This window comes from Pseudomonas sp. 2, assembly GCF_056627435.1.
Genome location: NZ_JBWXNG010000014.1, coordinates 57,672 through 172,400, shown reverse-complemented (window position 1 = coordinate 172,400; position 114,729 = coordinate 57,672). Strand labels below are relative to the sequence as shown.

The 114,729-nt window shown below is 62.3% G+C and carries 98 protein-coding genes (1 of these 98 cut by a window edge); 56 read left to right on the top strand and 42 right to left on the bottom strand.

Going from position 1 to position 114,729, the window contains the following annotated elements; translation table 11 throughout:
- The first annotated feature begins 12 nt into the window (after window positions 1–12).
- From AC1MEK_RS22060 to AC1MEK_RS22045, 4 genes are all read left to right on the top strand, one after another.
- Window positions 13–552 (top strand): DUF2867 domain-containing protein, encoded by a 540-nt coding sequence (locus AC1MEK_RS22060; RefSeq protein WP_480398401.1) that lies wholly within the window; start codon window positions 13–15, stop codon window positions 550–552.
- 596 nt (window positions 553–1,148) lie between these two features.
- A complete protein-coding gene (locus tag AC1MEK_RS22055) occupies window positions 1,149–1,286 on the top strand; it encodes a hypothetical protein (RefSeq protein WP_480398400.1) in 138 nt (45 codons plus the stop codon).
- Window positions 1,287–1,366: 80 nt separating this feature from the next.
- Window positions 1,367–1,558, top strand: a complete 192-nt coding sequence (locus AC1MEK_RS22050; RefSeq protein WP_480398399.1) for a hypothetical protein — start codon at window positions 1,367–1,369, stop codon at window positions 1,556–1,558.
- A gap of 174 nt (window positions 1,559–1,732) precedes the next feature.
- On the top strand, window positions 1,733–2,947 hold the full coding sequence (locus AC1MEK_RS22045; RefSeq protein WP_480398398.1) for an MFS transporter: 1,215 nt from the start codon (window positions 1,733–1,735) through the stop codon (window positions 2,945–2,947).
- Window positions 2,948–3,025: 78 nt separating this feature from the next.
- Here AC1MEK_RS22045 and arfB read toward each other — a convergent pair whose 3' ends face one another.
- The 7 genes from arfB to AC1MEK_RS22010 form a co-directional block, all read right to left on the bottom strand.
- Window positions 3,026–3,439 (bottom strand): alternative ribosome rescue aminoacyl-tRNA hydrolase ArfB, encoded by a 414-nt coding sequence (arfB, locus tag AC1MEK_RS22040; RefSeq protein WP_480398397.1) that lies wholly within the window; start codon window positions 3,437–3,439, stop codon window positions 3,026–3,028.
- Window positions 3,440–3,448: 9 nt separating this feature from the next.
- A complete protein-coding gene (locus AC1MEK_RS22035) occupies window positions 3,449–4,873 on the bottom strand; it encodes an amino acid permease (RefSeq protein ID WP_480398396.1) in 1,425 nt (474 codons plus the stop codon).
- Window positions 4,874–5,071: 198 nt separating this feature from the next.
- Entirely contained in the window at window positions 5,072–6,250 is a 1,179-nt protein-coding gene (gene rluB / locus AC1MEK_RS22030) for a 23S rRNA pseudouridine(2605) synthase RluB (RefSeq protein WP_480398395.1), read from the bottom strand.
- Window positions 6,251–6,609: 359 nt separating this feature from the next.
- Complete coding sequence (scpB, locus tag AC1MEK_RS22025) at window positions 6,610–7,392, bottom strand: SMC-Scp complex subunit ScpB (RefSeq protein ID WP_480398394.1); 783 nt, start codon at window positions 7,390–7,392, stop codon at window positions 6,610–6,612.
- Window positions 7,393–7,410: 18 nt separating this feature from the next.
- Complete coding sequence (locus tag AC1MEK_RS22020) at window positions 7,411–8,109, bottom strand: segregation and condensation protein A (protein ID WP_480398417.1); 699 nt, start codon at window positions 8,107–8,109, stop codon at window positions 7,411–7,413.
- 128 nt (window positions 8,110–8,237) lie between these two features.
- Window positions 8,238–8,870 (bottom strand): L-threonylcarbamoyladenylate synthase, encoded by a 633-nt coding sequence (locus tag AC1MEK_RS22015; RefSeq protein WP_480398393.1) that lies wholly within the window; start codon window positions 8,868–8,870, stop codon window positions 8,238–8,240.
- 13 nt (window positions 8,871–8,883) lie between these two features.
- The gene (locus tag AC1MEK_RS22010; RefSeq protein ID WP_480398392.1) at window positions 8,884–9,744 is read right to left on the bottom strand and encodes a PHP domain-containing protein; all 861 of its coding nucleotides are present in this window, start codon (window positions 9,742–9,744) and stop codon (window positions 8,884–8,886) included.
- A gap of 74 nt (window positions 9,745–9,818) precedes the next feature.
- On the opposite strand from AC1MEK_RS22010, the gene AC1MEK_RS22005 reads away from it, so the two are divergent.
- The 6 genes from AC1MEK_RS22005 (at window position 9,819) to AC1MEK_RS21980 (ending at window position 14,242) form a co-directional block, all read left to right on the top strand.
- Window positions 9,819–10,427 (top strand): septation protein A, encoded by a 609-nt coding sequence (locus tag AC1MEK_RS22005; RefSeq protein ID WP_480398391.1) that lies wholly within the window; start codon window positions 9,819–9,821, stop codon window positions 10,425–10,427.
- Window position 10,428: 1 nt separating this feature from the next.
- Window positions 10,429–10,728 carry a YciI family protein gene (locus AC1MEK_RS22000; RefSeq protein WP_480398390.1) on the top strand — a complete coding sequence of 100 codons (300 nt, stop codon included), beginning with the start codon at window positions 10,429–10,431 and terminating at the stop codon, window positions 10,726–10,728.
- Window positions 10,729–10,998: 270 nt separating this feature from the next.
- Window positions 10,999–11,418 (top strand): SH3 domain-containing protein, encoded by a 420-nt coding sequence (locus AC1MEK_RS21995; protein WP_480398389.1) that lies wholly within the window; start codon window positions 10,999–11,001, stop codon window positions 11,416–11,418.
- A 7-nt stretch (window positions 11,419–11,425) separates the two neighbouring features.
- Entirely contained in the window at window positions 11,426–12,103 is a 678-nt protein-coding gene (locus tag AC1MEK_RS21990) for a response regulator transcription factor (RefSeq protein WP_480398388.1), read from the top strand.
- A 255-nt stretch (window positions 12,104–12,358) separates the two neighbouring features.
- Window positions 12,359–12,802, top strand: a complete 444-nt coding sequence (locus AC1MEK_RS21985) for an LTXXQ domain protein (protein ID WP_480398387.1) — start codon at window positions 12,359–12,361, stop codon at window positions 12,800–12,802.
- 102 nt (window positions 12,803–12,904) lie between these two features.
- A complete protein-coding gene (locus AC1MEK_RS21980) occupies window positions 12,905–14,242 on the top strand; it encodes a sensor histidine kinase (protein WP_480398386.1) in 1,338 nt (445 codons plus the stop codon).
- Between the two features lie 93 nt (window positions 14,243–14,335).
- On the opposite strand, the gene AC1MEK_RS21975 is transcribed toward AC1MEK_RS21980, so the two are convergent.
- Window positions 14,336–14,896, bottom strand: a complete 561-nt coding sequence (locus AC1MEK_RS21975; RefSeq protein ID WP_480398385.1) for a nitroreductase family protein — start codon at window positions 14,894–14,896, stop codon at window positions 14,336–14,338.
- Window positions 14,897–15,068: 172 nt separating this feature from the next.
- Between AC1MEK_RS21975 and AC1MEK_RS21970 the strand changes: the two genes are divergently transcribed.
- Window positions 15,069–16,523: a TrkH family potassium uptake protein gene (locus AC1MEK_RS21970; RefSeq protein ID WP_480398384.1), complete on the top strand. Its 1,455-nt coding sequence runs from the start codon at window positions 15,069–15,071 to the stop codon at window positions 16,521–16,523.
- A gap of 135 nt (window positions 16,524–16,658) precedes the next feature.
- On the opposite strand, the gene AC1MEK_RS21965 is transcribed toward AC1MEK_RS21970, so the two are convergent.
- Window positions 16,659–17,666, bottom strand: coding sequence for an AraC family transcriptional regulator (locus AC1MEK_RS21965; RefSeq protein WP_480398383.1), 1,008 nt, complete (start codon window positions 17,664–17,666; stop codon window positions 16,659–16,661).
- Window positions 17,667–17,799: 133 nt separating this feature from the next.
- On the opposite strand from AC1MEK_RS21965, the gene AC1MEK_RS21960 reads away from it, so the two are divergent.
- On the top strand, window positions 17,800–18,111 hold the full coding sequence (locus tag AC1MEK_RS21960; RefSeq protein WP_480398382.1) for an Mpo1-like protein: 312 nt from the start codon (window positions 17,800–17,802) through the stop codon (window positions 18,109–18,111).
- A gap of 163 nt (window positions 18,112–18,274) precedes the next feature.
- Here the strand turns inward: AC1MEK_RS21960 and AC1MEK_RS21955 are convergent, their stop codons facing one another.
- The 6 genes from AC1MEK_RS21955 to recQ form a co-directional block, all read right to left on the bottom strand.
- A complete protein-coding gene (locus tag AC1MEK_RS21955) occupies window positions 18,275–19,096 on the bottom strand; it encodes a UDP-2,3-diacylglucosamine diphosphatase (RefSeq protein WP_480398381.1) in 822 nt (273 codons plus the stop codon).
- A 209-nt stretch (window positions 19,097–19,305) separates the two neighbouring features.
- Window positions 19,306–20,205 (bottom strand): bestrophin family protein, encoded by a 900-nt coding sequence (locus tag AC1MEK_RS21950; protein ID WP_480398380.1) that lies wholly within the window; start codon window positions 20,203–20,205, stop codon window positions 19,306–19,308.
- Between the two features lie 137 nt (window positions 20,206–20,342).
- Window positions 20,343–20,639: an Rdx family protein gene (locus AC1MEK_RS21945; protein WP_480398379.1), complete on the bottom strand. Its 297-nt coding sequence runs from the start codon at window positions 20,637–20,639 to the stop codon at window positions 20,343–20,345.
- 3 nt (window positions 20,640–20,642) lie between these two features.
- Entirely contained in the window at window positions 20,643–22,922 is a 2,280-nt protein-coding gene (locus AC1MEK_RS21940) for a FimV/HubP family polar landmark protein (RefSeq protein WP_480398378.1), read from the bottom strand.
- 135 nt (window positions 22,923–23,057) lie between these two features.
- A complete protein-coding gene (locus AC1MEK_RS21935) occupies window positions 23,058–23,492 on the bottom strand; it encodes a MarR family transcriptional regulator (RefSeq protein WP_480398377.1) in 435 nt (144 codons plus the stop codon).
- 286 nt (window positions 23,493–23,778) lie between these two features.
- On the bottom strand, window positions 23,779–25,905 hold the full coding sequence (gene recQ / locus AC1MEK_RS21930) for a DNA helicase RecQ (protein ID WP_480398376.1): 2,127 nt from the start codon (window positions 25,903–25,905) through the stop codon (window positions 23,779–23,781).
- 211 nt (window positions 25,906–26,116) lie between these two features.
- On the opposite strand from recQ, the gene AC1MEK_RS21925 reads away from it, so the two are divergent.
- Window positions 26,117–26,704 (top strand): UPF0149 family protein, encoded by a 588-nt coding sequence (locus tag AC1MEK_RS21925; RefSeq protein WP_480398375.1) that lies wholly within the window; start codon window positions 26,117–26,119, stop codon window positions 26,702–26,704.
- An 11-nt stretch (window positions 26,705–26,715) separates the two neighbouring features.
- Window positions 26,716–27,129 carry a YbaN family protein gene (locus tag AC1MEK_RS21920; protein WP_480398374.1) on the top strand — a complete coding sequence of 138 codons (414 nt, stop codon included), beginning with the start codon at window positions 26,716–26,718 and terminating at the stop codon, window positions 27,127–27,129.
- Between the two features lie 1,017 nt (window positions 27,130–28,146).
- Here AC1MEK_RS21920 and AC1MEK_RS21915 read toward each other — a convergent pair.
- Entirely contained in the window at window positions 28,147–34,626 is a 6,480-nt protein-coding gene (locus AC1MEK_RS21915) for a retention module-containing protein (RefSeq protein ID WP_480398373.1), read from the bottom strand.
- 422 nt (window positions 34,627–35,048) lie between these two features.
- On the opposite strand from AC1MEK_RS21915, the gene AC1MEK_RS21910 reads away from it, so the two are divergent.
- The 3 genes from AC1MEK_RS21910 to AC1MEK_RS21900 are packed head-to-tail and all read left to right on the top strand — an operon-like array spanning window position 35,049 to window position 39,980.
- Window positions 35,049–36,404: a TolC family outer membrane protein gene (locus tag AC1MEK_RS21910; RefSeq protein WP_480398372.1), complete on the top strand. Its 1,356-nt coding sequence runs from the start codon at window positions 35,049–35,051 to the stop codon at window positions 36,402–36,404.
- Between the two features lie 57 nt (window positions 36,405–36,461).
- Window positions 36,462–38,624 (top strand): type I secretion system permease/ATPase, encoded by a 2,163-nt coding sequence (locus AC1MEK_RS21905; RefSeq protein WP_480398416.1) that lies wholly within the window; start codon window positions 36,462–36,464, stop codon window positions 38,622–38,624.
- A 12-nt stretch (window positions 38,625–38,636) separates the two neighbouring features.
- Window positions 38,637–39,980, top strand: coding sequence for an HlyD family type I secretion periplasmic adaptor subunit (locus AC1MEK_RS21900; protein ID WP_480398371.1), 1,344 nt, complete (start codon window positions 38,637–38,639; stop codon window positions 39,978–39,980).
- A 178-nt stretch (window positions 39,981–40,158) separates the two neighbouring features.
- On the opposite strand, the gene AC1MEK_RS21895 is transcribed toward AC1MEK_RS21900, so the two are convergent.
- From AC1MEK_RS21895 to pap, 3 genes are all read right to left on the bottom strand, one after another.
- Window positions 40,159–40,545, bottom strand: coding sequence for a type II toxin-antitoxin system VapC family toxin (locus AC1MEK_RS21895; protein WP_480398370.1), 387 nt, complete (start codon window positions 40,543–40,545; stop codon window positions 40,159–40,161).
- Entirely contained in the window at window positions 40,542–40,787 is a 246-nt protein-coding gene (locus AC1MEK_RS21890; protein WP_480398369.1) for a type II toxin-antitoxin system Phd/YefM family antitoxin, read from the bottom strand. Before AC1MEK_RS21890 ends, AC1MEK_RS21895 begins: the two co-directional genes overlap by 4 nt.
- Before the next feature lie 244 nt (window positions 40,788–41,031).
- A complete protein-coding gene (gene pap / locus AC1MEK_RS21885; RefSeq protein ID WP_480398368.1) occupies window positions 41,032–42,531 on the bottom strand; it encodes a polyphosphate:AMP phosphotransferase in 1,500 nt (499 codons plus the stop codon).
- Between the two features lie 127 nt (window positions 42,532–42,658).
- Here pap and mnmC point away from each other — a divergent pair, with 127 nt between their 5' ends.
- From mnmC to AC1MEK_RS21845, 8 genes are all read left to right on the top strand, one after another.
- Window positions 42,659–44,635 (top strand): bifunctional tRNA (5-methylaminomethyl-2-thiouridine)(34)-methyltransferase MnmC2/FAD-dependent 5-carboxymethylaminomethyl-2-thiouridine(34) oxidoreductase MnmC1, encoded by a 1,977-nt coding sequence (mnmC, locus tag AC1MEK_RS21880; RefSeq protein ID WP_480398367.1) that lies wholly within the window; start codon window positions 42,659–42,661, stop codon window positions 44,633–44,635.
- Window positions 44,636–44,823: 188 nt separating this feature from the next.
- Entirely contained in the window at window positions 44,824–45,492 is a 669-nt protein-coding gene (locus AC1MEK_RS21875; protein WP_480398366.1) for an ABC transporter ATP-binding protein, read from the top strand.
- Window positions 45,492–47,972, top strand: coding sequence for an ABC transporter permease (locus AC1MEK_RS21870; RefSeq protein ID WP_480398365.1), 2,481 nt, complete (start codon window positions 45,492–45,494; stop codon window positions 47,970–47,972). The genes AC1MEK_RS21875 and AC1MEK_RS21870 overlap by 1 nt, the downstream gene beginning before the upstream one ends.
- On the top strand, window positions 47,962–49,050 hold the full coding sequence (locus AC1MEK_RS21865) for a lipocalin-like domain-containing protein (RefSeq protein WP_480398364.1): 1,089 nt from the start codon (window positions 47,962–47,964) through the stop codon (window positions 49,048–49,050). Before AC1MEK_RS21870 ends, AC1MEK_RS21865 begins: the two co-directional genes overlap by 11 nt.
- 309 nt (window positions 49,051–49,359) lie before the next feature.
- Entirely contained in the window at window positions 49,360–51,132 is a 1,773-nt protein-coding gene (locus tag AC1MEK_RS21860) for an N-acetylglutaminylglutamine amidotransferase (RefSeq protein WP_480398363.1), read from the top strand.
- Window positions 51,133–51,135: 3 nt separating this feature from the next.
- Window positions 51,136–52,884 (top strand): N-acetylglutaminylglutamine synthetase, encoded by a 1,749-nt coding sequence (gene ngg, locus AC1MEK_RS21855; protein ID WP_480398362.1) that lies wholly within the window; start codon window positions 51,136–51,138, stop codon window positions 52,882–52,884.
- A gap of 145 nt (window positions 52,885–53,029) precedes the next feature.
- Window positions 53,030–54,214, top strand: a complete 1,185-nt coding sequence (locus AC1MEK_RS21850) for an osmoprotectant NAGGN system M42 family peptidase (RefSeq protein WP_480398361.1) — start codon at window positions 53,030–53,032, stop codon at window positions 54,212–54,214.
- 31 nt (window positions 54,215–54,245) lie between these two features.
- Complete coding sequence (locus tag AC1MEK_RS21845) at window positions 54,246–54,476, top strand: YheU family protein (protein WP_480398360.1); 231 nt, start codon at window positions 54,246–54,248, stop codon at window positions 54,474–54,476.
- 48 nt (window positions 54,477–54,524) lie between these two features.
- On the opposite strand, the gene csrA is transcribed toward AC1MEK_RS21845, so the two are convergent.
- From csrA to AC1MEK_RS21830, 3 genes are all read right to left on the bottom strand, one after another.
- On the bottom strand, window positions 54,525–54,722 hold the full coding sequence (csrA, locus tag AC1MEK_RS21840; RefSeq protein ID WP_480398359.1) for a carbon storage regulator CsrA: 198 nt from the start codon (window positions 54,720–54,722) through the stop codon (window positions 54,525–54,527).
- 194 nt (window positions 54,723–54,916) lie between these two features.
- Window positions 54,917–55,249, bottom strand: a complete 333-nt coding sequence (locus tag AC1MEK_RS21835; RefSeq protein ID WP_480398358.1) for a YnfA family protein — start codon at window positions 55,247–55,249, stop codon at window positions 54,917–54,919.
- A gap of 187 nt (window positions 55,250–55,436) precedes the next feature.
- Complete coding sequence (locus tag AC1MEK_RS21830) at window positions 55,437–56,246, bottom strand: SDR family oxidoreductase (RefSeq protein WP_480398357.1); 810 nt, start codon at window positions 56,244–56,246, stop codon at window positions 55,437–55,439.
- 225 nt (window positions 56,247–56,471) lie between these two features.
- Here AC1MEK_RS21830 and AC1MEK_RS21825 point away from each other — a divergent pair, with 225 nt between their 5' ends.
- Complete coding sequence (locus AC1MEK_RS21825; RefSeq protein WP_020290439.1) at window positions 56,472–56,630, top strand: DUF3309 family protein; 159 nt, start codon at window positions 56,472–56,474, stop codon at window positions 56,628–56,630.
- A 166-nt stretch (window positions 56,631–56,796) separates the two neighbouring features.
- On the opposite strand, the gene AC1MEK_RS21820 is transcribed toward AC1MEK_RS21825, so the two are convergent.
- The 3 genes from AC1MEK_RS21820 to AC1MEK_RS21810 all read right to left on the bottom strand — a co-directional run bounded on the left by AC1MEK_RS21820 (window position 56,797) and on the right by AC1MEK_RS21810 (window position 60,574).
- The gene (locus AC1MEK_RS21820; RefSeq protein ID WP_480398356.1) at window positions 56,797–58,452 is read right to left on the bottom strand and encodes a cation acetate symporter; all 1,656 of its coding nucleotides are present in this window, start codon (window positions 58,450–58,452) and stop codon (window positions 56,797–56,799) included.
- Window positions 58,449–58,760 carry a DUF485 domain-containing protein gene (locus AC1MEK_RS21815; protein WP_400597123.1) on the bottom strand — a complete coding sequence of 104 codons (312 nt, stop codon included), beginning with the start codon at window positions 58,758–58,760 and terminating at the stop codon, window positions 58,449–58,451. The genes AC1MEK_RS21820 and AC1MEK_RS21815 overlap by 4 nt, the downstream gene beginning before the upstream one ends.
- A 956-nt stretch (window positions 58,761–59,716) precedes the next feature.
- On the bottom strand, window positions 59,717–60,574 hold the full coding sequence (locus AC1MEK_RS21810) for a glycine betaine ABC transporter substrate-binding protein (protein ID WP_480398355.1): 858 nt from the start codon (window positions 60,572–60,574) through the stop codon (window positions 59,717–59,719).
- 280 nt (window positions 60,575–60,854) lie between these two features.
- On the opposite strand from AC1MEK_RS21810, the gene AC1MEK_RS21805 reads away from it, so the two are divergent.
- The 4 genes from AC1MEK_RS21805 to AC1MEK_RS21790 all read left to right on the top strand — a co-directional run bounded on the left by AC1MEK_RS21805 (window position 60,855) and on the right by AC1MEK_RS21790 (window position 64,985).
- Window positions 60,855–61,052, top strand: coding sequence for a hypothetical protein (locus AC1MEK_RS21805; protein WP_480398354.1), 198 nt, complete (start codon window positions 60,855–60,857; stop codon window positions 61,050–61,052).
- A gap of 760 nt (window positions 61,053–61,812) precedes the next feature.
- Window positions 61,813–63,111: a serine/threonine protein kinase gene (locus tag AC1MEK_RS21800; RefSeq protein WP_480398353.1), complete on the top strand. Its 1,299-nt coding sequence runs from the start codon at window positions 61,813–61,815 to the stop codon at window positions 63,109–63,111.
- A complete protein-coding gene (locus AC1MEK_RS21795; RefSeq protein WP_480398352.1) occupies window positions 63,104–63,919 on the top strand; it encodes an MlaA family lipoprotein in 816 nt (271 codons plus the stop codon). The genes AC1MEK_RS21800 and AC1MEK_RS21795 overlap by 8 nt, the downstream gene beginning before the upstream one ends.
- A gap of 211 nt (window positions 63,920–64,130) precedes the next feature.
- The gene (locus tag AC1MEK_RS21790; protein WP_480398351.1) at window positions 64,131–64,985 is read left to right on the top strand and encodes a pirin family protein; all 855 of its coding nucleotides are present in this window, start codon (window positions 64,131–64,133) and stop codon (window positions 64,983–64,985) included.
- Between the two features lie 141 nt (window positions 64,986–65,126).
- Here AC1MEK_RS21790 and AC1MEK_RS21785 read toward each other — a convergent pair whose 3' ends face one another.
- Together AC1MEK_RS21785 and AC1MEK_RS21780 are read right to left on the bottom strand one after the other, a co-directional pair.
- On the bottom strand, window positions 65,127–66,362 hold the full coding sequence (locus tag AC1MEK_RS21785; RefSeq protein ID WP_480398350.1) for a patatin-like phospholipase family protein: 1,236 nt from the start codon (window positions 66,360–66,362) through the stop codon (window positions 65,127–65,129).
- A 17-nt stretch (window positions 66,363–66,379) separates the two neighbouring features.
- Window positions 66,380–67,312, bottom strand: a complete 933-nt coding sequence (locus AC1MEK_RS21780) for a lipid A biosynthesis lauroyl acyltransferase (protein WP_480398349.1) — start codon at window positions 67,310–67,312, stop codon at window positions 66,380–66,382.
- Between the two features lie 155 nt (window positions 67,313–67,467).
- Here AC1MEK_RS21780 and minC point away from each other — a divergent pair, with 155 nt between their 5' ends.
- The 6 genes from minC (at window position 67,468) to AC1MEK_RS21750 (ending at window position 74,267) form a co-directional block, all read left to right on the top strand.
- Window positions 67,468–68,214 carry a septum site-determining protein MinC gene (minC, locus tag AC1MEK_RS21775; protein WP_480398348.1) on the top strand — a complete coding sequence of 249 codons (747 nt, stop codon included), beginning with the start codon at window positions 67,468–67,470 and terminating at the stop codon, window positions 68,212–68,214.
- Window positions 68,215–68,416: 202 nt separating this feature from the next.
- Window positions 68,417–69,229, top strand: a complete 813-nt coding sequence (gene minD / locus AC1MEK_RS21770; protein WP_480398347.1) for a septum site-determining protein MinD — start codon at window positions 68,417–68,419, stop codon at window positions 69,227–69,229.
- Complete coding sequence (minE, locus tag AC1MEK_RS21765; RefSeq protein WP_166593368.1) at window positions 69,229–69,483, top strand: cell division topological specificity factor MinE; 255 nt, start codon at window positions 69,229–69,231, stop codon at window positions 69,481–69,483. The genes minD and minE overlap by 1 nt, the downstream gene beginning before the upstream one ends.
- Window positions 69,484–69,577: 94 nt before the next feature.
- Window positions 69,578–70,213, top strand: a complete 636-nt coding sequence (locus tag AC1MEK_RS21760; RefSeq protein WP_480398346.1) for an RluA family pseudouridine synthase — start codon at window positions 69,578–69,580, stop codon at window positions 70,211–70,213.
- Window positions 70,214–70,562: 349 nt separating this feature from the next.
- A complete protein-coding gene (locus AC1MEK_RS21755; protein ID WP_480398345.1) occupies window positions 70,563–71,852 on the top strand; it encodes a M18 family aminopeptidase in 1,290 nt (429 codons plus the stop codon).
- 225 nt (window positions 71,853–72,077) lie between these two features.
- On the top strand, window positions 72,078–74,267 hold the full coding sequence (locus AC1MEK_RS21750; protein WP_480398344.1) for a mechanosensitive ion channel family protein: 2,190 nt from the start codon (window positions 72,078–72,080) through the stop codon (window positions 74,265–74,267).
- 9 nt (window positions 74,268–74,276) lie between these two features.
- Here the strand turns inward: AC1MEK_RS21750 and phnR are convergent, their stop codons facing one another.
- Window positions 74,277–74,996 carry a phosphonate utilization transcriptional regulator PhnR gene (phnR, locus tag AC1MEK_RS21745; protein ID WP_480398343.1) on the bottom strand — a complete coding sequence of 240 codons (720 nt, stop codon included), beginning with the start codon at window positions 74,994–74,996 and terminating at the stop codon, window positions 74,277–74,279.
- 376 nt (window positions 74,997–75,372) lie between these two features.
- On the opposite strand from phnR, the gene AC1MEK_RS21740 reads away from it, so the two are divergent.
- The 6 genes from AC1MEK_RS21740 to AC1MEK_RS21715 all read left to right on the top strand — a co-directional run bounded on the left by AC1MEK_RS21740 (window position 75,373) and on the right by AC1MEK_RS21715 (window position 80,881).
- A complete protein-coding gene (locus tag AC1MEK_RS21740) occupies window positions 75,373–76,449 on the top strand; it encodes an ABC transporter substrate-binding protein (protein WP_480398342.1) in 1,077 nt (358 codons plus the stop codon).
- 171 nt (window positions 76,450–76,620) lie between these two features.
- Window positions 76,621–77,427, top strand: a complete 807-nt coding sequence (locus tag AC1MEK_RS21735) for an alkaline phosphatase family protein (RefSeq protein ID WP_480398341.1) — start codon at window positions 76,621–76,623, stop codon at window positions 77,425–77,427.
- On the top strand, window positions 77,424–78,266 hold the full coding sequence (locus tag AC1MEK_RS21730) for an ABC transporter permease (protein ID WP_480398340.1): 843 nt from the start codon (window positions 77,424–77,426) through the stop codon (window positions 78,264–78,266). The genes AC1MEK_RS21735 and AC1MEK_RS21730 overlap by 4 nt, the downstream gene beginning before the upstream one ends.
- Window positions 78,253–79,050, top strand: coding sequence for an ABC transporter permease (locus AC1MEK_RS21725; RefSeq protein ID WP_480398339.1), 798 nt, complete (start codon window positions 78,253–78,255; stop codon window positions 79,048–79,050). Before AC1MEK_RS21730 ends, AC1MEK_RS21725 begins: the two co-directional genes overlap by 14 nt.
- 1 nt (window position 79,051) lies before the next feature.
- Window positions 79,052–80,041 carry an ABC transporter ATP-binding protein gene (locus tag AC1MEK_RS21720; RefSeq protein ID WP_480398338.1) on the top strand — a complete coding sequence of 330 codons (990 nt, stop codon included), beginning with the start codon at window positions 79,052–79,054 and terminating at the stop codon, window positions 80,039–80,041.
- A gap of 186 nt (window positions 80,042–80,227) precedes the next feature.
- A complete protein-coding gene (locus AC1MEK_RS21715) occupies window positions 80,228–80,881 on the top strand; it encodes an HAD family hydrolase (protein WP_480398337.1) in 654 nt (217 codons plus the stop codon).
- 109 nt (window positions 80,882–80,990) lie between these two features.
- Here AC1MEK_RS21715 and AC1MEK_RS21710 read toward each other — a convergent pair whose 3' ends face one another.
- Complete coding sequence (locus AC1MEK_RS21710; RefSeq protein WP_480398336.1) at window positions 80,991–81,953, bottom strand: NAD(P)H-quinone oxidoreductase; 963 nt, start codon at window positions 81,951–81,953, stop codon at window positions 80,991–80,993.
- 167 nt (window positions 81,954–82,120) lie between these two features.
- Between AC1MEK_RS21710 and AC1MEK_RS21705 the strand changes: the two genes are divergently transcribed.
- Together AC1MEK_RS21705 and AC1MEK_RS21700 are read left to right on the top strand one after the other, a co-directional pair.
- A complete protein-coding gene (locus AC1MEK_RS21705; RefSeq protein ID WP_480398335.1) occupies window positions 82,121–84,202 on the top strand; it encodes a carboxy terminal-processing peptidase in 2,082 nt (693 codons plus the stop codon).
- A gap of 147 nt (window positions 84,203–84,349) precedes the next feature.
- On the top strand, window positions 84,350–86,116 hold the full coding sequence (locus AC1MEK_RS21700; protein ID WP_480398334.1) for a bifunctional diguanylate cyclase/phosphodiesterase: 1,767 nt from the start codon (window positions 84,350–84,352) through the stop codon (window positions 86,114–86,116).
- Between the two features lie 139 nt (window positions 86,117–86,255).
- Here the strand turns inward: AC1MEK_RS21700 and AC1MEK_RS21695 are convergent, their stop codons facing one another.
- The 4 genes from AC1MEK_RS21695 to bamJ form a co-directional block, all read right to left on the bottom strand.
- Window positions 86,256–86,630 (bottom strand): hypothetical protein, encoded by a 375-nt coding sequence (locus tag AC1MEK_RS21695; protein ID WP_480398333.1) that lies wholly within the window; start codon window positions 86,628–86,630, stop codon window positions 86,256–86,258.
- Window positions 86,627–86,977 (bottom strand): helix-turn-helix domain-containing protein, encoded by a 351-nt coding sequence (locus AC1MEK_RS21690; protein WP_480398332.1) that lies wholly within the window; start codon window positions 86,975–86,977, stop codon window positions 86,627–86,629. Before AC1MEK_RS21690 ends, AC1MEK_RS21695 begins: the two co-directional genes overlap by 4 nt.
- Before the next feature lie 200 nt (window positions 86,978–87,177).
- Window positions 87,178–87,627: a YkvA family protein gene (locus AC1MEK_RS21685; protein WP_480398331.1), complete on the bottom strand. Its 450-nt coding sequence runs from the start codon at window positions 87,625–87,627 to the stop codon at window positions 87,178–87,180.
- 427 nt (window positions 87,628–88,054) lie between these two features.
- The gene (gene bamJ, locus AC1MEK_RS21680) at window positions 88,055–88,843 is read right to left on the bottom strand and encodes a BamJ family beta-barrel-assembly machinery protein (protein WP_480398330.1); all 789 of its coding nucleotides are present in this window, start codon (window positions 88,841–88,843) and stop codon (window positions 88,055–88,057) included.
- Window positions 88,844–89,237: 394 nt separating this feature from the next.
- Here bamJ and AC1MEK_RS21675 point away from each other — a divergent pair, with 394 nt between their 5' ends.
- The 8 genes from AC1MEK_RS21675 (at window position 89,238) to AC1MEK_RS21640 (ending at window position 98,103) form a co-directional block, all read left to right on the top strand.
- Window positions 89,238–90,287, top strand: coding sequence for an ABC transporter substrate-binding protein (locus AC1MEK_RS21675; protein ID WP_480398329.1), 1,050 nt, complete (start codon window positions 89,238–89,240; stop codon window positions 90,285–90,287).
- 11 nt (window positions 90,288–90,298) lie between these two features.
- Window positions 90,299–91,225, top strand: a complete 927-nt coding sequence (locus AC1MEK_RS21670) for an ABC transporter permease (protein WP_480398328.1) — start codon at window positions 90,299–90,301, stop codon at window positions 91,223–91,225.
- Window positions 91,226–92,023 (top strand): ABC transporter permease, encoded by a 798-nt coding sequence (locus AC1MEK_RS21665; protein ID WP_480398327.1) that lies wholly within the window; start codon window positions 91,226–91,228, stop codon window positions 92,021–92,023.
- Window positions 92,024–92,342: 319 nt separating this feature from the next.
- The gene (locus AC1MEK_RS21660; RefSeq protein WP_480398326.1) at window positions 92,343–93,803 is read left to right on the top strand and encodes an NAD-dependent succinate-semialdehyde dehydrogenase; all 1,461 of its coding nucleotides are present in this window, start codon (window positions 92,343–92,345) and stop codon (window positions 93,801–93,803) included.
- Window positions 93,804–93,959: 156 nt separating this feature from the next.
- The gene (locus AC1MEK_RS21655) at window positions 93,960–95,048 is read left to right on the top strand and encodes an ABC transporter ATP-binding protein (RefSeq protein ID WP_480398325.1); all 1,089 of its coding nucleotides are present in this window, start codon (window positions 93,960–93,962) and stop codon (window positions 95,046–95,048) included.
- A gap of 309 nt (window positions 95,049–95,357) precedes the next feature.
- On the top strand, window positions 95,358–96,647 hold the full coding sequence (gene gabT / locus AC1MEK_RS21650) for a 4-aminobutyrate--2-oxoglutarate transaminase (RefSeq protein ID WP_480398324.1): 1,290 nt from the start codon (window positions 95,358–95,360) through the stop codon (window positions 96,645–96,647).
- Window positions 96,648–96,889: 242 nt separating this feature from the next.
- Window positions 96,890–97,576 carry an HAD family hydrolase gene (locus tag AC1MEK_RS21645; RefSeq protein ID WP_480398323.1) on the top strand — a complete coding sequence of 229 codons (687 nt, stop codon included), beginning with the start codon at window positions 96,890–96,892 and terminating at the stop codon, window positions 97,574–97,576.
- Between the two features lie 35 nt (window positions 97,577–97,611).
- Window positions 97,612–98,103, top strand: a complete 492-nt coding sequence (locus AC1MEK_RS21640) for an Lrp/AsnC family transcriptional regulator (RefSeq protein WP_480398322.1) — start codon at window positions 97,612–97,614, stop codon at window positions 98,101–98,103.
- An 813-nt stretch (window positions 98,104–98,916) separates the two neighbouring features.
- Here the strand turns inward: AC1MEK_RS21640 and AC1MEK_RS21635 are convergent.
- From AC1MEK_RS21635 to AC1MEK_RS21620, 4 genes are all read right to left on the bottom strand, one after another.
- Window positions 98,917–99,627 (bottom strand): cupin domain-containing protein, encoded by a 711-nt coding sequence (locus AC1MEK_RS21635; protein WP_480398321.1) that lies wholly within the window; start codon window positions 99,625–99,627, stop codon window positions 98,917–98,919.
- Between the two features lie 14 nt (window positions 99,628–99,641).
- Window positions 99,642–100,925 carry an NAD(P)/FAD-dependent oxidoreductase gene (locus tag AC1MEK_RS21630; RefSeq protein ID WP_480398320.1) on the bottom strand — a complete coding sequence of 428 codons (1,284 nt, stop codon included), beginning with the start codon at window positions 100,923–100,925 and terminating at the stop codon, window positions 99,642–99,644.
- A gap of 246 nt (window positions 100,926–101,171) precedes the next feature.
- The gene (locus tag AC1MEK_RS21625; RefSeq protein ID WP_480398319.1) at window positions 101,172–101,879 is read right to left on the bottom strand and encodes an HAD-IA family hydrolase; all 708 of its coding nucleotides are present in this window, start codon (window positions 101,877–101,879) and stop codon (window positions 101,172–101,174) included.
- 142 nt (window positions 101,880–102,021) lie between these two features.
- Window positions 102,022–102,969 carry a LysR family transcriptional regulator gene (locus tag AC1MEK_RS21620; RefSeq protein WP_480398318.1) on the bottom strand — a complete coding sequence of 316 codons (948 nt, stop codon included), beginning with the start codon at window positions 102,967–102,969 and terminating at the stop codon, window positions 102,022–102,024.
- A gap of 162 nt (window positions 102,970–103,131) precedes the next feature.
- Between AC1MEK_RS21620 and AC1MEK_RS21615 the strand changes: the two genes are divergently transcribed.
- Window positions 103,132–104,559 (top strand): aldehyde dehydrogenase family protein, encoded by a 1,428-nt coding sequence (locus AC1MEK_RS21615; protein WP_480398317.1) that lies wholly within the window; start codon window positions 103,132–103,134, stop codon window positions 104,557–104,559.
- Between the two features lie 78 nt (window positions 104,560–104,637).
- Here the strand turns inward: AC1MEK_RS21615 and AC1MEK_RS21610 are convergent, their stop codons facing one another.
- The 3 genes from AC1MEK_RS21610 to AC1MEK_RS21600 all read right to left on the bottom strand — a co-directional run bounded on the left by AC1MEK_RS21610 (window position 104,638) and on the right by AC1MEK_RS21600 (window position 108,638).
- Window positions 104,638–106,377 (bottom strand): GMC family oxidoreductase, encoded by a 1,740-nt coding sequence (locus tag AC1MEK_RS21610; protein WP_480398316.1) that lies wholly within the window; start codon window positions 106,375–106,377, stop codon window positions 104,638–104,640.
- Window positions 106,378–106,389: 12 nt separating this feature from the next.
- Window positions 106,390–107,439, bottom strand: coding sequence for an ABC transporter substrate-binding protein (locus AC1MEK_RS21605; RefSeq protein ID WP_480398315.1), 1,050 nt, complete (start codon window positions 107,437–107,439; stop codon window positions 106,390–106,392).
- Window positions 107,440–107,708: 269 nt separating this feature from the next.
- A complete protein-coding gene (locus AC1MEK_RS21600) occupies window positions 107,709–108,638 on the bottom strand; it encodes a LysR substrate-binding domain-containing protein (RefSeq protein WP_480398314.1) in 930 nt (309 codons plus the stop codon).
- Window positions 108,639–108,743: 105 nt separating this feature from the next.
- Here AC1MEK_RS21600 and AC1MEK_RS21595 point away from each other — a divergent pair, with 105 nt between their 5' ends.
- Both AC1MEK_RS21595 and AC1MEK_RS21590 read left to right on the top strand, forming a co-directional pair.
- Entirely contained in the window at window positions 108,744–109,823 is a 1,080-nt protein-coding gene (locus tag AC1MEK_RS21595; RefSeq protein WP_480398313.1) for a tartrate dehydrogenase, read from the top strand.
- A gap of 107 nt (window positions 109,824–109,930) precedes the next feature.
- Window positions 109,931–110,857 (top strand): 2-hydroxyacid dehydrogenase, encoded by a 927-nt coding sequence (locus AC1MEK_RS21590; protein ID WP_480398312.1) that lies wholly within the window; start codon window positions 109,931–109,933, stop codon window positions 110,855–110,857.
- A 21-nt stretch (window positions 110,858–110,878) separates the two neighbouring features.
- Here the strand turns inward: AC1MEK_RS21590 and nirD are convergent, their stop codons facing one another.
- Window positions 110,879–111,256 (bottom strand): nitrite reductase small subunit NirD, encoded by a 378-nt coding sequence (gene nirD / locus AC1MEK_RS21585; protein ID WP_480398311.1) that lies wholly within the window; start codon window positions 111,254–111,256, stop codon window positions 110,879–110,881.
- Window positions 111,256–113,814, bottom strand: coding sequence for a nitrite reductase large subunit NirB (nirB, locus tag AC1MEK_RS21580; protein WP_480398310.1), 2,559 nt, complete (start codon window positions 113,812–113,814; stop codon window positions 111,256–111,258). Before nirB ends, nirD begins: the two co-directional genes overlap by 1 nt.
- Window positions 113,815–114,505: 691 nt before the next feature.
- Between nirB and AC1MEK_RS21575 the strand changes: the two genes are divergently transcribed.
- On the top strand, window positions 114,506–114,729 hold the 5' portion of the coding sequence (locus tag AC1MEK_RS21575) for a bifunctional nitrate reductase/sulfite reductase flavoprotein subunit alpha (protein ID WP_480398309.1). Its footprint extends 3,565 nt past the window's final position; 224 of the gene's 3,789 nt are visible here — the first part of the coding sequence; the start codon lies at window positions 114,506–114,508; its stop codon lies off the right edge, out of view.

The window sequence follows — 114,729 nt, the reverse complement described above, 5'->3', positions numbered from 1 at the left end:
GGGTTCAAAGCCATGGATGAGAGCTTCACACAAGCGGGTCTGCCTTCCCGAGCAACCCGCACTACCCCACCTGCCGGGAGCACCTTGGCGTACGTATTCGCCGACACTTACTACAGCGATTGTTTTGTCCGTGAAATCACGCCGGGACAATGCGAGAGCGCGTACGACGCCTACCTGCAAATGACCACCGCAGCGCCTGGGTGGATCAACCTTCTTTTGAATACGCGAGACAAATTGGTGGGTTGGCTGGGGATGACGCCGACCCTGGGCTTCAAACAAGAAGCAAATGAATCTCGTGCAATGCTGGAGCCGGGGGACAAACTGGACTTCTTCGAAGTCGTCACCCATGAACAGGGTGAACTGGTGTTGCAACTGCTGGACCGGCACTTCAAGGTGTCGATCTCGCTGTACCTGGATCAACGGAACGAGCACCCGAAACTCTTTGTGACATCAGTGGTGATACCACAGGGTCAAATCGGAAAGCTGTACCTAAAACTGATCGCACCGTTTCATCGCAAGATCGTCAAAACGATGCTGGGCAGTCTGACGTAACATCACGACCACGGACGCCATCTCTCCTGTAGCAGTCCGGCTTGCCGGCGGTCGCCCGGGGACGGCGTTAGCCGCCTGCTTTTGATCTTCATGCGCAAATATCACAGACGACGCCAAACGCGACCTGGGTGCAGGCTGAATGGAAGTCTCGTGGAGTGGGTCAAGCGGCAGGATGCCGCGCGAGGCGCGGGGCCATGGATGGCCCATTCGCGCCGGGCCCACGGAACGAGACTGGAATGAAGGAAGTCCGACGAAGGAGGACCCAAACCAGGAGCAGAACCCTTGGTTACTTGGGGTCATCAAGTAACCCGCCGAAGGCGGAACAGCTCTGCCGTTAGGCAGAACCAGCGATGCAAGCATCAACACAATGCCGGATCTGCAACCGAGCTCATGCCAAAATCCGGTTCAGGTTGTAGCCCTGAACAGCCACTACATGACCAACGGCCATCATTAAAAGTCAGATTGTCATTTCATCTGCTGTATCCTCCCTCTGCGTTTTATGGACGCGCTGCCTATCGGCAGCTCAGGGAAGCCCGCAACCGGCCCACAACGCCAACCGCGGACTGAACCAAGCAACTTGTGAGGAGCGACAGACGATGCACGAAATCCCAAACTTCCCCTTCCCAAGCCAAACCCAGCAAAGCGCAGCAGCCCGTCAGGAACTCGGTCAACCGATCGAGATGAAAGCCGGTGCCAAAGACGTTGACAGCAAAAAAGCCCAAGGCCAACGCTAACGGCTGATGTTTCAGCCCCTATGCAAGAGCGTCTGCAAGGCGTACTTCCATAAGGGCTGAATTACTCTACAATGCCCCGCATGAGCGAATTCACCGAAACCCAAGCCCAGACCCTGATCGGCACCGCCGAACAGATGATCGCCATCTGGGCGCGCCTGAGCCCGGAAAAACAACACGCCTTGCTGGCCCGCTTCGGCACCCAGGAAAACGCCCTCGCAGCCCTGGTCACCACGCAACTGCTGGCGCCCGCCACCGAAAAACCCGCTCAATAATCAGAAAATTCGCATTCTGAACAGGCCGATTCGTACAGGCCCGGTTCAACCTTCAACTGCCCACGAACGGGAAAGCCTCGTTATCATGTGGCATCGCTTGCCTTTCAAGCGTCTACGCTCCATCACGTTTCTGCCCCGCTGTTTTTCTTCTGTCGCCATCGTGGATTGATGCCCATGTCAGACGCTTCGAGCGCCGCTACACAACGCCCTATCACAGTCACCCTGCAGGTCGTTTCCATCGTCCTGTTCACCTTCATCGGCTACCTCAACATCGGCATTCCGCTGGCAGTGCTGCCCGGCTATGTGCACACGGACCTGGGCTTCGGTGCCGTCACGGCGGGCCTGGTGATCAGCGTGCAATACCTGGCCACCCTGCTCAGCCGCCCACACGCCGGAAAAATCATCGACAACAAGGGCCCGAAAAAAGCCGTGATCATCGGCCTGTTCGGCTGCGGCCTTTCTGGTGTGTTCATGCTGCTGGCCGGATGGCTCGATGCCTGGCCGATGGTCAGCCTGATCAGCCTGTTCATCGGCCGTCTGGTGCTGGGCAGCGCTGAAAGCCTGGTGGGTTCCGGTTCTATTGGCTGGGGCATCGGCCGCGTGGGGGCGGCGAACACCGCCAAGGTGATTTCCTGGAACGGCATCGCCAGCTACGGCGCACTGGCCATCGGCGCGCCGCTGGGCGTGTTACTGGTCAAGAGCCTGGGGCTGTGGGCGATGGGCGTGAGCATCATTCTGCTCGCCGCGCTGGGTATCGCACTGGCCTGGAAGAAAACCCCGGCCCCCATCGTGCACGGCGAGCGCATGCCGTTCCTGCATGTGCTGGGCCGCGTCATGCCCCACGGCACGGGCCTGGCACTGGGCTCGATCGGTTTCGGCACCATCGCTACCTTCATCACCCTGTATTACGCCAGCCACACCTGGCCCAATGCCGTGCTGTGCCTGAGCCTGTTCGGTGCCTGCTTCATCGGCGCGCGCCTGCTGTTCGGCAACATGATCAACCGCCTGGGCGGGTTTCGCGTGGCCATTGCCTGTCTGTCAGTCGAGGCCCTGGGCTTGCTGCTGCTGTGGCTGGCACCGAATCCCAACCTGGCGCTGGCGGGTGCTGCGCTGACCGGTTTCGGTTTCTCACTGGTCTTCCCGGCATTGGGGGTGGAGGCAGTGAATCTGGTGCCGGCGTCGAGCCGCGGTGCGGCGGTGGGCGCCTACTCGCTGTTCATCGACCTGTCCCTGGGGATTACCGGGCCCGTGGCCGGTGCGGTGGCGTCGGGCTTTGGCTTTGCCTCGATCTTCCTGTTCGCGGCGCTGGCGTCACTGGCTGGGCTGGGGTTGAGCGTGTATCTGTACAAGCAGGCGAAGGTGATGCGCGAGAGAACAGCGCAGACCTGACCGTAGCAGTCCGGCTTGCCGGCGACATGGCCCGCGAAATTGCCGTCGCCGGCAAGCCGGACTGCTACGGGTAACGCGCTAGAAATCCACCTTCCCCCTACCCGCCTTGATCGACCCGCGTTTGGATTTGGCATCCAGCCTGCGGGTCTTGGACCCCAGCGTCGGCTTGGTCGGGCGGCGTTTCTTCTCCACCTTCGCGGCACTGACGATCAACTCGCTCAAACGCAACAACGCATCGGCGCGGTTCTGCTCCTGGGTGCGGTATTGCTGCGCCTTGATGATGACCACGCCGTCACTGGTGATGCGGCTGTCACGCAAGGCCAGCAGCCGCTCCTTGTAGAACGGCGGCAGTGACGAGGCGTTGATGTCGAAGCGCAGGTGCACCGCGCTCGACACCTTGTTGACGTTCTGACCGCCCGCGCCCTGGGCACGTATGGCGGTCATTTCGATCTCGTCGTCCGGCAGATGCACGTTGTTGGAGATGATCAGCATGGGCCGGTGCTATTTGATGATCGAGGTACGCTGCGCCATCGACTCACCGTCGGCATGGCCCTTGTTCTTGATCAGGTAGAACACCCACATCACCACCAGCCACACCGGAATGGCGTACACCGACACCTGAATCCCCGGGATCATCAGCATGATGCCCAGGATCAGCAGTACGAAGGCCAGGCACAGGTAGTTGCCGAACGGGTACCAGAACGCCTTGAACAGCGGCTGCAGGCCCTTGCGCGCCATGTGCTGGCGGAACTTGAGGTGCGAGTAACTGATCATCGCCCAGTTGATCACCAGGGTCGCGACCACCAGTGACATCAACAGCTCCAGGGCATTCTGCGGGATCAGGTAGTTGAGCAGCACGGCGATCAGCGTCACCGCGGCCGACACCAGAATCGCCCGCACCGGAACACCACGGCCGTCGACCCGGGCCAGCGCCTTGGGTGCATCGCCCTGCTCTGCCATGCCGAACAGCATCCGCGCGTTGCAGTAGGTGCCGCTGTTGTACACCGACAATGCCGCCGTGAGCACCACGAAATTGAGGATGTGCGCGGCGGTGTTGCTGCCCAGCATCGAGAACACGTGGACGAACGGACTGCCGCTGTAGGCATCGCCCGAAGCGTTCAGGTCAGCCAGCAGCGCATCCCATGGCGTCAGCGACAGCAGCACCACCAGCGAGCCAATGTAGAAAATCAGGATGCGGTAGATCACCTGATTGATCGCCTTGGGGATCACGGTTTTCGGCTGGTCGGCTTCTGCGGCGGTGAAGCCGAGCATTTCCAGACCGCCGAACGAGAACATGATGAACGCCAGCGCCATTACCAGGCCACTGGTGCCGTTGGGGAAGAAGCCGCCGTGTTCCCACAGGTTGCTGACCGACGCCTGTGGCCCGCCGCTGCCGCTGACCAGCATGTAGCTGCCCAGAGCGATCATGCCCAGAATGGCCGCGACCTTGATGATCGCGAACCAGAACTCGGCCTCGCCAAAGACTTTCACGTTGGCCAGGTTGATCACGTTGATCATCACGAAGAAGACAGCTGCCGAAGCCCAGGTCGGGACTTCCGGCCACCAGTACTGCACATACTTGCCGACGGCGGTCAGTTCCGACATGCCGACCAGGATGTACAGCACCCAGCAGTTCCAGCCGGACAGAAAGCCGGCGAAACCGCCCCAGTATTTGTGCGCGAAATGGCTGAAGGATCCGGCCACCGGCTCTTCGACGATCATTTCGCCCAGCTGGCGCATGATCATGAAGGCGATGAAGCCACACAGCGCATAACCGAGAATCATCGACGGACCCGCCGATTTGAGCACGCCCGCCGATCCCAGGAACAAACCTGTGCCGATGGCGCCGCCCAGGGCGATCAGCTGGATATGACGGTTTTTAAGACCACGCTTCAAGTCACCTGAATGGGACATGTGTTCACTCATTGCAAAGTCACCTTATTGTTCTTGTCTGCGACGGAATCGAACCCGACACGCTCATGACGTGGCGGAATGAAACGGGATCGGTAAATCCCGAGTGGTTTGGCGTCCATACGCCATGGATCACAGAAAAAACGCGGCGCATTGTACACCGCAAAAAAAACGCCAGTCACAAGGACTGGCGTTTTTCATTGCAGCTGGCGGTCACTCAGGCTTGCGACGGCCTGTGCCTGCCGGGCGGCGCTTGGTAGCCTGGGCCTTATCGTCGTCGCTCAGCTTGATGCCGGGACGGGTGGCGCGCGGCTTGACCGGGCGCTTGTTCATTTCACTCGGACGCTCGGCCACTTCCGTGCCACGGCTGCTGTCAGCGCGACCTGCTGCCGGACGCGGTGTGCGTGCCGGGCGGGTGCTGTCGGCAGGCTTGCGCGCCGGGCGGTCGCCATCGGCCAGGCGCGGCTCGCGGGCCGGACGCTCGGTTGGCGCTGCATCCTTGGCCGGACGCAGCTGACGCACGCGCTCGTTCTTGCCCAGTGGACGGGACGACTGACGCTGCAGGCGGGCCATCTTGTCCTTGGTCTTGGCGTTCATCTGCGGCATCGCGACCGGCGTCAGACCCACCTCGGCGCTGAGGATGTCGACTTCCTGCTGGCTCATTTCGCGCCAGCGGCCCATCGGCAGGTCAGAGTTGAGGAACACCGGACCGAAACGCACGCGCTTCAGACGGCTGACCACCAGCCCCTGGGATTCCCACAGACGACGGACTTCGCGGTTGCGGCCTTCCATCACCACGCAGTGGTACCAGTGGTTGAAGCCTTCGCCGCCCGGTGCCTGCTGAATGTCGGTGAAACGCGCCGGACCGTCTTCCAGGATCACGCCGTTCTTCAGGCGCAGCAACATGTCGTCGTCGACTTCGCCACGCACGCGCACCGCGTATTCGCGATCCATCTCGAAGGACGGGTGCATCAGGCGATTGGCCAGCTCACCGTCGGTGGTGAACATCAGAAGACCGGTGGTATTGATGTCCAGGCGACCGATGTTGATCCAGCGGCCTTCTTTCGGGCGTGGCAGGCGGTCGAACACGGTCGGACGGCCTTCCGGGTCGTCACGGGTGCAGATTTCGCCATCGGGCTTGTTGTACATGATGACGCGACGGACCGTTTCGGCCGACTCTTCGCGCTTGATGACGCGGCCGTCGACGCTGATCGCATCGTGCAGGTCGACGCGCTGGCCCAGGCTTGCCTGAACCCCGTTGACCTTGATCCGGCCTTCGCCGATCCAGGCCTCGACGTCACGTCGCGAGCCGACGCCGATACGCGCCAGTACCTTCTGCAGCTTCTCGCCGGCTGGGGCGATCGCTTTTTCCTGCTTGTCTTGTTCACTCATCTGGGCACCTCCCGGTGTGTCGAATCAGGCCGTGCGCGAGTGGGCACGGGCTGTTGCCCTGTTCTCTGGGCGAGAACGTCGGGCGGAAAACTTGGGTTTCTGGCGAGCGGATCGCCAAAAGGCCGCAAATCATACGCTCATGGCGAGCGTTGCGCATCAGAGACTAGATGAAAATCGTCGGGTTGTTTAGTTTTGTTCCAAGGGCAGACACAGGAACTGCTTCTGGCCGAAGGCCGTGGGAGCCGGCTTGCTGGCGAATGGGGTATGTCATTCAACAGAGGGATTGACTGACCTGACGCATTCGCCAGCAAGCCGGCTCCCACATATGATCGCGGGGTGACGGAAAAAGGTATTGCACACTATCTTGGGTCTTCGTCGTCCGCCGGCTCGTCTTCTGGCTCCGGCTCGTCCACCAGCAAATCATCGAAATCGGTCTTGAGCCCCTGCTCCATGGTGTCGAGCTCGGCCAGCAGACTGCGGAAACTGGTTTCGTCACGCGGCGCTTCGGGTTCTGCAGATTCGCCGTCTTCGGCCAGCGCGGCGTCGGCCAAAGCCTGTAGGTGCGCAGGCACCGGTGCGTCATCGAAGTCCAGCACAGGCTCGGCTTCCATTTCCCGCAGGTCGGCCAAAGGTGGCAGTTCGTCCAGGCTTTTCAGGTTGAAGTGATCGAGAAACGCCTTGGTGGTGGCGAACATCGCAGGTTTGCCGGGCACGTCGCGATAACCGACGATCCTGATCCACTCGCGCTCCATCAAGGTCTTGACGATGTTGCTGTTGACCGCCACGCCCCGCACATCCTCGATCTCGCCCCGGGTGATCGGCTGGCGGTAGGCGATCAGCGCCATGGTTTCCAGCAAGGCGCGGGAGTAACGCTGCGGGCGCTCTTCCCACAGACGGCCAACCCACGGCGCGAACTTCTCGCGGATCTGCAAACGGTAACCCGTTGCGACTTCCTTCAATTCGAACGCGCGGTTGTCGCAGGATTTACCCAGCAGTGTCAGGGCCTTCTTGAAGACCGCAGGCGAAGGGCGCTCGGCTTCCTCGAACAGCTCGTAAAGGCGCTCCAGCGATTGCGGTTTGCCCGAGGCCAGCAGAAAGGCTTCCAGCAATGGCGCGAGGTCACGGGGTTCGTTGAGGTTCATTTGATCGGTTCTTGCTCTTTATTCGGCACGCGCACGCACATGAATGACAGCGAACGGCTCGTTCTGCACCAGTTCCACCAGTTGTTCCTTGACTAGCTCCAGCACCGCCATGAAGGTCACGACCACGCCAAGGCGCCCCTCCTCTGCCGTGAACAGTTCGGCGAACGGCACGAAGCCCGCGCCTTTCAAGCGTTCCAGCACATCGCTCATGCGCTCGCGGGTGGACAGGGTTTCGCGGCTGATCTGATGGCTCTCGAACATGTCGCCACGGCGCAGCACCTCAGCCATCGAAACCAGCAGCTCTTCAAGGGCCACGTCCGGCAGCAACTTGCGCGCCCGGGCTTCGGGGGCATCAAGTTTGGGCACCACCACATCACGCCCCACGCGGGGCAGCTCGTCGATGCCTTCGGCGGCAGCCTTGAAGCGCTCGTACTCCTGCAGGCGGCGGATCAGTTCGGCGCGCGGGTCATCCTCTTCTTCCTCGGTGGTTTCCGAGCGTGGCAAGAGCATGCGCGACTTGATCTCGGCCAGCATCGCGGCCATCACCAGATACTCGGCGGCCAGCTCCAGACGCACGGTTTTCATGAGCTCGACGTACCCCATGTACTGGCGAGTGATCTCCGCCACCGGGATATCGAGGATGTCGATGTTCTGCTTGCGGATCAGGTACAGCAGCAAGTCCAGCGGGCCTTCGAAGGCTTCGAGAAAGACTTCCAGCGCATCCGGGGGAATGTACAAATCCAGCGGCATCTGCGTGACCGCGTGGCCATAGACCAGGGCGAACGGCAGTTCCTGCTGGGCATCGGCCTGGGGATCAATAGCCGGTTCCTGCACCTGCGCTTCGGTCACTCGACTTCGACTCCGAACGGCGTCGGATCGCCACAGCCCACGCGCACCACCTGCGGCTCGCCTTCGGACAGATTGACCACCGTGGAGGCCGACACCCCGCCGTGGCCGGCGTCGATGATCAGGTCGACCTGATGCTCGAGCACATCGCGCATTTCATAAGGGTCGCTCATCGGCAATTCCTCGCCCGGCAGGATCAGGCTCACGCTCATCAGCGGCTCGCCCAGCTCCTGCAACAGCGCCTGGGCCACCGGATGGCGCGGCACGCGCAGGCCGATGGTGCGCCGCTTGGGGTGCAGCACCAGCCGCGGCACTTCCCGGGTGGCGTTGAGAATGAAGGTGTACGGCCCCGGCGTGTGCGCCTTGAGTTCGCGAAAGGCGGCGGTGTCGACCTTGGCGAACAGGCCCAGTTGCGACAGGTCGCAGCACATCAGGGTGAAATTGTGCTTGTCGTCGAGCTGACGCAAGCGGCGGATGCGCTCTACGGCGCCTTTGTCGCCCATCTGGCAACCCAGGGCGTAGGACGAATCGGTGGGATACACCACCAGACCACCGCCCTTGATGATCTCCACGGCCTGTTTGATCAGACGCGCCTGCGGGTTTTCCGGGTGGACCTGGAAAAATTGACTCACGGTATCTTCCTGTTCAGACGGCAGTAGGCTGGTCATGTTTGAACCGACGCCACAGGGGCGGCAGATCCTCCGGTAAGGGGCGGTAGACGCCGATCTCGCCCCAGGCGCCTGGGGCATGGAAATCGCTGCCGGCGGTGGCCAGCAGGCCGAACTCGCGGGCGAGAATGGCCAGGCTCCCCACCTGCTCGGCAGCTTGCAGGCCATTGACCACTTCTATGGCCTGGCCGCCAGCAGCGAGAAACTCAGCGACCAGCCTGCGGCGCTTGCTGCGCGTGAAATCGTAATGACAAGGGTGCGCCAGGCTGACCCAGGCACCCGAATTGCGCAAGGTGGCGACCGTGTCTTCCAGGGTCGGCCAGTGCTGCTTGACGTCGCCCAGCTTGCCCGCGCCCAGCCATTTGCGAAACGCTTCGGCACGATCTTTCACGAAACCTTCATTGACAAGAAAGTCGGCGAAATGCGGTCGCGCCGGTGCATTGCCGCTGTCGCCCAGCGCCTGCTGAACCGCGCGGGCACCTTCCAGCGCCCCAGGCATACCTTTCATCGCCAATTTGCGACTGATTTCTTCAGCGCGCAGCCAGCGTCCGGTGTGCAATTGCTCAATGGCGTCGCGCAGCGGGGTGGCATCCACATCAAAACCGTAGCCCAGAATATGAATGGTGGCACCGCCCCAAGTGCAGGACAACTCGATGCCGTTTATCAGCTGCATGTCCAGCGCAAGCGCCGCCGTGCGGGCTTCCTGCAGGCCTTCGATGGTGTCGTGGTCGGTCAGCGCCAGCACCCGGACGCCGTTTTCATGGGCACGCGCGACAAGTGCCGCAGGCGCAAGGGCGCCATCGGAGGCAGTACTGTGGCAATGCAGATCGACATTCATAGTAGGTTTAGCGGCGCTTTCGCAGTCATTGATGTTTGTTATTATGCCGACACATCCAGCTTCTGGCTCTTACTGTGAAACAATTCATCGACTTCATCCCGCTCATCCTGTTCTTCATCGTCTACAAAATCAGCCCGCAAGCCGTTGACATCCTGGGGCACAGCTTCATGGTAGGCGGAATTTTCAGCGCCACCGCGATGCTGATCGCAAGCTCCATCGTGGTCTATGGCATTCTTTACATGCGCCAGGGCAAGCTCGAAAAAAGCCAGTGGCTGACGCTGGTCGCCTGCCTGGTGTTCGGCAGCCTGACCCTGGCGTTCCACAGCGAAACCTTCCTCAAGTGGAAGGCACCAGTGGTCAACTGGCTGTTCGCCCTGATCTTCGCCGGTAGCCACTTCATCGGCGACCGCCTGCTGATCCAACGCATCATGGGCCACGCGCTGACGCTGCCACAGGCGATCTGGACCAAGCTGAACATCGCCTGGATCGTGTTCTTCCTGTTCTGCGGCGCCGCCAACCTGTACGTGGCTTTCACTTACCAGGACTTCTGGGTCGACTTCAAAGTCTTCGGCAGCCTGGGCATGACCCTGATTTTCCTGATCGGCCAGGGTATTTTCCTCGCCCGTCACATGCACGATGCCGACGCATCGGTGCCGCCTACCACCAAAAAGACCGAGGACTGAAATGCTCTACGCAATCGTGGCAACAGACGTCGCCAACTCGCTGGAAAAACGCCTGGCAGCGCGCCCTGCGCACCTTGAGCGCCTGACCGCGCTGAAAAACGAAGGCCGCATCGTGCTGGCCGGCCCCTTGCCTGCCATCGACAGCAATGACCCGGGCCCTGCCGGTTTCACGGGAAGCCTGATCGTCGCCGAGTTCGAATCCCTGACCGCCGCTCAGGCCTGGGCCGAGGCCGATCCGTACAAGGCCGCCGGTGTTTATGATCACGTCGTGGTCAAGCCGTTCAAGCAAGTGTTGCCGTAATACAGCCTCCATGGCTTGTCGGATGTGGCGTTCTTGAAATCGCCCCGCCGGCAAGCCGTGCTGCTACGGACTGAGGCTGGATACGCAAGAGATACATGCACCAACACCCCGTAGCAGCACGGCTTGCCGGCGGGACGATTCAAGCGACACCGCAATTTGAGAGCCTGGCGCCCCGGTACGCTGCCCTTTCTGCCTCCCCCTTCCCGACTGCTCATTATTCGCATCCCCTTGCCGATACCCTGCCAATGCCAAGAAAAGTCAGGAGTTCAGATGCGTCCACGTCCGTGGTGTCTGCTGGCGGCCGCACTGGTCGTCTCAGCGATGAGTTTCGATGTTCAAGCCGAAGAGTCCGGCGATACCGTCAGCCACGCGCTGCCGCTGCCCAGTACCGCCGCGCAACTGACCGAACTGCGTCAGCGCCTGGCCGAAAGCGAGAAGCAACGGGAAGAATTGACCCAGAAACTACAAAATGCCGACACTGAGCGTGAAAGTATTCAGGTGGGACGCCTGCGTCAGGAGAACCAAAGGCTTAAACTGCAGCTCAAAGAAGCGCAGTCGGCGATGCCTGCGCGCATTCTGACCGAGCAACAACAATGGTTCGTCACGGGGGGCGGCGTTGCAATGGTGGCCCTGCTGTGCGGTATCTTTGCCAGCGGCTGGCGTAGACAGCGTCGGCAATGGCTAAATTGAGTGAGTCATGAGCGAGCTGTTACTTATTGATGATGACCAGGAGCTGTGCGAGCTCCTCGGCAGTTGGTTGAGCCAGGAAGGCTTTGCGGTGCGGGCATGCCACGACGGCCAGAGTGCCCGCAAGGCGCTCGCCGAGTCCGCCCCCGCCGCGGTGGTGCTGGACGTGATGCTGCCCGACGGCAGCGGTCTGGAACTGCTCAAGCAATTACGCACCGATCACCCCGACCTGCCCGTGCTGATGCTTTCGGCGCGCGGCGAGCCGCTGGACCGCATTCTGGGTCTTGAACTTGGGGCCGACGATTACCTGGCCAAGCCTTGCGACCCGCGCGAGCTGACCGCGCGGTTGCGCGCCGTGTTGCGCCGCAGCCACCCGGCCGCCGTGTCCAGCCAGATCGAGCTGGGCGACCTGTGCTTCAGCCCGGCCCGGGGCGTGGTGACCATCGATGAGCAGGAATTCACCCTGACCGTCTCCGAAGCGCGCCTGCTCGAAGCGCTGCTGGGCCAGCCCGGCGAGCCGCTGGACAAGCAGGAACTGGCGCAACTGGCACTGGGCCGCAAACTGACCCTGTACGACCGCAGCCTGGACATGCACGTCAGCAACCTGCGCAAGAAGATTGGCCCCCACGCCGACGGCCGCCCACGGATCGTGGCGCTGCGCAGCCGCGGTTACTACTACGCCGTTTGATGCACGACACCATTCGCGGGCGTGACACCGACCCTGTAGGAGCGCGCTTGCCCGCGATTGCTGTCGGCCTGAAACGCATGTGTTAATTGACACAACGCATCGCGGGCAAGCGCGCTCCTACAGCGTTCATCTGTGTCAGTACTGTCGCAAACCCTCTTTACCCAAGCTTTACCCACGCCTGACCTCGCTTGACCTTGATCTCCCTAAACTGGCCACAACCGGCACAGAGCCGGATCCGAGACAAGGAGATTTACCATGCGCAAGACTCTGATGGCTTTGATGTTCGCTGCTGCTCTGCCGACCGTTGCAATGGCCCAGCCTGCCGATGGCGGCCACATGGGTGGCCCTGGCGGCCCAGGCTTCGACGGCCCGGGCATGCATCACCACCGCGGCCCGTTCGACAAGCTGAACCTGACCCCGGAACAGCACCAGAAGGTCGGCAAGCTGATGGGCGATGAGTGGCGCGGCCGCTCCGACATCACCCGCAAGTACCTGGCCAAGCTCTCGCCAGCCGACCAGAAAGCCATGAAGGATGAAATCGCCGCCAGCCGTGCGAAAACCCAGACTGACATTCGCGCCATGCTGACCCCGGATCAGCAGAAGACCTTCGACCAGATCCAGAAGGATCGCGAACAGCGTCGCGCCGACCGCGCCGAATTCGAGGCCTGGAAAGCACAAAAAGCGAGCAAGACCCAGTAACCCGCCACAGGCGCGTTACACTCCCCAACCCGACACGACCCCAAGCGTGTCGGGTTTTCCCATTCAAGGGCCTGATTGCAAAGGCTGAGCCGAGGGTTTCACGTGCGTTCATTGTTCTGGCGAATCCTGGCGAGCTTCTGGCTCGCGATCGCATTGGTGGCGGGGTTGTCGATCCTGCTGGGGCACATGCTCAATCAGGACGCCTGGATTCTCAGTCGCCACCCCGGCCTGCACAAGCTGCCGGAAAAGTGGACGCAGCTCTATGAACAGCAAGGCCCGGATGCCGCGCAGGATTACCTGCAGGATCTCAAACGTAAGTATCACTTCGACGTGCAGGTGCTCAACGACAGCGGTGAGGCCGTGGTGCCCGGCACCTTCCCGATGCGCGCGGCCGCCTACGAGGCGCGCCAGCAGAAGGACGATCAGCGGCCCCTGCCCTGGCGTCGCCTGACCGCCGAATACACCAGCCCCAAGAGCGGCGAGACGTACCTGCTGATCTACCGCATTCCGCACCCCGAACTGGATGCCTGGCACCGTCAGAGCCTGATGTGGCCGCTCAGTGCGCTGGGCATCGCGCTGGTGGTACTGACCCTGTTCAGCCTGCTCGTCACTTTGTCGATCACCCGCCCACTGAGCCGCCTGCGCGGCGCGGTGCATGATCTGGGGCAGACGACCTATCAACAGAACAGCCTGGCGCAACTGGCCAACCGGCGCGACGAATTCGGCGTGCTGGCCAATGACTTCAACCGCATGGGCGCGCGCCTGCAGAGCCTGATCGTCAGCCAGCGCCAGCTGTTGCGCGACGTCTCCCACGAACTGCGCTCGCCCTTGGCGCGGCTGCGCATCGCCCTGGCCCTGGCCGAGCGCGCAGAGACCGCCGAGCGGGAAAAACTCTGGCCGCGGCTGACCCGCGAGTGCGATCGCCTGGAAGAGTTGATCAGTGAGATTCTGGCCCTGGCGCGGCTGGATGCCGACATGGGCAGCGCCACACCGGTGGACCTGGCGGGCCTGTTGAACCACCTGAAAGCCGAAACCGAGCTGAGCGCCAGCGAGCAGACGGTCGAGGTGCAGGTGGAAAACGGCGTTCAGTTGCAAGGCTGGCCGAATGTGCTGGAGCGGGCGCTGGACAACCTGCTGCGCAACGCCTTGCGCTTCAACCCGGCCGGGCAACCGATCGAGCTGAGCGCGCGCAACGAGGATGACATGCTGTTCATCAGCGTGCGCGACCAGGGGCCTGGGGTGAGTGCCGAGCATCTGGCCAAACTGGGCGAACCCTTCTACCGCGCCCCCGACCAGACCGCCCCCGGTTACGGCCTGGGCCTGGCCATCGCCAAGCGTGCAGCGGAAAAACACGGCGGCAGCCTGGTGCTGGACAACCATCCCCAGGGTGGTTTCATCGCAAGCATCGTCGTGCCGCGCGATCACAACGCGCCATTATGACAATCACACCGTAGCAGCACGGCTTGCCGGCGGGAGCGATCTTGAGTACGCCCCGCCGGCAAGCCGTGCTGCTACGAACGCTTCACAGCGCGTTCAGCCCTGCCACTCACTGACAAATTCAGCCACATCCAGCTTCGGCGCCTCGCGCGGCGGGTTTAGCGGGGTGCCCAAGTACAGGAACGCCACAACCTCTTCATCCGCCGCCAGCCCCAGCCCCTTGGCCACCTGCGGCGCATACGCCAGCTCGCCAGTGCGCCAGACCGCACCCACCCCCATCGAATAGGCCGCCAGCAGCACGCCATGGGCCGCGCAGCCTGCGGTGATCACCTGCTCCGATTTCGGCACTTTGTAATGGTCCTGCAAGCGCGCGATGACCACCACCACCAGCGGCGCACGCAGCGGGCCGGAACGGGCTTTCTCCAGGGCCTTCTCATCCGACTCGCCGCCCTTTGCGATCAAGGCCTGGGCCAGCAGTTCGCCCATGCGGTTGCGCGCCTCGCCTTCCACGGTCAGGAAGCGGTAAGGGCGCAGCCCGCCGTGGTCCGGAGCACGCAGGGCGGCGCCGAAGAGTGCTTCGCGCTGGGCGGCGTCCGGGGCCGGTTCGATCAGCCGGGGCACCGATACGCGATTGAGCAAAAGGTCGAGCGCTTCCATAAATCGTCTCCTGAAAATGATGGGGCATTGTAGTGCCGCAAATGCTTTCTTGAACTTCAATAACGAATGACAGTGGCAATTACTTACAGGACACCCGGGAAAGCCCTCGGTTTACTTGGCATGCCCCGCAGGTAAAATGAGCGCCTTTCCACTACCAGATCAGAGCGACTGCATGGCGTTGCCGACCCTTCGCATCATCGGTTTCATTATCGGCATCTTCCTCATCACCCTGGCCATCGCCATGGTCATTCCGATGGCGACCCTGGTGATCTTCGACCGCACCGGCGACATGCCGTCATTCCTCTGGGCAAGCGCGGTCACCTTTATCGCCGGTCTGGCACTGGTGGCCCAGGGGCGTCCGGAACACGTTCATCTGCGGCCCCGGGACATGTACCTGCTGACCGTCAGCAGCTGGGTGATCGTGTGCATCTTCGCCGCCCTGCCGTTTCTGTTCACCCAGCACATCAGCTACACCGATTCGTTCTTCGAAAGCATGTCCGGCATCACCGCCACCGGCTCCACGGTGCTCAGCGGCCTGGACAGCATGTCACCGGGGATCCTGATCTGGCGCTCGCTGTTGCACTGGCTCGGCGGTATCGGCTTTATCGGGATGGCGGTGGCGATCCTGCCGCTGCTGCGCATCGGCGGCATGCGCCTGTTCCAGACCGAATCCTCCGACCGCTCCGAAAAAGTCATGCCGCGCTCGCACATGGTGGCCAAATACATCGTGCTGGTGTACGTCGGCATCACCATTCTCGGCAGCCTGGCGTTCTGGTGGGCGGGCATGAGCCTGTTCGATGCGATCAACCACGCGATGTCGGCGATTTCCACCGGCGGCTTTTCCACCTCCGACCAGTCGCTGGCCAAGTGGCCGCAACCTTCGGTGCACTGGGTGGCAGTGGTGGTGATGATCCTCGGTAGCCTGCCGTTCACCCTGTACGTCGCGACCTTGCGCGGCCATCGCAAGGCGCTGATCAAGGACGAACAGGTGCAGGGGTTCATCGGGCTGCTCCTGGTCACCTGGCTGGTGATGACGCTGTGGTACTGGGCCACCACCGATCTGCCGTGGTATGACGCCCTGCGCCATGTGGCGCTGAACGTCACGTCGGTGGTGACCACCACAGGCTTCGCTCTGGGCGACTACAGCCTGTGGGGCAACTTCGCGCTGATGTTCTTTTTCTACCTCGGCTTCATCGGCGGCTGCTCGGGCTCGACTGCAGGCGGGGTGAAGGTGTTTCGCTTTCAGGTCGCCTACATCCTGCTCAAGGCCAACCTGCATCAGTTGATTCACCCCCGCGCGGTGATCAAGCAGAAGTACAACGGCCACCGGCTGGACGACGAGATCGTGCGGTCGATTCTGACCTTTTCGTTCTTCTTCACCATCACCATCTGTGTGATCGCCCTGCTGCTGTCGCTGCTGGGGCTGGACTGGATGACCGCCCTGACCGGCGCGGCCAGTACCGTGTCGGGCGTGGGCCCGGGGCTTGGCGAAACCATTGGCCCGGCAGGCAACTTCTCGACCCTGCCGGATGCGGCGAAGTGGATTCTGTCAGTGGGGATGCTGCTGGGCAGGCTTGAGATCATCACCATTCTGGTGCTGTGCATCCCGGCGTTCTGGCGGCATTGATCGTTCAGACGATGTAAAACCTGTAGGAGCGACCGGGGTGGCGTCCCACTTCATTCGCGAAAATGGTTCAGGCGATATATTTCTACTGCCTGGGCCATTTTCGCGAATGAATTCGCTCCTACAGGATATCGATCGTTACTCCACGCCCTTGCGCTGCCGGTATTCGCCCGGGGTTTCATCGAACCAGCGTCTGAACGCGCGAAAGAAATTGCTCGGATCAGCAAACCCCAGCAAATAGGCAATCTCCAGCAAGGTCATCTGCGGCTGGGCCAGATACTGTTCGGCCAGTTCGCGGCGGGTGTCATCGAGCAACGTCTGGAAACTCGTGCCCTCCTCCTGCAGACGCCGCTGCAAGGTGCGCTGCGACAGATGCAGGCTCTGCGCAACCGCCTCGCGCTTGGGCTCGCCCTGGGGCAGCAATCGGGTCAGCACTTGCCGCGCCTGGTGAGTCACGCGATTGCTGGCAAAGCGCGCCAGGAAATCCCCGGCGAAACGATCATGCAGCTTGGCCATCGCCTCGTCGGCGGTAGGCAGCGGCGCTTCCATTTCTGCGCGTTCGAACACCAGCGCGTTGTAGGGCGCGCTGAAGGTCAGCGGCGCATGAAAGAACTTCTTGTAGGGTTCGATGTTTTTCGGCTGCTCGCCCTGGATCAGCACCTGGCGCGGGTGCAACGGCCGGCCGGTCAGCCAGCCGCAGAACGCCAGGGCGAATGCCAGCGACGCTTCGGCGCTTTGCCGGGTGGGCGGCAGCAGATCGCCATGCACGGTCAGGATCAGCGCATAGCCTTCGGGTAGCAGTTTGAAACTGAGGTCAGCGCTGTCGGCGATGATCCGCTGATAACGCACCAGACGCTCGAAACCCTCCTTGAGGGTGCGGCTGGACATCAATGCATACCCGGCCACGCTGAACGACGCCGGGCGCACCACCCGGGCCATGTTCAGGCCGATCGCCGGGTTGCCGGACAATTCCACCGCGCGTTGCCAGAGCCGGGTCATGGAATCCTGGGCGAAGCGTGCGTCCGGGTTTTCCAGGTCGGCGTAGACCAGCCCCAATTCCTTGAACAGTGCCCGGCAATCCAGGCCGTCCATTTCCAGGGACTTGACGATTCCCATGGCCCAACTTGAAGAAGTCGTCTTTTCCATGCTCAGGTCTTCTGACTGAGTCCGTCGCCCCCTGCGACTGATAGCCGAAGGATACTACGTTGGCACCCATTGTCACTGTCCGACGGGAGGGGATGGTTAAACTGATGACTGACTCACACAAGGGATTTGAGCTGTGGATAACGTCAAGACGTTCGAACGTTTCGCCGATTTCTATCCGTACTACCTGCACGAGCATTCAGACAGCACGTGCCGGCGCCTGCATTTCATCGGTACCACACTGGTGATTGCGATCCTGGCCAGCGCCTTGCTGAGCGGCAGCTGGCTGCTGCTGTGGGTGTTGCCCGTGGCGGGCTACAGCTTCGCCTGGGTGGGGCATTTCTTCTTCGAGAAAAACCGCCCGGCCACCTTCAAGCACCCCTTCTACAGCCTGCTCGGGGATTTCGTGATGTACCGCGACATGCTCAGGGGCAAGGTGCCGTTTTGATGAATGGCGTCGACGGCGCGCCCCATTCGCCAGCAAGCCGGCTCCCACGGCCTTCGGCCAGAAGCGGACATCACGTCGATTCCCCGTAGCAGCACGGCTTGCCGGCGGGGGCGATCTTGAGGACGACCGCGGGCAAGCCCGGCTGCTACGGGATCGTGTTGGATCAGGAAACGGTTTCCGGGACTGGCTGATTCGCTTCCACGGCCCTGGCCTTGACGTGGGCGTCGGCCAGGCGGAACAGCTCGATGGTGCCGTCCCAGTGCTCGATCAATGCGGTGCAGGATTCGACCCAGTCGCCGCAGTTGAGGTATTCCACCCCGCCCACCTGACGAATCTCGGCGTGGTGGATGTGCCCGCACACCACCCCGTCCAGCCCGCGCTTCACGCATTCGTGAGCGATGGCTTCTTCGAAGTCGCTGATGAAGTTCACCGCCGTCTTGACCTTGTGCTTCAGGTACGCCGACAGCGACCAGTAGCCCTTGCCGTACTTGGCACGCCAGTGGTTGAGCCAGCGGTTGAGGGTCAGGGTGAATTCGTAGGCCGAATCGCCGAGGAACGCCAGCCAGCGGTGATAACGGGTGATGACGTCGAACTGATCGCCATGGATCACCAGCAGGCGGCGACCATCGGCGGTGACGTGCTCGGCCTCGTCCACCAGCTGGATGTTGCCCAGGATCAGTTTGGAGTAGCGACGCAGGAATTCATCGTGGTTGCCGGTGACGTAGATCACCTCGGTGCCACGCTTGCTCATGGTCAGCAGACGACGAATGACGTTGGTGTGCGCCTGGGGCCAGTACATCCCGCCGCGCAGCTTCCAGCCATCGATGATATCGCCGACCAGATAGATCCTGTCGGCATGATACTGCTTGAGAAAACCGGACAGATGCTCGGCCTGGCAGTCCCGGGTTCCCAGATGCACATCGGAGATCCACAAGGTCCGGACACGTTGTTTACGGCTGGGTTTCACGTTCTCGGCAATGCTCATGGATGACCTCCACCTGGGTTTCCACAAGGGTGGACCGGGTCGGTGAAATGAACATGACGAGTAGATTGAAATTTAATGACATAGATATCGCCAGAGGTGCGCGGATCCCCTGTAGGAGCGAATTCATTCGCGAAAATCGCACGGTCGATGGGTGTGCATCGGATGTACCGGCCATTCGCGAATGAATTCGCTCCTACAGAGGATCGGCGTCAGGTCAACACGAACTCCACCGGCAACAACGGCGGCGGCAAGGGCTGCACGCCGAGGGCATCGAGCACGTCGCGCTCGATCACCCGCACCAGCGCGTCGGTGGGCAAATCGTTTTCGTCGTAGCCGAACGGGTCTTCCAGTTCGTTGCCGATGGCGTCCAGGCCGAAGAAGGTGTAGCTGACGATGGCCATGAACAGCGGGGTCATCCAGCCCAGCGGCTCGGCCATGGCGAACGGCAGCAGGATGCAGAACAGGTAGATCGTGCGGTGCAGCAGCAAGGTGTAGGGGAACGGCAGCGGCGTGTTCTTGATCCGGTCACACGTGGTCAGCGCGCGGCTCATGACGCTCAGGTGATTGGCCAGCAGGGTGTAGCGCCACTCGCTGATCTGCCCCGACTCACTGGCCTCGGAGCACTGGCGACCCACGTCGCGCAGGATCACATCGCAGAGGTTGGCCCGCGCAGCCGACAGCGGCCGGCTGACCCAGGGCGCGATGGCCGCGTGTACATCCTGGCTGCGCAATGCAGCGTTCAAACCATGGGCAAACCCGCACAGGTCGCACAGCAGCGTGCTGCGCGCTGCGTCGTCCTTGAGCACCTGCGCCTCGCGAATGATCGAGCGGGTCTCGGTGATGATGTCGCCCCAGGCCTTGCGCGCCTCGTACCAGCGGTCGTAGCAGGCGTTGTTGCGAAAGCTCATGAAGATCGACAGCGACAGGCCCAGCAAGGTGAACGGCGTGGCGCTGACCTTGGCGAAGTAGTCCGGATGCAGGCTTTCGATCAGCACGATGGCCGCTGCCAGCAAGGTCACCAACAGGCTGCGCCTGGCGATGCGGCGGGCGATCGAGCCCTTGAGGGCCGAGAGCACATTGAGCAGGTTCGGATGGGGGCGAACGATCATGGGGCGGTCTGTGCTCGGCGAGGCTGTCTGGAGGCCGCCAAAGCATAGTTGCGATGGCCGGACAGCGTCCAATCACTGTGGGTGACGACCCGATCGAGAGGCTCTATCGTGGGGCTTTGCGAGGATTCGGCGGGCGATCAGCTGTCCAGGCCGGTGACCCGATCGTTGTGGCCCAGATCACGCTCGGGGTCGATCTGGTCGCGCACCCGCTGCTTGAGCACCTTGGCCTCGGGAAAGCCGCCGTCGGCCTTGCGTTCCCAGATCTGCACCTCATCGCAGGTGATGCGGAACACGCCGCCCGTGCCTGGCACCAGCGAGACCTTGCCCAGGTCATCGCCAAAGGTGCTGAGCAGTTCTTGCGCCAGCCACGCCGCACGCAACAGCCACTGGCATTGCGTGCAGTAGGTGATGGTGATTTCAGCCTTGGTGCTCATCGGTCAGCCCAACCCTGCCAGCAAGTCGCGGGCGGTCTGTTGCGGGCCGTCCTCGGATTCATCGATGACTTCCTGCAACAGGCGGCGGGCTTCTTCGATCTGGCCGTCGTCGATCAGCACTTGGGCTTCGTTGATTTTGCTCAGCGGCTCTTCGTCCAGGTCCATCAGGTCGAATTCGCCGTCGTCGATCATGAAACTGTCGAGAAATGCATCGTCCAGCTGGTCGCTTTCGCTTTGCGCCACGGAGTCTGGCTGCAGGTCGATGTCTTCGTCGGGCAGATCGAAACTCAGCTCGATTTCTTCCGGCGCGCTGGCCGGTTCATCGCCTTCTTCGGCGAAATCACTGAGGAAGCCCTCCTCCGGCATCTCGAAGACTTCCGGCAATTCGGTCAGGTTGGTGGCAAACGAAGGGTCCACCGCAGGCTCGGCCTCAGGCGCAGGCTTGCGCGGCGCCGGAGTGCTTTCGAACGGGTCGACCAGATCCCAGTCGGCGTCCATCGACAGATCGTCCAGGTTGAGCTGGAAGTCGTCGGCTGGCGCCGGGTTGAGCGATGCCGCGGCGTTTTCGTCGAGTTCGCTGGCCGGGCTGCTGGTGGCTGCGGCAGCCGCTGCTGCGGTGGCGGCCACGGCGGCAGCCGCGATCACCGCAGGGGCGACAGGCGCAGGCGCTGCCGGAGCTGCTGGCGCCGGAGCTGGCACCGGCTCGACGTTCAGCTTCGGATAGCGGCTGCGAATCTCGTTGAGTTTTTCAGCCTCGATGCCGTGATCCAGCAGCACTTTCTCTTCGGCATTGAAGCCTTCAAGGTCGCCCTGCTCGCCCAGCAGTTCGAGAATGCGCATGCGCACGTCGGTGCGTTGCGGCTGTTTGTCCAAGGCATCGCGCAGAATCGCCAGCGCCTCGGCAAAGCGGCCATAGGCGATGTAGATGCTGGCGCCGTCCAGTGCGTCGGTCGCCGCCCCCGCCAGGCGCTGGCCGGATGCGGACGGCGCAGCTGCTGGGGTCGGGGTCACGGAAGGCACTTCGAACACCGGAGTGACGGTGGCCTGTGCCGGCTTGAGGATCGGCTCCAGCGGCTCGGGCTGAAGGGCCAACTGGTTCTTGATCCGGTTGCGGCGCACCGACCAGGCCAGCGCCAACAGCAGGGCCAGTACCAACAGCGCGGCGAGGAGGGTGGTCCATGGCAGGCCGTCATCCTCTACCGGCTGCACCGGCGCAGGTGCTGGTGCCGTCGTCACAGGTTCGGTCTTCTGCACCGGCGCTGCGGGGGCCGGCTTGGCCGCCGCCGCTTTCATTTCAGCCAGCTGGGTTTGCAGCTCGATGATCTGCTTGTCCTTGCCCGCCTCTTCTTCGGCGGTTTTCTGCGCCTGATCCTTGAGCTCATCCACCGTTTTGTTCAGCGCCTGGTTTTCCAGCGCCGTGGCGGTCAGTTGCTCGGCAGCGGTCGGCGTGCCCACCGGCGCGGCCGGAGCCGACGGCGCGGGGGCAGCAGGCGCCGTGGCCGCAGGCAGCGCCGCGGACTTCGGCTCCAGGGCGGTGTCAGGCAACAGCAAACTCTGGCCTACCTTCAACTGGCTGCGCTCACCATTGGGAAACGCCTGCGGGTTGAGGGCCTGAATGCCGCTGATCAGCTCGGACGAGCTGGTCTTGCTGCCCGGCGCCTGGATGTTGCGGGCGATCCCGGCCAAGGTATCGCCGGCGACCACCGTGTAATGCTTGCCCTGGACGGCCTTGGGCGGCGCCACGGGCAGGCGCGAGCCATCGTTTTTCGGCCCGGAAGCAAGCGATTGCGTGCGGCTGCGGGTGGCGGCCAGGCCGGCCGGGGAATTCGGCGGGTCGAGCAGGACGGTGTATTCGCGCAGCTGATCGCCGCTCGGGCGCACCAGCCGCACCACGAAGTCCATGTAAGGCTCGGTCACTGCCTTGTGCGACTCGACATGCACCACCGCACGGTTGCCACGGATGACCGGGGTGAAACGCAGGTCGTTTAGGAAGAACACCCGCTCCACACCGGCCTTGGCGAAGGCATCGGCGGGCGCAAGCGCTACCACGATCTCTTCGGGGGTCAGGCCACCGACTTCGATCAGTTCGATATCCGCGTTGAACGGCTGCCCCAGTGCCGAGTGCAAGGTGATCTCACCCAGCCCCAGCGCGGCGGCCATGGCGCTGTGCAGCAGGGACGCCGAGGCCACGGCCAATGTCAGCAATCCCGTGCGCAGACCCGACTGAACGCGAAGTGGTAGGTGACTTGCGCGCCGACTACCGGCCTGAAAACTCTTGAGCATGCGAACCCTTATGAGGCAGGCTTCCCTGCAAATGCGTTGTACGAACACCCTGTCCGGGCCAAACCAGTATGGCTGCAAATAGAACAGGATGTTTCCACAGGTTCAACGTTTTATTGCAGGCATTGAGCCACAACGTCAGGATTTTTCCAGATTGCTCAGGATAGTCGAGTGCACGCGCATGCAAACGCGCAGGTCTTCTTCATCGATCCCGACGAACAATTCATGGCGCAATGCCGTTGCGATGGTTTCGATTTTCTCGATCAGAGGACGCGCCGAGTCGCTCAACAGGATCTTTTTCGCACGACGGTCTTCGACCACCGCCTGACGCCGGACAAGACCCTGATTTTCAAGGCTGTCGAGCAAGCGAGCCAGCGTCGGGCCCTCTACGCCCACGCTCTGCGCCAGTTCACGCTGGGTGGGTGGCGTCTTGAAACGCGCCAGGTGCAAGAGGACCAGCCAACGGGCCTGGGACAACCCCAGATCGGCCAAGCGACGGTCCAGCTCGGCACGCCAGCCACGGGACATATGGGCCAGCTGCATGCCAAAGCGATGTTCTTCTGTTAACGGCATAGGTAACTCGATGGTTAAAGGCTAATCCTAATTAATAGGCAGCTAACCATGGAGACTGTGACGAGGCAAGTATCGGGGTGTGGTGTTTCGTCGCACAGCGCCAAGCCAGACCGGAATGCGGCGGGTTTGGCCTGAGCGGACATGGTCATCCCTGTAGGAGCGAATTCATTCGCGAATGGCCCGTGCAGGCAATGCATTGGCGTTGCCTGAAACATCTTTCGCGAATGAATTCGCTCCTACAGAGGGATTGGCGTATGCCTGAAGGTTCGCAGGAACGGTAACAACGTTAAATCTCGAACTCGGACTCCAGCGCCGCACGCACGCAATACAGCACCCCTTCCGGCACCCGGCCTGCGAACTGCGGGGCGACGGCGGCCACCGGCGGCAGCTCGCCTTCGCCGTCGAGGAAGGCGTCCTGAATGTCGCCCAGCAGATCCTCGGGCAGGTCCAGCGCCTGGGCCAGGGTCAACTGCTGCTTGCCGATGGCTTCGGCGAGCATCGAATAGACGTTCTTTTCCGAGCACTGCAGTTGCCCGGCGATCTGCACCGGCGTCATCCCGGCGCGGGCCAGACTGATCAGTTCGTGGCGCAGGTCGGTGACCACCCGTGGCGCCGGCGCCGCGCCGCCGAGCACTTCCAGGAAGGCCTCGCCGTAACGCTCCAGCTTGCGCGCACCGACGCCGCTAACCCGCGCCATCTCGGCCATGGTCCCCGGCTGGCTGCGCAGCATCTCCAACAGTGTCGAGTCGGGGAAGATGACGTACGGCGGCACCGCATGTTCCTCGGCCAGCTTGCGACGCAACGCGCGCAAGGCCTCCCACTGTTCGCGCTCTTCGCCGCGCACCAGTTGGCTGGCCGGGCTGCCTGCGGCCTTGGGTGTGGTCTGCGGCTTGAGGTCGCGGCGCAATTGCAGGGTGACCTCGCCGCGCAGCAACGGCCGGCAGGAATCGCTCAGGCGCAGACCGCCGTAGCCTTCAAGGTCGGTATCGACCAGCCCGCGCGCCACCAATTGACGGAACAGCGAACGCCATTCGCCTTCGCTGCGGCCCTTGCCAACCCCGAACACTGCCAGCTTCTGATGGCCGAAGCTCTGCACCTTGTCGTTTTCCTTGCCCAGCAGCACGTCCACCAGATGGCCGACGCCGTAACGCTGGCCCGTGCGGAAGATCGCCGACAGCGCCTGACGCGCAGGCTCGGTGGCGTCCCAGGTCTGCACGTTGTCGACACAGTTGTCGCAGTGGCCACAGGGGTTGGGCATGTCTTCGTCGAAATAGGCCAGCAGCGCCTGACGGCGGCAGCGGGTTTCTTCGCACAGCGACAGCATGGCATCGAGCTTGTGCTGCTCGACGCGCTTGTGACGCTCGTCGCCCTCGGAGTTCTGCAGCATCTGCTTGAGCATCACCACGTCCTGCAGACCGTAGGCCATCCAGGCATCGGCGGGCAGTCCGTCACGCCCTGCCCGACCGGTTTCCTGGTAATAGGCCTCCAGCGACTTGGGCAGGTCCATGTGCGCGACGAAACGCACGTTGGGCTTGTCGATGCCCATGCCGAAGGCGATGGTGGCGACCATCACCAGGCCTTCTTCATTGAGGAAGCGGCGCTGGTTTTCGGCGCGGGTCTCGATGGGCAGGCCGGCGTGGTACGGCAGGGCCGGATATCCGTTGTCGCTCAGGAAAGCGGCGGTTTCCTCGACCTTCTTGCGCGACAGGCAATAGACGATGCCGGCATCGCTGCGCCGCTCGGAGAGAAACGCCAGCAGCTGTTTGCGCGGCTGCTCCTTGGGCACGATGCGGTAGAAGATGTTGGGGCGGTCGAAACTCGACAGGAATCGCTCGGCGTTCTGCAGATGCAGGCGCGTGACGATTTCCTCGCGGGTGCGCTTGTCGGCCGTGGCGGTCAGGGCGATACGCGGCACATCGGGGAACAGCTCGGCCAGTTGGCCCAGTTGCAGGTATTCAGGACGGAAATCATGACCCCATTGCGACACGCAGTGGGCTTCGTCGATGGCGAACAGGGCGATTTTCAGGTTCTGCAGAAACGCCAGCATGCGCGGCTGCACCAGCCGCTCCGGCGCCAGGTAGAGCATCTTCACTTCGCCCAAGCGGATGCGGTTGGCCAGATCGCGCTGCTGCTCGGCGCTCAGGGTCGAGTTCAGCGCAGCGGCCGAGACGCCGAGTTCTTCGAGGGTTGCAACCTGATCGTCCATCAACGCGATCAGCGGCGACACCACCACCGCCAGGCCGTCGCGCAACAGGCTCGGCACCTGGAAACACAGGGACTTGCCGCCGCCGGTGGGCATCAGCACCAGAGCATCGCCGCCGCTGGCCACGCGCTCGATAATGGCACCCTGGCGACCACGAAAGCTGTCGTAGCCGAAGATGTCTTTAAGTACGCGTTGAGCCTGGTCGAGCATAGATACCCCGGATGGTGCCGCCACAGCGGGTCGATCATCGCTGTGAAAATCGCAAAGCGCGGGAGTATACCGGAGCGCTCGCGTCGATAGGGCAATGGTGACACGAGCGGTCGAAATTCAGCGCAATGCCGATTCTGTCGGCCCTGCCGCTGGCATCTGGGGCCCTCAGGGCCTAGAATTCAGCATCGTTTATTTCCAAGGTAGTCCTTCAATGTCCTTCGCTGAGCAATTACACCGCCTGCAAGCCTTCCTCGACGCCGACGAGCTGCATGACGAAGCATTGGACTACGTGGCCGCCCACGGCTACCTGACCGCGCTGTCGATCTGCTCCGACGTCGTGCCGGACCGCGAGTGGATCGACGCGCTGTTCGCCGAGCCGCCGCACTACACCGACAAGGTCCAGCACGAGGAGATCGAATCGACGCTGGTGCTGCTCAAGGCGCACATTTCCCGCCAGCTGGCCTCGGACGAAGAGTTCGAATTGCCGTGCGACCTGGACCTGGGCGACGACCCGGACGACTCCGAGCTGCGCGGCTGGTGCATCGGCTTCATGGAAGGCGTGTTCCTGCGTGAAGCGGTGTGGTTCGAGAACGACGAGGAAGAAGTCAGCGAGATGCTGCTGCCGATCATGGTCGGTTCGGGTCTGTTCGACGAGCAGCCGGAGTTCTCCGATATCGCCGCCGATGCCAATCTGATGGACGACATGATCGTGCAGATCCCCGAGGCGCTGTCGGCGCTGTTCCTGCTGCTGCACGCGCCGGACGAGAAACCGGCGATTCTCAAGCCGCGTCACCACTGAGTGGGCGCCTGATGGCGCGTGGTGGCTCAGAGGGTTCTGAACAACGCACCCGTCGTTCGCGGCTGGTGCGTTTTTTATTGCTGGGCGTTGGCTGGCTGAGTGTGGCGTTGGGGGTGGTCGGGATTTTCTTGCCGGTGTTGCCGACCACGCCCTTTCTGTTGCTGGCGGCGGCGTGTTTTGCGCGCAGCTCTCCCAGGTTTTATCAGTGGCTGGTGGGGCATCCCAGGCTCGGGCCGTGGATTCGTGGGTATCTGGATGGCAAGGGGATGCCCTTGAAGGCCAAGGCTTATGCGATCGGGTTGATGTGGGTGAGCATCGGGGTTTCTTGCTGGCTGGTGCCTTTGGTGTGGGTGCGGGGGGTTATGTTGGTATGTGCGGTATTGGTGACGGTTTATATCTTGAGGCAGCCGACGTTTCGGCGGTGATGCTTTCGTTTCGTGGCGTTGGTGCGATTTGCGTTTGTTAACGTGAAAAGCAGATTTTCTGGGCTTTCTGATTTGTGAGCATATCCATTTCTTCGGTAACGGCCGCCTATGGTTCCGCCCTTACGGCGGGTCACTTTTTTCAAGAGCCAAAAAAGTAACCAAAAAGGCCCTGCTCTTGGTTTGGCCCGACTTCGTCGGGTTCCCTCTCTCCGGCGATATTCCGTGGGCTGGGCGCGCTGGTCCATCCACGGCGCCGTCCATGGAGCAGGGCCTCGCGCGGCATCCTGCCGCTTGGCCCACTCCACATCGCCTGCGTTCGGCCTGCACCCAAGTCGCGATTTGCGGCGTCTGTGAGATTTGCGCATGAAGATCAAAAGCCAGATCAAGGGCGTCTTTTAGGGATGTTCACGATCTGCTTCTGGCCGCAGGCCGTAGGAGCTTGGCTTGCCAGCGATCTAGCGCGCAGCGGCAGCAAACCCTGTGCACGTGGTCTGCCTGACACGGCCAGTGTGAATGGTTTTACTGCCGCTTCGCGCCAGATCGCGAGCAAGCTACGCTCCTACGCCCTCCGGGCAGAATCAAAAGCAGATCGCACAACATCCGGCCGTTGCCGTTGCCGTTGCTTTTGATCTTCGTGCGCGATAGCCCAGACAACGCAAAACGCGACTTGGGTGCAGGCTGAATGGAAGTCTCGCGGAGTGGGTCGAGCGGCATGGATGCCGCGAGAGCCGCGTTGGGCCATGGATGGCCCTTCGCGGCGGGCCCACGGAGCGGGACTGGAGTGAAGGGACCCCGACGAAGGAGGGGCCAAACCAGGAGCAAGACCCCTTGGTTACTTGGGGGTCTTTTCCAAGTAACCCGCCGAAGGCGGAACAGGTCTGGCGTTAGCCAGAACATCGCAGCCCCACCACCGCGGCCGGCGATGTACTCGATGAAAGGCGTTCACCCCAACCCGAGATAGAAGAAATGGTGCGGTGTTCCAGGCACACCGCAAGCCTCTCGTTCATCCCGCAAATATCAAACCGTATCCACTTTCAACGAGTGATCCCCCAGCATCCCGTTGATGATCGACGCGGTATCGTGCCCGCTCGCCACCATCCCACCCGCTCCCGGAGAAACGCCGTATTGCTGGGCGACGTTGACCCCGGCCAGGTCAATGGTCTGCGTGGTCGGGCCGCCCGCGACGTTGCTCACGTCTATGGTCGAGACCAGCGACGCGCCACTGCCGCTGACGCTGAAGTGCAGGAAGTTCTCCAGCGAATTGGCGTCCCCGTGCTCGCCCTGCAGCAACTGCGACAGGTCCAGCTTGTCGATGCCGAAGTTGAAGTCGGTGATCGTGTCGTGGCCGGTATTGCCCGCCTGATACAGGAAGGTGTCGTGCCCCGGCCCGCCGGTGAGGGTGTTGTTGCCCGGGCCGCCGATCAGGATGTCGTCCCCTGCCCCGCCGTTGAGCACGTCATTGCCCAGCCCGCCATTGAGGATGTTGTTCTCGAAATCCCCGGTCAGGTGGTCGTTGTAGTTCGAGCCGATCAGGTTCTGGATGTTGACCAGCGTATCGATCCCCGCCCCGCCGGTATGCTGCGGGCCGAGTTCGGCGGTGCTCACCGTCACGCCCGCCGTGGCCAGCGAGTAGTTGGCGGTGTTGTTGCCGGCGCCGCCGTCGAGCAGGTCATTGCCCGGCCCGCTGAAGAGCATGTCGTTGCCGTTGTCGCCGAACAGCTCGTTGTTGCCGGGGCCGGCCACCAGCACATCGTTGCCGTCGCCACCATGCAGGTGGCTGTCCGCCGCGCCGACCAGCACGTCATCGCCCGTGGTGCCCAAAACGGTATGTCCGTCCTGATGGGCGATGTTCACCGCTGCGCTGCTGCTGCCACCGTGAGGGTCGGTCACGGTGTAGCTGCTGTGCACGTCCGGCGTGGTGTTGACCGCCGCGTAGTCGATCGACAGGCTCAGGTTGTAATGCTCTTTCACACCCGGGGCGGCTTCGTTGACCACGATCAGCCGGTAGACCCCGTCTTGCGCCGCGGTGAAGGTGCCGCCATCGGCGATGCCGTGGTAGGCGCCGTCTTCGAACTTCCAGGCCATGCCCAGCACATCGTTGGTCAGGTTGTGGTCGACGGTGACGGTTTCACCGGCCTTCAGGTGCACGCTGTACAGATCCTGCGCGTTGGACGGAGCACCGTTGACCACGCCCAGATAGCCGCTGATCACCAGCAGTGCCGTGGTCGCGCTGTTGTTGAAGAAGTCGCTGCGTTCCAGGTTCTTCAACTGGTTGCTGTCTTTGTTCTGCGTGCCGTTGAACTGGATGGTCTTCAGCGAGCCTGCGGTAAAGTCTGCGCCCTTGGCCGTCCAGCCGGTGTTGAAGGTGGTCGGCGAGGCAGTCAGCGCACCGCCATTGCTCGGTACATCGTTGGCCGTCAGCGCAACGCCCGGGATGACGATGCTCGACCCACCCAGGTTGGTGATGACGTTGTCGGCCACGGCCAGCGGCGCTTCGTAGACCGGTGGTGGCACCACGTGCACGCTCAGGTTGGCCGAGGCCAGGTCGCCATCGCCGTCGCTGAGTACATAGTGGATGTTCTCGGTGACCGGCTGCGTGACGCCGACCACTGGCGTGAAGCTGTAGTCGCCAGTGCTCATGTTGACCACCAGCGTGCCGTGCTCGCCGGTGACGGTCAGGGTGTGGCTCTGGGCATTGAAGACGCCGTGGTCCGCCCCGCCGCTGGCGGTGACCCCGCCTTGGTTGCCATGGGCCTTCGGATCGAAGGTGTAGGTGGTGCCGTCCAGGCTCACCGACTTGATAAAGCCCTGATCGGCGCCAAACGTCCCGCCTTCCAGCAGGCTGCCATGCACCCCGCCCTGCACCGTGCCGCTGAGCACCACGTTCAACTGGCCAAGGTCGGTGACGAGTACCGCATTGGTGTTGGTGCCGGTGGCGCCGTTCCAGGCGACCGGGTTCAGGTAGGTGCTGCTCACGTCGGTGCCGACGCCAATGGCATAGGCGTTGATGTGATGGCTGTCGAGGAAGGTGGTCCAGGCATGTTCCTCGGTGGCATCGATACCGTCGCCACGCGCAGGATTAGGCACGTGACTGGGGTCCGAATGCTGCGGCGAGGTGGTCGGGTTACCGTCAGAGAAGAAGTACACCAGATTCTGTGCACCGGCAATCGCGCCCTTCTCGGCGAACGCCTGCTGCGCGGCGGCCAGGGCCGCATCGTAGTTGGTGCCGTTGCCGGCGGTCAGGGCATTGACCATCGCCTTGGCGGTGGCCACATCCACCCACTGGTCGCTGCCGATGTGCGCCTGGCTGTTGAAGGTCACCAGTTGCACGCGCACGTCACCCAGGGCGTCGTACTTGCTCAGCAGTTCGATGATCGCCTGTTTTTCCAGGGCCAGGCGGCTCAGGCCGTTGACCCCGGACGGGTCGTTCATGCTGCCGGAGTTGTCAACGATCAGCATCAGGTTGGTGTTGACCCCTTCGCTGGTCACGGTCTTGTCGATGCAGGCAGCTTTTGGCTGGTCGTCGACAATGTTGACCACGATCTGCGCGCTGGAGCTGTGGCCCTCGGCATCGGTCACGGTGTAGGTGAAGGTGTCGTGGGTGATGTTCGGCCCGTCGTTGGCCGCAGGCAGGGTCTTCGGCGCCGAGGTCAGGGTGTAGGTGTAGCTGCCGTCGGCGTTCAGGTGCAGCACGCCGTATTGTCCCTGCGCGGTGCCGTTGCTGGCGCCGTTGAGGCTGAAGGTCAGCGCGCCGTTGCCACCGTGCACCGAGTCGGCCACGGTGCCGGTGCCGGTTTCGGCGGTCGAGCCCGGATGGCTGCCGGTGGTGTTGCCCGGCGCCAGGTCCTTGCCGTCCTTGTGGGTGTCCAGCGCGCTTTCCTTGACCGTGACGTCGTGATCGTCGTAGGCCACCGGCGGGCAAGGCGTGACGTTGTGGTAGACGTTGACCGTGACCGTGGTGGTGCTGGTGTCGCCGTCGGCATCGCGGATGGTGTAAGTGAACACGTCCTGATGATCGCCGGTGACGCTGCCGTTGTTGTCATTGGCCACATACGAGGCCTGACCGTTGGCATCGACGATCAATGCGCCGTAAGCCCCCTGAATGATCGTGCCCACGCCACCGCTGACAGGCGTCGAGGTGTCGCTGCCCGCACGCACACCGATGATCAGCCCGCCCGCGCCGGGACCATCCGCCCCGGCGGTGTCGTTGCCCAGAATGTTGCCGCTGGTCTCGCCGCCTTCCAGCACGTAGCCGATGTCCGGATTGGCATGGGGCACGTCGTCGGTGACATGCACGTTGATGTTGCCATCGGCCACATCGCCGTTGCTGTCCACCGCATGCACCGGGATCTGTTCGTTATTGACGGTGCCGTTGCCCTGATTGTGGGTTTCGGCGCCGTTGAGGGTATAGCTGTAAGTCACTTCACCGGTGGTCGGGTTGTAGCTGATCACGGTGAAGGTGCTGCCCGAGGGCAGCGTGGTCGATTGCGGCTGGGTGATCGGCACGCCGTTTTCCACCACGTTGACGCCACCGATGGTCAGGGTCTGCAAACCATCCGGCGCACCAATGTTAATGGTGCCGGTCTGGGTCAGCGCGTCGTGGTTCGGGTGCGAGCCGCCCGGCAGGTTGCCTTCGTCGACGTTGCAATCGCTGCCGCCGATGGTCACGCCGCTGTTGTGATAGACGTTGACCGTCACCGTGGTGGTGCTGGTGTCGCCATCGGCGTCGCGAATGGTGTAGGTGAACACATCCTGGTGATCGCCGGTCGCGCCATTGTTGGGGTTGGCGACATAGGACGCCTGGCCGTTGGCATCCACGATCAGATTGCCGTAGAGGCCGGCGATGACAGTGCCGACGCCCGTGGTCACAGGCGTTGAGGTATCGCCGCCCGCACGCACACCGATGATCAGCCCGCCTGCGCCGGGGCCGTCGGCACCGGCGGTGTCATTGGCGAGGATGTTGCCGCTGGTCTCACCGCCTTCCAGCACGTGGCCGATGTCGGGATTGGCGTGAGGCACGTCGTCGGTCACGTGCACGTTGATGTTGCCATCGGCCACGTCGCCGATTCGGTCCACGGCGTGCACAGGAATCTGTTCGCTATTGACCGTGCCGTCGCCCTGGTTGTGGTTTTCCGAGCCGTTGAGGGTGTAGCTGTACGTCACCTCACCGGTGGCCGGGTTGTAGCTGAGCACGGTGAAGGTACTGCCCGACGGCAAGGTGGTCGACTGCGGCGAGGTGATTGCCACGCCGTTTTCGATCACGTTGATGCCACCGATAGTCAGGGTCTGCAGGCTGTCGGTGGAGGTGATTTTCACCGTGCCGGTCTGGGTCAGGGCTGCCGCGTTCGGGTCGCTGCCGTCTGGCAGGTTGGCCTCATTCAGCGTGCAGTCACTGCCACCAATGATCACGCCATCGTTGTGGAACACGTTGACCGTGACAGTGGTGGTGCTGGTATCGCCGTCGGCATCGCGGATGGTGTAGGTGAACACATCCTGGTGATCGCCGGTCGCGCCATTGTTGGGATTGGCGACGTAGGACGCCTGGCCGTTGGCGTCCACGATCAGCGAGCCATACAGGCCTTGGATGACGGTGCCCACGCCCGTGGTCACAGGCGTTGAGGCATCGCTGCCCGCACGCACGCCGATGATCAACCCGCCCGCGCCGGGACCGTCGGCACCGGCACTGTCGTTGGCGAGAATGTTGCCGCTGGTCTCGCCGCCTTCCAGCACATAGCCGATGTCGGGGTTAGCGTGAGGCACGTCGTCGGTGACATGCACATTGATGTTGCCATCGGCCACATCGCCGTCGCTGTCCACGGCATGCACGGCAATCTGTTCGTTATTGGTCGTGCCGTTTCCCTGGTTGTGGGTCTCGGCGCCGTTGAGGGTGTAGGTGTAGGTGACTTCACCGGTGGCCGGGTTGTAGCTGAGCACGGTGAAGGTGCTGCCCGAAGGCAGTGTGGTCGACTGCGGCGAGGTGATCGCCACGCCGTTCTCGATCACGTTGATGCCGCCGATGGTCAGGGTCTGCAGGCCATCGGGCGCGGTGATTTTCACGGTGCCGGTCTGGGTCAGCGCTGCGGCGTTCGGGTCGCTGCCATCGGGCAGGTTGGCTTCGCTGACGGTGCAGTCGCTGCCGCCGATAGTCACGCCGTCGTTGTGGAACACGTTGACGGTGACCGTGGTGGTGCTGGTGTCGCCATCGGCATCGCGGATGGTGTAAGTGAACACGTCCTGATGATCGCCGGTCGCGCCGTTGTTAGGGTTGGCCACATAGGAGGCGTTGCCGCTGGCGTCGACGATCAGCGTGCCGTACAGGCCTTGAATGACCGTGCCCACGCCGCCGATCACCGGCGTCGAGGTATCACTGCCGGCGCGCACGCCGACGATCAGCCCGCCGGCCCCCGGGCCATCCGCGCCCGACGAGTCATTGGCCAGAATGTTGCCGCTGGTCTCGCCGCCTTCCCGGACAAAACCGATATCGGCATTGGCCTGGGGCACATCGTCGAGCACATGCACATTAATGCTGCCATCGGCCACATCGCCGTCGCTGTCGACCGCATGCACCGGTATCTGCTCGTTGTTGATGGTGCCATCGCCCTGATTGTGGGTTTCCGGGCCGTTCAAGGTGTAGCTGTAGGTGACTTCGCCGGTGGCCGGGTTGTAGCCGAGGATGGTCAGCGTGTTGCCCGATGGCAGGGTGATCGACTGCGGCTGGGTGATCGCCACGCCGTTGGTCACCACGTTGATGCCGCCGATGGTCAGGGTCTGCAGGCCGTCGGCTGCGGTGATCTTGATCGTGCCGGTCTGGGTCAGGGCGGCGCTATTCGGCGCGCTGCCGTTCTCGAAATTGGCTTCGTTGAGGGTGACGTCGCTGCTGCCCAGGGTCACGCCGTTATCGGTGACCGCCGGCGGGTTCACCGGTGGAGGTTCGACCGGTGGCGGGGTGATGACCGGTGGGAGATTGCCGTTATCGGAGCCGTCAACGAACAAGGCCACTTCCCGCTCGGGAATGATGAAAGTCGGCGCCAGACCGGCTGTCGGAAAGCCGATGACCGGGTCGACATGCCCGGCGGTCTCGGTCAGCAGAACGAAGGTATGGCCCCCGCCCAGCGCGGTCGGTGAACCGCCCGGGTTGGCATTACCGGCAGCCGGTGCGTCGGTGACCTTGCTCGGGTCGGCGCCCGCGGCGATGGCTTTCTGCACCTGTTGCACGTCAGCCAGTTGCTGCTGGCTGGGCGCCACGGCATCGGGGGTGACGATGGGCGAGGCGTGGTTGGCGAGGATCTGCGGGGTCAGCGCCATGCTGCTGTCCCGGCCCAAGGTCAACTCACCGCCTTGCGCGAGCCTGACATCGACCGCGCCCGTCTGTCCGGTTTCCAGCGTTTCGCCCGCGTAAACCTTACTGCCTTCGCTCAGCAGACGCTTGGTGCCGTTGGCCGACACTGCAAAAACGTCCCCGACCACCTGTTTCACCGTACCGATCAACCTGGCCATATCCACTCCCTTGCTGCGCATACCGGATCAGAAAATGTTAAGAATCCAACAAAAACTGTTCAAACGGCGTACAGAAATGGCTTGGAGCTAGCATCAAACGACAATTTTATGTCGCTGAATTTTTTCAAGTTTTTTGCTCGAAAAACCACTTGAACGAACGCCGTCAAATTTCCGCTGAAACTCCCATTGCAATCGTAAGACGCTTGTAAAACCTTGTTTACAGGCGATTCCCTGCAAGCAACCATCGCTTGAATCTGGCAAATGGCATAAGTTTTTTTTGGAATAAGGGTTATGAAAAAAACGTCTGAGGTTTTGCAAAACTTGTGTTTAGCTCTGATGTTACAAACCTGATACGGTTTTAACAGCAGTAATCGCCGGTTTTTTGGCGATCGCGACACGACAACAAAATCACGGAGAAGCTCATGCGCGACCTGACCCCGCTCTACAGTGCAGTTGTGTTGGCGGTCGCCTGCGCCCAGGCGCACGGCATGTCACTGAATCAGGCGATTCAGAACACCATCGACAATCACCCGGAAATTCACGCCAACGTGAACAACCGATTGTCCGCAGACGAGGATGTGAAGGTCGCCAAAGGCGGCTATCTGCCGACCGTGGACCTGGTCGCCGCCTACGGCCGCGAGCACACCGACAGTCCCACCACCCGGGCCTTCGGCAACCACAACGAAGAAACCCTGAACTACACCCAGTCCGAGCTGCGGCTGCGCCAGATGCTGTTCGACGGGTTCAACACCACCAACGAAGTCGGCCGCACCCAGGCGGTGGTCGATTCCCGCGCGTACTACCTGCGCGGCACCTCCGAAACTCTCGCCCTGCGGGCCATCGAGGTGTACCTGGAAGTGCTCAAGCGCCGCGAGCTGCTGGACCTCGCCAAGAACAACCTGCAGGCGCACCTGCGCATCAACGACCAGATCGGCCTGCGCACCAACCGCGGCATCGGCAGCAACGCCGACAGCGATCAGTCCAAGGCCCGTCGCGCACTGGCCGAGAACAATTTCTACACCGCCCAGGTCGATCTGGCCGACGCCGAAGCCAACTTCTTCAGCGCCGTGGGCAAGATGCCCGACCAACTGGAAGCCCCAGCCTCGATCAAGGGTGAAGTGCCGAAAAGCCTCGCCGACGCACGGCAGAGCATGCTGGCCAACAACCCCTATCTGAAATCGGCCCAGGCCGACGTCAACGCTGCCGAGAAGCAGTACGAAGTCGCCAAGTCGCCGTTCTACCCGCGTTTCGACGGCGAGCTGGCGGTGGGCGCGAACAACAACATCGCCGGCGAAGAAGGCCACGACAACGAATGGCGGGCCGCCGTGGTGATGAATTACAACCTGTTCAACGGCAACCGCGACAAGGCCCGGCTGAACTCGGATGCGTACAAGACCGGCCAGGCCATGGACATCCGCAACAACGCGTTGCGCATGCTCAACGAGAACCTGTCGCTGGCGTGGAACGCGATGAACAACGCCCGCACTCAGACGCCAATTGCGCGGGAATACGCCGAAACCACGACCAAGGTGCGCGCCGCGTATCAGGACCAGTTCGGCCTGGGCCAGCGCACCCTGCTGGACCTGCTGGACAGTGAAAACGAGCTGTACAACGCCGCCCGCCGCTACACCGAGCTGCGTTACACCGAAGAGTTCTCGATGTACCGGGTGCTCGCCACCGAAGGCGAGTTGTTGCGCAAGGAGCGCGTCGTACTGCCAGCTGCTGCCGTCGCCCTGACCGACGTCAAGAGCGAGGCCAGGTTGCCAGAGCTGAAATAACGGCCGGGCAAACAACAGCGAAGTAGCGCATCAGCGCGGGAGAAGTCTGTGACCAGCATGGAACTGCCCCAAGTACCGCCTCAACCGTTCGACCCACGTTCGAACTTCGACGACCCGCTGCTCGATGGCCTGCTGATCCTGTGCCGGCTCCACGACTGCAGCGCCAGCCGCACCAGCCTCAGCGCCGGCCTGCCGCTGGCGCAGCAGGCACTGAGCGTCGACCTGCTGCCCCGCGCCGCCGCACGTGCCGGCCTGCAAGCGCGGGTCCTGCGCCGCAAGCTGGAGGCCATCGACGGCCTGAACCTGCCCGTGCTGCTGCTGCTCAAGGGCAATCGCTGCGCGGTGCTGCTGCGCTGGGAACAGGACGGCCGCGCGCTGATCCTGCCCAGCGAAGCCGATGGCGGCGAGCAGCGCGTTACCCGCGAAGAGCTGGACGCGCTCTACAGCGGCCAGACGTTGTTCGCCCGCCCCCGCCACGAACTGGAAAACCTGCGCACGCCGCTGGTGCCCCGGGTCAACGCCTGGTTTCGCGACACCCTGAAACTGTCGCGCTGGCTGTACAGCGACGCGATCCTGGCCAGCCTTCTGATCAACCTGCTGGGCCTGATGGTGCCGCTGTTCGTGATGCAGACTTACGACCGAGTGGTGCCCAATCAGGCGACCTCGACCCTGTGGGTCCTGGCCATCGGTCTGTTGATCGGCACCGGTTTCGAGCTGACGTTGCGCCTGGTGCGCGCGCACCTGCTGGATCAGGCCGGCAAGAAGACCGACGTGATTCTCTCGGCGACCCTCTTCGAGCGCATCACCGGGATGTCGATGAAGGCCCGCCCGGCCACCGTCGGTGGCTTCGCCCAGAGCATTCATGACTTTCAGGGGCTGCGCGAATTCCTCACCGCCGTGACCCTGACCAGCATCATCGACCTGCCCTTCGCCGTGCTGATGCTGGCAGTGATCGGCCTGCTCGGCGGCTGGCTGGTGGTGATTCCGCTGGTGGCTTTCCCGGTGACCATCCTGTTCGCCTGGATCATCCAGATGCGCCTGCGCGACACCGTCGAGCGCAGCCTGGCTCTGGGTGCCGAACGCCAGGCGCTGCTGGTGGAAACCCTCGGCGGGCTGGAAACCCTCAAGGCCTGCGGCGCCGAAAGCGAACGCCAGCACAAGTGGGAATCGACCCACGGCGCCCTCACCCGCCTGGACAGCCACGCCCGCGACCTCTCGGCGCTGGCCAGCAACGGCACGCTGTTCATCCAGCAGTTCTCGGGCATGGCGACTATCGTTGCCGGGGTCTACATCATCATCGCCGGCAACCTCAGCGTCGGTGCGCTGGTCGCCAGCTACATGCTCGGCAGCCGCGTGCTCGCGCCTCTGGGCCAGATCGCCGGGTTGATCACGCGCTATCAGCAGGCGCAGGTCACCATGAAAAGCACCGACTCGCTGATGGCCCTGCCGCAGGAACGCGAGCCCGGCAAGCACCCGCTGCAACACACCCAGCTCAAGGGCGAGATCGAAGTGGTCAAGGCCAGCTTCGCCTACGGCGGCGTCGGCACGCCGGCAGCATTGAACGACGTCAGCATCAGCATCAAGCCGGGCGAGCGCATCGGCATCATTGGCCGCAGCGGCTCGGGCAAAAGCACCCTGGCGCGGCTAATGATGGGCTTCTATACGCCCGACGAAGGCCAGTTGCTGCTCGATGGCCTGGACCTGCGCCAGGTGGACGTGGCCGACCTGCGCCAGCAGACCGGCTACGTCGCCCATGACCTGCCGCTGCTGGCCGGCAGCCTGCGCGACAACCTGACCCTGGGTGCGCGCTACGTCACCGACGCGCGCATGCTGGAAGTCGCCGAACTCACCGGCGTCACCGAGCTTGCGCGCAACCATCCGCTGGGCTTCGACCGGCCGGTGGGCGAGCGCGGCCAACTGCTCTCCGGCGGCCAGCGCCAGGCCGTGCTGCTGGCTCGGGCGCTGCTGCTCGACCCGCCAATCATGCTGCTGGACGAACCCACCAGCCACATGGACAACGCTAGCGAAGACCTGCTGCGCCACAAACTCTCCACCCTGATGCAGGGCAAGACCCTGCTGCTGGTGACCCATCGCATGTCGATGCTCAGCCTGGTGGATCGCCTGGTGGTGCTGGACAACGGCCGTGTGGTTGCCGATGGCCCCAAAGAACTCGTCGTCGAAGCACTGCGCAAGGGCCGCGTCGGCCCGGCCACGGCTTGAGGAGCGCGCGTCATGACATCAGCTCAAAGCTATTTTCATCCGGGCCGCCAGGTCGACACCGAGTTCATGCCGGAAGTGGCAGGCGTGGCCGCGCAGGATTCTTCGCGCGGTTCGCGGATCACCGTGTGGATCGCTGCCGCACTGATCATCAGCGCGCTGGTCTGGGCCAAATTCGCCGTGCTGCAGGAAGTGACCATGGGTGAAGGCAAGGCGATTCCGTCGAGCAAGGTGCAGGTGATCCAGAACCTGGAAGGCGGCATCGTCACCGAGATCTTCGTGCGTGAAGGACAGATCGTGAACAAGGGCGACACCCTGCTGCGCCTGGACGACACGCGGTTTCTGTCGAACAAGGGCGAGAGCGAGGTCGACCGCTACACCCTGATGGCCCAGGTCGACAGGCTGTCGGCCGAGTCCGAAGGCCGGCCGTTCAAACCCTCCGCCGAGGTGCTGGACAAGGCGCCGCAGGTGGCGGCCGCCGAACAGTCGCTGTATGAATCGCGCCAGCGCCGCCTGGCCAGCGAACAGCGCACCCTGCAGGAACAACTGCGGCAGAAGACCCAGGAAGTGGCCGAGTTTCGTTCCAAGCAGGATCAGTACCGCAACCAGTTGGGCTACATCCAGCAGGAACTGAGCATGTCGGCGCCATTGGTGGCCAGCGGCGCGGTGTCGCCGGTGGAAATCATCCGCCTCAAGGGCAAGGCGTCAGAAGCGCGCGGGCAGATGGACGCGACCTCGCTCGCGATTCCTCGCGCGGAAGCGGCCATCGCCGAGATCAAGAGCAAGATCCAGGAATCGCTGGACAGCTTCCGCTCCGACGCCGCCAAGGATCTGAACGACAAGCGCGCGGACTTGGCCAAGGCCAGCGCCACCAGCATCGCCATCGACGACCGCGTGACCCGCACCACCGTCACCTCGCCGGTCAAGGGCATCGTCAAAACACTCAAGGTCAACACCATCGGCGGCGTGGTCCAGCCGGGCAGCGACATGGTGGAAATCGTGCCACTGGAAGACAACCTGCTGATCGAAGCCAAGGTCCGGCCGCAGGACGTCGCCTTCCTGCATCCCGGCCAGAAAGCCATGGTCAAGTTCAGCGCCTACGACTACACCATCTACGGCGGCCTGCCGGCCAAACTGGAACTGATCGGCGCCGACACCACCACCGACGACAAGGGCAACACCTTCTACCTGATCCAGGTGCGCACCGACAAAAACCACCTGGGCAGCGATGAAAAACCCCTGCTGATCATCCCCGGCATGGTCGCTACCGTGGACATCATCACCGGCGAGAAAAGCGTGATGGATTACCTGTTGAAACCGGTATTGAAAGCCCGGACCGAGGCGCTGCGCGAACGGTGATTGCGCGGCTGACGCCGCCCCCTGTAGGAGCGAATTCATTCGCGAAAATCGATCAGGCAACACAGATGCATCGCCTGTACCACCGCATCGCGAATGAATTCGCTCCTACAGGATTCGTGTGGTCAGTTCCGCACATACTGGTGATAAATCACCCGTACTCATCAAGATCGACGTCCCGTCAAACCATCCGCACCGGCCCACCATACTGCCCGACCAGCGTATCCGCAGTGAGTAGGGTAAATCCTTCGACGGTCGCCTGTGACACCAGGATCCGGTCGAACGGGTCCTTGTGAATCGACGGCAAGCTCTCAACGGCAACAGCGTGCTCGCTGCCTATCGGCAATTCGCTATAACCATTGTCAAGCAGGGCTCTGCGCAGGACGCGCACATTGACCTTGAAATCATCTCGATCAAGGGCTTTCTTGATTGCGATTTCCCACAAGCTGGCTGCGCTGAAGAAGAGTTCGTTGGAAGGTTCGCTGATGAGCTTGCGAGCAGTGTTGGAAAGCCTTTCGGAGTCGGCGGCGACCCATAAAAGCAGGTGCGTATCCAGAAGCAGCTTCATTCGTGCCCACCGAACAGCTGCTCTATCTCCTCACCGCCCATCTGGTCGAAATCATCCGGGGTTTCAATCTCACCCGCCAGAAATCCGATGCGCTTGACCTGGCTTTGATCCGGAGCCGTGAGCGCAACCACCTTGACCATGGGCTTGCCGGCCTTGGCGATGATAAAGGACTCACCATGAGCGGCCTGCTCCACCAGTTTCGACAGATGGGTTTTTGCTTCATGAATGTTGATTGTTTGCATGGGCTGCTCCAGTAAACCAAGTCCGGTTAGTCTGGTTTAGTCAGCCTGGTTTTACAATCAGCTGAATCCGACAATGTTGTGGGATCCGACTGCTGGTTCCGAGAGATGCGTGATAAGGGAATCAACCATCACCTGCAGGAGCAATCGGACGTTAGGACGGTCGCGATGCGGTGTGTCAGGCATAACGCATTCGCGACTCTCGTTACCTCGGATTGCTCCTACAGGATTTGCGTCATGCCCGAAATCACTTTTTCTTGTCACTGCGCTTGAACGCCGCCTCCAGCGCATCGTTGAGAGTGCGCAACACCTTCACCCGCGCCCAGCGCTTGTCGTTGGCTTCCACCAGGGTCCACGGCGCGATCTCGGTGCTGGTGCGGTCGACCATGTCGCCGACGGCCTCGCGGTATTGCGGCCATTTGCTGCGGTTGCGCCAGTCGTCGTCGGTGATCTTGTAGCGTTTGAAGGGGATCTTTTCCCGGGCCTTGAAGCGCTCCAGCTGGGTCTGGTCGTCGATGGCCAGCCAGAACTTGACCACGACGATGCCTGCGTCAGTGAGCTGCTCTTCGAATTCATTGATCTCGCTGTAGGCCCGCAGCCAGTCCGCTTCAGAGCAAAAGCCCTCGACCCGCTCCACCAGCACCCGGCCGTACCAAGAGCGGTCGAACACCGTGAATTTGCCCCGCGCCGGAATCTGCCGCCAGAAACGCCACAAATACGGCTGGGCGCGTTCGTCCTCGCTGGGCGCGGCGATCGGCACGATGTGGTACTGGCGCGGGTCCAATGCGCCGGCCACGCGCTTGATCGCCCCGCCCTTGCCCGCCGCGTCGTTGCCCTCGAACACCGCGACCAGCGCATGGCGGCGCATGCGTTTGTCGCGCATCAGGCCCGCCAGCCGGGCTTGTTCGGCGATCAACTGCTCTTCGTAGTCGTCCTTGTCCAGCGCCAGGGTCATGTCCAGATTGTCGAGCAGGCTCAGCTCATCGGTGTTGCTGGCCACAGGCCCGAGATTGACCAGATTGGCGTTGCCTTCAGGCGTCTTGATTGCGCTCTGCAAGCCTTCGAGCAGCAGGCGGCCAACGGTGAGGCTGCGGTAGTTGGGGTCCACGCCTTCGATCACATGCCAAGGCGCGTAGTCGCGGCTGGTGCGGCGCAGCACGCGCTCGCCGAAGCGCACGAACTTGTCGTAGGTCCGTGATTGCTGCCAGTCCAGCGGGCTGATGCGCCAGCTGTGCAGCGGGTCGTCCTTGAGGCTTTTCAGGCGTTTGCGCATCTGCCGTTTGGATAGGTGGAACCAGAACTTGAAGATCACCGCGCCTTCGTCGACCAGCATTTTCTCCAGGCGCTCGGCGCCGTTGATGGCCTGGTCCAGCACCGGATCCTTGAAGCGCTTGTGCACCCGCCCCTGAATCATCTGGCTGTACCAGTTGCCGAAGAAAATCCCGATGCGGCCCTTGGGCGGCAACTGGCGCCAGTAACGCCAGGCGGGCGGATGGGCGAGTTCTTCGTCGGTCTGTTGATCGAAAGTGCGCACTTCGATGAAGCGCGGGTCCATCCACTCGTTGAGCAGCTTGACGGTCTCACCCTTGCCCGCGCCCTCGATGCCGTTGATCAGCACGATGATCTGGCGCTTGCCCTGCTGGTGCAGCTCGAACTGTGCGTCGAGCAAGGCCTCGCGCAGGGCCGGGACTTGGGCCTCGAAGGTGTCGTCGTCGATGGTGTGGCCGATTTCAGCGGATTCGAACATGTACAACTCCCTGATGCGGATCGCCCAAGATTAGCGGATCAATGCGAGCGATGTGGGTTGTGACAACGAATGTCAGCGATGGGTCAATCCGCTAAAATGCCGGCCTTGCACCTGCCAAACACTGACCATGACCACTATTGAACACGCCCAGCTCGATTGGGATGAAAACGGCAACCCGATTTCCCGGGTGTTCGCCGACGTCTACTTTTCCAACGAGTCCGGCCTTGCCGAAACCCGCCACGTCTTCCTGACCCAGAACGAACTGCAAGAGCGCTTCGCAGCGTTGCCGGCAGACGGGCGACTGGTGATCGGCGAAACCGGCTTTGGCACTGGCCTGAATTTTCTCTGCGCCTGGCAGTTGTTCGAAGCCTGCGCGGCGCCCGGTGCGCGGCTGCAGTTCGTCAGCGTCGAGAAATTCCCGCTGAGCTTCGAGGATCTGCGGCGCGCCCTGGCGCTGTGGCCGGAGCTCAAGTCCTTCGCCGATCAACTGCTGGCGCAATACGTGGCGGTTCACGAAGGCTTCCAGCGCTTTGTGTTCGACGGCGGCCGCGTGGTGCTGACCCTGCTGATTGGCGACGCGCTGGAGATGCTGCCGCAACTGGACGGACAGATCGACGCCTGGTTTCTCGACGGTTTCGCCCCGTCGAAAAACCCGGAAATGTGGACCCCCGAGCTGTTCGCCGAACTGGCCCGCCTGGCCGCGCCGGGCTCGACCATCGGCACCTTCACCAGCACCGGCTGGGTAAGGCGCGCGCTGAATGCCGCCGGTTTCAAGATGAAGCGGGTGCCGGGCATCGGCCACAAGTGGGAAGTGCTCAAGGGCCGTTTTATAGGTTGGCCGGAAGATATCCCGGCGCCAACGCTTGTGAAGCCTTGGTTCGCACGCCCCGGCACAACGCACAGCGAGCGCAAGGCACTGGTGATTGGCGCCGGGCTGGCCGGCTGCGCAACGGCGTCGAGCCTGGCGGCGCGGGGCTGGCAAGTCAGCCTGCTGGAGCGGCATGCCGAGGTGGCGCAGGAGGCGTCGGGCAATCCGCAGGGCGTGCTTTATCTGAAGCTCTCGGCCCACGGCACAGCCCTTTCGCGGCTGATCCTCAGTGGCTTCGGCCACACCCGGCGCTTGCTCGAACGGCTCGAACGAGGCGCGGACTGGGATGGCTGCGGCGTGCTGCAACTGGCGTTCGACGAGAAAGAAGGCGAGCGTCAGGCGCAGCTGGCGGCGGCGTTTTCCCGTGAGTTGCTGCAGGTGCTGGACAAGGATGCGGCTCAGGAAAAAGCCGGCATTGCGCTGAACAGCGGCGGCCTGTTTTACCCCGAGGGCGGCTGGGTGCATCCGCCAGCGCTGTGTGGTTATCAGGCCCGCCACCCGAATATTCAGCTGCTGAACCACAGCGATGTGGTCGAACTGCGCCGCGAGGGCGATCAGTGGCAGGCGTTCGACGGCGAGCGGCTGCTCGACAGCGCGCCGGTGGTGGTGCTCGCCGGGGCCGCGGAAATCAAGCGTTTCCCCGCCAGCGAGGACTTGCCGCTCAAGCGCATTCGCGGGCAAATCACTCGTCTGACACAGACCCCGGCCAGCGAATCGCTGAGCACAGTGGTGTGCGCCGAGGGTTACGTGGCGCCAGCCCGTTTGGGCGAGCACACGTTGGGCGCCAGTTTCGACTTCAAGAGCGAAGACCTGACACCGACCACCGCCGAGCACCTGGGCAACCTCGAACTGCTGCAAGAGATTTCGCCTGACCTGAGCCAGCGCCTGCAGGCCGACACCCTGCCCGCCGACCAGCTTCAAGGCCGCGCGGCGTTTCGCTGCACCAGCCCGGATTACCTGCCCATTGTCGGGCCGTTGGCAGACAAAGCCGCCTTCCTCGACACCTACGCCGTGCTGCGAAAGGATGCGCGGCAGGTCCCGGAGGCTGAATGCCCTTGGCTGGACGGGCTGTACGTCAACAGCGGCCACGGCTCGCGAGGATTGATCACCGCACCGCTGTCGGGCGAGCTGATCGCCGCCTGGCTCGACAACGAACCCCTGCCCCTGCCCCGCGACGTGGCCGAAGCGTGCCACCCGAACCGGTTTGTATTGCGTGGGTTGATCAGGGGCAAGTGATCAAAAGCGCCACACATCCCCTGTGGGAGCCGGCTTGCTGGCGAATGCGGTATGTCATTCAATACATTTGTGCCTGACACCCTGCATTCGCCAGCAAGCCGGCTCCCACGGACTACGGCCAGAAGCAGATCGCGGTCAGCATGCGATTCCCGGTATGCTCCGCAAACCCTTCTGTCAGGTGCATGTCGATGCTGCAAGTCCAAGGCGTGTTCAAGAGCTATGCCACGGCCCAGGGCCCGTTGGCGGTGTTGCGCGGGGTGGATTTGCAATTGGGCCAGGGCGAGAGTCTGGCATTGATGGGAGAGTCCGGCAGCGGCAAGAGCACGCTGCTGCACCTTGTGGCAGGCCTGGATCAAGTCGATCAGGGCCGCATCGAGATCGCTGGCCAGCGCCTGGACCGGATGAGCGAGCCGCAACTGGCCAACTGGCGCCGCACGGAAATCGGCCTGGTGTTCCAGCAGTTCAATCTGATCGGCAGCCTCAAGGTCGAAGACAACCTGGCGTTTCAAGCCAGGCTCGCCGGGCGCTTCGACGCGGCCTGGCAAAAAGAACTGGTCGAACGCCTGGGCCTGTCCGACCTGCTCAAGCGTTACCCCGAACAACTCTCCGGCGGCCAGCAACAGCGGGTGGCTATCGGTCGTGCGCTGGCGTCGCGCCCCGGCCTGCTGCTGGCGGACGAACCCACCGGCAACCTCGACGAAAACACCAGCGATGAAGTGCTGCAATTGCTCCTCGACCTGCTGGCCGACACCCCCACCAGCCTGTTGATGGTGACCCACAGCCCGCGCATTGCCGCGCGCCTGCATCGCCAGACGGTCCTGCATCTGGGGCGTCTGGCGGCCGAAGGCGAAGCCTGATGCCGGTCTTCTTCTGGACGCTCAAGGCGCTGCTCAGCCACTGGCGGCGCCATCCGGTGCAATTCTTCAGCGTGCTCACCGGCCTGTGGCTGGCGACCAGCCTTTTGACCGGCGTACAGGCGCTCAACAGCCAGGCACAGGAAAGCTATTCCCGCGCCGCGCAGCTGATCGGCGGCGAGCCGCAGAAAATCCTGGTCTCGTCCAATGGCGCGAACTTCTCCCAGGAGCTGTTCGTGACCCTGCGCCGCGAAGGCTGGCCAGTATCTCCGGCACTGCGCGGGCGAATCACCCTCAAGGATCTGCCAGATCAACGCCTGACCGTGCTCGGTATCGAGCCAGTGTCGCTGCCGGTCAACACGGCGCTGGCCGGGCAAACCCTGGACACCGCGCAGATCGTCGATTTCTTCACGCCGCCGGGCAACACCTGGATTTCCCCGCAGACCATGCAGGCGCTGGGGTTGCACGAAGGCGAGCGCCCACAAAGCGAGTCCGGGCAAACGCTGCCACCCCTACGTGCCCAGGCCGACATGGCGCCCGGCCTGTTGATGATGGACATCGGCTTTGCCCAACAACTGCTCAATCAGCCGGGGCAGATTTCCCGCCTGATCCTGCCCATGGCGTTCGCTGAGGCCGCGCCCGCCTTGCCTGATGGCATCAAAGGCGAGCTGGTGATGCGCAAGAGCGGCGAAGACAACGACCTGGGCAGGCTCACCGAAAGCTTTCATCTGAACCTGGACGCGCTGGGTTTCCTGTCGTTTGTGGTCGGGCTGTTTATCGTCCACGCGGCGATCGGCCTGGCCCTGGAACAGCGCCGCGGCCTGCTGCGCAATCTGCGGGCGTGTGGGGTCAGCGCCCGCGGCCTGATCACCAGCCTGATCATCGAGCTGGGCGTGCTGGCGTTGCTTGGCGGCATCGCCGGGGTCGTCAGCGGCTACTGGCTGGCCAGTGTGCTGCTGCCGGATGTCGCCGCCAGCTTGCGCGGGCTGTATGGCGCCGAAGTGGCCGGGCATCTGAACCTGAGCATCTGGTGGTGGCTGAGCGGGCTGGGGGTGAGCCTGCTGGGGGCGTTTCTGGCCGGGGCCAACAGCCTGTTGCGCGCGGCGCGTCTGCCTCTGCTGGCGCTGGCCAACGCCCAGGCCTGGCAGGACACCCACGCCCGCTGGCTGAAACGCCAGGGCTGGATTGCCGGGATTTCGCTGCTGATCGCCGCGCTCGCCGCTCTGCTGGGCAACAGCCTGGCCGTGGGTTTCGTGCTGATGGGCAGCCTGTTGCTCGGCGCCGCGCTGGGCCTGCCGGTGTTGCTCAACGGGCTGCTCAATGCGTTGCTGGGCAAAAGCCGCTCGGTGCTGGGCCAGTGGTTTCTCGCCGATTGCCGCCAGCAATTGCCCGCCTTGAGCCTGGCGCTGATGGCGCTGCTGCTGGCGATGGCGGCAAACATCGGCGCAGGCAGCATGACTTCGGGTTTTCGCCAGACCTTCAACCACTGGCTGGAACAGCGCCTTAGCGCCGAGCTGTACATCAACCCGCAAAACGCCGCCCAGGCCGCGCCCCTGCAAAAGTGGCTGGGCGAGCAGCCGCTGACCTCCGCCGTGCTGCCCAACTGGCAGGTGTCGCTGCAACTGCACGGCTGGCCCGCCGAGCTGTACGGCATCATCGACAACGCGCACTACCGCCAGCACTGGCCGCTGCTGGAATCGGCGGGCAACGACCCTTGGGGCCAACTGGCCAAGGACGACACCCTGATGCTCAGCGAACAGCTGGCCAGGCGGCTGAAAGTGGGCGTCGGCGATGAAGTGAAACTGCCCGCGCCCGATGGCGAGTGGCAGTTGCGCGTGGTCGGCATCTACGCCGACTACGGCAATCCCAAGGGCCACATTCTGGTCAATTCGGACCACCTGCTCGAACACTGGCCGCAACTGGCGCCCAACCGCTTCAACCTGCGGATCGACCCGCGGGCCATCCCGCAGTTGCTGCGGGTGCTGCACAACAAATTCACCATCGACGACAACCGCATCGTCGACCAGATCCAGCTCAAGGCCTGGTCGCGGCAGGTATTCGAACGCACCTTCGCCGCCACCGCCGCGCTCAACAGCCTGACCCTGATGGTCGCTGGCGTGGCGCTGTTCATCAGCCTGCTGACCCAGAGCCAGAGCCGTCTGGGGCAACTGGCGCCGCTGTGGGCGCTGGGCGTGACGCGGCGCCAGTTGATGCTGCTCAATCTGGCGCAGACCTGGCTGCTGGCGGTGCTCACATTGGTGCTGGCGATTCCCCTGGGCCTGCTCCTGGCCTGGTGCCTGGATGCAGTGATCAACGTGCAGGCTTTCGGCTGGCGCCTGCCGTGGCAGATCTTCCCGATGCAGCTGCTGCGCCTGATGCTGCTGGCCATGCTCGCCACCCTGCTGGCCTCGGCCTGGCCGCTGTATCGGCTGTATCGCACCCGCCCTGCGGATCTCTTGAGGACCTTCGCCAATGAAACCTAAGGCGATAGCCCTGTTCCTGATCGCAGTGTTGCTCAGCGCCTGCGACGACAAACCCGACGAAGAAAAAGGCTTTGCGGGGCTTGCCGACGATGCGTCCAGCTACGCGCAAGTCACGCCCGACAAACAATGGTCGTTCCCGGACGATCACGGCCCGCACAACGATTTCCGTATCGAGTGGTGGTACATCACCGCCAACCTCAAGGACGCCGACGGCCAGCGTTTCGGCGTGCAATGGACGCTGTTTCGCAACGCCCTGCCCCGCGCCAAGGGCGTTGAAAGCAGCGATCAGGGCTGGAGCAACCGCAACCTGTGGATGGGCCATGCGGCGGTGACTTCTGCCGACGAACACTACGCTGCCGAGCGCTACGCCCGAGGCGGCGTCGGCCAGGCCGGCGTGACCTCGGTGCCGTTCTCGGCGTGGATCGACAACTGGGCCTTGAGCAGCCGCTCTGCCACTGACAATCCGCTGGCCGAGATGCAGCTGCAGGCCCGCGACGGCAAATTCGCCTACGACTTGCACCTCACCGCGAGCAAGCCGCTGGTGCTGCAGGGCAAGCAGGGTTTCAGTCAGAAGTCCGAGCAAGGCCAGGCGTCGTATTACTACAGCCAGCCGTTCTTCGAGGCCAATGGCAGTATCGAGATCGACGGCAAGCGCTACGAGGTGTCCGGGCCAGCCTGGCTGGACCGGGAATGGAGCAGCCAGCCGCTGACGGAAAACCAGACCGGCTGGGACTGGTTCTCCCTGCACCTCAAAGACGGCAGCGAGCTGATGCTCTATCGCATGCGCCAGAAGGAAGGCGCGCCGTACCTGACCGGTACCTGGATCAATGCCGATGGCAGCACGCAGTTGCTCAACCCCGGCGACATCCAGCTCGAACCGCAGGACACCACCGACGTCGACGGCCGCGACATGCCGACGCAATGGTCGGTGAAAATTCCGGGCAAGGGCCTGGACATCACGGTCGATGCGCTCAACAGCCAGGCGTGGATGGATCTGCAGATTCCCTATTGGGAAGGGCCGGTGACGGTGAGCGGCAGCCAGACAGGCGTCGGGTATCTGGAGATGACGGGGTATTGAACGGTATGCGATCGCGTTTCTGCCCGGAGGGCGTGGGAGCTTAGCTTGCTAGCGATCTGGCGCGCAGCGGCAGTAAACCCTGTGCACGCGGTGTACCTGACACGGCCAAGGTGCATGGATTTACTGCCGCTTCGCGCCAGATCGCGGGCAAGCCTCGCTCCCACGCCTTCGGCAGAATCAAAAGCCAGATCGCAGGAGCAACATCTCTTATAACCGATCGTTCTAAAACTCTCACAAACCCCACAGGTCAGTCTTTGGGTAGCCGGACTTCCCCGGCCACGTTCCCCAACGGAAAACCGGTAAGGACTTATGTGCGGATTAGCTGGAGAGTTACGTTTCGACCACCAACCTGCGGACCTCGCTGCAGTAGAACGCATCACCCATCATCTGGCCCCTCGCGGCCCGGATGCCTGGGGTTTTCATAGCCAGGGGCCGATTGCCCTGGGCCATCGTCGCCTGAAAATCATGGACCTGTCCGACGGTTCGGCGCAGCCGATGATTGACAGCCATCTGGGCCTGTCGCTGGCCTTCAACGGCGCGATCTACAACTTCCCCGAACTGCGCGCCGAGCTTGAAAACCTGGGCTATCAGTTCCATTCTGGTGGCGACACCGAAGTGCTGCTCAAGGGTTATCACGCCTGGGGCGCCGACCTGCTGCCCAAGCTCAACGGCATGTTCGCCTTCGCCATCTGGGAGCGCGACAACAACAGCCTGTTCATCGCCCGCGACCGTCTGGGCGTCAAACCGCTGTACCTGTCGCGCACCGACAAGCGCCTGCGTTTCGCCTCGGCCCTGCCCGCCCTGCTCAAGGGCGGCGACATCAGCCCGATGCTCGATCCGGTGGCGCTGAACCATTACCTGAACTTCCACGCCGTGGTCCCTGCGCCGCGCACCCTGCTGGCCGGTGTCGAGAAGATTCCGCCGGCCACCTGGATGCGTGTGGATGCGAACGGCAAGACCGAGCAGAAAACCTGGTGGACCCTGCCCTACGGCCCTCGCGCCGATGAAGCCAACCTGACCCTGGAAGACTGGCGTGACCGCGTACTCGACAGCACCCGCGAAGCAGTGGCGATTCGTCAGCGTGCGGCAGTGGATGTCGGCGTGCTGCTGTCCGGCGGCGTCGACTCCAGCATGCTGGTCGGCCTGTTGCGCGAAGTAGGCGTGAAGGATCTTTCCACCTTCTCCATCGGCTTTCAGGATGCCGGCGGCGAGCGCGGCGACGAGTTCCAGTATTCGGACCTGATCGCCCGGCATTACGGCACCCGCCACCATCAGCTGCGCATCAAGGAAAGCGAGATCATCGAGCAACTGCCAGCGGCGTTCCGCGCCATGAGCGAGCCAATGGTCAGCCACGACTGCATCGCCTTCTACTTGCTGTCCCGCGAAGTCGCCAAGCACTGCAAGGTGGTGCAGAGCGGCCAGGGCGCGGACGAGCTGTTTGCCGGTTATCACTGGTACCCGCAGGTCGATGGCGCCAGCGACCCGTACGCGGCCTATCGCGATGCTTTCTTCGACCGCAGCTACAAGGAATACGCGCAGACCGTCATGCCCAAGTGGATGACCGCCGTTGATGCCGCTGGCGATTTCGTCCGCGAACATTTCGCCATGCCCGGCGCCGACGCGGCGGTGGACAAAGCGCTGCGCCTGGACAGCACGGTGATGCTGGTGGACGACCCGGTCAAACGCGTCGACAACATGACCATGGCCTGGGGCCTGGAGGCACGCACACCTTTCCTGGATTACCGCCTGGTCGAGCTCTCGGCCCGCGTGCCGGCCCGTTTCAAGCTGCCCGATGGCGGCAAGCAGGTGCTCAAGGAAGCTGCGCGCCTGGTGATTCCTTCCGAGGTCATCGACCGCAAGAAGGGTTACTTCCCGGTGCCGGGCCTCAAGCATCTTGAGGGTGAAACGCTGAACTGGGTGCGCGACCTGCTGCTGGACCCCAGCCAGGATCGCGGCCTGTTCAACCCGACCATGCTCGACACCCTACTGACCAACCCTGACGGGCAACTCACCCCGCTGCGCGGCTCCAAGCTCTGGCAACTCGCGGCCCTGAACCTGTGGCTCAGTGAACAAGGACTGTGACCGATGAAAGCCAATGCTTCGATCCACAACCAGCGCCTGCTGCGCGGGCAAGCGCCGTCGTATGAGCGCTTGCAGGCGCGCTTCGCCGAAGACGGCAGCACCCCTGACGCCGAACCGCTGGCCCTGCATTGCGGCTGGGGTCGGCTGCTGATCGGCCACACCTATCCTGAGCCGTCGGCGCTGGCCAACGAATTGCTCAATGAGAAAGCCGGCGAGCGGGACATCGCGCTGTATGTGGCGATGCCGCAACAGGTGCTGGCCCAGGCGCCGCAGCAGTTGTTTCTCGACCCGTCCGATACGCTGCGCCTGTGGTTCAGCGACTATCGTCCGTCGCAGCGGGTGTTTCGCGGCTTTCGCATCCGCCGCGCCCAGAGCCCGGAAGACTGGACCGCCATCAACCACCTGTACATCGCCCGCGGCATGCTGCCCATCGACCCGGCCCTGCTGACGCCGCGTCATCTGGGCGGGCCGGTGTACTGGATCGCCGAGGACGAGGCCACTGACGCGGTGATCGGCAGCGTCATGGGCCTCAATCACCAGAAGGCCTTCAACGATCCGGAAAACGGCAGCAGCCTGTGGTGCCTGGCGGTCGATCCGCAATGCACCCGCCCCGGTGTCGGTGAGGTGCTGGTGCGGCACCTGATCGAGCATTTCCAGAGCCGCGGCCTGGCTTATCTCGACCTCTCGGTGCTGCACGACAATCAGCAGGCGAAGAACCTCTACAGCAAGCTGGGCTTTCGTCACTTGCCGACTTTCGCCATCAAGCGCAAGAACGGCATCAATGAGCGGCTGTTTCTGGGGCCGGGTCCCGAGGCGGACTTCAACCCCTACGCGCGAATCATCGTCGAAGAGGCCCATCGCCGTGGCATCGATGTGCAAGTGGACGATGCAGAAGCGGGCCTGTTCACCCTGATTCATGGCGGCCGACGCATTCGCTGCCGCGAGTCATTGAGCGACCTGACCACCGCCGTGAGCATGACCCTGTGCCAGGACAAGCGCCTGACCCACAAGGCGCTGAAGGCCGCAGGATTGCAACTGCCGGTGCAGCAACTGGCGGGCAACGCCGACGACAATCTGGGCTTTCTCGACGAGTATGAACGCATCGTGGTCAAACCCGTGGATGGCGAACAGGGCCAGGGCGTGGCCGTGGATCTGCGCACCATCGAAGACGTGCAGGCCGCCGTCGAGCGCGCCCGTCAGTTCGATTCCCGGGTGCTGCTGGAAAGCTTTCACGAAGGGCTGGACCTGCGCATCGTGGTCATCGGTTTCGACGTGGTGGCCGCCGCGATCCGCCGCCCTGCGCAGATCGTCGGCGATGGCCGGCACACCGTTGGCCAGTTGATCGAGGCGCAGAGCCGGCGTCGTGCTGCGGCCACCGGTGGCGAGAGCAGGATCCCGCTGGATGAAGAAACCCGACGCACTGTCGAGGACGCCGGGTTCACCTTCGACAGCGTCCTGCCCCGCGACCGGCAACTGGCCGTGCGCCGCACCGCCAACCTGCACACTGGCGGTTGCCTGGAGGACGTCACGGCGATACTCCACCCGGTGCTCAAGGACGCCGCCATCCGCGCCGCCCGCGCCCTGGACATTCCGGTGGTGGGCCTGGACTTGATGGTGCCCGCCGCCGACCAGCCCGAGTACGTGTTCATCGAAGCCAACGAACGCTGCGGCCTGGCCAATCATGAGCCGCAGCCGACGGCGGAGCGCTTCGTTGATCTGTTGTTTCCCCATAGCTTGCCTGTGCATGGCTGATAGCACGCACACCACCCCGTAGCAGCACGGCTTGCCGGCGGGAGCGGCGTGTCAGGCGATACATCAGTGACTGATCTACCGCCCCGCCGGCAAGCCGTGCTGCTACGGGGAAGATGTGTTGTTGCACAAAACAGAGGAGCCTTACATGACTGCAAAAAAAATCCTCGAACCGGATCTGAATTACCTGCAGAAAGTCCTGCTGGAAATGCTCGCCATTCCCAGCCCCACCGGCTTCACTGACACCATCGTGCGCTACGTCGCCGAGCGGCTGGAGGAGCTGGGCATTCCTTTTGAGCTGACCCGTCGCGGCACCATTCGCGCCACCTTGAAGGGCAAGCAGAGCAGCCCCGACCGCGCCGTGTCCGCGCACCTGGACACCATTGGCGCCATCGTGCGCGAGGTCAAAGACAACGGCCGCCTGGGCCTGGCGGCGGTGGGCTGCTGGTCCAGCCGCTTCGCCGAGGGCAGCCGCGTCAGCGTGTTCACCGACAACGGCATCATCCGTGGCAGCGTGCTGCCGCTGATGGCCTCGGGGCACGCGTTCAACACCGAGGTGGACTCGATGCCGATCAGCTGGGATCACGTCGAGCTGCGCCTGGACGCCTACAGCGCCACCCGCGCCGACTGCGAATCGCTGGGGGTCAATATCGGCGATTTCGTCGCCTTCGATCCGCTGCCCGAGTTCACCGAAAGCGGCCACATCAGCGCCCGTCATCTGGACGACAAGGCCGGCGTCGCCGCCCTGCTCGCCGCACTCAAGGCCGTAGTGGACAGTGGCGCCGAGCCGCTGATCGATTGCCACCCGCTGTTCACCATCACCGAAGAAACCGGCAGCGGCGCAGCGGGCAGCCTGCCGTGGGACGTCAGCGAATTCGTCGGCATCGACATCGCCCCGGTCGCACCGGGCCAGCATTCCAGCGAGCACGCGGTGAGCGTGGCGATGCAGGATTCCGGCGGGCCCTATGACTATCACCTGTCCCGCCATTTGCTGCGCCTGGGCCAGGAGAAGGAGCTGTCGGTGCGACGCGACCTGTTTCGCTATTACTACAGCGACGCCCACTCGGCGATCACCGCAGGCTACGACACCCGCACCGCGCTGCTGGCGTTCGGCTGCGACGCGACCCACGGTTACGAGCGCACCCACATCGACAGCCTCAATACGCTGAGCCGCCTGCTGGCCGCCTACATCTTGAGCCCGCCGGTGTTCGCCAGCGACGCCAAACCGGCCAATGCGTCGCTCGAAAGCTTCAGCCACCAGCTGGAGCATGACGCGCAGATGGAGTCCGACACCCGCGTGCCGGCGGTGGATACGCTGGTAGGCTCTCGGTAGAATCAGCGCTTTGCCATCACCGAGACCCGCCATGCTGATCCCCCACGACCAACTCGAAGCCGACACCCTGACGCGTCTGATCGAGGATTTCGTGACCCGCGACGGCACCGACAATGGTGATGACACGCCCCTGGAGACCCGCGTGCTGCGGGTCCGGCATGCGTTGAACAAAGGTCAGGCGGTGATTTTTTTCGATCTGGACAGCCAGCAGTGCCAGCTGATGCTCAAGCACGAGGTGCCGAAGGAATATTTCGAAGACTGAAAGAGTGCCGCAAGGCATGGGCGCTCCGTTGCAGAGCGGTTTTCGGGTCTAGGCGCCCGTCGATTGCGCTTCCATTTGCGCGAGTTTCGCGGCGATGCGCTTGTACACCTCGGCGCGGTGGATCTTCACGTGTTGCGGCGCATCGATCCCCAGGCGAACCTGATTGCCGGTGATGCCCAGGATCTGCACCGTGATGTCATTGCCGATGGAGAACGTCTCTCCTATTTCCCGCGTCAGTACCAGCATTTTTCCTACTCCCTTGGATGGAACCGAGGGAGCAGGTTGACCTGCCAGCAGTGGCGCTTCAATGCACCGTGATCAAATCAGTCATGCCCTTCAACGACCAAGGGCGGTGGCTGACAGACACGTCCTACAAAGCGGGCATAAGCGTCACACCGGCGCTGAAAAATCCGCATCGAGGATCGATGTTTTACCGGCAATCAGGACACCGACCAGCGCGGCCCCAGCAGAATGATCGTCGCGCCGATCACACAGAACGCCACGCCGATCCAGTCCGAAGTCAAAGGCCGCACGCGCTCGATCACGCCCAGCCAGGCAATCGAGGCGATGATGTAGATACCGCCGTAGGCGGCGTAGGCGCGCCCTGCGTAGGCGGCTTCGATGCGCGTCAGCAACAGCGCGAACAGCATCAGGCTGATCAGCGCCGGAATCACCCACAACACACTCTTGCCCTGGCGCAGCCACATCCAGAAACCATAGCAACCGGCGATTTCGAACAGGGCGGCGAGGAAGAACCAGAGGTAGTTGAGCACGGGAAACTCTCTTCAGGGTTGCGCGAAATGTGCGCGCAACCCTATCAGAATTTGCTCAACATTATGTGGGAGTGAGCTTACTCACGAAGCGGCCCGTGCTGGCATTGAATGCGAGGTGACTGTACTGAAGCCTTCGTGAGCAAGCTCACTCCCACACCCCACTCAATCTCAGGCTGAAGGCCCCAGCTCACGCCGATTTGGCCTTGGCCCGCATCCGGTCGGCCATGTGCGTCATCTCGTCGTAGATCGCCTGCGGGTTCTGCTGCTTGACCTGCCAGGCCATGCGCCCCTGCTCGTGGGGCAGGATCATGAACTCGCCCTGCTGCACCTGTGCGTGAATGTATTCGGCGATGTCGGCGGCGCTGATCGGCGAGCTTTCCAGCAGCTTGCCGACCTGGGCCTTCATCGCTGGCGTCGGGCCGCGGAAGGAGTCCAGCAGGTTGGTCTGGAAGAACGACGGACACACCACGTGCACGCCGATCTCCTGCTGGCGCAGTTCGACCAGCAGACTCTCGGACAGCGCCACCACTCCGGCCTTGGCCACGTTGTAGTTGCTCATCGCCGGGCCCTGCATCAGCGCGGCCATGGAGGCAATATTGATAATGGTGCCCTTGCTCTTTTCCAGCAACGGCAGGAACGCCTTGCAGCCCTTGACCACGCCCATGAGGTTGATCGCGATCTGCCAGTCCCAGTCCTCCAGCGACAGCTCGTCGAAGAAGCCGCCGGACGCCACACCGGCGTTGTTGACGATCACGTCGATGCCACCCAGCTTTTGCTCGCAGGCTTGTGCGAAAGCGGTCAGCTGGCTGTAGTCGCGCACATCGCAACGCTGGCTGAAACCGTCACCACCGGCCTCGCGTGCCAGTTTCAGGGTTTCTGCAAGGCCAACATCGTTGACGTCCGACAGCGCCAGCTGCCAACCGTCGCGCGCCCAGCGCAGGGCGATTTCGCGGCCCAGGCCCGATCCTGCGCCCGTGATCATGATGCGATTCTGCATAGCCAATGCCTTGTCGTTTCCGAGGAAGTGACCTCAGTGTAAACAGGCGCATTGTCGGACAATGCCTTCATTAGCTCGCTGAATATGCCGGGCAAACCGCTGCGTCAGATCGGTCGAACCTTTTGCTCGTGCCACAGGTCGGAATTTGCAAGCGGTTCGCCTTTTTGCCCGCCGGGCAACGACCCGAATGAAACACCCCTTCACAAGAACGAAAAGGAACTCATCATGGGTATAGGCACGATCCTGATCATCATTCTGATCCTCCTGCTGGTCGGGGGGCTTCCCGTGTTTCCACACTCCAGAAGCTGGGGGTACGGACCTTCCGGCATCATCGGTACGATTCTGGTGATCCTGTTGATATTGGTGTTGCTGGGCAGGATATGAACCATTGAACGGATGACCACCCCGTAGCAGCACGGCTTGCCGGCGGGAGCGATCTCAAGGCCGTCCCCGCCGGCAAGCCGTGCTGCTACGGATGCTGTGGCGCAGCCAGAATGCAAAACGCCCCGAACTGGTCGGGGCGTTTTGTTTTACGGGTGAAGTTCAGGAATCAGTGCGACACCGCACCGCTTGCACCCAGGCCGGTTTGGGAACGGACGAACTGTGGATAGAACAGTTCACGCTCGCCTTCGGCCGCTTTCGATTTGTCGGTCACCGAGAAGAACCAGATGCCGATGAACGCGATGATGATCGAGAAGAACGCCGGGTACTCGTACGGGAAGATCGCCTTCTCGTGATGCAGGATCTGCACCCAGATGGTCGGGCCGAGGATCATCAGGATCACCGCGCTGAGCAGGCCCATCCAGCCGCCGATCATGGCGCCACGGGTGGTCAGGTTCTTCCAGTACATCGAGAGCAGCAGCACCGGGAAGTTGCAGCTGGCCGCGATGGAGAACGCCAGGCCCACCATGAACGCGATGTTCTGGCTTTCGAAGGCAATGCCCAGCACGATGGCGACGATGGCCAGCGCGATGGTGGTGATCTTCGAAACGCGGATCTCGTCCTTCTCGTTGGCCTTGCCGGCCTTGATCACGCTGGCATACAGGTCATGAGACACCGCCGAGGCACCGGCCAGAGTCAGGCCTGCCACCACCGCCAGGATGGTTGCGAACGCCACCGCCGAGATGAAGCCCAGGAACAGCGAACCGCCCACGGCATCGGCCAGGTGCACCGCCGCCATGTTGTTGCCGCCGATCAGCGCGCCTGCTGCATCCTTGAACGCCGGGTTGGTGCTGACCAGCAGGATCGCGCCGAAACCGATGATGAAGGTCAGGATGTAGAAGTAGCCGATGAAACCGGTGGCGTAGAGCACCGACTTGCGGGCTTCCTTGGCGTCGCTCACGGTGAAGAAGCGCATCAGGATATGTGGCAGGCCAGCGGTACCGAACATCAGCGCCAGGCCCAGCGAGAACGCGGAGATCGGGTCTTTCACCAGGCCGCCCGGGCTCATGATCGCTTCACCTTTGGGGTGAACCTTGGTGGCTTCGGAGAACAGCACGTTGAAGTCGAAGTTGACGTGCTTCATCACCATCAGCGCCATGAACGACGCACCGGACAGCAGCAGCACCGCCTTGATGATCTGCACCCAGGTGGTCGCCAGCATGCCGCCGAACAGCACGTACAGGCACATCAGGATGCCTACCAGCACCACCGCCACGCTGTAGTCCAGGCCGAACAGCAGCTGGATCAACTTGCCCGCGCCGACCATCTGCGCGATCAGGTAGAAGGCCACCACCACCAGCGAACCGCAGGCGGACAGGGTACGGATTTCCTTCTGCTTGAGGCGATAGGACGCCACGTCAGCGAAGGTGTATTTACCCAGGTTGCGCAGGCGTTCGGCGATCAGGAACAGAATGATCGGCCAGCCGACGAGGAAGCCGATCGAGTAGATCAGGCCGTCGTAGCCAGAGGCGTATACCAGCGCGGAAATCCCCAGGAAGGACGCCGCCGACATGTAGTCACCGGCAATTGCCAGACCGTTCTGGAAACCGGTGATCTTGCCACCCGCCGAGTAGTAGTCGGCCGCGGTCTTGTTCTTTTTCGCTGCCCAGTAGGTGATGCACAGGGTGAACGCCACAAAGGCCACGAACATGACGATCGCGGCGATGTTCAGGGGTTGCTTCTGCACTGCACCGGTCAGGGCATCCGCCGCCATGAGTGTCGGTGCAAAGGCAGCCAGGCCCAGGATTGCGAACAGGCGGCTCATTGTTGTGCCTCCTTCAGGATCGCGTTGTTCAGCTCATCGAATTCGCCGTTGGCGCGGCGCACATAGATGGCGGTCAACACGAACGCGGAAAGAATCAGCCCGACGCCGATCGGCATTCCCCAGGTGATGGATGATGTGGCGCTGAGTTTGGCGCCCAGAATCTGAGGCCCGTACGCAATCAAAAGGATGAATGCGGCATAGAGCCCAAGCATGATCGCCGAGAGAATCCAGGCGAATCGTTCCCTTTTCGAGACCAGCTCCTTGAAGCGGGGGCTGTTCTGAATCGAGAGGTAAATGCTGTCGTTCATTGTTTTTGTCCTCGCAGCACAGATGGATGTCACGTCATCAACTTTAGCCCGCTCTGGGGGGGACTCCAGACGACCTTAGTATTAGAACGACATTAGTTGTTACAGGTAGGGGGGCGGGATTGTTGGGGGGCGTGGAGGTGGTGGTAAAAGTGGAGGCATGTTTGGCGGGAGTGGCGTCACGATCAAGAGCGCTCTTCCTAACGTCAGATCTGTTTCGACTTCGTCGAGTTACTTGGAAAAGACCCCCAAGTAACCAAGGGGTCTTGCTCCTGGTTGGGGTCTGACTTCGTCAGACTTCCTTCATTCCGGTCCCGCTCCGTGGGCCGCGCGGCATCCTGCCGCTTGGCCCACTGCGCGAGACCTCCATTCAGCCTGCACCCAAGTCGCGTTTTGTGGCGTCTGGGCTATCGCGCTAGAAGATCAAGATCAAGATCAAGATCAAAAGCACAAAACCAATCTCGTAGCAGCCGGGCTTGCCCGCGGGTCGCCCTCGAGATCGCCCCGCCGGCAAGCCGTGCTGCTACGGTCGGGGTTTAACCCGTGATTTTGCTTTTGGCTTTTGATCTTCGTGCGCAAATTTCCCAGACGACGCAAAACGCGACTTGGGTGCAGGCTGAACGCAGGTCTCGCGCAGTGGGTCGAGCGGCATGGATGCCGCGAGAGGCGCGTGGGCCATGGATGGCCCTTTCGCGCCGGGCCCACGGAGCGGGACCGGAGTGAAGGAACCTCGACGAAGTCGAGGCCAAACCAGGAGCAGGACCCCTTGGTTACTTGGGGGTCTTTTCCAAGTAACTCGGCGAAGCCGAAACAGGTCTGGCGTTAGCCAGAACGCCTTTGATCTTGATCTTGATCTTGATCTTGATCTTGATCTTGAAGATTTACAGGACCAAAACCAAAAAACCGCCCAACGATCTCTCGCAAGGCGGCTCTTAAAAAAACGAACAGGTCAGCGCAGCTTATTTACCCGTCCACTCCTTCACACGCTCAGGATGCTTGGCCACCCAATCCTTGGCCGCCTGCTCAGGCTTGGCGCCGTCCTGGATCGCCAGCATCACCTCACCGATCTCATCCTTGCTCGACCACTGGAACTTCTTCAGGAAATCCGCAACATCCGGCGCCTTCTTGGCCAGGTCCAGGCTGCCGATGTTATCCACCGTCTCAGCCGCACCATAAACACCCTTCGGATCTTCCAGGAACTTCAGCTTCCACTTGGCGAACATCCAGTGCGGCACCCAGCCGGTCACCGCGATGGACTCCTTCTTGTTCTCCGCGCGGGTCAGCTCCGCGATCATGCCCGCACCGGAACTGGCCTGCAGCTTGTAACCGGTCAGGTCGTAATCCTTGATCGCCTGGTCGGTCTTGATCATCACACCGGAACCGGCATCGATCCCGACGATCTTCTTCTTGAACGACTCATCGGTCTTCAGATCCGCCACCGAGTTGGCCTTCACATACTCAGGCACGATCAGACCGATCTTCGCGTCCTTGAAGTTCGGACCGTAGTCGGTGACCTTGTCCTTGTTCTTGGCCCAGTACTCGCCATGGGTCACCGGCAGCCAGGCCGAGAGCATCATGTCGAGTTTGCCGGTGGCCACGCCCTGCCACATGATCCCGGCAGCCACGGCCTGCAGCTTCACCGGGTAACCGAGTTTCTGTTGAATCACTTCGGCGGCCACGTTGGTGGTCGCCACGCTGTCGGACCAGCCATCCACATAGCCGATGCTCAGCTCGGGCTTGTCGGCGGCGAATGCCAGCGTAGAGCTGATAGCGAGGGCCAGAGCGGCACTTGCACCCAGGATATTTCGAATCTTCATCGTTACTTCCCCGGTAGTCTGAACCCGACAGTGGTCAGGTCACGTTAACGTTGTTTTTAAGCCCGCGACGCCTGCCCGAATTCGGCGCATCGCCCGGCTTTCACGCTTCAACCACTTGCCTGCGCAGTCGCACTCGCTGCGTTGACGCACCGATCATCAACCCCCACCCGCCTTGTGCCTTTCCTCTTAGCGACACTCAGGCAACGGGAAACGACATCACTGGGCCATCAGCGACAGACAGGTCGTAAAAGCGGGTGCAGTCCGTCCGAAAATTGCATGCATGAACGTCAGCACCAAGCTGCAAGCTTCAAGTGGCAAGAAAAAGCGGGCCAGGAAACGCTGCCTTGCGCGACGTATCCGAGAAACGAGAGATGAAACACATTGTGTTACCGATGCGGGGATTGCCCATCAGAATCCGGGTAACACGGAAACAGAATCGCTGAAGAAACCCCTTCCCGAAAAGAGCAAAAAATTTTAAGCCATTGATTTTAAAGGGTTTTAAAAAGTTGGCACGCCACCTGCTATATCTCTGGCATAACAAAAACAAAAAATTGTGAAAACCCAATAAAAACAAGATGAATCGGCTCTGACATAACAAGAACAACGGTACAGAGACGCAGCCAACTGATTTTTTTGGAGTAGATGTGCTTTACAGAGGCCTTGGCCTCACAGCCCTACAGAGAACAATAAAACTGCTTCAAGGCAGCGTCCGAACGGGTTGGGTCCATCGCGATAGCGAAGCGGACCAAAGCAGATAAGCGCTCAAAAAAATACGTTTGCTCTTGTGTCCCGGATGGGGACCGCCAAAACGCTGTGAAGGGACCGGTTGCCAAAAACAACAACAGACCGCCCTAGAACAATAAAAAAGAGCACGTGCAACGATTTAAAGGGGAGCCTCGGCTCCCCTTTATGCTGTCTGGCGTTTGAACAGCCCGTTCTGCTCCCACCTTCCCCGTAGCAGAACGGCTTGCCGGCGAGGCGGTGTACCTGAGACGAAGATGTCGACTGACACACCGCCCCGCCGGCAAGCCGTGCTGCTACGGACCGAGCCAAAACCCAATCTGTCGCACATAAAAAGCACAAGCTGACACGCCAGCAGAGCCAGAACGTGTATTGTCGCCTAGGGTTTACAGGGGTGAACAACGACTCATGCACAAATGCCACTACGGCACTTTTCGCACATCCCCTGTGTCATAGCCTGCGTATCTCAACAGCACTTCTTCCCAAGGGATTCAGTCATGCTTCGTTTTTTACGCCTCGCCGCCCTGTCTGGCGGCCTGTTCTTGAGTGCGTCCGTGATGGCGGTCGACGTCGATCCGTCCAGCTATGGCTACCCTCTGACCAACCCGTTTGAAGCGACCATCGCCACGACCCCACCCGATCTGCGCGCCAAGGTGCCTGAAGACGCCGACATCAATCAGGACGACTACAGCCTGACCCTGCGCCCGGACCGTGAATTCACCCTGCCGGACAATTTCTGGGCGGTGAAGAAGCTGCGCTATCGCCTGGCCAAACAGGACAAGCCCGCGCCGCTGATCTTTCTGATCGCCGGCACCGGCGCGCCCTACAACAGCACCCTCAACGAATACCTCAAGCGCCTGTACTACGGAGCCGGGTATAACGTCGTACAGCTCTCTTCGCCCACCAGCTACGACTTCATGAGCGCCGCCTCACGCTTCGCCACGCCGGGCGTGACCAGCGAAGACGCCGAAGATCTTTACCGGGTGATGCAGGCCATTCGTGCCCAGCAGAGCAAGCTGCAGGTCACCGAGTATTACCTCAGCGGCTACAGCCTCGGCGCGCTGGACGCGGCCTTCGTCAGCAAGCTGGACGAGACCCGCCGCAGTTTCAACTTCAAGAAAGTGCTGCTGATCAACCCGCCGGTGAACCTCTACACCTCGATCACCAACCTGGACAAAATGGTCCAGACCGAGGTGAAGGGCATCACCAACAGCACCACCTTTTATGAACTGGTCTTGCAGAAGCTGACCCGCTACTTCCGCGAAAAAGGCTACATCGACCTCAACGACGCGCTGCTCTATGACTTCCAGCAGTCCAAGCAGCACCTGTCCAACGAGCAGATGGCGATGCTGATCGGCACCTCGTTCCGCTTCTCGGCGGCCGACATCGCCTTCACCTCCGACCTGATCAACCGCCGCGGCCTGATCACGCCACCCAAGACGCCGATCAGCGAGGGCACCAGCCTCACGCCGTTCCTCAAGCGCGCCTTGCAATGCGACTTCGACTGCTACGTGACCGAACAGGTGATCCCGATGTGGCGTGCCCGCACCGACGGTGGCAGCCTGCTGCAACTGGTCGACCAGGTCAGCCTGTACGCGCTCAAGGATTACCTGACCAACAGCAAGAAGATCGCCGTCATGCACAACGCCGACGACGTGATCCTGGGCCCGGGCGACCTGGGTTTCCTGCGCAAGACCTTTGGCGATCGCCTGACCGTTTATCCGTATGGCGGTCATTGCGGCAACATGAACTATCGCGTCAACAGCGACGCCATGCTGGAGTTCTTCCGTGGCTAAACATCTTTTGCTGACCGGCGCGCTGCTGTGCGCCGGTGCCGTTGCCGGCATCGCCCAGGCCGCCGATGCGCCTATCGTTTCCCAGGCAGCTCCCGTCAAGCGCGTCGACAACCCGGACGGCTTCACCGAGCCGTTGAAGTCGCTGAAATTCAACCCGGGGCTGGACCAGCAGGAGTTCGAGCGCTCGACGCTCAACGCGCTGAACGTCTATGACCCGCTGGAATCCTGGAACCGCCGCGTCTACCACTTCAACTACCGCTTCGACGAGTGGGTGTTCCTGCCGGTGGTCGACGGTTACAAATACATCACACCGAGCTTCCTGCGCACCGGCGTGAGCAACTTCTTCAGCAACCTGGGCGATGTGCCGAACCTGCTCAACAGCCTGTTGCAGTTCAAGGGCAAGCGCTCGATGGAAGTCACCGGGCGCCTGCTGATCAACACCACGCTGGGCATCGCCGGGCTGTGGGACCCGGCAACCAAGATGGGCCTGCCCAAGCAGACCGAAGACTTTGGCCAGACCCTGGGCTTCTACGGCGTACCTGCCGGGCCGTATTTCGTCCTGCCGATCCTGGGCCCGTCGAACTTCCGCGACACCGGTGGCCTGGCGTTCGACTTCGCGGCCGAATCGCAGATCAACTTCCTGAACGTCTCGCAGGTCAGCGAGGACCACCCTGAGCTGTACCTGCTGCGCGCCATCGACAAGCGCTACACCACCAGCTTCCGCTACGGGCAGATGGATTCGCCGTTCGAGTATGAGAAGGTGCGGTACGTGTACACCGAAGCGCGCAAGTTGCAGATTGCCGAATGATGCAAAACCTGTAGGAGCGAATTTATTCGCGAACAATGGATCAGGCGACGAGGATGCATCGCCTGGTCGATTTTCGCGAATAAATTCGCTCCTACAGCAAATCGTATAAACATCGAAACTCTTGATGGATACCCCGCAAAAATCCCACCCATCTATCGCATAAACACGCATACCATAGGCGCCATTCCACCTGTTCTGCCGTGAGGCCCCTATGACTCAGTTACGCAAAGTCCTGTCGATCCAAGCCGGTCAACCCACTTCCGATGGCGCGGGCGTCAAGCTGACCCGGGTGTTCGGCGGCCCCGGCGTCGAGGCGTTCGATCCGTTCCTGATGCTCGATGAATTCGGCTCCGACAAGCCCGACGACTACATCGCCGGTTTCCCGCCCCACCCTCATCGCGGTTTCGAAACCGTGACCTACATGCTCGAAGGCCGCATGCGCCACGAAGACCACATGGGCAACGTCGGCCTGTTGCAAGGCGGCGGCGTGCAGTGGATGACCGCCGCGCGCGGGGTGATCCACAGCGAAATGCCCGAGCAGGAAGAAGGCGTGATGCGCGGCTTCCAACTGTGGCTGAACCTGCCGGGCAAATCGAAGATGGGTCCGGCCGGCTACGACGACATCCAGCCTGAGCGCATTCCGCGCATCACCACGAAAGACGGCATCGATGTGGTGGTGATCGCCGGCCAGTTCGACGACGGCCAGACGCAACAGGCCGGCGCGGTGCAGCGTCCCGACACCGAGCCGCAGTACTTCGACCTGCACCTGCCTGCAGGCAAGAGCATCAGCCCGAAAGTGCCGGACGGCCATCGCGTGCTGCTGTACGTGTACGAAGGCGAGATCGAAGTGGCGGGCCAGCCGCAGAAGGTTGCGGCGAGCCGCCTGGTGCGGTTGTCCGAGCACGGCGAGATCAGTATCAGCACCCGCAATGGCTCCCGGGTGCTGTTGATTGCCGGCAAGCCGCTGGGCGAGCCGATCGTGCAATACGGCCCGTTCGTGATGAACAGCCGCGAAGAGATCGAACAGGCGCTGCGCGATTTTCGGGATGACAAGCTGACTGACTGAAAAGCGCGACCCCGCGAGCTTCAAACCTGTGGGAGCCGGCTTGCTGGCGAATGCAGTGTGTCATTCAACTTCGTTGTGTCTGACCTGACGCATTCGCCAGCAAGCCGGCTCCCACAATGATTTGCGGTGCACGCACAAACGTTATTGCACCCGCAAAAACCCCATCAACTGCTCCCGCTGGGCCAGCGCATCGCGGCGGCCCAGTTCGATCAGCTCGCTGCAATACCCCGATTCGAACAACAGATAGCTCAGCACCCCTGCCCCGCTGGTCTTGGTCGCGCCCGGGCCGCGCAGGAAAGTGCGCAGCGCCGGCGGCAGTTCGCGGCGGTGGCGGGCGGCGATTTCGTCGAGGGGCTGGCTGGGGGAAATCACCAGCACTTCCACCGGCGCCAGTGATTGCGCAGGCGTCGGTTGCTCCGACACCTGCGGCGACGGCTCGGGCGGCACCGGCAACATGCGGCTGAGCAGGTTCAGGCGCTCCAGCAGCTCGATGTCGCTTTCCAGGCTGTCGATGAAGGTGCTGTTGAGCATGTGCCCGCCGATCTGCGCCAGGCTCGGCTGTGCGCCGCTCACCGCGCGCTGTACCGGCACATTGGCGCCCGGCCCGCGCGGGTTGCCGCTGACGCCCACCACCAGCACCCGATTGGCGCCCAGATGCAGCGCCGGGCTGATCGGCGCGGACTGACGCACCGCGCCATCACCGAAATATTCGTGCTCCAGTTTCACCGGCGCGAACAGCAGCGGAATCGCCGAACTGGCGAGCAGATGATCGACGGTCAGACGGGTCGGCAGGCCGATCCGCCGATGCCGCAACCAGGAATCGATGGTGCCCTTTCCCTGATAGAAGGTCACGGCCTGCCCCGACTCATAGCCGAAGGCCGTGACCGCCACCGCGCGCAGATGGCGGCTCTCGATGGCCTCCTCGATGCCATCCAGGTTCAGCCGTTCGGTGAGCAAATCCTTCAACGGCGAGCTGTTGAGCAGCGCCACCGGCACCTGTTTGCGACCGATGCCCAACAGGCTGCGCCCGAAGAATCGCGAGGCCTGGCGAATCACCCCGGCCCAGTCGCTGCGCAATACCTGATGGCTGCGAAAGCTCTGCCAGAAGTCGGTCAGTTCGTGAATGGCGGTACGAAACTGCGCGGCGCCACTGGCCAGTTTCACTGCATTGATGGCGCCAGCGGAGGTGCCGACGATCACCGGGAACGGGTTTTTCGCGCCGATCGGCAAGAGGTCGGCGATGCCCGCCAGCACCCCGACCTGATAGGCGGCCCGGGCGCCGCCGCCCGAAAGGATCAACCCGGTGACCGGCTCGGTGCCGACCGGAACCTGTGAAGCGCTGTTGACTGTTTGTTGTTCGATGGCGCTTGTGGTCATGGGCTCAGCTCATTAATTCAGCCACGCTTCTTATACAGCTTCGGCTCCCCCGGCGGGCGACTCTTGAAACGCCGGTGGGCCCACAGGTACTGCTCGGGGCATTCGGTGACCGCGCGCTCGACCCACTGGTTGATGCGGATGCAGTCGGCCTCGTCGCTCTCGCCGGGGAAGTCGGTCAGCGGCGGATGCAAAATCAGCTGATAACCTCTGCCGTCGTCCAGGCGCCGCTGGGTGAACGGCACCACGATGGCGCGGCCCAGGCTGGCGAACTTGCTGGTGGCCGGCACGGTGGCCGCCTGAATGCCGAACAGTGGCACGAAAATGCTCTGCTTGGCGCCGTAGTCCTGATCCGGCGCGTACCAGATGGCGCGCCCCTTGCGCAGTTGCTTGATCATGCCGCGCACGTCTTCGCGCTCAACGGCGATCGAGTCCAGATTGTGGCGCTCGCGGCCCCGGCGCTGGACGAAGTCGAACAGCGCGTTCTTGTGCTCGCGGTACATGCCGTCGATGGTGTGCTTTTGCCCGAGCAGGGCGGCGCCGATTTCGAGGGTGGTGAAGTGTAGCGCCATCAGGATCACGCCCTGCCCTTCGCCTTGAGCTTTCTGCAGATGTTCCAGGCCCTGAATATGCGCCAGCCTGGCCAGACGCGCCGGGCTCCACCACCAGCTCATGGCCATCTCGAAAAAAGCCACGCCTGTGGAGGCGAAGTTTTCCTTGAGCAGGCGCTTGCGCTCGGCCTTGGAGTACTGCGGGAAACACAGCTCCAGGTTGCGCTTGGCGATGATCCGGCGGTCCGTGGCGAAGTAATACATGATCGCGCCCAGGGTGCGGCCGATCGCGACCAGCGCGCGAAACGGCAACTGCACCACCAGCCACAGCAGCGCCAGGCCCAGCCACAGCGGCCAGTAGCGGGGGTGAAGAAATCGGGCTTGAAAACGCGGGCGATCCATTACAGCTTCCATCGGGACAAAGGCGGGCATTCTACATCGGAAAGCCGGCCTCGGTGACCTCGCATCCGCACTTGGGCATTGCGCCTCCCTTGCGGCTGGCGGGCGTTCTCGTTATAAGTCTCGGCACTTTTAGCGACAAGCCGCTGTATGCCGACATGAGCCAAATCGAATTGCAAGACACCGATCCCGTGTTCCAGCTGAAGGGCAGCATGCTGGCCATCACCGTGCTGGAACTGGGCCGCAACAACCTCGAAGCCCTGGATCGTCAACTGGCGGCCAAAGTCGCCCAGGCGCCGAACTTCTTCAGCAACACCCCGCTGGTGCTGGCGCTGGACAAACTGCCACCCAACGAGGGCGCAGTCGATCTGCCGGGCATGATGCGCGTCTGCCGTCAGCACGGCCTGCGCACCCTGGCCATTCGCGCCAACCGTATCGAAGACATCGCCGCCGCCATCGCCATCGACCTGCCCGTTTTGCCACCATCGGGTGCGCGGGAACGGCCGCTCGATCCGACGGAAGGCGAGGTGAAGAAAAAGCCCGAAGTGATCGAAAAACCGCCTGAGCCGTTGATCAAGCCGACCAAGATAATCACGGCTCCGGTGCGTGGCGGCCAGCAGATTTACGCGCAGGGTTCTGACCTGGTGGTGATTTCCTCGGTCAGCCCCGGTGCGGAACTTCTCGCCGATGGCAACATCCATGTTTACGGCCCCATGCGGGGTCGGGCCCTGGCGGGGATCAAAGGCGACACCAAAGCGCGGATTTTCTGCCAGCAGATGGTCGCCGAACTGATCTCCATCGCAGGCCAGTACAAGGTTTCCGAAGACCTGCGCAGGGATCCACTGTGGGGGGCCGGGGTACAGGTCAGTCTGTCCGGCGACGTGTTGAACATCACCCGTCTTTAACGGATACTGCGCCATTTTCCAAGCAACGCAGATTCGTGGCGAATTCGAGGCAAAGGACGTAGGAAATTCGGGGAAACAGCGGTTTTCTCGGTCAGGGACGCTTTAACCGGCTCCACGTTTCCATCTTTGCTCATTCGCGGCGACTCGGGCGGGGCTATTCAGGGACTTCATGAGTCCTGTTTTCCTCTAGGGGTGATACACCTTGGCCAAGATTCTCGTGGTTACATCCGGCAAGGGTGGTGTGGGCAAGACCACCACCAGCGCCGCTATCGGTACCGGCCTCGCACTGCGCGGCCACAAGACAGTCATCGTCGACTTCGACGTCGGTCTGCGTAACCTGGACCTGATCATGGGTTGCGAGCGTCGCGTGGTGTACGACTTCGTCAACGTGGTCAACGGCGAAGCCAACCTCAAGCAGGCCCTGATCAAAGACAAGAAGATCGAGAACCTGTACGTGCTGGCCGCCAGCCAGACCCGTGACAAGGATGCGCTGACCCAGGAAGGCGTGGAAAAGGTCCTGACCGAGCTCAAGGCAGAATTCGAATACGTGGTCTGCGACTCGCCGGCCGGTATCGAGAAAGGCGCTCACCTGGCGATGTATTTCGCCGACGAGGCCATCGTCGTGACCAACCCTGAAGTCTCTTCCGTGCGTGACTCGGACCGCATGCTGGGCCTGCTGGCCAGCAAATCGCGCCGCGCCGAAAACGGCGAAGACCCGATCAAGGAACACCTGCTGATCACCCGCTACCACCCGGAGCGCGTGAGCAAGGGCGAAATGCTGGGCGTTGAAGACGTCAAGGAAATCCTGGCTGTGACGCTGCTCGGCGTCATCCCGGAATCCCAGGCCGTTCTCAAGGCTTCCAACCAGGGCGTGCCGGTCATCCTCGATGACCAGAGCGATGCCGGCCAGGCCTACAGCGACACCGTAGACCGTCTGCTGGGCAAAGATCGCGAGCACCGCTTCCTGGACGTACAGAAAAAAGGATTTTTCGAACGCCTGTTCGGGGGTAACTAATGAATATTTTTGACTTCTTTCGTGCCAACAAAAAGCCCAGTACCGCGTCGGTTGCGAAAGAGCGTCTACAGATCATCGTGGCGCACGAACGCGGCCAACGCAGTACCCCGGATTACCTGCCTGCCTTGCAGAAGGAACTGGTCGAAGTGATCCGTAAATACGTCCAGATCGAGGACGACAAAGTGCAGGTTGCCCTGGATAACGAGGGCAGCTATTCGATTCTGGAACTCAACATCACCCTGCCTGATCGTTGATTCAAGAGACGTCGCCACGGCGGCTCGTTGGTCCGGACCCTTTGCGGGGGCCGGGCGAGCGAGCCGCCGTTGGCGTTTGTAACGAGAGTGTTTGATGCCGCTGTCCAACGTACAGATTCTTCATCAGGACGATGCCGTCCTGGTGATCAACAAGCCGACCCTGCTGCTCTCGGTGCCCGGCCGCGCCGACGACAACAAGGACTGCCTGATCACGCGCCTGCAGGAAAACGGCTACCCGGACGCGCTGATCGTGCACCGTCTGGACTGGGAAACTTCCGGGATCATCCTGCTGGCGCGCAACGCCGATGTGCACCGCGAGCTGTCCCGGCAGTTTCATGACCGGGAAACGGAAAAGGCCTACACCGCGCTGGCCTGGGGCCAACCGGCGCTGGACAGCGGCAGCATCGACCTGCCCCTGCGTTACGACCCGCCGACCAAACCCCGGCATGTGGTCGATCACGAATTCGGCAAACACGCGCTGACCTTCTGGAAGGTGCTTGAGCGTCACGACACCCACTGCCGGGTCGAACTGACACCGATCACCGGCCGCTCGCACCAGTTGCGCGTGCACATGCTGTCGATCGGGCATCCACTGCTGGGCGATGGGCTGTATGCACATCCTGAGGCGCTGGCGGCGTATCCGCGGCTGTGCCTGCACGCGAGCATGCTGACCTTTACGCATCCGGTGAGCAAAGAGCGGATGCGGATTGAGTGTGCGGCGCCGTTTTAACGCTTGGGTTTAAGGTGTTGGCCTCAAAGTATTGGCTTTAAATCATTACTCTGATGCCTTTCAGGCCTATTCGCCAGCAAGCTGACTCCCACATTTGCTTAAACGTGCCATGGCCTGATGGATCTCCTAGTCCGCCCAAAAGCCCGGCACCAAAGCGGACATGGAGATCCATCAGACAGCGGTACGTTGCAAAAAATGTGGGAGCCAGCTTGCTGGCGAATAGGCCTGAAAGGCATCAAAGTAAGAATCTCAAGCCAACCCTATAAACAACCCAACCTTTGCGCCCCCCCCACTCGCCCCTGCCTGAATACAGCGGTAAACTCCCCGCCATTGCCGTCTGGAGTCACTTATGCGAGAAGAGTTGAACCAAGGCCTGATCGATTTCCTCAAGGCCTCTCCCACCCCGTTTCACGCCACCGCAAGCCTGGTGCAGCGTCTGGAAGGCGCCGGTTACCAGCGTCTGGACGAGCGCGAGCCCTGGCACACCGAAGCCGGTGGCCGCTACTACGTCACCCGCAACGACTCCTCCATCGTCGCCTTCAAACTGGGCCGTCTGTCGCCGCTGATCGGTGGCATTCGTCTGGTCGGCGCCCACACCGACAGCCCGTGCCTGCGGGTCAAGCCGCAGCCTGAACTGCAGCGCCAGGGCTTCTGGCAGCTGGGCGTGGAAGTCTATGGCGGCGCCCTGCTCGCCCCGTGGTTCGACCGCGACCTGTCGCTGGCCGGGCGCGTGACCTTCCGCCGTGACGGCAAGGTCGAAAGCCAGTTGATCGATTTCAAACTGCCGATCGCGATCATCCCCAACCTGGCCATCCACCTGAACCGCACCGTCAACGAAGGCTGGGCGATCAACCCGCAGAACGAACTGCCGCCGATTCTCGCCCAGGTCGCCGGAGACGAGCGCCCGGATTTCCGCGCCCTGCTCACCGACCAACTGGCCCGCGAGCACGGCCTGAACGCCGACGTGGTGCTCGATTACGAGCTGAGCTTCTACGACACCCAGAGCGCAGCGGTCATCGGCCTGAACGGCGAGTTCATCGCCGGCGCCCGGCTGGACAATCTGCTGTCGTGCTTCGCCGGCCTGCAAGCCCTGCTCAATGCCGATGGCGACGAGACCTGCCTGCTGATCTGCACCGACCACGAAGAAGTGGGCTCGACCTCCGCCTGCGGCGCCGATGGCCCGATGCTGGAACAAGTGCTGCAACGCCTGCTGCCTGAAGGCGACGACTATGTGCGCACTGTGCAGAAGTCGCTGCTGATTTCCGCCGACAACGCCCACGGCGTGCATCCTAACTACGCAGAAAAACACGACGGCAACCACGGCCCGAAACTCAATGCGGGCCCGGTGATCAAGGTCAACAACAATCAGCGCTACGCCACCAACAGCGAGACCGCCGGTTTCTTCCGTCATCTGTGCATGGCCGAAGAGGTGCCGGTGCAGAGCTTCGTGGTGCGCAGCGACATGGCCTGCGGCTCGACCATCGGCCCGATCACCGCAGGCCACCTGGGCGTGCGCACGGTGGACATCGGCCTGCCGACCTTCGCCATGCACTCGATCCGTGAACTGGCTGGCAGCCAAGACCTGGCGCATCTGGTAAAAGTGTTGACCGCGTTCTATGCCAGTGCCGAATTGCCGTAAGGCATTGATGATCCCGTAGCAGTCCGGCTTGCCGGCGGGGCGGTGGGTCAGCGCTGAATATGTTGACTGACACTCCGCTCCCGCCGGCAAGCCGTGCTGCTACGGGGGCGATGTCCATGCCAGCATGCGTGGTGTCGGTTTGACGATGTACATGCCGACGTCTGCTGTGTCGACATGACGATGTCTACAATCAAAAAGCCCTGCCGATTCGAGGTTGACTGCCCGGTGACTGTCCCTTCCCGCTTCTGTGTTCTCTCGCGTCTGCTGCTGATCTGCCTGCTTGCGCTGTTCCCGTTCGCCCTGACTCAGGCCGCTGGCCTGCCGAGCCTGTTGGGCGGCCAGAAAGCCCAGCCCCAGGCGCAGGAGCCGCTGGGCCAGTCGCTGGACGAAGTGATCACCTCGCTGGAAAACGATCAGCAGCGGGCCAAGTTGCTGGAGGACCTGAAGAAGCTGCGCGACGCCACCAAGAAGGCCCAGCCCAATGCCGAGCAAGGCGTGCTGGGCTTGATTGGCAGCACGCTGTCGGAATTCGAGAAACAGTTCACCGGCGATGACAGCCCGCTGAGCCGCTGGGGCTTCGAGATCGAGCAGGCCGAGCAGGAGCTGATGACCCTGATGCTGCCGGCCAACCAGTGGTGGCCTATCATCTTCAGCTTCGCGGTGGTACTCGCGCTGTGGAGCCTGCTGGCTTCGGCGCTGATCTGGCTCAGCCATCGGGTGCGGGTGCGCTTCGGTTTGTCTGAAGAATTGCCGCAACACCCGCGCCCCACCGACATGCTGCGGTTTGCCCTGCGCAAACTCGGCCCCTGGCTGATCGCGCTGGTGATCACCATCTACCTGAGCTACTCGCTGCCGCCGTCGCTGGGCCGCGATCTGGCGATGGTGCTCGCCTACGCGCTGGTGGTCGGTACGTTGTTCTCGGCCATCTGCGTGATCGCCTTTTCCCTGCTCGATGGCCCGCATCGCCATCAGGCGCTGTACATCCTGCGTCATCAGGCATTCAGGCCGCTGTGGTGGATCGGCAGCTTTGCCGCCTTCGGCGAGGCCTTGAGCGATCCGCGACTGGTCGCCAGCCTGGGTGTGCACCTGGCCCACACCGCCGCGACCTTGGCCAATGTCATGGCGGCGCTATCCACCGGGCTGTTCGTGATTCGTTTCCGCCGGCCTATCGCCCACCTGATCCGCAACCAGCCGCTGAACCGTCGCTTGAAGCGTCGCGCCTTGAGCGACACCATCGAGATTCTCGGCAGCTTCTGGTTTCTCCCGGCACTGGCGCTGGTGGGCGTGTCGCTGTTCGCCACGTTCTTCTCGGCAGGTGACACCAGCACCGCGCTGCGTCAGTCGCTGATCTGCACCGTGCTGCTGGTGTTGTGCATGGTGATCAACGGCCTGGTACGCAGGCATTCACAGAAGCCGGCCCACGGCCACAAACGCCATGCGCTGTACTCGGATCGGCTGAAAAGCTTCTTCTACACCGTGCTCCACCTGCTGGTGTGGCTGGTTTTCATCGAGCTGGGTCTGCGGGTCTGGGGCCTGTCGCTGATCCGCTTCGCCGAGGGCGACGGCCATGACATCAGCGTGCGGGTGATTGGCCTCGCCACCACGCTGATGTTCGCCTGGCTGATCTGGATTCTCGCCGACACGGCCATCCATCACGCCCTCACCCGCTCGCGCAAGGGCCTGGCCAACGCCCGCGCGCAGACCATGATGCCGCTGATCCGCAACGTGCTGTTCGTGACCATTTTCATCATCGCGGTGATCGTCGCGCTGGCCAACATGGGCATGAACGTCACGCCGCTGCTGGCCGGTGCCGGTGTGATCGGCCTGGCCATCGGTTTCGGTGCGCAGTCGCTGGTGGCGGACCTGATCACGGGCCTGTTCATCATCATCGAAGACTCGCTGGCCATCGACGACTACGTCGACGTCGGCGGGCACCTGGGCACGGTCGAAGGCCTGACCATCCGCACCGTACGCCTGCGCGACATCGACGGCATCGTGCACACCATCCCGTTCAGCGAGATCAAGAGCATCCAGAACTACTCGCGGGAATTCGGCTATTCGATCTTCCGCATCGCGATTCCGTCGAGCATGAACATCGACGACGCCTTGAAGATGATCCGCGACGTCGGCCAGAAAATGCGCACCGACCCGCTGCAACGGCGCAACATCTGGTCGCCGCTGGAGATTCAGGGCGTGGAGAGTTTCGACTCGGGCAACGCCATCCTTCGCGCCCGCTTCAAGACCGCGCCGATCAAGCAGTGGGAAGTGTCCCGGGCGTTCAACCTGGCGCTCAAACGCTACATGGATGAAGCCGGCATGGACCTGGCCACCCCGCGTCTGAACGTGCAGGTGAGCACCAGCGGCGGGAGCGTGAGTGAGGTGCGCGGCAAGAAAGGCGATTCCGCGAATAGTTGATTCAAACCATCAAACATCCGCCACGATCGCGCTCACATGAATCGCATCGTGGCGCCAATACTCCAGATCGCAATCGATCAGCCGGCCACGCTGGTCATGGTTGACCCGGGCGATGCGCAAGCCCGGGCTGCCGATCGACACCTTCAGCGCCGCAGCCGCTTCCACCGGTAATGCGGTGGGCACCATCTCGAAACGCACCTGCCCGTAACGAATGTCGTAATGCCGGGCATACAGCTCGGTCAGCGACTGATTCAGGTCGAAATCCAGGATCTGCGGAAAGAACTCGGGGTTCAGGTAGTGCTCGACGTACAGCACCAGCCGCTCGTCGATGCGCCGCACGCGGCAGATCTGGATCACGCTCGACAGCGCAGGCAGTTGCAGCAATTCGCAGATCGCCGCTGAAGCAGGCTGCAAGCGCGCGGAAATCACCTGAGTGGCCGGCACCCGGCCCTGCGCCTCAACCATGGCGTGAAAGTGGCTGCGGCGCATCAGGTCGTAGGCCAGGCGTGGCGGCGAGATGAACCAGCCGCGGCGTTCCTCACGATAGATCAGCCCCCGAGCCTCAAGCTGCACCAGCGCCTCACGCAATGTAATGCGCGTGGTGTCGAATACTTCACTGAGCTTGCGTTCGGCGGGCAGCTTGCTGCCGGGCGGCAGCAGGCCATGCTCGATCTGCTCCTGCAGGGCATTGCAGATCGTCGTCACCGCTCGAGGCACTTCCTGGCGCATTGCGTTACCTATCTGGACTAGACCAGCACTGTATGAGGGCAAAACCCAACACTCCAAGGCCGGTTTCAATGCCATTGAGCGTAGGCAGCCTAGATGACTGTTACGTGACAATCCAGCGCGATGTGCTTGAAAAATAACCCAATAAAAAGAAATTAGCCTTTTCATATCAGTCACTTGGCCATGGTCTACGCTTACTTCACAGCGTCCGCCTGCGCCACACGGTACATAAGCAAAAGCCAGTCCAGACACGAAAGTGTCATGAGACTCGCCTAACTTGGCTCAGGTATTGCTGATCTAGACCAACCCAATCGCACCGAGCACTTAGGCGACCCTTTCTGAATAAACGTCGCCAAGTCCAAGACCAAAGGAGCTTCGAATGAAACACCTTTTGCTGGCATCACTTCTGGGTTCGGCCATCGCGCTGAGCACCTCGGCCATGGCCGCTGACACCGATCTAAAGACCCTGGAAGCCGCGGCCAAGACCGAAGGCGCGATCAACAGTGTGGGCATGCCCGACGATTGGGCGAACTGGAAAGGCACCTGGACCGACCTCACCGCCAAGTACGGCCTGGTGCACATGGACACCGACATGAGCTCGGCCCAGGAAGTGGCGAAGTTCGACGCGGAAAAAGACAATGCCAGCGCCGACATCGGTGACGTGGGCGCCGCCTTCGGCCCGATCGCCGTGGCCAAGGGCGTGACCCAGCCGTACAAGCCGACCACCTGGGACAAGGTGCCGGACTGGGCCAAGGACAAGGACGGCCACTGGGCGCTGGCCTACACCGGCACCATCGCGTTCATCGTCAACAAGAAGCTGCTGCACGGCTCCGACGTGCCGACCAAATGGGCTGACCTGAAAAACGGCAAGTACAAGGTCACCATCGGTGACGTGGGCACTGCGGCACAGGCAGCCAACGGCGTACTGGCGGCGGCCATCGCCATGAAAGGCGACGAAACCAACATTCAGCCGGGCCTGGAACTGTTCACCGAGCTGGCCAAGCAAAAACGCCTGGGCATCAACAACCCGACCATCCAGACCATGGAAAAGGGTGAAGTGGAAGTCGGCATCGTCTGGGACTTCAACGGCCTGAGCTACAAGGCCAAGATGGCCAACCCGGATGACTACGTGGTGCTGATTCCATCCGATGGCTCGGTCAAGTCGGGCTACACCACCATCATCAACAAATACGCCAAGCACCCCAACGCGGCCAAGCTGACCCGCGAATACATCTTCAGCGACGAAGGGCAGATCAACCTGGCCAAGGGCAACGCCCGCCCGATCCGCGCCGAAACCGGCTTGAAGCTGCCGGAAGAGATCGCCAAAAACCTGATTCCGTCCGAGCAGTACGTCAAGGCCAACCCACAGCCGATCAAGAACGCCGACGCGTGGGAAAAGACCTCGAAGGCACTGCCGCAGAAGTGGAACGAGCAGGTCATCGTCGAGATGCAGTAATAGCCCGTGCCTCATGGATGAGGCACAAGCACCTCGAAACCTGTGGGAGCCGGCTTGCTGGCGAATGCGATTTTTCAGTCAACATTGATGCGTCTGAACGAATGCATTCGCCAGCAAGCCGGCTCCCACAATCATCACCGCACGCCGTCACGCCAATCCCCCGGAGATGCCATGAAACACAACGTCATCCTGATTCTGCTGGACGGCCTCAGCTACAGCGTGGCCCAGCATGCGATGGGGCATCTGCTGGCGTACCGCAACGCCGGCAAGGCGGCGTTGTACAAGCTGGAGTGCGAGCTGCCGGCGCTGTCCCGCCCGCTGTACGAATGCATCCTGACCGGCGTTGCGCCCATCGACAGCGGCATCGTGCACAACCAGGTTTCCCGTCTGTCCAACCAGCGCAGCGTGTTTCATTACGCGTCAGCAGCTGGGCTTACAACCGCAGCAGCGGCCTACCACTGGGTCAGCGAGCTGTACAACAAGAGCCCCTTCGTGGCTTCGCGGGATCGCCACACCGACGACCTCGACCTGCCGATCCAGCACGCTCATTTCTACTACGTCGATCACTACCCCGACTCACACCTGTTCGACGATGCCGAGCATCTGCGAACCGCCCACTCGCCGAATTTCCTGTTCATCCACCCGATGAACATTGATGACGCCGGGCACAAACACGGCCTGGACACCCCGCAGTACCGCAACAGCGCGCGTTCGGCGGACATCATCCTGGCCGAATACCTGCAGCGCTGGCTCGACGCCGGTTACCAGGTGCTGGTGACCGCCGACCACGGCATGAACAACGACCGCTCGCACAACGGCATCCTGCCCGAAGAGCGCGAAGCCCCGCTGTTCGTCATTGGCGATGCCTTCAGCCTCGACCCCGACGCCCAACCGAAGCAGACCGAAATCTGCGGCACGGTCTGCCAACTGCTCGGCGTGCCGCACGACAAACCCGTCTCTGGAGAGCTGCTCAAGTGAGTACTCAAACCCGCGGCAAGGGCCTGGCGCTGCTGTGCCTTGTGCCTTTTGCCCTGTTCTTCATCGCCTTTGAGCTGGCGCCGCTGGCCTGGGTGGCGATCAACAGCCTGCGCTCGGAAGCCGGCTGGGGGGTGGACAACTTCGTCCGCGCCTTCGACTCGCGCTTCTATCGCCAGGCCATGCAATACAGCCTGGAGATCAGTTTCTGGTCGAGCCTGATCGGCATCGTCATCGCGGTGCTGGGCAGCTACTCCCTGCGCAAGGTGCCCTCGCGCCTGCGGGATTTCGTCAGCGCCTTCGCCAACATGACCAGCAACTTTTCCGGCGTGCCACTGGCCTTCGCCTTCATCATCCTGCTGGGTTTCAACGGCGCGCTGACCCTGATTCTCAAGCAGGCCGGAATCATCGACGACTTCAACCTGTACTCGAAAACCGGCCTGATCATTCTCTACACCTACTTCCAGATTCCCCTGGGCGTGCTGTTGCTCTATCCGGCCTTCGACGCCCTGCGCGATGACTGGCGCGAGTCGGCATCCTTGCTGGGCGCCAGCACCTGGGACTTCTGGCGGCACATCGGCATTCCGGTGCTGACCCCAGCCCTGCTCGGCACCTTCGTGATCCTGCTGGCCAATGCCCTGGGCGCCTACGCCACGGTCTACGCGTTGACCACCGGCAATTTCAACGTGCTGCCGATCCGCATCGCGGCGATGGTCGCCGGTGACATCTCGCTGGACCCGAACATGGCAAGCGCGCTGGCGATGATTCTGGTGGGCATGATGACCCTCGTCACGATCGTGCATCAGTGGCTGTTGAAGAGGAGCTACCATGTCTCGCGCTGAACGTGGCCCGGTCGGGCTCTACCACCGCGTGGTGGTGTATTTGCTGTTTCTGATCCTGCTGGCGCCGCTGTTGGGCACCTTCATTTATTCCATCGCCACCAGCTGGTCGGCGACCATTCTGCCCAGCGGCCTGACCTACAAATGGTACCTGGCGCTGTGGAGCGACCCGCGCTTTCTGTTCGCCTTCGGCCAGTCGCTTTTGGTGTGCGTGGGCGCGCTGATTCTGTCGGTGGTTCTGATTCTGCCGCTGCTGTTCGTGGTGCATTACCACTTCCCCAAACTCGACGCGCTGATGAACATCCTCATCCTGCTGCCCTTCGCGGTGCCGCCGGTGGTGTCGTCGGTGGGGCTGCTGCAGCTGTACGGCTCGGGGCCGCTGGCGATGGTCGGCACGCCGTGGATTCTGATCGGCTGCTACTTCACCGTCGCCCTGCCGTTCATGTACCGGGCCATCACCAACAACCTGCAGGCGATCAACATCGTCGACCTGATGGACGCCGCGCAACTGCTCGGCGCCAGCACCTTTCAGGCCGCGTATCTGGTGGTACTGCCCAACCTGCGCAAAGGTTTGATGATCGCCCTGCTGCTGTCGTTTTCCTTCCTGTTCGGCGAGTTCGTGTTCGCCAACCTGTTGGTGGGCACCCGTTACGAGACGCTGCAGGTATACCTCAACAACATGCGCAACAGCAGCGGCCACTTCAACAGTGCGCTGGTGATCTCCTATTTCTTCTTCGTACTGCTGCTGACCTGGGCGGCCAACCGACTGAACAAGGACAAAGACTGATATGAGCTTCGTCAGCGTCGAAAACCTGCAAAAGAACTACGCCAGCACAGCGGTCTTCAGCGACATCAACTGCGTGATCAACCAGGGTGAATTCGTCACCCTGCTCGGCCCTTCCGGCTGCGGCAAATCCACCCTGCTGCGCTGCATCGCCGGGCTGACCTCAGTGACCAGCGGCAAGATCTTTCTCGATGGCAAGAACATCGTGCCGGTGTCACCACAGAAACGCGGAATCGGCATGGTGTTCCAGAGCTATGCGCTGTTTCCCAACATGAACGTGGAGCAGAACGTCGCCTTCGGCCTGCGCATGCAAAAGGTCAGCACCGATGAAATGAAACAGCGCGTGGCCGAAGTGTTGAAGCTGGTGGAACTGACCGACTTCGCCAAGCGCTACCCGCATCAGATGTCCGGCGGCCAGTGCCAGCGTGTGGCGCTGGCCCGCTCGCTGGTGACCCGCCCGCGCCTGCTGCTGCTCGACGAGCCGTTGTCGGCGCTGGATGCGCGGATTCGCAAACACCTGCGCGAACAGATCCGCGCGATCCAGCAGGAACTGGGCCTGACCACCATCTTCGTGACCCACGATCAGGAAGAAGCGCTGACCATGTCCGACCGCATCTTCCTGATGAACCAGGGCCGGATCGTCCAGAGCGGTGACGCCGAAACCCTCTACACCGCCCCGGCCGATGCCTTCGCCGCAGGCTTTATCGGCAACTACAACCTGCTGGAAGCCGAAGACGCGACCAAGCTGATGCAGCGCCCGATCAACAGCCGCGTCGCCATTCGCCCGGAGGCCATCCAGTTGAGCCTGACCGGCTCGCTGGAAGGCGAAGTGCGCAGCCACAGCCTGCTCGGCAACGTGATTCGCTACCGCGTCGAGGCGCGTGGCGTGGAACTGGTGGTCGACGTGCTCAACCGCTCCGCCGCCGACTTGCACCCGAACGGGCAACGGGTCACCCTGAACATTGAAGCAGACGCGCTTTGCGCGGTTGCTTGATCGCGACGCTGACGCAGACCTCCCGCCAGGCCAGTAACCTGTGGGAGTGAGCTTGCTCACGAAAGGGCCGGTACATTCAACGATACTCGGCGCCTGGAAGTCAGCTTTCGTGAGCAAGCCCACTCCCACAGGGGCGGCGGCGACCGGCAGACCTGTACACGTATCGAATTAAGAGGATGTAAACCAATGGCCCTAGCCATCTTCGACCTGGACGAAACCCTGATTCACGGCGACTGCGCCAGCCTCTGGAGCGAGCAGATGGGCCGGCTGGGCTGGGTCGATCCCGAGTCCTTCATGAAAAAGGACCAGGAACTCATGGCCGCCTACAGCCGCGGCGAACTGGCCATGGAAGACTACATGGCCTTCAGCCTGGAGCCGATGATCGGCCGCACACCCGAAGAAGTGGACTTTCTGGTCGGCCCGTGGGTTGAGGATTACATCGAACCGATCATCTTCAGCGACGCCACCAAAACCATCGCCGAACACCGCGCCAACGGCGACCGCATCCTGATCATCTCCGCCTCCGGCGTGCACCTGGTGCAGGCGATTGCCGAACGGATTGGCGTGGATGAAGTGCTGGCGATCGATCTAGAAGTGGCTCACGGCGTTTACACCGGCAAAACCACCGGTGTGCTGACCTACCGCGAAGGCAAGATCACCCGCCTTCTGGAGTGGCTGGATCAGCAGGAAGAGAACCTTGAAGGCGCGAGTTTCTATTCGGACTCGCGTAATGATTTGCCGTTGTTGCAGAAGGTGGATTTTCCCCATGTGGTTAATCCGGATGCAGTACTGCGCAAGGCGGCGCAAGAAGCAGGCTGGCCGGTTCACGACTGGAAATGACACGCTCCCCTTCGTTGCAGTCCGGCTTGCCGGCGACAGTGATCTTGATGAGGACGCTATCGCCGGCAAGCCGGACTGCTACGGGTCGAGCAACAAAATGCTGAGAGCTTTATTTCAAGCTCTCATCAATCACTAGCACCACTTTTCCCGACACCTGATTGCTCGCCAACTCCGCGTAGGCCGCTTCCGCTTCCAGGATCGGAAAGCTGCGCGCCAGTTGTGGCTTCAGACGCCCTTCGCTGAACAGCGGCCAGACGTGCTGCCCAAGATCGGCCAGCAAATCGGCCTTGAACTGATCATCACGGCTGCGCAGGGTCGAGCCCAGCAGCTGGATGCGCTTGCCCAACACCAACGCCAGGTCCAGCTCCGCCTTGCGCCCGCCCATCAAACCAATCAGCACCAGACGGCCATCGGTGCCCAGCACTTTCAGGTTGAGGGCTGCGTAGTTGGCGCCGACCGGGTCGAGAATGACGTCGAACGGAGCGAAGTCGCTCAGGCCGTCCAGGCTCTCGCCACGAAGCACGCCGCCCTGGGCACCGAGTTCCTCGCAGTAAGCCAGACGATCAGCCGACCCCACGCTCACCCAGCACGGGCTGCCGAAGGCCTTGCACAGCTGAATGGCGGCTGAACCAACGCCACTTGCTCCGGCGTGCAACAAAACTTTTTCGCCGGGTTTGAGACCTGCCAATTGGAACAGGTTGAGCCAGGCGGTTGCATACACCTCCGGAATACCCGCCGCTTCGTGCAACGAGATGCCCTCGGGAACCGGCAACACATGGCGCGCATCAACCACCACTTCTTCGGCCATCGCCCCGCCCGCAACCAGCGCGCAGACGCGGTCTCCAAGGCTCCAGGCAGTGCCCGGACCGACTTCGGCGATCACCCCGGAGCACTCCATGCCAAGGATTTCCGTAACCCCGGGCGGTGGTGGATAGAGCCCTGCGCGCTGCAACAGATCGGCACGATTGAGGCCCGCTGCTGCAACCTTTATACGCACCTGACCGACATCCAGTGCAGGTGACGGCTGCTCAACCCATTCCACTTGACCTTCAACGCCTTGCAATGCTTTCACGGTGCCTCCATAGTGACTCTTGGACTGAGCTCGACGTGCTTTGTAGCGTTCGGGCTTTTTGCATTATTCGACCGGGTTCCCGTTGAAACTTTTTGCAGTACGACAGGAACCGGCGACCTTAAAGACGGCCTACTATGCGTTATCAATTGTCCACGCGTCGAATCAGCATGAAGCATTTTCTTCCCAGCACCACCCTTGCATTACTCCTTGGCCTGGCGGCATTGCCCATGTCTGCCAGTTCGTTCGCAGCCAACAGCTGGGATAATCTTCAGCCTGATCGCGATGAGGTCATCGCCAGCCTGAATGTCGTGGAGCTGCTCAAGCGCCACCACTACAGCAAGCCGCCGCTGGACGACAAGCGTTCAGAAATCATCTACCAGAGCTATCTCAAACTCCTCGACCCGTCGCGCAGCTATTTCCTGGCCAGCGACATCGCCGAGTTCGACAAGTGGCGTTTCCAGTTCGACGACTTCCTGAAAAGCGGCGATCTGAACCCGGGATTCACTATCTACAAGCGCTATCTGGACCGCATCAAGTCGCGTCTGGATTTCGCCTTGGCGCAACTGAGCAAAGGTGTCGACAAGATCGACCTGAACACTCAGGAAACCTTGCTGGTCGACCGCAAGGATGCCCCATGGCCGAAGAACGAAGCCGAGCTGGACGACCTGTGGCGCAAGCGCGTCAAGGATGAAGTCCTGCGCCTGAAGATCGCGGGCAAGGACCCGGCCAAGATCCAGGAAACCCTGACCAAGCGCTACAAGAATCAGTTGGCGCGTCTGGGCCAGACCCGCAGCGAAGACATCTTCCAGGCGTACCTGAACACCTTCGCGATGTCCTACGATCCGCACACCAACTACCTGTCGCCTGACAGCGCGGAAAACTTCGATATCAACATGAGCCTGTCGCTGGAAGGCATCGGTGCTGTCCTGCAAAGCGACAACGACAACGTCAAGATCGTACGTCTGGTCCCGGCTGGCCCTGCCGCCAAGACCAAGCAGGTCAACACCGCCGACAAGATCATCGGCGTCGCCCAGGGCGACAAAGAGATGGTCGACGTGATCGGCTGGCGTCTGGACGAAGTGGTCAAGCTGATCCGTGGCCCGAAAGGCTCGGTGGTGCGTTTGGAAATCATCCCGGCCAGCAATGCGCCGAACGATCAGACCACCAAGATCGTGTCGATCACCCGCGAAGCCGTGAAGCTCGAAGAGCAGGCGGCCAAGAAGTCGATCCTGCACCTGAACCAGGACGGCAAGGACTACAAGCTGGGCGTGATCGAGATTCCGGCGTTCTACCTGGACTTCAAGGCCTACCGCGCCGGCGATCCACAGTACAAGAGCACCACCCGCGACGTGAAGAAACTGCTGACTGAGCTGCAGTCGGAGAAAGTCGACGGCGTAGTCATCGACCTGCGCAACAACGGCGGTGGCTCGTTACAGGAAGCCACCGAGCTGACCAGCCTGTTCATCGACAAGGGCCCGACCGTGCTGGTGCGTAACGCCGACGGCAAGGTCGACGTGCTCGAAGACGAGAACAGCGGCGCGTTCTACAAAGGCCCGATGGCGCTGTTGGTCAACCGCCTCTCGGCCTCGGCCTCGGAGATTTTCGCCGGTGCCATGCAGGACTATCACCGTGCGCTGATCATCGGCGGCCAGACCTTCGGCAAAGGCACCGTGCAGACCATCCAGCCGCTCAATCACGGCGAGCTGAAACTGACCCTGGCCAAGTTCTACCGGGTTTCCGGGCAGAGCACCCAGCATCAGGGCGTGCTGCCGGACATCGCCTACCCGTCGATCATCGACACCAAGGAAATCGGCGAAAGCGCGCTGCCTGAGGCGATGGCCTACGACACCATCAAGCCGGCGATCAAGCCTGCAGTCGATCCGTTCAAGCCGTTCCTGGCGCAGCTGCAATCGCGTCACGACGTGCGTTCGGCCAAGGACGCCGAGTTCGTGTTCGTCGAGCAGAAGCTGGCGCTGGCCAAGAAGCTGATGAGCGAGAAGACCGTCAGCCTCAACGAAACCGAACGCCGCGCCGAGCATGCCGATGTCGAAAGCAAGCAGCTGGTGATGGAAAACACCCGCCGCAAGGCCAAGGGCGAAGAGCCGCTCAAGGAACTCAAGAAGGAAGACGAAGACGCACTGCCGGTGGACGACGACAAGACCAAACCGGAAGACGACGCGTACCTGGCCGAGACCGGCCGCATCCTGCTCGATTACCTGAGCCTGAGTGGTTCGGTCGCAAAGAAGTAAATAGCCCCAAATGACCCGCTTCGCGGCGGGTCATGAAACATGACGAGATGATGGCAAATCGTCATCAAACAGTCATGAATCTGTCGTGAAATACGGGAGCTCGATGCCTTGGCGTCGCAGCTCCTTTTTTCTTGCACCGAGATTGCCATGACCGTGACCGAACAGCTGAGCGCTTTGAGTGCGATTCTGACTCACCGCGACCTGTCCAGCCTGTTCCAGCCGATTGTGTCGCTGTCGGATCGCCGCATCCTGGGCTACGAAGCCCTGACCCGCGGCCCGTCCAACAGCTCACTGCACTCCCCTGTCAGCCTGTTCGCCGTGGCGCGTCAGGCCGGTCGGCTGAGCGAGCTGGAAATGGCCTGTCGCGAGTCGGCCTGTCGACGCTTCGCCGAGCAGAAACTCGACGGCAAACTGTTCCTGAATATCTCCCCCGAGTCCCTGCTCGAACCCTCGCACCCGCCAGGGCAAACCCTGCAACTGCTGCAGCGCTACGGCATTCCGCCAAGCCAGGTGGTGATCGAGCTGACCGAGCAGACGCCTACCGACGATTTCGGGCTGCTGTACAACGCACTCTTCCATTACCGCGACATGGGCTTTTCCATCGCGCTGGATGACCTGGGCGCCGGTTATTCGAGCCTGCGCCTGTGGTCCGAGCTGCGCCCGGATTACGTGAAGATCGACCGGCATTTCATCGACGGCATTCATCAGGATGCGGTCAAGCGCGAGTTCGTCGGTTCCATGCTGCAAATGGCCAAAGCATCGAAGGCACTGGTGATCGCCGAAGGCATCGAGCTGGCCGAAGAGCTGGCGGTATTGATCGACATGGGCGTCGATCTGGTTCAGGGTTATCTGCTGTGTCGTCCGCAAGAGCACCCGCCCCGCGATGCCCGCACCCTGCTGCCCAAGATCGATCCCAATGCCGTGGCCCTGAGCGAGGAAGGCAGCGACCTGAGCGCCCTGCTCAACACGCTGCCCGCCGTGGTGCAGACCACGCCGACCGCCACCGTGCTGGAGGCCTTTCGCAAACAGGCCAACCTCAATTCGCTGGCGGTGCTGGACGACAAACAGCGCCCTATCGGCATCGTCCACCGGCATTCACTGTCGGACGTGCTGCTGCAGCCCTTCGCCACCGAGCTCTACGCGCGCAAACCCATCAGCCGGTTGATGAGCGATGATTTCCTGGCCGTGGAGCTGAGCCAGTCGCTGCAACAGGTCAGCCGCCTGATCACCAGCCGCGCCAGGCAGCGCATCGAAGAAGATTTCATCATCATGCAGAACGGCGTGTATCTGGGGCTGGGCCGGGTCATCGACGTGCTCAAGCTGATCACCGAACTGAAGATACAGCAGGCGCGCTACGCCAACCCGCTGACCCTGTTGCCGGGCAACGTGCCGATCCAGCAGTGCCTGACGCGGCTGTTGCAACAGGGCCGCGAATCGATCATCTGCTACGTCGACATCGACAGTTTCAAGCCCTTCAACGATATCTATGGCTATGGCCGGGGCGATGAAGTGTTGCTGTGCCTGGCGCAGTGCCTGAATGACCGGATCGACCCCAGCCGCGACTTCGTCGGCCACATCGGCGGTGATGATTTCCTGATGGTGCTGGGCTCCGAAGACTGGCGCAAACGTTTGAGTTCGCTGCTCGAAGACTTCCAGAACCAGTGCCGACGCTTCTACCGCGCCGAACACCTGGAGGCAGGATGCTTCGTTGCGCTGAATCGTCAGGGCCAGCGCCAGGAATTTCCCTTGCTGTCGCTGTCAGTGGGCGTGGTGCACCTGCATCCGCAAGCCTGCCACACGCTGGACGCCAGCCAACTGGCCGAGCTCGCCTCCCAGGCCAAGCACTACGCCAAGGACGTCATCGGTGCGAGTGTGCATGTGATCGATACCGCAGTTCCAAACACCGACCTGTAGGAGCCGGCTTGCTGGCGATTGCGGTGAGGCATTCAACACATCTGCGCCTGAACTGACGCAATCGCCAGCAAGCCGGCTCCCACATGATCGCGTATCACCATCCGTCCGGCGGCGAGCCGCAAGTCGGTAAGGCATGCCGCTATTCCGGCTTGAGTTCTTCCGGATACTCGAACTCGAACACCCGCACCACCTCCGCCGCATGCCAGGAGGCGGCAGCGACGCCGTCGGAGGGGCCGGTGAAGCGACCCAGGCGTTCGGCGCATTCGAAGAAACCGGTGCGTGGCAGGCGGCTGGCGCCCTGGCTGATGACCAGCGAACTGCGCAGCGGCTGGTCGGCGCGGGCGTCGATGGCGGCCAGGTGTTCGAGGGCGGCGGTCAGGGTCTGCATGGCCGGGGTAGGCAATTGCAGGCGTTCGAGCAGGGCGCGATAGGTCACCAGATGACGCTGACTGCGTGCCAGATCCAGTTCAGCCAGCAGCCCTTCCCAGTGCTGACGGCTGATGCGCACGCTCATGGCGCACCTCGAAAGCCGGGCACGCCCAGCTCCCAGGCAAGGCTGCGACGAATCGCGGCGTCCGGCTCGCGGCTGCCGTTCTCGATCAGTTCCAGATAGGACGGGCTGATGCCCACCGAACGGGCCAGCTGGCTCAGTTCAAGCCCCTTGGCCTGACGCAGCGCAGCCAGTTGATCCAGCGCGGGAAGATCATCGGCGGAAGGCGCCGCCGAAGCGGCAGATTGAGCAATGGGCGCCGTATTCTGCTGGCTGCGAACACCGGCCGCCTGCAGCAGGGCCTGGTACTGCGCCCATGGCAGCACCGCGTATTCTGGCTCTCCATCCCGAGAAATGACCTGAAGATCCATTACCACCCCCTGTAGGAAGACAAACTTTTACAAGTAATCTTTTTCTTTGTATTGCGGCATCTTAACAGCGGATGGGCAGGGCTGAAACATGGAGCCCCGTAGCAGCCGGGCTTGCCCGCGGGGCGTACTGTCAGGCAATACATTCATCACAGGCATACCGCCCCGCCGGCAAGCCGTGCTGCTACGGAGCGACGTTGAGATCAATCCTTCTTCTCTTTCTCCAACAGCTTCGGCGTTGCCGGCAAGCGCTCGACCACTGCCAGCTTTTCCGGATTCTGTCGCTGGCGCCAGGCGCGAAACGCGTTGAGTTCGTCCTCCAGATTCTTCATCACCCACGCCAACACCGCGATGTCGTCGAGCATGCCCAGGCCCGGAATCCAATCGGGAATCGCATCCAGGGGGCTCAGGAAATACATCAGCCCCGCCACCACCGACAGGATCGCCTTGCCACTGATGGCCCGGTACTCGCCGCGCCAGTAGGCCAGGCACAGCGCCTGCAGCAGTTTCAGATCGTCCTTGAGCTTGCCCAGGCGGTTGCCATCACTGGCCATCTTTCCGGCCACCGCAAACAGCAGCGCAGGCAAACGGCCCGCCGCCATCAAGCGATTGGCCATGGGCAGGTAACGAATGAAATTCCAGGGTGCTTTCATATTCACTCCAGCGATCTCGATAAACATCGAGTCAAGGTCGACCGCCATCGATCGAGGCGCCCAGTGGTCATTCCCGGCCACTGCGCGATAAAAACGCACAAAAGGTTATCCACATTAATTGTGGATAACCTTGTGAACAGAGCCGCCAGACCGCGCTGAAACGCCCGTTTTACAGGGCCTTGGCTCAAATCGCGCGTTTTTTGCCCATTCAAACGAAGGCAAAAAAACAGTTGACCCGGACACCTGCCACAGGGCATGGCGCAGGTTTCGATCCTGCCAAACCAGCCTGCAAACCCGACATTTGCCCGTTCGGCCATCGCTATTGGGACTGCCCAACCCGCTCGCGGTTCGATCTGTTTTCAACGCAAAAGAAAATGCCCCGTCGAGACGGGGCATTCTTTTATTCAAGCAGCAATCGACGTATCGATCACTTCTTGGCAGCTGGCTTGGCAGGTTCTGCCGCCGGTGCTGCTTCTTCCTCTTCGTCCGCCGGAGCGGCTGCATCGTTGGCGCCTGCCGCTGCAGGGTCCTTGATGCCCAGCAGTTCCAGATCGAATACCAGCACCGAGTTGGCCGGGATCATCGGGCTTGGGCTCTGTGCGCCGTAGGCCAGTTCGCTCGGGATGTACAGCTTGATCTTCTCGCCAACGTGCATCAGTTGCAGGCCTTCGACCCAACCCGGGATCACGCCGCTGACCGGCAGATCGATCGGGCTGCCGCGCTCGACGGAGCTGTCGAACACCTTGCCGTCAGTCAGCTTGCCTTCGTAGTGAACAGTCACGACGTCGGTAGGCTTGGGTACTGCACCGTCAGCCTTCTTGATGATTTCGTACTGCAGGCCGGAAGCGGTGGTGGTGACTTCCTTGCGCTTGCCGTTCTCTTCGAGGAATTTCTTGCCGGCTGCTGCCGACTCTTCGGCCATCTTGGCCATGCGCTCTTCAGCACGTTTCTGCAGCTCGCCGAAGGCCGCTACCAGCTCTTCGTCCTTGAGCTTCTGCTCTTTCTTGCCGACGGCGTCTTCGATACCCAGGGCTACGGCCTTGGAATCCAGATCGTCCATGCCTTCCTGAGCCAGGCTCTTGCCCATGTTCAGGCCGATGCCATAGGAGGCTTTTTGTGCCGGGGTTTTCAGTTCAACGGTGCTGGCTTGCTTGTCGCAGCCCGCGAGTACCAGACCGACCAGGGCAATCGCCGCTGCCAACCGATGCTGTTTCATCCTGTTTCCTTGTTCATGCGCCGAAAGGGCAAACGAGTAAAGCCGCGAGCTTATCAGGCCGCCGCGATCAATGGCTACCGGCATGAGAGGGAGAAAAGGCAGATAAGTTCAGGAGGCCAAAGGATTTCTTGTTTGATCGATAAAACTGTTCAGTTCGGGTTCAGAGTTCGATCACCAAAGCCCGCCTTTCACGCAGCTATTGATTCAGAGCGGTAAACGCAGGAGATGCCGTGGCCGATCCCGATTTCGCAATAAAGCACTTTTGCACGGGGCATTTGTGCCCGCTTCGTTCCTGGCCGAACCAGTACATTAATCGGGCATGGTCCCGCAGAGCGACCGACAACAAAACCTCCAGCTCGCTTAATGAATCTGCCAACCATACGGAGCCTTATTCATGACCCACACCCGTAGCACTGTTTTCAAGCTGGCGAGTCTGGCCCTATTGATCGGCAGCACCCAGGCCCTGGCCCAGGACATCACCTTCGTCTCCCAGGGCGGGGCGTATCAGGAGGCGCAAAGCAAGGCGATCCTGGAACCGGCCGCGAAGAAACTCGGCCTGACCCTCAAACAGGACAGCTCGCCCAAGGCCTACCCCATCATCAAGACCCAGGTCGAGAGCGGCAAGGTGACCTGGGACGTGGTCGACCTGCCCACCGGCGACTGCATTCGCGGCGAGGCCGAAGGGCTGTTCGAGAAACTCGACCTGGCGCTGATCCCCAATGCCGCGCAGATTCCCGCCGCACTCAAAGACGACTACAGCGTCGGCTACATCAGTTACTCCACCGTGCTGGCCTACCGCACCGATGCGTTCAAGGCCGACAACGCGCCCAAGACCTGGGCCGACTTCTGGGACACCAAGAAGTACCCCGGCCAACGCTCGCTGCGCAACCTACCGCGCCCGACCCTGGAAATCGCCCTGCTCGCCGATGGCGTTCCGGCCGACAAGCTCTACCCGATGGACGTCGACCGCGCCTTTAAAAAGCTGGAACAGATCAAACCGCACATCGCCACCTGGTGGACCTCCGGCGGGCAGTCGGCGCAGCTGATCAGCGACGGCGAAGTCGACATGATCCAAGCCTGGAACGGCCGCATCAGCGCGGTACAGGCGGCCGGTGCGCCAGTGGCCTTCGACTACAACCAGGGCGTGCTGGAAACCAACTCGCTGTGCGTGCTGAAGAACTCGCCCAACAAGGACGCGGCGATGAAGTTCGTCAACGAGGCCATCGACGCGAAGCTGCAAGCGGCGCTGCCGATGATCATCGATTACGGCCCGCTCAACCCCGAGGCGTTCAAGACCGGCGTGATCCCGGCCGAACGCGCCGCGAAGCTGCCGTCCTCGCCGGAAAACATTTCCCGTCAGGCCCTGTTGTCCGCGCAGTGGTGGGCATCGGCTGACGGCGTCAAGGCCGAAGAACGCTGGCTGTCCTTCGTACAGAAAAAATAATGGGAGGCCCTATGTCCAACGCGTATCTCGCAAAATCCCTGCCCGATTCCAGCGACCATCGCCCACCGCCACTGGCCAATGAGGCGGCATTGGCGCGCGAAGAGCGCAAGGAGCACACCTCGATGCTGTTGCTGCTGGCGCCCGCGCTGGTGATGGTGGTGGTACTGTTGATCCTGCCGCTGTGCTGGCTGGCGTTTCAGTCGGTGCAGACCGAGGACGGCTTCTCGCTGGCCAACTACCTGCGGATCTTCGAAGAGACCATTTACTGGGACACCTTCGCACTGACCTTCAAGATCAGTTTTCTGGTGACGATCCTGTCGATCATCATGGGCTTTCCCATCGCCTACGCAGCCTCGCGCCTGCACGGCTTCTGGGCCAACCTGGTGCTGATCTGCGTGATCCTGCCGTTCTGGACCAGCGTGCTGGTGCGCTCCTACGCCTGGCTGGTGCTGCTGCAGCGGCGCGGCCTGGTCAACCAGACGCTAATGGACCTGGGTATCATCGACCAGCCGCTGAACCTGATGCACAACACCACGGGCACCGTGATCGGCACCCTGCATGTGATGCTGCCGTTCATGGTGCTGCCGCTGTACGCGGTGATGAAAAAGATCCCGCAGGATTTGATGCAGGCCTCTGAAAGCCTGGGCGCCAAGCCGTTCTACACCTTCCGCCGGGTGTTCCTGCCGATGGCCGCGCCTGGCGTGATGGCCGGGTCGATCCTGGTGTTCGTGATCTGCCTGGGCTTTTTCATCACTCCGGAACTGCTCGGTGGCGGGCGCACGATCCTGGTGTCGATGCTGGTGCAACGCAACGTCGAGCTGTATCACGCCTGGGGCGCGGCGAGCGCGGTCGGCCTGGTGCTGCTGTTGGTGGTGTTCCTGATCTTCTGGGGCATCAACCGCTTCATCCCCATCGAACGCATTCTGGGAGCGCGCTAAATGAACCTGCTTGCCAACCTGCGTCACCTGCGTCTGTCCCACGTGCTGTTCACCCTGATCGTGGCGGCGATTCTGTTGTACCTGATCATCCCGGTGCTGATCGTGGTGCCGATGTCGTTCTCCGAAGCGCGCTTCCTGCAATTCCCGCCCAAGCAGTGGTCGGTGCATTGGTATGAGTCGTTCTTCAACAGCGTGGAATGGATGTCGGCGGCCCGGGTCAGCCTGATCACGGCGTTCTTCACCATGGTCATCAGCCTGCCGATCGGCATGGCGGCGGCGTACGCGATCAACAACTCGACCCTCAAAGTGGTGCGCACGCTGCAAATCGTTCTGCTGCTGCCGATGATGGTGCCGATCATCCTGATCGCAGCCGGGGTGTTCTTCGTCTATGCGCGGGTCGGCCTGATCAGCACGCTGACGGGCCTTGTGCTGGCGCACATCATGCTGGCGCTGCCCTACGTGATCATCGCGCTGCTGGCCGGTCTGCGGAACTTCGACATGTCCCAGGAGATGGTCGCCCGCAGCCTGGGCATGAATCGCTTTCGCGCATTCATGGCCGTGACCCTGCCGCAGATCAAACCGAGCGTGGTGTCGGCGACGCTGTTTGCGTTCATCACCTCGCTGGACGAAACCGTGGTGGCGCTGTTCGTCTCCGGCGGCGACAACCAGACCCTGACCAAACGCATGTTCACCGCCCTGCGCGACGAGATCGACCCGACCATCGCCGCGATCAGCTCGATCCTGATCCTGGCCTCGTTGATCCTGGTGGTGATTGCCGGGCGGAACAAGCAGGGGTAGGTCGCGAGTATCCGTCCGGCTTGTCGGCGACGACGTCCATGAGATCGACCCGCGGGCAAGCCCGGCTGCTACGGATTGCGGGTGATAGCCAACCTTGCAATCACCCACGAACGACGTAGCAGCACGGCTTGCCGGCGGGTGGCCCTCAAGATCGCCTTCGCCAGCAAGTCGGCTCCACAGCTTTGAAGCTCGCACACTCGCGCTGTTTTCGTACGCAATTCAGCATCTATCACCCGCACAACCGCTGATCTCGGCATCGGGCGCTGGGCGGGGATTCTTAAAATGAAGCCATCCTTCGTACCCTCACAAGGTCCTGATCATGTTGAAAAGCCAATTGCGTGACCCTTCCCTGCTCGTCGAACGCGCCTACGTCAACGGTGCCTGGATCGAGGCCGATGACGGCGCGACGATCGACGTCACCAACCCCGCCGACGGCAGCGTGATCGCCCGCGTTCCGGCCCTGCAGGCCGCCGAGACCCGCCGCGCCATCGAGGCCGCCGAAGCGCGTTTCGCCAGCTGGCGTGAAGTGCCCGCCGCCGAGCGCGCGCGGTATCTGGAAGTCTGGTTCGCGCTGATCATGGAAAACCAGGAAGACCTGGCGCGGATCATGACCGCCGAGCAGGGCAAGCCGCTGGCCGAATCCCGCGGGGAAATCGCCTACGGCGCCAGCTTCGTCAAATGGTTCGCCGAGGAAGCGCGCCGGGTCTACGGCGACACCATTCCCTCCCCTGCTGCCGACCGCCGCATCATCGTGCTCAAGCAACCCATCGGCGTGGTGGCGGCGATCACGCCGTGGAACTTCCCCAACGCGATGATCACCCGCAAGTGCGCCCCGGCCCTGGCCGCCGGCTGCCCGGTGCTGGTCAAACCCTCGGAAATGACCCCGCTCTCGGCGCTGGCCCTGGCGGTGCTGGCCGAACGCGCAGGGATTCCCGCCGGGGTGTTCAACGTGCTGACCGGCCTGCCGGCGGGCGTCGGCGGCGAGATGACCGCCAACCCGGCGGTGCGCAAATTGTCGTTCACCGGTTCCACCCGCGTCGGCCAACTCCTGATGAGCCAGTGCGCGGCGACCATCAAGCGCCTGAGCCTGGAGCTGGGTGGTAACGCGCCCTTCATCGTGTTCGACGACGCCGATCTGGACTTGGCGATCACCGGCGTGATGCAGAGCAAATTCCGCAACGCCGGCCAGACCTGCGTCTGCGCCAACCGCATTCTGGTGCAGGACGGCATCTACGACCGCTTCGCCGAGCGCCTCAGTGCTGCCGTAGCTCAACTCAAGGTCGGCGACGGCCTTGCGGACGGCGTGACCATCGGCCCGCTGATCAACAGCGCGGCGGTGGACAAAGTGGCGCGGCACATCGGCGACGCCCTGGAAAAAGGCGCCAGCATCGCCATCGGCGGCGCACCGCAGGGCGAAGGGCTGTACGTGCAACCCACGGTGCTGCGCGATGCCAGCGCCGACATGCTGCTGGCCAGCGAAGAAACCTTCGGCCCGGTCGCGCCGCTGTTCCGCTTCAAGGACGAAGCCGAAGCCCTGACCCTGGCCAACGCCACGCCTTACGGCCTGGGCGCTTATTACTTCACCCAGGACATGCGCCGCGCCTTTCGTGTAGGCGAACGCCTGGAGTTCGGCATGGTCGGCCTCAACACTGGGGTGATCTCCATGGAGGTCGCGCCGTTCGGCGGCATGAAGCAATCGGGCACCGGCCGCGAAGGCTCCAAATACGGCCTGGACGAGTTCCTCGAAGTGAAGGCCTGGCACATCGGCGGGCTGAACTGATCGTTCCTGCTCACAAAACCCGCCGGGCAGCAGATCCTGTTTTTCCGGCGGCCCAAAACGGCACGAACCGGGCCTGCGCCTGTGTTCAGATGAGGGCAGATATTTCGCGGCACCGGCAGTCATCCCGGGCCCCGTTCTGCTCATGAGGACCGCTCCATGAATTTCACTGAAGGTTTTGAATCAGTCAGCGTCAACAAGGTGTGCAAGCACTACGGCAACCTCAAGGCGTTGAACAACGTTGATCTGAAGGTCGAGGCCGGGGAATTCATGTCGCTGCTCGGCCCGTCCGGTTCGGGCAAGACCACCCTGCTGAGCATTCTGGGGGGCTTTATCCGGGTCAGCTCCGGGAGCATTTTCTTCGGTGAGCGCGACGTCACCCTGATGCCGCCGCACAAGCGCGAAATCGGCGTGGTGTTCCAGAACTACGCGCTGTTTCCACACATGACGGTAGGCGAGAACGTGGCCTTCCCTCTCCGTGCGCGGGGTGAAAGCGCCAGCAAGAGTCGCGACCGGGTGAAGAACGCGCTGGCAACCGTGGAGCTCAGCGGCTACGAAGACCGAAACATCGCCGCGCTCTCCGGCGGGCAGCGGCAACGCGTGGCCCTGGCCCGGGCGATCGTCTTCGAACCCAAGCTGATCCTGATGGACGAGCCGCTCTCGGCGCTGGACAAGCAACTGCGCGAAATCATGCAGATCGAACTGCGCGCGCTGCACAAGCGCCTGGGCGCGACCATGATCTACGTCACCCACGACCAGCGCGAAGCCCTGACCATGAGCGACCGCATTGCGATCATGCGCGGCGGGCAACTGGTGCAGGTCGACACCCCGCGTCGTCTGCACGATCACCCGGCCAACGATTTCGTCGCCAGCTTCATCGGCGAGAGCACCCTGGTGCCGCTGCAACGTGGCGCCGACAACGGCCTGACCCTGGGCACCACCTCGCTGCGCACCACCCGCCCGGTGCCAGCGTCGGGGGATGTGTTCCTGGCCCTGCAATCGGAAAAGCTGTTGCTCGACAACGCCAGTGCGGGGCCTGAGTGGAACCGCCTGCGCGGCAAGGTTTCGGACATCGTGTTCCAGGGCGAGAGCCTGAAAGTGTTCGTCGACCTTGAAGGTGGCCCGACCGTCAGCCTGCGTCAGGCCAGCCACCACGAAGGCAACCTCAGCCTGCCACCGATCGGCTCGCCGATGATGATGCGCCTGCACCCGGAAGACACCATCGTCGTGCCTCGCGCCGGGGCCTGATGTTACTGCGCAGTCGCAGATTTATTGATATCCGAAACTTGATGAAAGGCCTGTGGGAGTGAGCTTGCTCACGAAGAGGCCAGTATGTTCAGCACACCTTCAGTGTTTGAACATCTTTCGTGAGCAAGCTCACTCCCACAGGTTTATGTACCGCCTGGCCCCGCACACCGCCCCGCAGCGAAATATTTCGTAACCACCCTGCAAAACAGCCGATCCCCGCATTCCCCGCCCGAACTTCAGCGCTTGTGGTTCCGGGCAATCCTTATCCTGATTCCATCACCCGCCACCCTGGCATCCATGGAGAGCAAGATGAATTCTGCACTGACCGAAACCCAACGCCTGCTGGCCCTGCGCGAACAACATGTGCCCCGTGGTATCGCCACCGCGCACCCGGTGGTGGCCGCCCGTGCCCAGGGTGCCGAACTGTGGGACGTGGATGGCAAGCGTTACCTGGACTTCGTCGGCGGCATCGGCGTGCTGAACACTGGCCACAGTCATCCTAAGATCGTCGAAGCGGTGCGCCGTCAGGCCGGGGAGATTTCCCATGCCAGCTTCCAGGTGGTCGCCTACGAGAACTACATCGAAGTCGCCGCACGCCTGAACAAGCTGGTCGGCGGTGACGAGCACTACAAGAGCGTGCTGTTCACCTCAGGCGCGGAAGCGGTGGAAAACGCGATCAAGATCGCCCGTGGCTACACCAACCGCCCGGCGGTGATTTCCTTTCGCGGCGGCTTCCACGGGCGCACGCTGCTGGGCGTGACCCTGACCGGCATGAGCCAGCCGTACAAACAGAACTTCGGTCCCTTCCCCGCCGAGGTCTACCACGCGACCTACCCCAACGCCTATCGCGGCATCAGCAGCGATGACGCACTGGCAGAGCTCGATGAACTGTTCGCCACCGACGTCGCGCCCGATCGCGTTGCCGCCATCATCATCGAACCGGTGCAGGGCGACGGCGGCTTCCTCGCCGCACCCAAGGCGTTCCTGCAGGCGTTGCGCGCACGCTGCACCGAACACGGCATCGTGCTGATCCTCGACGAAATCCAGGCCGGTTTCGGCCGCACCGGCACCATGTTCGGCTTCCAGCATTCGGGCATCCAGCCGGATCTGGTCACCGTGGCCAAGAGCCTGGCCGGCGGCATGCCGCTGTCCGGCGTGGTCGGCCGCGCCGAAATCATGGACGCCCCGACCCCCGGCGGCCTGGGCGGCACCTATGGCGGTAACGCAGTGGCTTGTGCTGCGGCGCTGGCGGTACTGGACCTGTTCGAAGAGCAGGATCTGCTGCAACAAGGCGAGACACTGGCCGCGCAACTGAACGAAGGTTTGCGCGCGCTGCAAAAACGTTATCCGCGCATCGGCGATGTGCGCGGCCTGGGCTTCATGCAGGCCATCGAAATGGTCGCCGACGACGCCCGGCAAACCCCGGACGCGGCGTTGGCGCAGAAGGTCATCGATGAAGCGCGCAACGCGGGGTTGCTGGTCATCAAGTGCGGCGTGCACCGCAACGTGGTGCGTTTCCTCGCGCCGCTGGTGACCACTCAGGAGCAACTGAGCGAAGCGTTGCAGATGCTCGACCAGGCACTGGCCGCGGCCTGCTGATTGTCACTGCGGTAACACCGGCCCCGACGTGGCAACACCACGCCGGGGCCTGGCCTGAATCACGATGGGATGCGGCACGGCCAGAGTGTGTAAAAACGTCACGAGCGAAGATGAGGCAAGGCAAAAACAGGCGGAAAAGCGGAGTGTAGGGTTTCTCCATGAGCATTTTTCGCCTGTTTTTAACGCAGCATCATCGAGCGCAGTAGTTTTTACACAGTCTGGGCCTCACTCAGGAGCAAGTCATGAGAGTCACCCAATACAAAGCGCTGGGCCTGTCCTTCGGTACGCTGGTTGACCGCGAACGGGGCATTCTCGAAGGCCTGCGACCCCTGGCGGTGCAGGGCTCGAAGCTGACCAGCGATGCGCAGTTGCTCAGCGCTTATCGAGACGTCGCCCAGGAGCTGGCAAGCACCGCCGCGCAGGTCAGTGCGACGGCGTTTCACGGTCAGCTTTACCAGCGTTTGGCGCAACAATTGCAAATCATTCCGGGCTGGGATGAAAGTGTGGCATTCAGTAGCTCTTCCTCCCTGTGGCCCATATTCGAAGACGCGCCAGGTGCCCTCCAGTACCTGGGCAAGTTCTACCGTTTGATACTGATCGCCCCACCCCACGGCATCGATGTCAAGGCCCTGAGCCTGCGTCTGCCGGTCGAGTTCGATGCAGTGATCGAACCCGGCAACGACGACTGGCACGCAGGCCTTGAAGCCGAGTTGCAGCGTCTTGGGCTTGAGCGTTCAGAGCTGTTACCGGTGCGCAGTACCGAGAGCGACGACCCCTGGATCGACCGGGTCGACTTCCCGGTCTGCACACTGCGCCGCGGCCATGACACGCCGTGGAACCATTCGCCTCAGGCAATGGACGGCAAGCGCTGTGAGTACGCCAGCCTGGCCGACCTTGCACATGCCCATCAGAAGGCATTGCTGGCCTGACACCGGACCTGTTTTGACTTTGCGAGGATTGATCCATGGACGCTGCAACCAAGCTCGACCGTATCGATATCAACATCCTGGTCCAACTGCAAAAAGACGGCCGCATGACCAACGTCAGCCTGGCCGAGGCCGTGGGTCTGTCGCCCAGTCCGTGTCTGCAGCGGGTCAAGCGTCTGGAGGCGGCGGGGTATATCAGCGGGTACGAGGCGCACGTCAACCTGGCCAAGTTCGCCAACTCGGTGACGGTGTTTACCGAGATGACGCTGTCAGACCACAAGCGCGCGGATTTTGTGAAGTTCGAGTCGAGCATTCGCAATATCGACGAGGTGCTGGAGTGTCATCTGATCAGCGGCGGGTATGATTATCTGGTGCGGTTTCTGTGCAGCAGCATTGCGCATTATCAGGAGTTGATGGAGTCGATTCTGGACAAGAACATCGGGATCGAGAAGTACTTCAGCTATATCGTGATCAAGTCGCCGGTGATCAAGAGTACGGTGCCGTTGCGGAGTTTGGTTCGGGCGGTTTGATATTTTGTGCTGATCCGGTTTCGGTGGTGACGCTTCTTTGTTCTGGCTAACGCCAGACCTGTTTCGACTTCGTCGAATCAAGATCAAGATCAAGATCAAGAGCGCTCTTCCTAACGTCAGATCTGTTTCGACTTCGTCGAGTTACTTGGAAAAGACACTCAAGTAACCAAGGTGTCCTGCTCCTGGTTTGGCCCTCCTGCGTCGGGTTCCTTCACTCCGGTCCCGCTCCGTGGGCCCGGCGCGAATGGGCCATCCATGGCCCCGCGCCTCGCGCGGCATCCTGCCGCTTGGCCCACTCCACGAGACCTCCATTCAGCCTGCACCCAAGTCGCGATTTGTGGTGTCTGGAAGATTTGCTTTCGGAAACGCCAAACCGTCCCGTAGCAGCACGGCTTGCCGGCGGGATCGATCTTGAGGGCCACCCGCGAGCAAGCTCGGCTGCTACGGGGCGTTTTTCACTCGCTCGCTTTTGATCTGGCTTTTGATCTTGGTGCGCGATGGATCAGACACCACAAATCGCGACTTGGGTGCAGGCTGAATGGAGGTCTCGCGGAGTGGGTCGAGCCGCATGGATGCGGCGAGAGGCGTGTGGGCCATGGATGGCCCTTTCACGCCGGGCCCACGGAGCGAGACCGGAATGAAGGAAGTCCGACGAAGGAGGACCCAAACCAGGAGCAGGACCCCTTGGTTACTTGGGGGTCTTTTCCAAGTAACTCGACGAAGTCGAAACAGATCTGACGTTAGGAAGAACGCTCTTGATCTTGATCTTGATCTTGATCTTGATCTTGATCTTGAAGACCTACCAAAAACACCTCAGGAAAGAATGCAAAACACCTTCCTAACCACCCCGGAACTGACCCAAGCATTGGTCGCCCCAACCGGCACAAACACCGTCTCACCCTTGCAAACCGGGTAACAATCCCCGGCCTGCGCCGTCAGCTCCACCGCCCCTTCCAGAATGAACATCAGCTCACTGTAATCAGGCTCCACCTGCCGCCGCGCATAGGCCTCGCACTGCCACAAACCGATCCGCAGATTTGCCACACTGAACAGCGTCCGGCTCCAGGCCTGAGGCGCTGGCGTCAGCAACACACTGGCCGCCGGAGGATTGCTCACCGGCAGCGCCTGCTCCAGATCGAGGCGGATCGGCTGCCTGGGCATTTCAGCGCAGGCCTCAAGCCCCGGAAACGCCACGAACAACCGCCGCAACGACCCACGATGATGCCAGCGCACCGACACCCCGCGCGGCACCACGAAGCAATCACCGGCCGCCAGCGTCAGATCAAAACCCTCACCCTGCAAGCGCAGTTCGCCCGCTTCGACGATACCCAGCTCGACCCAGGGAAACGACTCGATCAGCAGATTGGCATCCACACTGGTGCTGCTGCCCACCGCATAACCCTGCGCCGGATCATGAAAGTGAATCGCCCGGCCCGCCGCCAGCGGATCGTGCTGCAACGCATAGGCCGCGCACGGCAGCTGGCGGTCGGTGTGGGGTTGGCTGTAATGCAGAATCGGTGGCATGTGTTCGAACTCGCTCATCGGCCAATGGCATCGAGAAACTGCTGCCAGCCCGCCGCCAGGCGAACGCCCGGTGCGCGGAAGGCGTGCAGGGGAATGGGGTTGAAGCCTTCGCCGGTCATCGGGCCCAGATGGACCTTTTCGCCTGCCGTCATCAAAGCCAGTTGCTTGCCCATCCAGGTCGACATCGCCACCCCGCCGCCGTTGTAGCCGATGGCGTAGAAGCTGCGGTCGTCGAGCTGTCCGGCGTGGGGCAGGTAGTCCAGGGTCATGGCCACCAGGCCCGACCAGCGATAGTCGATCTTGTAGTCCCGCAGGATCGGGAACACCACGCCCATGCTGCGCTGCAGGTCGTCGAACGCGCTTTGTGAATCGTTTTTGCCGAACGCGCCGCGCCCGCCAAAGATCAGCCGGTCGCCCACCACGCGGAACCAGCGCAGCATGCGCTTGGTGTCGCCGCAGACCTGGCCGCCCGGCATCAGCGTCGCCAGCACATTCTGCGGCAGAGGCTGCGTGGCGATGATCGCGCTGCGAAAGGGTATCAGGCGGCGGTGCAGCGTGTCGGTGGCGCGGGTCTGGTCCGAGTAGCCGTTGGTGGCGTAGATCACCTGTTTTGCGCTGACCCGCCCTTGCGGCGTTTGCACCACGACGCGCTCGCCCTCGCGGCGCACCTGTTGCGCAGGGCTGTTGATGAAGAGTTTCACGCCGTCGTCGACCAGATGCTGGGCGATGCCGCGGGCGTAGTTGAGCGGGTGAATACCGCCGGCCTTGGGCGTCAACAGGCCGCCAGCGAAGATGTTCGAGCCGGTGGCTTCACGCACTTGCTCGGCGGAGATCATCACCGACGAGGTGCCGCCGGTTTCGCGCCGGATCCAGTTGGCGGTGGATTCCAGCCCCGCCAGCGCATGCACGTTGTGCGCAGCGGCGATGTGCCCGCCGAGCTTGAGCTGCGCGTGGGTCAGGCCGAGGGTGTCGACCATTTCCGCCAGGCTGTCCACGGCGGCGTAGCCGGTGCGGTACATGTGCAGTGCAGTGTCGCGGTCGAAGCGCGCCATCAGCGCGGCGAACCCTACGCGAAACTTCGGCGAAACTACGCCGCCGTTACGCCCGCTGGCGCCGAAGGCCAGGTTGTTGGCCTCGACGATCAAGGGTTCGCGCCCGCTGCGGGCGATGTGATGGGCAGCCGAGAGGCCGGTGTAACCGGCGCCGATGATCACCACGTCGCACTGCCGCTCGCCTTCAAGCGATTGCAGCGCAGGTGCAGGTTGGGCGGTGGCCGCCCACAAACTCTGAACAGTCATGCCAGTCTCTCGGCTAATGAAAAATGGAGCACTCTGCTCTCTCGTAGCAGCACGGCTTGCCGGCGGAGCGATCTGTCTGTGACAAAAATGTCGTCTGACACACCGCTCCCGCCGGCAAGCCGTGCTGCTACGGGGACTTGCGAAGGTTCATGCATTGCATATTGCCCCCCAACACGTAGCAGCGCGGCTTGCCGGCGGGAGCGATCTTGAGGACGTCGTCGCCCGCAAGCCGGACCGCTATAACAATCAACCCAGCTCTTTCTCGACCGCGTCAGCCAGTTGCGCCAGCGAGGTGAAGTGGTAGTGCGGTTCGGTGCGCTCGGACTCCAGGGTGCCGCCGGTGCCTTTCTGGGCGAAGCGACGTTCGATCCAGCAGGTCTGGTAGCCCAGGCGCATGGCCACGCCGATGTCGTGGTACTGGCTCTGCGCGACGTGCAGGATCTCTTCGAACACAATGCCCTGGGTCGACGCCAGCACTCCGCGGGTGTAGGCGAAGAACTGTGGATCAGGCTTCTCGAAACGCACGTCGTCAACGGTCACGCGCACGTCGAACGGCTGATCGAGGGTTTCGGCCATGTGATTCAGGGCCCAGATCTGCGAGTTGGTGGTCGCCACCAGCTTGAAGTGCTTGCGCAGGCGCTTGAGGGCTTCGATCGAATCCGGGAAGGCCGGGAAGTTTTTCACCGACTGCGCCAGGCCACGGGCGTAGTCGTCGTTGTCCGGCAGGCCCAGCTTGGCTGCCATGACGTGGTAGCAGCGCTCCAGGTCGTCCGGCCACCAGCCCGAATCGGTGGAAGCGCGGGCTTCGCGGTAAGCCTTGAGGATATCGTCATCGCTGTGGGCCTTGCCCGCCTCGCCCGATACTTCACGGACATGGGCCAGGATGCCGGCTTCGAAATCGATCAGGGTGCCGACAACATCGAACGTCAGGGCTTTGAACTGCTTGAAAGACATAGGGCGCTCCGCAAGAAAAGTCGTGGGGGAAAACTCAACTGGACGGGTCCATTATCTGCCCCGCCTCTCACGAAATATTCTGTTTTGCGCACCCTGTGAGGCATAACCTACTGTTTTTCTACTCTGCGTGCGGCACCTGTGCTCAACGGGTCGATTCCAGGGTCGCGGCCAGTCCCAGATGAGGGTAAAGCGCGTCGATTTTCAGCAGGTCTTCGCGCATTTCCTCGATAATCCAGTCGCGCACGCTTTCCACGATCGGACGCACCGGGCGATTGCCCGGCACCACCAGACAGCAGCGCCGCGAAGCCACGCGAATCTCGTCCGTGGCCGGCACCAACTCGCCCTTGCACAGGGAATTGGACACCACGTTGAGCCAGCCCATGGCGATGCCTTGCCCCAGCAATGCTGCCTGCACCACCACGGCGTAATCGGAGAACACCAGCGAGGTGTCGACCCGCCCTGCGCGCTCGAATGCAGCGCCCCAGCCGCGTTCCTGGTTGTCCATGCTGATCAGGGTCGGCACCTGTTTCTTGCGCTTGTCCAGAAGCACGTCGGCCTGGTACTGCGGGTTGCACACCGGCAGCAGAATCTCGGGCAACACCAGTGTATCCGTGGCTTTCAGGCTGCCTGCTTCCAGATAACGCATGCCCAGATCGACATCCACCAGCGGCCCGCCGATCCGCCCGGACATCAACTGATAACGCATGTCGACGGTGGGAAAACGCTGATTGAAGCGGCTCATGCGCGGCATCAGCCAGTGCGTGGTGAAGGCCGTGGACACCGACAGCGTGACCGTTTCCACCCCGGTGGCGCGGGCTTCGATTTCGCTGATCGCCGATTCGATGACGCCGAAACCTTCCTGCACCCGGCGATACAAAATGCTGCCGCTTTCGGTCAGCCGTGCCCCGCCGCGCACCCGTTCGAACAGTTGCACACCCAGGTGCTCTTCCAGCCGCGACAACATGCGGCTGACAGCCGGCTGACTGACGCACAGCTCATCGGCCGCCCGGGTGAAGCTGCCACAACGGGCGGCGGCTTCGAAGACGAACAGAGAACTGGCGCTGGGGACTTTTCGACGTAGATTTGACATGACGTGAGATTATGCCTGTTGCAACTATTAGTAAATTGTCCGCTGCAAAATCAGCTGTCTATTCTTGCGCACACTTCGCGCACGAATGCCTGTGCCTTTTCAGCCTGTCATTCCCGCCCCGAACACGCCCTTCCCTTCTACCTCCACGAGACGGTCCTTGCCATGGAAAACGCATTGAAGTTCTACATCGACGGCCGCTGGGTCGAGCCCCATGGCCGCGAGCGGCTGGCAGTGATCGACCCGGCCACCGAGCAGCCTTTCGCCGAAATCGCCATGGGCAACGCTGCCGACGTCGAAGCAGCGGTCAGCGCTGCCCGCCGTGCTTTTCCGGCGTTCGCCAGTACATCGCCCGCCCAGCGCAAGCAGTTGCTTGCGCGCATTCTTCAGGCCTTCATGGCGCGCTATGACGATATCGCCCAGGCCATCAGCCGCGAAGTCGGTGCACCGAAAGCCTTGTCCCACGACTGGCAGGCAGGCATCGGCAAGCACCATCTGGAGCAACTGCTGCGCACCCTGGACACGTTCGAATTCCAGAAGTCTCGCGGCAGCACGCGCATCACTCAGGAAGCGGTGGGCGTGGTGGCGCTGATCACCCCATGGAACTGGCCGATCAACCAGATCGTCTGCAAGGTCGCGCCCGCGCTGGCCGCCGGCTGCAGCATGGTGCTCAAGCCCAGTGAAATCGCGCCGATCAACGCCCTGCTGTTCGCCGAGGTGATGCACGAGGCCGGCGTACCTGCCGGCGTGTTCAACCTGATCAATGGCGATGGCCCGACCGTGGGCGCAGCATTGTCGGCCCATCCGCAGGTGGACATGGTGTCGTTCACCGGCTCGACCCGCGCAGGCACCGAAATCGCCCGCCTGGCCGCGCCGACGGTCAAGCGCGTGCATCAGGAACTGGGCGGCAAATCGGCGAACATTCTGCTCGACGATGTGAATCTGGAAACTGCAGTCAGCGCCGGGGTCAACAGCTGCTTCGGCAACAGCGGCCAGTCGTGTAACGCGCCGACGCGCATGTTGGTCCCCGCGCACCTGCACGACCAGGCGGTGGAAATCGCCCGGCGTACTGCCCTCGCCCACACACTCGGCGCACCGCAGGATGAGCAGACCACCCTGGGCCCAGTGATCAGCCAGCGCCAGTTCGACTCGATCCAGCGCATGATCGCCATCGGTATCGAAGAAGGCGCGCAGCTGGTCTGCGGTGGCCCGGGCCGTCCGGAGCATTTGCCCGAAGGTTATTACGTGCAGCCGACCATCTTCGCCAATGTCACCCAGGACATGACCATCGCCCGTGAGGAAATCTTCGGCCCGGTGCTGGTGATCCAGCGGTATGAAAGTCAGGCCCAGGCCGTGGAAATGGCCAACGACAGCGTGTTCGGCCTGGCCGCCTACGTGCAGTCATCGAACCTGGACCGTGCACGGGAAGTCGCCCTGCAAATGCGCGCGGGCAGCGTCTACCTCAACTACCCGGACTGGGATGCGGCAGCGCCCTTCGGTGGTTACAAGCAATCGGGCAACGGCCGCGAGTATGCCGAATGGGGGCTGGAGGCGTTTCTGGAAACCAAGGGGATTGTTGGTTGGGGTGATTGACCTCACACCACCGCGCCCGTAGCAGCCGGGTTTGCCCGCGGGACGATCTCGAGAACGCCCCGCCGGCAAGCCGTGCTGCTACGGGACCTCGATCATTCCGGCCTGCGCGGTGGCCTGCACACCCGCACCCTGCGCCTTGATCACATCCGCAATCCGCTCGGCAATCATGATGGTCGGCACGTTGGTGTTGGCGCAGGGGATCGATGGCATGAGCGAGGCGTCGCAGACCCGCAAGCCTTCCACGCCGATGACCCGCCCATCGCCGGTGGTCACAGCATGAGGATCGTCGGCCCGACCCATGCGGCAGGTGCCGGACGGATGCCAGGTGCCACCGACATTGCGCTGCACGAAGTCGGTCAGCGCGGCGTCGTCAGCCAGCAGTTTTTCCAGCGTCACGCCCTGAGTAATCAACCCGTGCACCAGCGCCTTGCGCAGGGGCCCGGCGATATCCAGCAGCAGGCTCAAGACTCCGCGCTGCACGCCGTTGAACCACCCGGGCATGGCCACCTTGGCCACCCTGGGCGAATAGCTCGACGGAAACACCACGCTACGCTCCCCCGCCAGCTCCTCGGCAGACAAAGTCTGCGCGCCGAAGCGCAACGCCTGCTTGAGCCGCTCAAGATCCCGCCCATCGCTGAGCATGTCGAAGCGCACCTGCGGCTCATCCAGCGGATCGTTCGACGCCAGCCGCACTCGGCCACGGGAATAGGATTTGTTGACCCAGAAGAACATCGTGCCCAGCCGGTAGCCGATGGAATGCCAGCCCGAGCGCGACAGGATCGCGCCGTGCATGTCGCCGGGCACCGTGCTCGGCAATCCCGATGAAAAACGCACGATGGCCTGTTCGTGATGTTCTTCGGGAAACGGCGTACGGCCCTGGGGCGTCAATACAGCCGAGACGGCAATCGACGGATGCTCCATCAGGTTGCCGCCGACGCCGGGGCGATGACACTCAAGCGCGATGCCCAGCGACACCAACTCGTCAGCCGGGCCGATGCCGCTGCGCATCAGCACCGCCGGGCTGTGAATCGCCCCGGCGCAGACGATCACTTCCCGCGCCAGGACCGATTCGGCTGCACCACCGGCCAGCAGAATCCGCGCGCCGCTGGCCTTGCCTGCCTTGATCAGCACCCGGTCCACCACGCAGTGGGTGCGGATGGTCAGGTTGGGCCGACGGCGCACCTCGTCGGTGAGGTAGCACACCGAGGTGGGAATGCGCTCGCCCTGTTCGCTGACGCCAATCGCGCCGACGTACACACCATCTTCCCAGCGACCATTCTGGTCGGGCTTGTGCGCCAGCCCGGCACGGCCGAGGGTGTTCATCACGGCTTTGACGAAGGGCGACAAGCGCTCGGCAGGCGTGCGCCGAATCCGCACCGGGCCAGTTGATCCGTGGAACGCGGCATGCTCGCTGCTGCTGAAATCCGTGTCGTTCTCCAGCTTGCGAAAGTACGGCAGGCAGCTTTCCCAGGACCAGCCCTCGGCCCCCAGCCGCTGCCATTCGTCATAGTCGGCCGGCGCACCGCGGTTGGTCATCAGCGCGTTGATCGCCGAACCGCCACCGAGGATGCGCGCCTGTTCGTAACGCCGGTCAGTGGGCGCCTTGGCGCCCATCCAGGCGCGCAACTGCTGCCAGATGTTGCTGACGTCCAGATAGGCACGCCCCGGGTAGCGGCTGCGGATCGCAGGCGGCATTGTGCTTTGGGAAATGTCGCGCCCGGCCTCGACCAGGCACACATTCTTGTCAGGGTCTTCCGAGAGCCGGGCGGCGAGCACGCAGCCCGCCGAACCGCCGCCGAGAATCAGGTAATCGATCATCACCCGCCCCGCTTACTGAACGAACTTGAGCCAGCGATCCTTGGCCGCGATCCCGGCCGCCGACGCCCACCACTCTTCAGACATCAGTGCCTGCTTGGCAGCGTTGTCCGGTGAGCTTGGCAATTCTTTGGCGCGTTGTTCGGTGATCTTGCCGGTACCGAACGCCGCCGGGTTGCCCGGGCCGTAATCGATGTACAGCGGCAGGTTGGCCTGCAATTGCGGCGACATGGCCTCGTTGATGAACTTCACCGCAGACGCATAGTTGGGCGCGTCCTTGAGGATGCACAGCTGGGTGTTCTGCAGCAGGCCATCGTTGTAGGTGAAGGCCACATCCGGGTTGCTCTTCTGCACGGCACTGGCGCGGCCGTTCCAGATCATCAGCATGTCCACTTCACCGTCGGCCAACAGTTGCGCCGACTGGCCACCGGACGTCCACCACACGGCGATGTTCGGCTTGATCTGCTCCAGACGCTTGTAGGCGCGGTCCACATCCAGGGGGTAGAGCTTGTCCCGTGGCACGCCATCGGAGAGCAAGGCGGCTTCCAGCGTGCTCATGGGGTCGTTGCGCAAGGCGCGGGTACCGGGGAAGTTTTTCACGTCCCAGAACTCGGCCCAGGTCTGCGGAATCTTTTTCAGGGTTTTCTTGTTGTAGCCGATCACCGACGAGTAAAACTCGTAGGCCACCGAATACGGGGTGCGGTACTGGGCAGGCATGGCCTGAACGTTCGGCATCTTGCTCAGGTCCAGCGGCTCGATCAGCCCTTCATTGCCGCCGCGCACGCAGTTCGAGGGCGGCGTGTCGATCACGTCCCACACCGGCTTTTTCGCATCGCCCATGGCCTTGACCATCGGCCAGGCGTCAGGCGCGCTGTCCTGCTTGATGGTCAGGCCCAGGCTTTTTGCCGCGGGGTCGAGAATGGCTTTGGTCTGGGCTTCCTGATAGGCGCCGCCTTGGGAGACGAAGGTAATCTGATCGGCCATGGCGGACGTGGCGCACGCCACCGAAAGGCTCAACAGGGAAATGACGGAACCGAAAGCTGCAGTGACAGACAAGGTTTTCATGGCAAATCATCCTGGACGTAGATTAATTCGGCAGTGTTAAAACCCTCGACGGACACCCAGCACCGGCGTGCTCTGCTCAGGTTTGCTTTTGTTATTTATCCGAGCGGGACAGCCGGACGTTACAAGAGCATGACGAATGACGGCAATGCACGATTAGTCAGATACCTCATAACCTCAAATTATCCCTGTGGGAGTGAGCTTGCTCACGAACGCGGTGTGTCAGAAACGCAACTTGAACTGACACACCGCATTCGTGAGCAAGCTCACTCCTACAGGGGGCGTGGTGTTCTTCGGATCGCGGCAAACGGCAGCCGTTTACCCAGCGCCTCGGCCAGGAATTGCACGAACACGGAAATACGTTGCGGGATGTGTCGCCGGTGCTGATACACCGCGAAGATGTCGCCCGGCGGCGCCTGATAATCAGCCAACACTGCGCGCAAGCGCCCGGATTCCAGATGTTCCTGCACGTCCCAGCGTGAGCGCAGGATCAGCCCATGGCCTTCCAGCGCCAGGCTCACCGCCACCTCGCCATCGTTGCTCGACAGCGTGCCGCTGACCTTGTGCGAGAACTCCTGGCCATCCTTGCGGAAGCGCCAGATGGCGTAATCACTGCCGAACTGGCGCAGCACGATGCAGTTATGCCGTGCCAGATCGGCCACGCTTTCAGGCTCAGGCATAGCTTCAAGGTATCGAGGCGAGGCACAGAGAATCCGTGGATTGTCCAGCAGACGCACACCGATCAGCCGCGAATCCGGCGGCTCGCCCATGCACAGGCCGATGTCGAACTGATCGTCCAGCAGGCTCAGCGGCAGGCTGGTCAGTTCCAGCGAGATCTCCAGTTCCGGATGCAGGCGAGCGAACTCCGAAACTACCGGCGCCAAGTGCCGCCTGCCGAAACCCAGCGTGCCGTTGATCCGCAGGCGACCGTGCAAAGTCGGCTGGCGGCTGCTCAATGCGCTTTCCAGTTCTTCGAGCTGACGCAGGATCGGTCGACCGCCTTCCAGGTACTGCGAGCCCTCGGGCGTCAGCGACAGCCGCCGGGTGGTGCGTTGCAGCAACTGCACGCCCAGCCGCGCCTCCAGCTGGCTCAAGCGCTTGCTCACGGCAGGCAGCGACAGCCCGAGATGGCGCGCCACTTCGGTCAGGCTGCCGCGGGTCGCCACCTGCTGAAAGAAACTCAGATCATCGATCGTGCTCACGGATTCTTTACTCAAATCTAAGAATGACTTTCGCTACAGACTAATTATTAATCGGCAAAGACTCCATACACTGGCCGTACACACCTTCCCGTCAGGAGTCGAACCATGAGCAATGCCCAGTACAAGATCGCAGTCATCCCCGGCGACGGCATCGGCAAGGAAGTCATGCCCGAAGGCGTGCGCGTGCTCGACGCCGTGGCGGCCAAACATGACCTGGCACTGCAGTGGGACTGGTTCGACTTTGCCAGCGCCGATTACTACCTGGCCCACGGCAAGATGATGCCGGACAACTGGTTCGAGCTGCTCAAGGGCTATGACGCGATCTACTTCGGCGCCGTGGGCTGGCCGGACGTGGTGCCCGACCACATTTCGCTGTGGGATTCGCTGCTGCAGTTCCGCCGCGAGTTCGACCAGTACGTCAACCTGCGCCCGTGCCGCCTGATGCCCGGCGTGAAGGCGCCGCTGGCCAACCGCAAGCCCGGCGACATCGATTTCTGGGTGGTGCGCGAGAACACCGAAGGCGAATACTCCAGCGTCGGCGGCAAGATGTTCCCTGGCACCGAGCGCGAAATCGTCCTGCAGGAAACCGTGATGACCCGCGTAGGGGTCGACCGCATCCTCAAGTTCGCCTACGACCTGGCCCAGAGCCGGCCGAAGAAACACCTGACCTCGGCGACCAAATCCAACGGCATCGCGATCACCATGCCGTACTGGGACGAGCGCGTGGCCGAGATGGGCCAGAAGTACCCCGAGGTGAAGGTCGACAAGTACCACATCGACATCCTCACCGCGAACTTCGTCCTGCACCCGGACTGGTTCGACGTGGTGGTGGCCAGTAACCTGTTCGGCGACATCCTGTCGGACCTCGGCCCGGCCTGCACCGGCACCATCGGCATCGCGCCGTCGGCCAACATCAACCCGGAGCGCAATTTCCCGAGCCTGTTCGAGCCGGTCCACGGCTCGGCGCCGGACATCGCCGGCAAGGGCATCGCCAACCCCATCGGGCAGATCTGGTGCGGTGCGATGATGCTCGACCATCTGGGCCATCCCGAAGCTGGCGCGGCGGTGCTGGCGGCCATCGAAAAGGTCCTGGCCATGGGCCCGCAGGACGCGCCGCTGACCCGCGACATCGGCGGCACCGGCAACACCGAGGCGCTGGGCAAGGCCATCGCCGCTGCGGTCTGACGCACTGAAAAACGCGCAATCTCCCGCTCACCCTGAGTGATTCGGGAGATTGTTGCGCGCGGCTCTGGCATCGTATGCCTCATCTTCCCAGCGCTTGCGAGAACCCCATGGCTCTGCTGTTCAAAGTCGACGATGACCGCGCCCTGACCTGGAAATCCCTGTTCGAGCAGCATGCGCCGGACATCGAGGTGCGCCTGTGGCCAGAGGTCGGCGATCCTGCGCAGGTCCGCTACTTCGCCGCCTGGCAACCGCCGCAGAACCTGCACCAGCGTTTTCCCGAACTGGAAGTGATTTTCGCCACCTCGGCGGGGGTCGATCAGTTCGACCTCGGTGAACTGCCCGAACACATCCAGGTGGTGCGCATGCTCGACCCCGGCATCGCCCAGGGCATGATCGAATACGCGTGTTTCGCGGTGCTGAGCCTGCACCGGCAGATCCCCACCTACCTGCAACAGCAACGCAACAGCCAGTGGCAGGAGCATGAGCTGACCCCGGCCAGCCGGCGCCGGGTCGGTGTGATGGGCCTGGGCAACCTCGGTACGGCGGTGCTGCAAAGCCTGCGGCCGTTCGGCTTTCCCCTCTCAGGCTGGGCCCGCTCACAGAAAAACATCGAAGGCGTACAGTGCTTCGCCGGCGAAGAGCAGCTGCCAGCGTTTCTCGCCCAGTGCAACATTCTCATCTGCCTGCTGCCGTTGACCGATGACACCCGGGGCATTCTCGACGCCAGGCTGTTCTCGGCCCTGCCCAAGGGCGCGCAGCTGATCAACCTGGGGCGTGGCGGGCATTTGATCGAAGCCGATTTGCTCGACGCACTCGATAGCGGGCAACTGAGCCACGCCATCGTCGACGTGCTCAATCAGGAACCGCCGGGCGACGCACATCCGTTCTGGCAGCATCCCGGGATCTGGCTCACCCCGCACATCGGCGCCAACACCTCACCGGACACCGCCTTTGCGGTGCTGCTGGAGAACATCCGCCGGCATCAGCGCGGTGAAGTCATGAATGGGGTGATCGAGCGCGAACAGGGTTACTGATTCGCGCCCCTCGCGCAGGATTCAGCCCACATCGACCTCGATCACATCGCCCACAATCCGCACCGGCCAGGTCCTCAAGCGCAGGGAGGCGTCTTCCAGGCAGGTGCCATCCTCCAGCCGGTAATGCTGTTTGTAGAGCGGCGAGGCGATCACCAGATCGCCCGCCAGGCTGCCGACCAGGCCGCGCCCGATGACGTTGACACCGGACACCGGGTCGCGATTGTCGACAGCGAACAACTGCGGTGTGCCGCTGATCGAGGCCACGCAAAACAGCGCGACCTGGGTATTGCCCACCAGCGCCACGACACCGGAATTGAGGACCAGATCCTCGCGCGCACACACCGCGCGCCAGGCCTGGGTGTGTACCCTGTGATTGATCACTGCGTTACTCTGGCTCATCACACACTCTCCGAAACGGCAATCAGGTTGAGTTCATTGGCCCGCGCCGGGCGGCGCTGGCTGCGTTCCTTGACGAAGTGAATGTCAGGGTCCGCACTCTTGTCGTTGACGAACGTGCGGAAGCGCTTGAGTTTTTCCGGGCTCTTGAGCGCGTTGGCCCATTCGCATTCGTAACGGTCGACCACCAGTTGCATCTGTTCTTCAAGTTCGGCGGCCAGGCCCAGGCTGTCGTCGATGACCACGGCCTTGAGGTAGTCCAGCCCGCCCTCCAGCGACTCGCGCCACACCGAGGTGCGCTGCAGCTTGTCGGCAGTGCGGATGTAGAACATCAGCACGCGGTCGATGTAGCGGATCAGCGTGGCGTCATCCAGGTCGGTGGCGAACAGCTCGGCGTGACGCGGGCGCATGCCGCCGTTGCCGCACACATACAGGTTCCAGCCTTTCTCGGTGGCGATCACGCCGATGTCCTTGCTCTGCGCTTCGGCGCATTCGCGGGTGCAGCCGGACACCGCGAACTTGAGTTTGTGCGGCGAACGCAGGCCCTTGTAGCGATCCTCGATGGTCAGGGCCATCTGCACGCTGTCCTGCACGCCGTAGCGGCACCAGGTGCTGCCCACGCAGGATTTCACCGTGCGCGTGGACTTGCCGTAGGCGTGGCCGGTCTCGAACCCGGCGGCGATCAGTTCGGCCCAGATGTCCGGCAGCTCGTGCAACTGCGCACCGAACAGGTCGATGCGCTGCCCGCCGGTGATCTTGGTGTACAGATCGTATTTCTTCGCCACCGCGCCAATGGCGATCAGGCCGTCCGGGGTAATTTCACCGGCCGGAATTCGCGGCACCACCGAGTAGGTGCCGTTCTTCTGCATGTTGGCCATGAAGGTGTCGTTGGTGTCCTGCAGCGGCACCAGCGAAGGGTCCATGATCGGCTTGTTCCAGCAGGACGCAAGGATCGATCCGACCGCCGGTTTGCAGATGTCGCAACCGATATGGCCCTTGCCGTGCTGCGCGAGCATCTGCTCGAAGCTCTCGATGTTTTCCACCCGGGCGAAGGCGTACAGCTCCTGGCGGGTGTAGGCGAAGTGTTCGCACAGGCTCTTGTCGACCGCCACGCCGCGGGCGGTCAGCTCGTGCTCGAACACGCTCTTGAGCAGCGCCGCACAACCGCCGCAGCCGGTGGCGGCCTTGGTACAGGCCTTGATCCCGGCAAGGTCGGTGCAGCCGCCGTCGATGGCCGAGCAGATCGAAGCCTTGCTGACGTTGTGACAGGAGCAGATGGTCGCCGTGGCGGGCAGCGCGTCGGCACCCAGGGTCGGCGCACCTTCGCTGTGCGGCAGGATCAGGCTCGACGGATCGGCAGGCAGCTTGATGCCGTTCTGCGCGTACTGCAGCAGGGTGTCGTAATAGCTGTTGTCGCCGACCAGCACCGCGCCCAGCACCTGCTTGCCGTCGGCGCTGACCACCAGGCGGCGGTAGGTCGAGGTGGCTTCGTCGATGTAGCGATAGCTGCGCGCGCCGCTCAGGGCGCCGTGGGCATCGCCGATGGAACCGACGTCCACGCCCAGAAGTTTGAGTTTGGTCGACATGTCGGCGCCGAAGAACGGCTCGGCGTCCCGATCACAGAGTTGCGCGGCGACGCTGCGAGCCATCTGATAACCCGGCGCGACCAAGCCAAAGACGCTGCCGTTCCACGCCGCGCATTCGCCGATGGCGAAGATATCGGCGTCGGAGGTGCGGCAGTGTTCGTCAATGACGACGCCGCCCCGCGGCCCCAGTTCCAATTCGCACTGGCGGGCGAGCGCGTCCTGCGGGCGAATCCCGGCGGAGAACACGATCAGGTCGGTTTCAAGAAACTCATCCCCGGCGAAGTTCATCCGGTAGCGATAGTGCTCGCCGGCGCTGATCGATTGAGTAGCGCGGGACAGGTGCACGCCGACGCCCAGTGCTTCGATACGCGCCTTCAACGCCGCGCCGCCCCAATCGTCCAGTTGCACCGGCATCAGCCGTGGCGCGAACTCGACCACATGGGCTTCCAGGCCCAGGGATTTGAGCGCATTCGCCGCTTCCAGCCCCAGCAGACCGCCGCCGACCACCACGCCGCGTCGGGCGTTGGCGGCGGCCGCGCGGATGGTGTCCAGGTCATCGAGGGTGCGATAGACCAGACGCGAATGCCCCTCGGCGCCCTCGATGGGCGGCACGAACGGATAGGAGCCGGTGGCCAGGATCAGTTTGTCGAACGCGAACGCGCCCTGGGCGGTGATCACTTCCCTGCGCGCCCGATCGATTTCCAGTACCGGCACGCCCAGGTGCAGGGTCAGGCCGGGCTGTTCATATAAGGAGGCGTCACTCAGGGCCAGCGACTCGGCATCGCGGCCGCCAAAGTATTCGGACAGGTGCACGCGGTCATAGGCGCGCTGGCGCTCTTCGCCGAACACATGGATGCGATAGCGCGCAAGGGCGCCCGCGCCGATCAGTTGTTCGACGCAGTGATGCCCAACCATCCCGTTACCCACGACGATCAAGGTTTGTACATCGTTTGCAGAGGCGACTGTGGTGTTCATGGCGAGTCCCGGCCTAGGCCAATCAGGTTTTTCGAAGCAAAAAAAAAGCGCCCGGAACCGTTGGGTTCCAGGCGCCTTTGCCTGTTCTTTTTAAGGGTTGGCACTCGACCACAGTGTCGGCGCAACCTGTAAGCCCCTGCCTTGGAAGGCGGACGATCATCGTTGACCGGCCAGGGCTGCCAGCCTTTCGAGGCCGGACTTGCAAGGGATGAAGCAATGGCTGTGCCAGCGCTGTTGATTCTGCCCGCAGGGCGTAAGAGCCGAGCTTGCTCGCAATCTGGTGCGAAGCGCCAGCAAACCCTTTAAACGCGGTGTGCCTGTTGAAATTCAGGTGTCTGGTTTTACTGCCGCTGCGCGCCAGATCGCGAGCAAGCTACGCTCCTAAGCCCTCCGGGCAGAAGCGGCAGGTCTGGCACGAAAAGAGTGCGCCGTCATCCAAATCGCCCCATCGTGATGCTGCCAACACAGCCACTCTCCACCCCCACCCCGTAGCAGCACGGCTTGCCGGCGGGGCGATCTACCGGGCGCCATCACTCTCACACCGGGCCGGATTCCAACTGGCCCACCCCTTGCAAAGCCCTCCCCCACAGGCAATCAACGCCGATTGCCATTTCACGACAAAGGCGCCGTGTGCTCCCCGTTTTCGACGAGGGGGAACAGGGCGTCTTTTTTGTTTTCGGGAAATGGAAATATGGCCAGCAACAGTGTGCGAAGTGTGTGTCCTTATTGCGGTGTCGGCTGCGGCATCGTCATGCAGGTGCAGAACAACCGCGTGATCAAGATCAGCGGCGACAAAACTCATCCGACCAACTTCGGCCGCCTGTGCACCAAGGGCACCACGGCGGGCCAGGCGCTTGCCGAATCCGGACGCATGGAAGACGCCTGGCTGCGCCATGACCGCCAGCAGCAACCGGT

Excerpts from the sequence above, each read along its gene's own strand:
- AC1MEK_RS22060 (WP_480398401.1), top strand. The coding sequence starts at position 13 with ATGGATGAGAGCTTCACACAAGCGGGTCTGCCTTCCCGAGCAACCCGC.
- AC1MEK_RS22055 (WP_480398400.1), top strand. The coding sequence starts at position 1,149 with ATGCACGAAATCCCAAACTTCCCCTTCCCAAGCCAAACCCAGCAAAGC.
- AC1MEK_RS22050 (WP_480398399.1), top strand. The coding sequence starts at position 1,367 with ATGAGCGAATTCACCGAAACCCAAGCCCAGACCCTGATCGGCACCGCC.
- AC1MEK_RS22045 (WP_480398398.1), top strand. The coding sequence starts at position 1,733 with ATGTCAGACGCTTCGAGCGCCGCTACACAACGCCCTATCACAGTCACC.
- arfB (WP_480398397.1), bottom strand. The coding sequence starts at position 3,439 with ATGCTGATCATCTCCAACAACGTGCATCTGCCGGACGACGAGATCGAA.
- AC1MEK_RS22035 (WP_480398396.1), bottom strand. The coding sequence starts at position 4,873 with ATGAGTGAACACATGTCCCATTCAGGTGACTTGAAGCGTGGTCTTAAA.
- rluB (WP_480398395.1), bottom strand. The coding sequence starts at position 6,250 with ATGAGTGAACAAGACAAGCAGGAAAAAGCGATCGCCCCAGCCGGCGAG.
- scpB (WP_480398394.1), bottom strand. The coding sequence starts at position 7,392 with ATGAACCTCAACGAACCCCGTGACCTCGCGCCATTGCTGGAAGCCTTT.
- AC1MEK_RS22010 (WP_480398392.1), bottom strand. The coding sequence starts at position 9,744 with ATGAATGTCGATCTGCATTGCCACAGTACTGCCTCCGATGGCGCCCTT.
- AC1MEK_RS22000 (WP_480398390.1), top strand. The coding sequence starts at position 10,429 with ATGCTCTACGCAATCGTGGCAACAGACGTCGCCAACTCGCTGGAAAAA.
- AC1MEK_RS21995 (WP_480398389.1), top strand. The coding sequence starts at position 10,999 with ATGCGTCCACGTCCGTGGTGTCTGCTGGCGGCCGCACTGGTCGTCTCA.
- AC1MEK_RS21990 (WP_480398388.1), top strand. The coding sequence starts at position 11,426 with ATGAGCGAGCTGTTACTTATTGATGATGACCAGGAGCTGTGCGAGCTC.
- AC1MEK_RS21985 (WP_480398387.1), top strand. The coding sequence starts at position 12,359 with ATGCGCAAGACTCTGATGGCTTTGATGTTCGCTGCTGCTCTGCCGACC.
- AC1MEK_RS21975 (WP_480398385.1), bottom strand. The coding sequence starts at position 14,896 with ATGGAAGCGCTCGACCTTTTGCTCAATCGCGTATCGGTGCCCCGGCTG.
- AC1MEK_RS21970 (WP_480398384.1), top strand. The coding sequence starts at position 15,069 with ATGGCGTTGCCGACCCTTCGCATCATCGGTTTCATTATCGGCATCTTC.
- AC1MEK_RS21965 (WP_480398383.1), bottom strand. The coding sequence starts at position 17,666 with ATGGAAAAGACGACTTCTTCAAGTTGGGCCATGGGAATCGTCAAGTCC.
- AC1MEK_RS21955 (WP_480398381.1), bottom strand. The coding sequence starts at position 19,096 with ATGAGCATTGCCGAGAACGTGAAACCCAGCCGTAAACAACGTGTCCGG.
- AC1MEK_RS21950 (WP_480398380.1), bottom strand. The coding sequence starts at position 20,205 with ATGATCGTTCGCCCCCATCCGAACCTGCTCAATGTGCTCTCGGCCCTC.
- AC1MEK_RS21945 (WP_480398379.1), bottom strand. The coding sequence starts at position 20,639 with ATGAGCACCAAGGCTGAAATCACCATCACCTACTGCACGCAATGCCAG.
- AC1MEK_RS21940 (WP_480398378.1), bottom strand. The coding sequence starts at position 22,922 with ATGCTCAAGAGTTTTCAGGCCGGTAGTCGGCGCGCAAGTCACCTACCA.
- AC1MEK_RS21935 (WP_480398377.1), bottom strand. The coding sequence starts at position 23,492 with ATGCCGTTAACAGAAGAACATCGCTTTGGCATGCAGCTGGCCCATATG.
- recQ (WP_480398376.1), bottom strand. The coding sequence starts at position 25,905 with ATGCTCGACCAGGCTCAACGCGTACTTAAAGACATCTTCGGCTACGAC.
- AC1MEK_RS21925 (WP_480398375.1), top strand. The coding sequence starts at position 26,117 with ATGTCCTTCGCTGAGCAATTACACCGCCTGCAAGCCTTCCTCGACGCC.
- AC1MEK_RS21920 (WP_480398374.1), top strand. The coding sequence starts at position 26,716 with ATGGCGCGTGGTGGCTCAGAGGGTTCTGAACAACGCACCCGTCGTTCG.
- AC1MEK_RS21915 (WP_480398373.1), bottom strand. The coding sequence starts at position 34,626 with ATGGCCAGGTTGATCGGTACGGTGAAACAGGTGGTCGGGGACGTTTTT.
- AC1MEK_RS21910 (WP_480398372.1), top strand. The coding sequence starts at position 35,049 with ATGCGCGACCTGACCCCGCTCTACAGTGCAGTTGTGTTGGCGGTCGCC.
- AC1MEK_RS21905 (WP_480398416.1), top strand. The coding sequence starts at position 36,462 with ATGGAACTGCCCCAAGTACCGCCTCAACCGTTCGACCCACGTTCGAAC.
- AC1MEK_RS21900 (WP_480398371.1), top strand. The coding sequence starts at position 38,637 with ATGACATCAGCTCAAAGCTATTTTCATCCGGGCCGCCAGGTCGACACC.
- AC1MEK_RS21895 (WP_480398370.1), bottom strand. The coding sequence starts at position 40,545 with ATGAAGCTGCTTCTGGATACGCACCTGCTTTTATGGGTCGCCGCCGAC.
- AC1MEK_RS21890 (WP_480398369.1), bottom strand. The coding sequence starts at position 40,787 with ATGCAAACAATCAACATTCATGAAGCAAAAACCCATCTGTCGAAACTG.
- pap (WP_480398368.1), bottom strand. The coding sequence starts at position 42,531 with ATGTTCGAATCCGCTGAAATCGGCCACACCATCGACGACGACACCTTC.
- mnmC (WP_480398367.1), top strand. The coding sequence starts at position 42,659 with ATGACCACTATTGAACACGCCCAGCTCGATTGGGATGAAAACGGCAAC.
- AC1MEK_RS21875 (WP_480398366.1), top strand. The coding sequence starts at position 44,824 with ATGCTGCAAGTCCAAGGCGTGTTCAAGAGCTATGCCACGGCCCAGGGC.
- AC1MEK_RS21870 (WP_480398365.1), top strand. The coding sequence starts at position 45,492 with ATGCCGGTCTTCTTCTGGACGCTCAAGGCGCTGCTCAGCCACTGGCGG.
- AC1MEK_RS21865 (WP_480398364.1), top strand. The coding sequence starts at position 47,962 with ATGAAACCTAAGGCGATAGCCCTGTTCCTGATCGCAGTGTTGCTCAGC.
- AC1MEK_RS21860 (WP_480398363.1), top strand. The coding sequence starts at position 49,360 with ATGTGCGGATTAGCTGGAGAGTTACGTTTCGACCACCAACCTGCGGAC.
- ngg (WP_480398362.1), top strand. The coding sequence starts at position 51,136 with ATGAAAGCCAATGCTTCGATCCACAACCAGCGCCTGCTGCGCGGGCAA.
- AC1MEK_RS21850 (WP_480398361.1), top strand. The coding sequence starts at position 53,030 with ATGACTGCAAAAAAAATCCTCGAACCGGATCTGAATTACCTGCAGAAA.
- AC1MEK_RS21845 (WP_480398360.1), top strand. The coding sequence starts at position 54,246 with ATGCTGATCCCCCACGACCAACTCGAAGCCGACACCCTGACGCGTCTG.
- csrA (WP_480398359.1), bottom strand. The coding sequence starts at position 54,722 with ATGCTGGTACTGACGCGGGAAATAGGAGAGACGTTCTCCATCGGCAAT.
- AC1MEK_RS21830 (WP_480398357.1), bottom strand. The coding sequence starts at position 56,246 with ATGCAGAATCGCATCATGATCACGGGCGCAGGATCGGGCCTGGGCCGC.
- AC1MEK_RS21825 (WP_020290439.1), top strand. The coding sequence starts at position 56,472 with ATGGGTATAGGCACGATCCTGATCATCATTCTGATCCTCCTGCTGGTC.
- AC1MEK_RS21820 (WP_480398356.1), bottom strand. The coding sequence starts at position 58,452 with ATGAGCCGCCTGTTCGCAATCCTGGGCCTGGCTGCCTTTGCACCGACA.
- AC1MEK_RS21815 (WP_400597123.1), bottom strand. The coding sequence starts at position 58,760 with ATGAACGACAGCATTTACCTCTCGATTCAGAACAGCCCCCGCTTCAAG.
- AC1MEK_RS21810 (WP_480398355.1), bottom strand. The coding sequence starts at position 60,574 with ATGAAGATTCGAAATATCCTGGGTGCAAGTGCCGCTCTGGCCCTCGCT.
- AC1MEK_RS21805 (WP_480398354.1), top strand. The coding sequence starts at position 60,855 with ATGAACGTCAGCACCAAGCTGCAAGCTTCAAGTGGCAAGAAAAAGCGG.
- AC1MEK_RS21800 (WP_480398353.1), top strand. The coding sequence starts at position 61,813 with ATGCTTCGTTTTTTACGCCTCGCCGCCCTGTCTGGCGGCCTGTTCTTG.
- AC1MEK_RS21790 (WP_480398351.1), top strand. The coding sequence starts at position 64,131 with ATGACTCAGTTACGCAAAGTCCTGTCGATCCAAGCCGGTCAACCCACT.
- AC1MEK_RS21785 (WP_480398350.1), bottom strand. The coding sequence starts at position 66,362 with ATGACCACAAGCGCCATCGAACAACAAACAGTCAACAGCGCTTCACAG.
- AC1MEK_RS21780 (WP_480398349.1), bottom strand. The coding sequence starts at position 67,312 with ATGGATCGCCCGCGTTTTCAAGCCCGATTTCTTCACCCCCGCTACTGG.
- minC (WP_480398348.1), top strand. The coding sequence starts at position 67,468 with ATGAGCCAAATCGAATTGCAAGACACCGATCCCGTGTTCCAGCTGAAG.
- minE (WP_166593368.1), top strand. The coding sequence starts at position 69,229 with ATGAATATTTTTGACTTCTTTCGTGCCAACAAAAAGCCCAGTACCGCG.
- AC1MEK_RS21760 (WP_480398346.1), top strand. The coding sequence starts at position 69,578 with ATGCCGCTGTCCAACGTACAGATTCTTCATCAGGACGATGCCGTCCTG.
- AC1MEK_RS21755 (WP_480398345.1), top strand. The coding sequence starts at position 70,563 with ATGCGAGAAGAGTTGAACCAAGGCCTGATCGATTTCCTCAAGGCCTCT.
- phnR (WP_480398343.1), bottom strand. The coding sequence starts at position 74,996 with ATGCGCCAGGAAGTGCCTCGAGCGGTGACGACGATCTGCAATGCCCTG.
- AC1MEK_RS21740 (WP_480398342.1), top strand. The coding sequence starts at position 75,373 with ATGAAACACCTTTTGCTGGCATCACTTCTGGGTTCGGCCATCGCGCTG.
- AC1MEK_RS21735 (WP_480398341.1), top strand. The coding sequence starts at position 76,621 with ATGAAACACAACGTCATCCTGATTCTGCTGGACGGCCTCAGCTACAGC.
- AC1MEK_RS21725 (WP_480398339.1), top strand. The coding sequence starts at position 78,253 with ATGTCTCGCGCTGAACGTGGCCCGGTCGGGCTCTACCACCGCGTGGTG.
- AC1MEK_RS21720 (WP_480398338.1), top strand. The coding sequence starts at position 79,052 with ATGAGCTTCGTCAGCGTCGAAAACCTGCAAAAGAACTACGCCAGCACA.
- AC1MEK_RS21715 (WP_480398337.1), top strand. The coding sequence starts at position 80,228 with ATGGCCCTAGCCATCTTCGACCTGGACGAAACCCTGATTCACGGCGAC.
- AC1MEK_RS21705 (WP_480398335.1), top strand. The coding sequence starts at position 82,121 with ATGAAGCATTTTCTTCCCAGCACCACCCTTGCATTACTCCTTGGCCTG.
- AC1MEK_RS21700 (WP_480398334.1), top strand. The coding sequence starts at position 84,350 with ATGACCGTGACCGAACAGCTGAGCGCTTTGAGTGCGATTCTGACTCAC.
- AC1MEK_RS21695 (WP_480398333.1), bottom strand. The coding sequence starts at position 86,630 with ATGAGCGTGCGCATCAGCCGTCAGCACTGGGAAGGGCTGCTGGCTGAA.
- AC1MEK_RS21690 (WP_480398332.1), bottom strand. The coding sequence starts at position 86,977 with ATGGATCTTCAGGTCATTTCTCGGGATGGAGAGCCAGAATACGCGGTG.
- AC1MEK_RS21685 (WP_480398331.1), bottom strand. The coding sequence starts at position 87,627 with ATGAAAGCACCCTGGAATTTCATTCGTTACCTGCCCATGGCCAATCGC.
- bamJ (WP_480398330.1), bottom strand. The coding sequence starts at position 88,843 with ATGAAACAGCATCGGTTGGCAGCGGCGATTGCCCTGGTCGGTCTGGTA.
- AC1MEK_RS21675 (WP_480398329.1), top strand. The coding sequence starts at position 89,238 with ATGACCCACACCCGTAGCACTGTTTTCAAGCTGGCGAGTCTGGCCCTA.
- AC1MEK_RS21670 (WP_480398328.1), top strand. The coding sequence starts at position 90,299 with ATGTCCAACGCGTATCTCGCAAAATCCCTGCCCGATTCCAGCGACCAT.
- AC1MEK_RS21665 (WP_480398327.1), top strand. The coding sequence starts at position 91,226 with ATGAACCTGCTTGCCAACCTGCGTCACCTGCGTCTGTCCCACGTGCTG.
- AC1MEK_RS21660 (WP_480398326.1), top strand. The coding sequence starts at position 92,343 with ATGTTGAAAAGCCAATTGCGTGACCCTTCCCTGCTCGTCGAACGCGCC.
- AC1MEK_RS21655 (WP_480398325.1), top strand. The coding sequence starts at position 93,960 with ATGAATTTCACTGAAGGTTTTGAATCAGTCAGCGTCAACAAGGTGTGC.
- gabT (WP_480398324.1), top strand. The coding sequence starts at position 95,358 with ATGAATTCTGCACTGACCGAAACCCAACGCCTGCTGGCCCTGCGCGAA.
- AC1MEK_RS21645 (WP_480398323.1), top strand. The coding sequence starts at position 96,890 with ATGAGAGTCACCCAATACAAAGCGCTGGGCCTGTCCTTCGGTACGCTG.
- AC1MEK_RS21640 (WP_480398322.1), top strand. The coding sequence starts at position 97,612 with ATGGACGCTGCAACCAAGCTCGACCGTATCGATATCAACATCCTGGTC.
- AC1MEK_RS21635 (WP_480398321.1), bottom strand. The coding sequence starts at position 99,627 with ATGCCACCGATTCTGCATTACAGCCAACCCCACACCGACCGCCAGCTG.
- AC1MEK_RS21630 (WP_480398320.1), bottom strand. The coding sequence starts at position 100,925 with ATGACTGTTCAGAGTTTGTGGGCGGCCACCGCCCAACCTGCACCTGCG.
- AC1MEK_RS21625 (WP_480398319.1), bottom strand. The coding sequence starts at position 101,879 with ATGTCTTTCAAGCAGTTCAAAGCCCTGACGTTCGATGTTGTCGGCACC.
- AC1MEK_RS21620 (WP_480398318.1), bottom strand. The coding sequence starts at position 102,969 with ATGTCAAATCTACGTCGAAAAGTCCCCAGCGCCAGTTCTCTGTTCGTC.
- AC1MEK_RS21615 (WP_480398317.1), top strand. The coding sequence starts at position 103,132 with ATGGAAAACGCATTGAAGTTCTACATCGACGGCCGCTGGGTCGAGCCC.
- AC1MEK_RS21610 (WP_480398316.1), bottom strand. The coding sequence starts at position 106,377 with ATGATCGATTACCTGATTCTCGGCGGCGGTTCGGCGGGCTGCGTGCTC.
- AC1MEK_RS21605 (WP_480398315.1), bottom strand. The coding sequence starts at position 107,439 with ATGAAAACCTTGTCTGTCACTGCAGCTTTCGGTTCCGTCATTTCCCTG.
- AC1MEK_RS21595 (WP_480398313.1), top strand. The coding sequence starts at position 108,744 with ATGAGCAATGCCCAGTACAAGATCGCAGTCATCCCCGGCGACGGCATC.
- AC1MEK_RS21590 (WP_480398312.1), top strand. The coding sequence starts at position 109,931 with ATGGCTCTGCTGTTCAAAGTCGACGATGACCGCGCCCTGACCTGGAAA.
- nirD (WP_480398311.1), bottom strand. The coding sequence starts at position 111,256 with ATGAGCCAGAGTAACGCAGTGATCAATCACAGGGTACACACCCAGGCC.
- nirB (WP_480398310.1), bottom strand. The coding sequence starts at position 113,814 with ATGAACACCACAGTCGCCTCTGCAAACGATGTACAAACCTTGATCGTC.